This is a genomic window from Maribacter luteocoastalis (assembly GCF_048890225.1).
Classification (GTDB): Bacteria; Bacteroidota; Bacteroidia; order Flavobacteriales; family Flavobacteriaceae; genus Maribacter; species Maribacter luteocoastalis.
Map to the genome: position 1 here is coordinate 461,373 of NZ_JBMFZG010000002.1, position 115,343 is coordinate 576,715.

The 115,343-nt window shown below is 36.1% G+C and carries 91 protein-coding genes and 1 tRNA gene (2 of these 92 cut by a window edge); 45 read left to right on the top strand and 47 right to left on the bottom strand.

The genetic code is table 11. The annotated features are described in order from the left end of the window. Positions 1 to 580: the start of a SusC/RagA family TonB-linked outer membrane protein gene (locus ACOCEA_RS06585; RefSeq protein ID WP_420755417.1), read on the bottom strand. 2,408 nt of this gene lie to the left of the window's left edge; only the first 580 of its 2,988 coding nucleotides appear in the window; it begins with the start codon at positions 578 to 580; its stop codon lies off the left edge, out of view. A gap of 345 nt (positions 581 to 925) precedes the next feature. Here ACOCEA_RS06585 and ACOCEA_RS06590 point away from each other — a divergent pair, with 345 nt between their 5' ends. From ACOCEA_RS06590 to ACOCEA_RS06620, 7 genes are all read left to right on the top strand, one after another. Continuing rightward, a complete protein-coding gene (locus ACOCEA_RS06590) occupies positions 926 to 1,951 on the top strand; it encodes a LacI family DNA-binding transcriptional regulator (protein ID WP_420755418.1) in 1,026 nt (341 codons plus the stop codon). A gap of 7 nt (positions 1,952 to 1,958) precedes the next feature. Beyond that, complete coding sequence (gene pgmB / locus ACOCEA_RS06595; protein WP_420755419.1) at positions 1,959 to 2,636, top strand: beta-phosphoglucomutase; 678 nt, start codon at positions 1,959 to 1,961, stop codon at positions 2,634 to 2,636. A 66-nt stretch (positions 2,637 to 2,702) separates the two neighbouring features. Next, positions 2,703 to 5,003, top strand: a complete 2,301-nt coding sequence (locus ACOCEA_RS06600; RefSeq protein WP_420755420.1) for a glycoside hydrolase family 65 protein — start codon at positions 2,703 to 2,705, stop codon at positions 5,001 to 5,003. Between the two features lie 59 nt (positions 5,004 to 5,062). Further along, positions 5,063 to 6,835, top strand: a complete 1,773-nt coding sequence (locus ACOCEA_RS06605) for an alpha-amylase family protein (RefSeq protein ID WP_420755421.1) — start codon at positions 5,063 to 5,065, stop codon at positions 6,833 to 6,835. Positions 6,836 to 6,897: 62 nt separating this feature from the next. Then, complete coding sequence (locus ACOCEA_RS06610; protein ID WP_420755422.1) at positions 6,898 to 7,587, top strand: glycerophosphodiester phosphodiesterase; 690 nt, start codon at positions 6,898 to 6,900, stop codon at positions 7,585 to 7,587. After that, the gene (locus tag ACOCEA_RS06615) at positions 7,587 to 8,864 is read left to right on the top strand and encodes a BaiN/RdsA family NAD(P)/FAD-dependent oxidoreductase (protein WP_420755423.1); all 1,278 of its coding nucleotides are present in this window, start codon (positions 7,587 to 7,589) and stop codon (positions 8,862 to 8,864) included. Before ACOCEA_RS06610 ends, ACOCEA_RS06615 begins: the two co-directional genes overlap by 1 nt. Before the next feature lie 6 nt (positions 8,865 to 8,870). Continuing rightward, positions 8,871 to 9,410 carry a DUF1697 domain-containing protein gene (locus tag ACOCEA_RS06620; protein WP_420755424.1) on the top strand — a complete coding sequence of 180 codons (540 nt, stop codon included), beginning with the start codon at positions 8,871 to 8,873 and terminating at the stop codon, positions 9,408 to 9,410. On the opposite strand, the gene ACOCEA_RS06625 is transcribed toward ACOCEA_RS06620, so the two are convergent. Continuing rightward, entirely contained in the window at positions 9,411 to 9,884 is a 474-nt protein-coding gene (locus tag ACOCEA_RS06625) for a TspO/MBR family protein (protein ID WP_420755425.1), read from the bottom strand. An 80-nt stretch (positions 9,885 to 9,964) separates the two neighbouring features. Between ACOCEA_RS06625 and ACOCEA_RS06630 the strand changes: the two genes are divergently transcribed. From ACOCEA_RS06630 to ACOCEA_RS06645, 4 genes are all read left to right on the top strand, one after another. Further along, positions 9,965 to 11,056, top strand: a complete 1,092-nt coding sequence (locus ACOCEA_RS06630) for a diphosphomevalonate decarboxylase (RefSeq protein WP_420755426.1) — start codon at positions 9,965 to 9,967, stop codon at positions 11,054 to 11,056. Positions 11,057 to 11,196: 140 nt separating this feature from the next. Beyond that, positions 11,197 to 12,135: a mevalonate kinase family protein gene (locus ACOCEA_RS06635; protein WP_420755427.1), complete on the top strand. Its 939-nt coding sequence runs from the start codon at positions 11,197 to 11,199 to the stop codon at positions 12,133 to 12,135. A 12-nt stretch (positions 12,136 to 12,147) separates the two neighbouring features. Next, positions 12,148 to 13,053, top strand: a complete 906-nt coding sequence (locus tag ACOCEA_RS06640; protein WP_420755428.1) for a geranylgeranylglycerol-phosphate geranylgeranyltransferase — start codon at positions 12,148 to 12,150, stop codon at positions 13,051 to 13,053. Between the two features lie 85 nt (positions 13,054 to 13,138). Further along, positions 13,139 to 13,981, top strand: coding sequence for a pseudouridine synthase (locus tag ACOCEA_RS06645; RefSeq protein ID WP_420755429.1), 843 nt, complete (start codon positions 13,139 to 13,141; stop codon positions 13,979 to 13,981). A gap of 61 nt (positions 13,982 to 14,042) precedes the next feature. Here ACOCEA_RS06645 and ACOCEA_RS06650 read toward each other — a convergent pair whose 3' ends face one another. The 25 genes from ACOCEA_RS06650 to ACOCEA_RS06770 form a co-directional block, all read right to left on the bottom strand. Next, positions 14,043 to 14,978, bottom strand: coding sequence for a PorP/SprF family type IX secretion system membrane protein (locus ACOCEA_RS06650; protein WP_420755430.1), 936 nt, complete (start codon positions 14,976 to 14,978; stop codon positions 14,043 to 14,045). A 4-nt stretch (positions 14,979 to 14,982) separates the two neighbouring features. Continuing rightward, complete coding sequence (locus ACOCEA_RS06655; protein ID WP_420755431.1) at positions 14,983 to 22,074, bottom strand: BspA family leucine-rich repeat surface protein; 7,092 nt, start codon at positions 22,072 to 22,074, stop codon at positions 14,983 to 14,985. A 287-nt stretch (positions 22,075 to 22,361) separates the two neighbouring features. Next, positions 22,362 to 23,960, bottom strand: coding sequence for a M1 family metallopeptidase (locus ACOCEA_RS06660; RefSeq protein ID WP_420755432.1), 1,599 nt, complete (start codon positions 23,958 to 23,960; stop codon positions 22,362 to 22,364). A 39-nt stretch (positions 23,961 to 23,999) separates the two neighbouring features. Beyond that, on the bottom strand, positions 24,000 to 25,280 hold the full coding sequence (gene argH / locus ACOCEA_RS06665) for an argininosuccinate lyase (RefSeq protein ID WP_420755433.1): 1,281 nt from the start codon (positions 25,278 to 25,280) through the stop codon (positions 24,000 to 24,002). Between the two features lie 74 nt (positions 25,281 to 25,354). Then, positions 25,355 to 26,422 (bottom strand): M20 family metallo-hydrolase, encoded by a 1,068-nt coding sequence (locus ACOCEA_RS06670; RefSeq protein ID WP_420755434.1) that lies wholly within the window; start codon positions 26,420 to 26,422, stop codon positions 25,355 to 25,357. Between the two features lies 1 nt (position 26,423). Further along, positions 26,424 to 27,203 carry an acetylglutamate kinase gene (argB, locus tag ACOCEA_RS06675; protein WP_420755435.1) on the bottom strand — a complete coding sequence of 260 codons (780 nt, stop codon included), beginning with the start codon at positions 27,201 to 27,203 and terminating at the stop codon, positions 26,424 to 26,426. A 1-nt stretch (position 27,204) separates the two neighbouring features. Next, positions 27,205 to 27,954 carry an SDR family NAD(P)-dependent oxidoreductase gene (locus ACOCEA_RS06680; RefSeq protein WP_420755436.1) on the bottom strand — a complete coding sequence of 250 codons (750 nt, stop codon included), beginning with the start codon at positions 27,952 to 27,954 and terminating at the stop codon, positions 27,205 to 27,207. A 9-nt stretch (positions 27,955 to 27,963) separates the two neighbouring features. Next, positions 27,964 to 28,902, bottom strand: coding sequence for a Rossmann-fold NAD(P)-binding domain-containing protein (locus ACOCEA_RS06685; protein ID WP_420755437.1), 939 nt, complete (start codon positions 28,900 to 28,902; stop codon positions 27,964 to 27,966). Beyond that, a complete protein-coding gene (proB, locus tag ACOCEA_RS06690) occupies positions 28,899 to 29,663 on the bottom strand; it encodes a glutamate 5-kinase (RefSeq protein ID WP_420755438.1) in 765 nt (254 codons plus the stop codon). Before proB ends, ACOCEA_RS06685 begins: the two co-directional genes overlap by 4 nt. Before the next feature lie 34 nt (positions 29,664 to 29,697). Then, a complete protein-coding gene (locus ACOCEA_RS06695) occupies positions 29,698 to 30,897 on the bottom strand; it encodes a glutamate-5-semialdehyde dehydrogenase (protein WP_420755439.1) in 1,200 nt (399 codons plus the stop codon). Continuing rightward, positions 30,897 to 32,021 carry an aspartate aminotransferase family protein gene (locus tag ACOCEA_RS06700; protein ID WP_420755440.1) on the bottom strand — a complete coding sequence of 375 codons (1,125 nt, stop codon included), beginning with the start codon at positions 32,019 to 32,021 and terminating at the stop codon, positions 30,897 to 30,899. Before ACOCEA_RS06700 ends, ACOCEA_RS06695 begins: the two co-directional genes overlap by 1 nt. 46 nt (positions 32,022 to 32,067) lie before the next feature. After that, positions 32,068 to 32,862, bottom strand: a complete 795-nt coding sequence (proC, locus tag ACOCEA_RS06705; RefSeq protein WP_420755441.1) for a pyrroline-5-carboxylate reductase — start codon at positions 32,860 to 32,862, stop codon at positions 32,068 to 32,070. 58 nt (positions 32,863 to 32,920) lie between these two features. Beyond that, entirely contained in the window at positions 32,921 to 33,895 is a 975-nt protein-coding gene (argC, locus tag ACOCEA_RS06710; RefSeq protein WP_420755442.1) for an N-acetyl-gamma-glutamyl-phosphate reductase, read from the bottom strand. Further along, positions 33,888 to 35,075: an argininosuccinate synthase gene (argG, locus tag ACOCEA_RS06715; protein WP_420755443.1), complete on the bottom strand. Its 1,188-nt coding sequence runs from the start codon at positions 35,073 to 35,075 to the stop codon at positions 33,888 to 33,890. Before argG ends, argC begins: the two co-directional genes overlap by 8 nt. A gap of 38 nt (positions 35,076 to 35,113) precedes the next feature. Further along, a complete protein-coding gene (locus ACOCEA_RS06720; protein ID WP_420755444.1) occupies positions 35,114 to 35,737 on the bottom strand; it encodes a GNAT family N-acetyltransferase in 624 nt (207 codons plus the stop codon). Between the two features lie 189 nt (positions 35,738 to 35,926). Then, complete coding sequence (locus ACOCEA_RS06725) at positions 35,927 to 37,315, bottom strand: MptA/MptB family glycosyltransferase (protein WP_420755445.1); 1,389 nt, start codon at positions 37,313 to 37,315, stop codon at positions 35,927 to 35,929. A 165-nt stretch (positions 37,316 to 37,480) separates the two neighbouring features. Next, positions 37,481 to 38,026, bottom strand: a complete 546-nt coding sequence (locus tag ACOCEA_RS06730; protein ID WP_420755446.1) for a cupin domain-containing protein — start codon at positions 38,024 to 38,026, stop codon at positions 37,481 to 37,483. 87 nt (positions 38,027 to 38,113) lie between these two features. Beyond that, positions 38,114 to 38,554, bottom strand: coding sequence for a helix-turn-helix domain-containing protein (locus ACOCEA_RS06735; protein ID WP_420755447.1), 441 nt, complete (start codon positions 38,552 to 38,554; stop codon positions 38,114 to 38,116). A gap of 60 nt (positions 38,555 to 38,614) precedes the next feature. After that, the gene (locus tag ACOCEA_RS06740) at positions 38,615 to 38,914 is read right to left on the bottom strand and encodes a hypothetical protein (protein WP_420755448.1); all 300 of its coding nucleotides are present in this window, start codon (positions 38,912 to 38,914) and stop codon (positions 38,615 to 38,617) included. 298 nt (positions 38,915 to 39,212) lie between these two features. Continuing rightward, a complete protein-coding gene (locus ACOCEA_RS06745; RefSeq protein WP_420755449.1) occupies positions 39,213 to 40,190 on the bottom strand; it encodes a phytanoyl-CoA dioxygenase family protein in 978 nt (325 codons plus the stop codon). A 29-nt stretch (positions 40,191 to 40,219) separates the two neighbouring features. After that, complete coding sequence (locus tag ACOCEA_RS06750; protein WP_420755450.1) at positions 40,220 to 40,795, bottom strand: DUF4386 domain-containing protein; 576 nt, start codon at positions 40,793 to 40,795, stop codon at positions 40,220 to 40,222. A gap of 171 nt (positions 40,796 to 40,966) precedes the next feature. Then, positions 40,967 to 41,482, bottom strand: a complete 516-nt coding sequence (locus ACOCEA_RS06755; protein WP_420755451.1) for a flavodoxin domain-containing protein — start codon at positions 41,480 to 41,482, stop codon at positions 40,967 to 40,969. Between the two features lie 125 nt (positions 41,483 to 41,607). Beyond that, complete coding sequence (locus tag ACOCEA_RS06760) at positions 41,608 to 42,687, bottom strand: serine hydrolase domain-containing protein (protein ID WP_420755452.1); 1,080 nt, start codon at positions 42,685 to 42,687, stop codon at positions 41,608 to 41,610. A gap of 1,366 nt (positions 42,688 to 44,053) precedes the next feature. Continuing rightward, positions 44,054 to 44,127: transfer RNA gene (locus tag ACOCEA_RS06765), tRNA-Arg, on the bottom strand. A 100-nt stretch (positions 44,128 to 44,227) separates the two neighbouring features. Continuing rightward, complete coding sequence (locus tag ACOCEA_RS06770) at positions 44,228 to 44,695, bottom strand: MarR family winged helix-turn-helix transcriptional regulator (protein WP_420755453.1); 468 nt, start codon at positions 44,693 to 44,695, stop codon at positions 44,228 to 44,230. Positions 44,696 to 44,819: 124 nt separating this feature from the next. Here ACOCEA_RS06770 and ACOCEA_RS06775 point away from each other — a divergent pair, with 124 nt between their 5' ends. From ACOCEA_RS06775 to ACOCEA_RS06800, 6 genes are all read left to right on the top strand, one after another. Further along, positions 44,820 to 45,926 (top strand): pyridoxal phosphate-dependent aminotransferase, encoded by a 1,107-nt coding sequence (locus tag ACOCEA_RS06775; RefSeq protein WP_420755454.1) that lies wholly within the window; start codon positions 44,820 to 44,822, stop codon positions 45,924 to 45,926. A gap of 63 nt (positions 45,927 to 45,989) precedes the next feature. Next, entirely contained in the window at positions 45,990 to 47,120 is a 1,131-nt protein-coding gene (gene hppD / locus ACOCEA_RS06780) for a 4-hydroxyphenylpyruvate dioxygenase (RefSeq protein WP_420755455.1), read from the top strand. 63 nt (positions 47,121 to 47,183) lie between these two features. Beyond that, complete coding sequence (locus ACOCEA_RS06785; RefSeq protein ID WP_420755456.1) at positions 47,184 to 48,344, top strand: homogentisate 1,2-dioxygenase; 1,161 nt, start codon at positions 47,184 to 47,186, stop codon at positions 48,342 to 48,344. A gap of 13 nt (positions 48,345 to 48,357) precedes the next feature. Continuing rightward, positions 48,358 to 49,593, top strand: a complete 1,236-nt coding sequence (gene fahA, locus ACOCEA_RS06790) for a fumarylacetoacetase (protein ID WP_420755457.1) — start codon at positions 48,358 to 48,360, stop codon at positions 49,591 to 49,593. Between the two features lie 9 nt (positions 49,594 to 49,602). Continuing rightward, on the top strand, positions 49,603 to 50,493 hold the full coding sequence (locus ACOCEA_RS06795) for a flavin reductase family protein (protein ID WP_420755458.1): 891 nt from the start codon (positions 49,603 to 49,605) through the stop codon (positions 50,491 to 50,493). Positions 50,494 to 50,590: 97 nt separating this feature from the next. Further along, a complete protein-coding gene (locus ACOCEA_RS06800) occupies positions 50,591 to 52,114 on the top strand; it encodes a GH3 family acyl-acid amido synthetase (RefSeq protein WP_420755459.1) in 1,524 nt (507 codons plus the stop codon). 6 nt (positions 52,115 to 52,120) lie between these two features. Here the strand turns inward: ACOCEA_RS06800 and ACOCEA_RS06805 are convergent, their stop codons facing one another. From ACOCEA_RS06805 to ACOCEA_RS06830, 6 genes are all read right to left on the bottom strand, one after another. Further along, a complete protein-coding gene (locus ACOCEA_RS06805) occupies positions 52,121 to 52,687 on the bottom strand; it encodes a M48 family metalloprotease (RefSeq protein ID WP_420755460.1) in 567 nt (188 codons plus the stop codon). A 52-nt stretch (positions 52,688 to 52,739) separates the two neighbouring features. Beyond that, positions 52,740 to 54,164: a cardiolipin synthase gene (gene cls / locus ACOCEA_RS06810; RefSeq protein WP_420755461.1), complete on the bottom strand. Its 1,425-nt coding sequence runs from the start codon at positions 54,162 to 54,164 to the stop codon at positions 52,740 to 52,742. A 314-nt stretch (positions 54,165 to 54,478) separates the two neighbouring features. Next, positions 54,479 to 54,661 carry a hypothetical protein gene (locus ACOCEA_RS06815; RefSeq protein WP_420755462.1) on the bottom strand — a complete coding sequence of 61 codons (183 nt, stop codon included), beginning with the start codon at positions 54,659 to 54,661 and terminating at the stop codon, positions 54,479 to 54,481. A 52-nt stretch (positions 54,662 to 54,713) separates the two neighbouring features. Continuing rightward, positions 54,714 to 54,875 (bottom strand): DUF1328 domain-containing protein, encoded by a 162-nt coding sequence (locus tag ACOCEA_RS06820; RefSeq protein WP_420755463.1) that lies wholly within the window; start codon positions 54,873 to 54,875, stop codon positions 54,714 to 54,716. A gap of 185 nt (positions 54,876 to 55,060) precedes the next feature. Further along, a complete protein-coding gene (locus ACOCEA_RS06825) occupies positions 55,061 to 55,753 on the bottom strand; it encodes an SOS response-associated peptidase family protein (protein ID WP_420755464.1) in 693 nt (230 codons plus the stop codon). A 131-nt stretch (positions 55,754 to 55,884) separates the two neighbouring features. Further along, positions 55,885 to 56,766, bottom strand: a complete 882-nt coding sequence (locus ACOCEA_RS06830; RefSeq protein ID WP_420755465.1) for a mechanosensitive ion channel family protein — start codon at positions 56,764 to 56,766, stop codon at positions 55,885 to 55,887. Positions 56,767 to 57,066: 300 nt separating this feature from the next. On the opposite strand from ACOCEA_RS06830, the gene ACOCEA_RS06835 reads away from it, so the two are divergent. The 3 genes from ACOCEA_RS06835 (at position 57,067) to ACOCEA_RS06845 (ending at position 59,502) form a co-directional block, all read left to right on the top strand. Continuing rightward, positions 57,067 to 57,672 carry a DUF2652 domain-containing protein gene (locus tag ACOCEA_RS06835; RefSeq protein WP_420755466.1) on the top strand — a complete coding sequence of 202 codons (606 nt, stop codon included), beginning with the start codon at positions 57,067 to 57,069 and terminating at the stop codon, positions 57,670 to 57,672. A gap of 130 nt (positions 57,673 to 57,802) precedes the next feature. Next, a complete protein-coding gene (locus ACOCEA_RS06840) occupies positions 57,803 to 58,279 on the top strand; it encodes a Dps family protein (protein WP_420755467.1) in 477 nt (158 codons plus the stop codon). A 176-nt stretch (positions 58,280 to 58,455) separates the two neighbouring features. Continuing rightward, positions 58,456 to 59,502 carry a helix-turn-helix transcriptional regulator gene (locus tag ACOCEA_RS06845; RefSeq protein ID WP_420755468.1) on the top strand — a complete coding sequence of 349 codons (1,047 nt, stop codon included), beginning with the start codon at positions 58,456 to 58,458 and terminating at the stop codon, positions 59,500 to 59,502. An 11-nt stretch (positions 59,503 to 59,513) separates the two neighbouring features. On the opposite strand, the gene ACOCEA_RS06850 is transcribed toward ACOCEA_RS06845, so the two are convergent. Genes ACOCEA_RS06850 through ACOCEA_RS06860 form a run of 3 tightly spaced genes read right to left on the bottom strand, consistent with a single transcriptional unit; the run spans position 59,514 to position 60,395 of the window. Then, the gene (locus ACOCEA_RS06850; protein ID WP_420755469.1) at positions 59,514 to 59,708 is read right to left on the bottom strand and encodes a hypothetical protein; all 195 of its coding nucleotides are present in this window, start codon (positions 59,706 to 59,708) and stop codon (positions 59,514 to 59,516) included. After that, on the bottom strand, positions 59,709 to 60,062 hold the full coding sequence (locus ACOCEA_RS06855) for a hypothetical protein (protein ID WP_420755470.1): 354 nt from the start codon (positions 60,060 to 60,062) through the stop codon (positions 59,709 to 59,711). Then, positions 60,063 to 60,395 carry a YtxH domain-containing protein gene (locus ACOCEA_RS06860; protein WP_420755471.1) on the bottom strand — a complete coding sequence of 111 codons (333 nt, stop codon included), beginning with the start codon at positions 60,393 to 60,395 and terminating at the stop codon, positions 60,063 to 60,065. Positions 60,396 to 60,595: 200 nt separating this feature from the next. On the opposite strand from ACOCEA_RS06860, the gene ACOCEA_RS06865 reads away from it, so the two are divergent. The 5 genes from ACOCEA_RS06865 to ACOCEA_RS06885 all read left to right on the top strand — a co-directional run bounded on the left by ACOCEA_RS06865 (position 60,596) and on the right by ACOCEA_RS06885 (position 67,458). Then, positions 60,596 to 61,957: an NAD-dependent succinate-semialdehyde dehydrogenase gene (locus ACOCEA_RS06865; RefSeq protein WP_420755472.1), complete on the top strand. Its 1,362-nt coding sequence runs from the start codon at positions 60,596 to 60,598 to the stop codon at positions 61,955 to 61,957. 199 nt (positions 61,958 to 62,156) lie between these two features. Next, positions 62,157 to 65,894: a hypothetical protein gene (locus ACOCEA_RS06870; RefSeq protein WP_420755473.1), complete on the top strand. Its 3,738-nt coding sequence runs from the start codon at positions 62,157 to 62,159 to the stop codon at positions 65,892 to 65,894. A 33-nt stretch (positions 65,895 to 65,927) separates the two neighbouring features. Next, positions 65,928 to 66,479, top strand: coding sequence for an HD domain-containing protein (locus ACOCEA_RS06875; protein WP_420755474.1), 552 nt, complete (start codon positions 65,928 to 65,930; stop codon positions 66,477 to 66,479). A 60-nt stretch (positions 66,480 to 66,539) separates the two neighbouring features. Then, positions 66,540 to 67,151: a Pycsar system effector family protein gene (locus ACOCEA_RS06880; protein ID WP_420755475.1), complete on the top strand. Its 612-nt coding sequence runs from the start codon at positions 66,540 to 66,542 to the stop codon at positions 67,149 to 67,151. 49 nt (positions 67,152 to 67,200) lie between these two features. After that, on the top strand, positions 67,201 to 67,458 hold the full coding sequence (locus ACOCEA_RS06885; protein WP_420755476.1) for a hypothetical protein: 258 nt from the start codon (positions 67,201 to 67,203) through the stop codon (positions 67,456 to 67,458). Between the two features lie 538 nt (positions 67,459 to 67,996). Here ACOCEA_RS06885 and ACOCEA_RS06890 read toward each other — a convergent pair. The 8 genes from ACOCEA_RS06890 to ACOCEA_RS06925 all read right to left on the bottom strand — a co-directional run bounded on the left by ACOCEA_RS06890 (position 67,997) and on the right by ACOCEA_RS06925 (position 78,849). Then, positions 67,997 to 69,178, bottom strand: coding sequence for a glycoside hydrolase family 88 protein (locus ACOCEA_RS06890; RefSeq protein ID WP_420755477.1), 1,182 nt, complete (start codon positions 69,176 to 69,178; stop codon positions 67,997 to 67,999). Positions 69,179 to 69,307: 129 nt separating this feature from the next. Further along, positions 69,308 to 70,066, bottom strand: a complete 759-nt coding sequence (locus ACOCEA_RS06895) for a hypothetical protein (protein ID WP_420755478.1) — start codon at positions 70,064 to 70,066, stop codon at positions 69,308 to 69,310. 116 nt (positions 70,067 to 70,182) lie between these two features. Then, entirely contained in the window at positions 70,183 to 72,732 is a 2,550-nt protein-coding gene (locus ACOCEA_RS06900) for a M1 family metallopeptidase (protein ID WP_420755479.1), read from the bottom strand. A 211-nt stretch (positions 72,733 to 72,943) separates the two neighbouring features. Further along, positions 72,944 to 75,373 carry a CehA/McbA family metallohydrolase gene (locus tag ACOCEA_RS06905; protein ID WP_420755480.1) on the bottom strand — a complete coding sequence of 810 codons (2,430 nt, stop codon included), beginning with the start codon at positions 75,371 to 75,373 and terminating at the stop codon, positions 72,944 to 72,946. 354 nt (positions 75,374 to 75,727) lie between these two features. Further along, complete coding sequence (locus ACOCEA_RS06910) at positions 75,728 to 76,909, bottom strand: acetyltransferase domain-containing protein (RefSeq protein WP_420755481.1); 1,182 nt, start codon at positions 76,907 to 76,909, stop codon at positions 75,728 to 75,730. Positions 76,910 to 77,184: 275 nt separating this feature from the next. After that, complete coding sequence (locus tag ACOCEA_RS06915; protein WP_420755539.1) at positions 77,185 to 77,814, bottom strand: DUF6090 family protein; 630 nt, start codon at positions 77,812 to 77,814, stop codon at positions 77,185 to 77,187. Positions 77,815 to 77,972: 158 nt separating this feature from the next. After that, a complete protein-coding gene (locus ACOCEA_RS06920; protein ID WP_420755482.1) occupies positions 77,973 to 78,704 on the bottom strand; it encodes a hypothetical protein in 732 nt (243 codons plus the stop codon). Further along, positions 78,679 to 78,849 carry a hypothetical protein gene (locus ACOCEA_RS06925; RefSeq protein WP_420755483.1) on the bottom strand — a complete coding sequence of 57 codons (171 nt, stop codon included), beginning with the start codon at positions 78,847 to 78,849 and terminating at the stop codon, positions 78,679 to 78,681. The genes ACOCEA_RS06920 and ACOCEA_RS06925 overlap by 26 nt, the downstream gene beginning before the upstream one ends. 1,828 nt (positions 78,850 to 80,677) lie before the next feature. On the opposite strand from ACOCEA_RS06925, the gene ACOCEA_RS06930 reads away from it, so the two are divergent. Then, the gene (locus ACOCEA_RS06930) at positions 80,678 to 80,914 is read left to right on the top strand and encodes a hypothetical protein (RefSeq protein ID WP_420755484.1); all 237 of its coding nucleotides are present in this window, start codon (positions 80,678 to 80,680) and stop codon (positions 80,912 to 80,914) included. A 244-nt stretch (positions 80,915 to 81,158) separates the two neighbouring features. On the opposite strand, the gene ACOCEA_RS06935 is transcribed toward ACOCEA_RS06930, so the two are convergent. After that, positions 81,159 to 82,154: a PorP/SprF family type IX secretion system membrane protein gene (locus ACOCEA_RS06935; RefSeq protein ID WP_420755485.1), complete on the bottom strand. Its 996-nt coding sequence runs from the start codon at positions 82,152 to 82,154 to the stop codon at positions 81,159 to 81,161. 7 nt (positions 82,155 to 82,161) lie between these two features. Continuing rightward, positions 82,162 to 85,005: a T9SS type B sorting domain-containing protein gene (locus ACOCEA_RS06940; RefSeq protein WP_420755486.1), complete on the bottom strand. Its 2,844-nt coding sequence runs from the start codon at positions 85,003 to 85,005 to the stop codon at positions 82,162 to 82,164. Between the two features lie 716 nt (positions 85,006 to 85,721). On the opposite strand from ACOCEA_RS06940, the gene ACOCEA_RS06945 reads away from it, so the two are divergent. From ACOCEA_RS06945 to ACOCEA_RS07005, 13 genes are all read left to right on the top strand, one after another. Continuing rightward, positions 85,722 to 86,402, top strand: a complete 681-nt coding sequence (locus ACOCEA_RS06945) for a WbqC family protein (protein WP_420755487.1) — start codon at positions 85,722 to 85,724, stop codon at positions 86,400 to 86,402. A 564-nt stretch (positions 86,403 to 86,966) separates the two neighbouring features. After that, positions 86,967 to 89,609: a helix-turn-helix and ligand-binding sensor domain-containing protein gene (locus ACOCEA_RS06950; RefSeq protein ID WP_420755488.1), complete on the top strand. Its 2,643-nt coding sequence runs from the start codon at positions 86,967 to 86,969 to the stop codon at positions 89,607 to 89,609. Positions 89,610 to 89,855: 246 nt separating this feature from the next. Further along, positions 89,856 to 92,984, top strand: coding sequence for a glycoside hydrolase family 2 TIM barrel-domain containing protein (locus tag ACOCEA_RS06955; protein ID WP_420755489.1), 3,129 nt, complete (start codon positions 89,856 to 89,858; stop codon positions 92,982 to 92,984). Between the two features lie 9 nt (positions 92,985 to 92,993). Next, positions 92,994 to 94,391, top strand: a complete 1,398-nt coding sequence (locus ACOCEA_RS06960) for an Ig-like domain-containing protein (protein WP_420755490.1) — start codon at positions 92,994 to 92,996, stop codon at positions 94,389 to 94,391. 59 nt (positions 94,392 to 94,450) lie between these two features. Further along, a complete protein-coding gene (locus ACOCEA_RS06965) occupies positions 94,451 to 95,266 on the top strand; it encodes a glycoside hydrolase family 16 protein (RefSeq protein WP_420755491.1) in 816 nt (271 codons plus the stop codon). Positions 95,267 to 95,285: 19 nt separating this feature from the next. Further along, the gene (locus ACOCEA_RS06970) at positions 95,286 to 97,769 is read left to right on the top strand and encodes a carbohydrate binding domain-containing protein (protein ID WP_420755492.1); all 2,484 of its coding nucleotides are present in this window, start codon (positions 95,286 to 95,288) and stop codon (positions 97,767 to 97,769) included. A gap of 100 nt (positions 97,770 to 97,869) precedes the next feature. Then, complete coding sequence (locus ACOCEA_RS06975; RefSeq protein ID WP_420755493.1) at positions 97,870 to 99,018, top strand: glycoside hydrolase family 16 protein; 1,149 nt, start codon at positions 97,870 to 97,872, stop codon at positions 99,016 to 99,018. Positions 99,019 to 99,134: 116 nt separating this feature from the next. After that, the gene (locus ACOCEA_RS06980) at positions 99,135 to 102,605 is read left to right on the top strand and encodes a hypothetical protein (RefSeq protein ID WP_420755494.1); all 3,471 of its coding nucleotides are present in this window, start codon (positions 99,135 to 99,137) and stop codon (positions 102,603 to 102,605) included. A 37-nt stretch (positions 102,606 to 102,642) separates the two neighbouring features. Continuing rightward, positions 102,643 to 103,914: a glycosyl hydrolase family 17 protein gene (locus ACOCEA_RS06985; protein ID WP_420755495.1), complete on the top strand. Its 1,272-nt coding sequence runs from the start codon at positions 102,643 to 102,645 to the stop codon at positions 103,912 to 103,914. Between the two features lie 55 nt (positions 103,915 to 103,969). Further along, entirely contained in the window at positions 103,970 to 105,400 is a 1,431-nt protein-coding gene (locus ACOCEA_RS06990) for an MFS transporter (RefSeq protein ID WP_420755496.1), read from the top strand. 796 nt (positions 105,401 to 106,196) lie between these two features. After that, entirely contained in the window at positions 106,197 to 107,558 is a 1,362-nt protein-coding gene (locus ACOCEA_RS06995) for an MraY family glycosyltransferase (protein ID WP_420755497.1), read from the top strand. Positions 107,559 to 107,599: 41 nt separating this feature from the next. Continuing rightward, the gene (locus ACOCEA_RS07000) at positions 107,600 to 109,009 is read left to right on the top strand and encodes a hypothetical protein (RefSeq protein ID WP_420755498.1); all 1,410 of its coding nucleotides are present in this window, start codon (positions 107,600 to 107,602) and stop codon (positions 109,007 to 109,009) included. A 71-nt stretch (positions 109,010 to 109,080) separates the two neighbouring features. Then, the gene (locus ACOCEA_RS07005) at positions 109,081 to 110,238 is read left to right on the top strand and encodes an acyltransferase family protein (protein WP_420755499.1); all 1,158 of its coding nucleotides are present in this window, start codon (positions 109,081 to 109,083) and stop codon (positions 110,236 to 110,238) included. Positions 110,239 to 110,313: 75 nt separating this feature from the next. Here the strand turns inward: ACOCEA_RS07005 and ACOCEA_RS07010 are convergent, their stop codons facing one another. Then, positions 110,314 to 110,940 carry a GDSL-type esterase/lipase family protein gene (locus tag ACOCEA_RS07010; protein ID WP_420755500.1) on the bottom strand — a complete coding sequence of 209 codons (627 nt, stop codon included), beginning with the start codon at positions 110,938 to 110,940 and terminating at the stop codon, positions 110,314 to 110,316. A 244-nt stretch (positions 110,941 to 111,184) separates the two neighbouring features. Between ACOCEA_RS07010 and pseB the strand changes: the two genes are divergently transcribed. The 6 genes in view from pseB to ACOCEA_RS07040 are tightly spaced (at most 3 nt apart) and all read left to right on the top strand, a layout consistent with a single transcriptional unit that may run on beyond the window. Further along, entirely contained in the window at positions 111,185 to 112,195 is a 1,011-nt protein-coding gene (gene pseB, locus ACOCEA_RS07015; RefSeq protein ID WP_420755501.1) for a UDP-N-acetylglucosamine 4,6-dehydratase (inverting), read from the top strand. Positions 112,196 to 112,197: 2 nt separating this feature from the next. Beyond that, positions 112,198 to 113,376 carry a UDP-4-amino-4,6-dideoxy-N-acetyl-beta-L-altrosamine transaminase gene (gene pseC, locus ACOCEA_RS07020; protein WP_420755502.1) on the top strand — a complete coding sequence of 393 codons (1,179 nt, stop codon included), beginning with the start codon at positions 112,198 to 112,200 and terminating at the stop codon, positions 113,374 to 113,376. Beyond that, positions 113,373 to 114,002 (top strand): LbetaH domain-containing protein, encoded by a 630-nt coding sequence (locus ACOCEA_RS07025; RefSeq protein ID WP_420755503.1) that lies wholly within the window; start codon positions 113,373 to 113,375, stop codon positions 114,000 to 114,002. The genes pseC and ACOCEA_RS07025 overlap by 4 nt, the downstream gene beginning before the upstream one ends. 3 nt (positions 114,003 to 114,005) lie before the next feature. Then, positions 114,006 to 114,698 (top strand): pseudaminic acid cytidylyltransferase, encoded by a 693-nt coding sequence (pseF, locus tag ACOCEA_RS07030; protein WP_420755504.1) that lies wholly within the window; start codon positions 114,006 to 114,008, stop codon positions 114,696 to 114,698. Beyond that, positions 114,673 to 115,239: a GNAT family N-acetyltransferase gene (locus tag ACOCEA_RS07035; protein WP_420755505.1), complete on the top strand. Its 567-nt coding sequence runs from the start codon at positions 114,673 to 114,675 to the stop codon at positions 115,237 to 115,239. Before pseF ends, ACOCEA_RS07035 begins: the two co-directional genes overlap by 26 nt. A 1-nt stretch (position 115,240) precedes the next feature. Next, positions 115,241 to 115,343, top strand: partial view of an SDR family NAD(P)-dependent oxidoreductase gene (locus tag ACOCEA_RS07040; protein ID WP_420755506.1) — the 5' portion only. 578 nt of this gene lie beyond the right edge of the window; 103 of the gene's 681 nt are visible here — the first part of the coding sequence; its start codon is at positions 115,241 to 115,243; its stop codon lies beyond the right edge, outside the window.

A 115,343-nucleotide genomic window follows, 5' to 3' on the forward strand; every position in this document is an offset into this window, starting at 1 on the left:
CAGGGTCCACACTATCCAAAGAACCCCCAAGGATACCATCGATAACCACCAAAGGTTCTTGGTTACCGCCAACTGTTGAAAGACCCCTAAGACGTATGGTTGGAGCTTGGTTAGGGTTTCCACCTGGATTTACAACCGTAAGTCCCGCCACCTTACCTTGTAAAAGTTGAGCTGGCTGTTGAACTACACCTTGGTTGAAGTCCTCGGCATTTACACTGGTTACCGCCGTAGTAATTTCTTTTTTAGCTTGGCTACCATAACCAACTACCACTACTTCTTCCAATGCCTGGGTATCTTCCTCTAAAGTGACATCAATGGTACTTTGACCATTCACAGCAATCTCGGCTGACTTGTAACCGATATAGGTTACAACGAGCACGGCATCCTCGCCCACAGAAAGGGAAAAATTACCGTCAAAATCTGTTTGGGTTCCATTAGTGGTCCCTTTTTCCACAACGCTGGCTCCCGGTAGTGGGCCAGATGCATCGGAAACGGTACCGGAAACCTCCTGAGCTTGAGCTATACCAAAGGACAGAAAGGCCCCAAGAACAACTAACCTTTTTAGTAGCGTAATCTTCATAAAATGTTAATTTAAGTTGAGTTAATTAATTTCAGTTGTTAAATTTATGTAAAATCATTCTTAAAATTGACTATGTGCTATAATCTATGGTAACGAAAACGGTTTCGTGTTGATAACTTTTTCAAATTGATGGTTTAGCAATACTATATTAATAAATTTATTTGATTGACAATAATAAATACCTTAGATTCCGAATTTCCAATTTTTTACAAATATATGAATTTTTAATTTTTATGGTTTATTGGATAAGAATAAGTGAATTCCTTAAAAAGTAAGACGCGGATTGTTAATTAGACCAAGAAATTTTAATTTCACTTTAACAAATCTTTTAAATATCCATTATAGTTGAAAAAAAAAATAACATTAAAGCATATTGCCAGGGAATTAGATGTTTCTATATCCACTGTTTCCAAAGCCTTAAAGAATAGTGAGGAGATTAGTAGGGATACCAAAGATAAAATCCAAGCATTTGCTAAACTATACAATTATAGGCCCAACAATATTGCGTTAAGTTTAAAAAATAAAAGAACAAAAAATATTGGCGTAATAATACCTGATATTGTTCATCATTTTTTTACAACTGTTTTTAGGGGAATTGAGAAATATGCCAACGCTAGAGGTTATAATGTAATTATATGCGTTTCTGATGAGTCGTTTGATAAGGAAGTTATTAATATGGATTTATTGGCAAATGGGAGTATAGATGGTTTTATTATGTCCCTTTCTGCGGAAACACAATCTAAAAATGACTTTAATCATTTAAGGGAAGTTACAGAACAGGGGATTCCTTTGGTACTATTTGACCGGGTAACAGATGAGATTATTTGCGATAAAGTTATTTTAAATGATGAGGAGATTGCCTATGAGGCTGTAAGCTATCTGGCGGATTCCGGCAGTAGGAATATAGCCTTGGTTACTACAGAAGACTATTTTAATGTAAGTGTATCTAGGGCAATGGGTTATTCTAGGGCATTAGAAAACGAAGGGTTTGTTTTTAAAGAAGAGCTTGTTTTGACATTACCATATGATCATGCGGATGATTCATTGATACAGGAATTTTTTGAATCCAATAAAATAGATGCAGTTTTGTGTGTAAATGAGATTTTTGCGATCCGTTGTATGGATATTGTTCAAAAAATGGGTTTACAAGTGCCTAATGATATTGCATTTATAGGGTTTACAGATGGTATATTGTCTAAATATTCTAAACCAAGGTTAACCACAATAGCACAGCATGGTGATATTATGGGCGAAACGGCAGCAAGACTTTTAATTGAGAAAATAGAAAGTGATATTAATGATGAGGAAGAAACATTTGTAACTGAGGTTATTCCCGCAACACTGATTAAAAGGGAATCAACAATTAATTAATCATTTTATGAAAACACAAAAAGTTGGATTTATTTTCGATTTAGACGGTGTAATTGTAGATACTGCCAAATACCATTATTTGGCATGGAAAAAGTTGGCCAATGAATTAGGCATTGATTTTACCCATGAGCAAAATGAAATGTTCAAAGGGGTAAGCAGAAAAAGATGTTTGGAAATCTTATTGGATATTGGTGGTATAGCTGCTACAAAAGAACAATTTGATACATGGATGGTTGATAAAAATATCGACTATTTGGCCTATATAGAAAAGATGGATGCTTCTGAAATATTACCGGACGTTCCTAGGATACTTAAATATCTTAAGGATAAAGGCATGCCAATTGCACTGGGATCTGCAAGTAAGAATGCTAGGCCAATTTTAGAAAAAGTAAACTTATTACATTATTTTGACAGTATTGTAGATGGCAATAGCGTTACCAAAGCAAAACCAGACCCTGAGGTTTTTATTATGGCTGCCAATAATTTGAATATGTCGCCTAACCAATGTGTTGTATTTGAGGATGCCGTTGCTGGAATAGAGGCTGCGAATAATGCTGGCATGGTGAGTGTCGGTATTGGTCATGAAGACATATTAGTCGAAGCAAAATATAATTTTCAAGACTTTACAGAAATAGACAATAGCTTTTTAGATAAACTTTTAAGCATAGAACAAGTAGTGAAATAGCATATTATTTTTTTAAATAATCTACAGAAATGGGCTTATGCCAAAGCCAATCTCAATCTTATAAATATGAATCAAGACTATATAAAAGCAGACCCATGGTCTATAATAGAAGAAGGGTTTGCTGCCGAACAGGTAAAATCATCAGAAAGTCTATTTAGTATTGGTAATGGTGCTATGGGACAACGAGCCAATTTTGAGGAAACCTATTCTGGGGAAACATTTCAAGGGAGCTATATTGCTGGGGTATATTACCCAGATAAAACACGTGTAGGTTGGTGGAAAAATGGTTATCCCGAATATTTTGCCAAAGTTTTGAATGCCCCAAACTGGATAGGTATTAATGTTTTTGTAAATGGAACCCCTATTGATTTGGCAACATGTAAGGTGTCCAATTATAGACGGGAGCTGAATATGCAAGAAGGATGGTATAAAAGAAGTTTTAATGCCATACTAAAAAACGAAACTGAAATTCATGTTGAGGCAATACGGTTTTTAAGCCTTAATCTAGATGAAATAGGGGCTATTTCTTATAAAATAAGGGTTATTAACATGGATGCCGAGGTGGTTTTTGAACCTTATCTGGATAGTGGTATTACCAATGAGGACAGTAACTGGGATGATAAATTCTGGAATACCACCAGTGCAGAGGTTTTTGGTGATAGGGCATATATAGAAGCCCACACAATGAAGACCAATTTTAAGACTTGTACGTTTATGCAAGCATCGTTACATTATAATAACACTTCCATTGCCGGTGTAACCGGAGCATCCCATGACACTTTTGTTTCCTTAAAATACACTCAAAATATTAAAAAAGGGGAAGAGTTAACCTTAATTAAATATGGTGGTTATACGGTTTCTAGAAATCATGACGAAACTGAATTAAAATCCGCGGCAAACACTGTCTTAGATGAGGTTTCCGTAATTGGTTTTGATTTCTTACTTAAAAAACAAAAAGCGGCTTGGGCGGCAATTTGGGACATGAGTGATATTGTCATAGAAGGCGATGTTAAAGCGCAACAAGGCATTCGCTTTAATATTTTTCAATTGAACCAAACCTATCTAGGTACAGACTCTAGACTTAATATAGGACCAAAAGGATTTACTGGCGAAAAATATGGTGGCAGCACCTATTGGGACACAGAAGCTTATTGTATACCTTTTTATATGGCTACTAAGGACGATAAGGTTGCTAGGAAATTATTGAAATATAGGTACAACCATCTAGAAAAAGCCATTGAGAATGCTGAAAAATTAGGTTTTGGAAATGGTGCTGCGTTATACCCAATGGTAACCATGAATGGTGAGGAATGCCATAATGAATGGGAAATTACATTTGAGGAAATCCATAGAAACGGTGCCATTGCGTTCGCTATCTATAACTACTACAGATATACTGGTGATTATAGTTATATACCCGAAATGGGCCTGGAAGTATTGATTGGGATTGCAAAATTCTGGTTTCAGCGTGCCAACTATTCTCAAAGTAAGGAAAAATATGTAATCCTAGGCGTCACCGGACCCAATGAATATGAGAATAATGTGAACAATAACTGGTACACCAATTACCTAGCCAAGTGGTGTATACAATATACATTGGAACAATTACTGAAAGTTAAGGATGGTTACCCAGAGGATTATCACAGAATCATAGGCAAAACAAAGCTTACAACGGTAGAATGCGAACGTTGGAAAAAAGTAGCTGATGAAATGTACTTTCCGTTTGATAAAAATTATGATGTCTATTTACAACAAGATGGTTTTTTAGACAAGGACTTGGTAAAGGTGGCGGATTTAGAGAAGACTCAAAGACCAATCAACCAAAAATGGAGTTGGGATAGAATTTTACGTTCTCCATATATTAAACAAGCAGACGTGTTGCAAGGTTTCTATTTCTTTGAAGACCATTTTACTCTAGGGGAATTAGAAAAGCATTTTGATTTCTATGAACCGTTCACGGTACATGAATCATCGCTATCACCGTGTGTTCACAGCATCCAAGCAGCTAAATTAGGTCGTATGGAACAAGCGTACAAATTCTATCTACGTACATCTCGTTTAGATTTGGATGATTATAATAAAGAGGTAGAAGAAGGTTTACATATAACCTCCATGGCTGGCACATGGATGAGCATCGTGGAAGGTTTTGGAGGAATGAGGATCATAAATGATAAGTTATGTTTTACGCCCCAAATCCCTAAGCAATGGGAAACCTATTCTTTTAAAGTTAATTTTAGGAATAGAATTATAAAGGTAAGGGTTACTGCAAATAAAGTTACTTTTGAGTTAATTGGGGATAGGGAAGTGTCCATTAGGGTCAATGATAAAAAAGTTGAACTAATTCCCAATAAATTAGTAGTGGTATAAGGTAATCTTTTAAAAAACACATTGTCCATTTAATGGGTTATTAACAGAGGAGAGAAATAATGAAAAGGAAAGCGGTAATTTATCATGTATTTACAAGATTGTTTGGTAACACAAACACAAACAATAAACCGTGGGGGACCATAGAAGAAAATGGTGTTGGTAAATTTGCTGATTTTACTAAAAAAGCACTTCAAGAAATTAAGGACTTGGGGATTACCCATATTTGGTATACGGGAGTGCCGCATCATGCTGTAATTAGGGATTATACCAAATTTGGAATTTCCAATGACGACCCAAATGTGGTAAAAGGTAGGGCAGGATCGCCTTATGCAGTAAAGGATTATTACAATGTGAATCCAGATTTGGCCTTGGACCCTGCGAACAGGTTGGAGGAATTTAAGGATTTGGTCAAACGCACACATGATGCAGGGATGAAGGTAATTATAGATATTGTCCCAAACCATGTAGCACGCGCTTACCTGGGTATTACCAATCCAAAGGGAGTAAAGGATTTTGGTGCTGGTGACCTTACATCTGTAGAATATGATAAGAACAACAGCTTCTACTATATTCCAAATATGGAGTTTGAGGTTCCCAATTGGCGAGATGGTTATAAACCTTTGGGAGGGGAGAAAAATAAATTGCAGTTTTCCACTTTAGTGGAAAACCCTGCAAAATGGACTGGAAATGGCTCTAGAAGTCCTAGGCCAGATATGAATGACTGGTATGAGACCGTTAGAATTAATTATGGCGTTAGACCAGATGGTGTGTTGGATTATGATCTATTGCCACATGATTTTGCGGATAAAGATTATCAAGAACATTATAATTTTTGGAAAGGTAAAGAGCTTCCTAATTCTTGGGGAAAGTTTAGGGATATTGCACTTTACTGGTTAGATCTTGGCGTAGATGGCTTTAGGTATGACATGGCTGAAATGGTACCGGTTGAGTTCTGGAGTTACATGAATTCCTCTATTAAAATGAAAAATCCTGATGCCTTTATTATGGCAGAAGTCTATAACCCAGACCTATATAGGTTGTACATAAATAAGGGTAAAATGGACTATCTCTATGACAAGGTAGATTTTTATGATGGATTAAAGCATATTATGAAAGGGTATGGTTGGGCAGATCATATTCCTGTTGTACAAAATGGTCTACAGGATATTGAGCACAACATGCTTCATTTTCTAGAGAATCATGACGAACAACGCGTAGCAAGCCCAGAATTTGTTGGAAATGCAGAAATAGCAAAACCAGCAATGGTAGTATCGGCAACGATTAGTACCTCTCCCACTATGATTTATTTTGGTCAAGAGGTTGGTGAGCCTGCTAAGGAAAATGCTGGTTTTGGCAGTCCGTCAAGAACATCCATTTTTGATTATGTTGGAGTTCCTGCCCACCAAAGATGGGTAAATAACAAAAAGTTTGATGGTGGACAATTATCAGGGCAAGAAGCACATCTTAGGGATTTTTATAAAAGATTGTTGAATTTCACCATAACCAATGAGGCCTTAATGGGGTCATATCGTGAAATTCACTTTTATAATAAGGAACTCACTAAAAATTATAACCATAGAGTACTATCATATGTACGTTGGTCAAAGAATCAAAAATTAATTATCGTTGTTAATTTTGATATAAACGAATCATTTGAATTTGACCTAAAATTACCAGTGGATCTAATTAAGGAATGGCAGTTAGAAGATGGTACATACCCTCTTTTAGATACACTTTATAATACTAATAATGAATTAAATATAAAAAATGGTGAAGGTCATGTCGCTGTCAGAATAGAACCTTTGCAATCTTATATTTTTGAAATTAAATAGTTAAAAAAATGTTCAATAAGCTTTTGTTTACCTTGGTAAGTATATTCATAATTTCTTGTAATATGAAAGAACCGCTTATTATTGGTCATAGAGGGGCAATGGGCCACGAAACGGAAAATACCTTGGCTTCTATCCAAAAAGCAATGGATTTGGGTGTTGATATGATCGAGATAGATGTTTTTAAGATTAAAAGTGGTGAAATAGTGGTTTTTCATGATGAAACCGTAGATCGACTTACGAATGGTCTAGGCAAGATTGAGGAGTATACTATCTACGATCTTAAGCAACTTATTTTAGATGGAGGCCATAAAATTCCATTACTCGAGGATGTATTGAAATTGATTGATAATAAAGTTGCTTTAAATATTGAGCTTAAAGGCGCCAATACTTCGGACAAGGTTAATTTTATTATGGATAATTTTATTAAAGAACATCATTGGTCACCCGAAAATTTTATTATTTCTAGTTTCAATTGGGACGAATTACGGGAAATGAGACGAATAAATCCAACGGTAAGGATTGCCGTTTTGACCGATGAAAATCCTGTTGAGACCATACCAGTTGCAAAAGAATTAAATGCAGAAGCCATTAACCCATACTTTATGAGATTAAACTTGGAGGTTGCAAATGAAATAAGAGAAGCTGGTTTTAAAATTTATACTTGGACAGTTAATGAACCACAAGATATTATTGCTATGAAAAGAATTGGTGTAGATGGTATTATAACCAATTATCCAGAACGTGTCAATTAATGTATGATGTTGTAATTGTTGGTGGTGGTGCTGCAGGGTTTTTTACGGCAATTCATATTGCAGAAGCAAGACCAGATCTAAAAATTCTGATCTTAGAAAGGGGAAAAGATGTACTTACCAAAGTAAGGATATCAGGTGGTAGTAGGTGTAATGTAACCCATGCAGAGTTTAACCCTAAAGAATTAACAACAAATTATCCACGGGGAGAAAAGGAGCTTTTAGGACCTTTTCACCAATTTGCTAGTGGTGATACTATTGAGTTTTTTGAGACCCGAGGTATTTCTTTAAAAATAGAGGAAGATGGCAGAATGTTTCCTATTACAGATTCGTCACAAACAATAATAGATTGTTTTCTTTCGGAAACAGAGCGTTTGGGAATTCAAGTAAAAAAATTGGTATCTGTTATAGCTATCGAGCAGAAAAGCATTCAAAATAAAAAAGAATGGCATATTCAAGCTGGCAATGGAATTTTTACTGCCAAGAAGTTGGTGATGACAACGGGGAGCAATCCAAAAATGTGGGAATTGCTCCGAAATATGGGACACACCATAATTGAGCCCGTACCGTCATTGTTTACCTTTAACATAAAAGACGAACGTATTGCCAATATTCCAGGGTTAAGTACTGCGGCGGAAGTTTCTGTTCTGGATAAAAAAATAATCTATAAAAATAATGGCAATAGATCTAATGGGAATATGGTATTGTTTTCCAATGGGCCTTTATTAATCACACATTGGGGAATGAGCGGTCCGTGTATTCTAAAACTATCGGCATGGGGCGCTAGACTTTTAGAATCGTATGACTATCGATTTAAAATAGCTGTAAATTGGGTGCCAGATTATCATAAAAACGGCTTGTTGTCTTTGTTTAAAGAAATAAAAAAAGTAGAGCGAAAGACCATTTTACGTACGAAAGTGGTAGATATTCCCAAAAGATTATGGGTAAATTTGGTTAGAGCTTCGGAAATAGAGGAATCTTGCACTTGGCCAGATGTATCACACCAACAGTTAGAAAATTTAGCAGAACAACTTACAAATGGTATTTTTAAGGTAGAGGGTAAAAGTACCTTTAAAGAGGAATTTGTAACTGCAGGTGGTGTCGATTTAAAGGAAATCAATTTTAAGACCTATGAAAGCAAAATACTATCTGGGCTGTACTTTGCCGGTGAAATCTTAAATGTGGATGCTATTACAGGTGGATTTAATTTTCAAAATGCATGGACCGGAGGGTATATGGCTGCAAATGGAATCATAGATAGTTTTGCAGAACATACATAATTAATCATGAAACAGTTTGTTGCATTTCTTAGGGGGATCAATGTAAGTGGCCAAAAAAAGGTTCCCATGGCAGATTTACGTAAAGTACTAAGTGATATAGGCTTTAAAAATGTACAGACTTATATACAGAGTGGAAATCTAGTTTTTGAAAGTAATGAAATTGACCCTAGCCAAATTAGTGTGTTGATTGAGAAATGCATCAAAAAAGAATTTGCTTTTGAGGTTCCGGTATTAGTAAAGGCGGTAGGGGAAATTCAATTGATACTAAACAATAATCCATTTGACCAACAGGATGATTTAGAGCAAAACCGGGTTTATTTTGTGCTTTTTCTTGAATCACCTGAAAGCAACCTTGTTAATGCTTTTAAAGAAGAAAGCTATCCTAATGAGCAATTCTATATTGGTAATGATTGCTTATATCTGAAATGTAATCTAGGTTATGGAAATGCCAAATTGAACAATAACCTTATAGAAAGGAAATTAAAAATTATAGCGACTACAAGAAACTATAGAACCTTGAATAAGATGTTGGAAATGACATCTTAACTAATTTAAAACCCAAATCTTATAGTTTAGTAAGGTAGCAAAGCAGACCCAAAGTAAATAAGGCACCAAAAGTGCTGCGGCTAGCTTGCTTACTACTTTAAACCACTTTATGGTTAATACTAGCATTATTACAAGGGTAATGATGACCAAAAATGCTAAAAAAGGATTTTTTAATCCGAAGAAAACAATGCTCCAAAGTGCATTTAGCAATAATTGGAAACCAAAATGATACAGGGCAGTCTTTACCCATTTATGATGAAATCCCTTGGCCCATACCCAACCTGAAGAAATACCCATTAAAACATAAAGAACAGACCAGACAGGGGCAAATAACCAGTTTGGTGGATTGAAACTTGGCTTGTTTAATGTGGTATACCAATCGTTGACCGAGCTTTGGGTAACAATACTAGACAGGTAGCCTATAATCAGACAAATGGCAACACTGATAGAAATGTAGGTCAGTTTCTTTTTCAAGATAAAAAGTATTTGCTCTAAAATAAGGATTTATTTTAATAGGTGTGGCTAAAAACTATCTTTGCACAAACACGCTTTGCATGACCGAAAAAGATTTTATACCATCAAAATATCAAGAACTCAAAGAACAAGGTCAGGTCTCTTATACATCGCCAAGCAACATTGCCTTGGTGAAATATTGGGGTAAAAAGGAAAATCAAATTCCTGCAAATCCTTCTATAAGTTTTACTTTGGAGGCGTGTGCAACAACTACTTCTTTAAAATATAAGAAAAGGGCAGGGGACAATTCAGATTTTTCTTTTGATTTGTTGTTTCAAGGGGAACCTAAGCCTTCATTTAAACCTAAAATCGAACAATTTTTCAAAAGGGTTATTTCATACCTGCCTTTTTTAACACAATATCATTTAATAATTGAAACTTCTAATTCTTTTCCACACAGTAGTGGTATAGCCTCTTCGGCAAGCGGTATGTCTGCATTGGCACTTTGCCTAATGGAATTGGAGAAGGAGTTTGTGCCAACCATGACAAGTGAATTGTTTGTGCAAAAGGCTTCTTTTTTATCGCGTTTAGGTTCTGGGAGTGCCTGTAGAAGTATTGAAGGGGATTTGGTGCAATGGGGTAAACATAAGAATATAGAAGGTAGTACAGATTTATACGGAATTAAATATCCTTATGAGGTACATCCTATTTTTAAGAATTACCATGATACCATTCTATTAGTGGACAAGGGCGAAAAGCAGGTGAGCAGTACAGTGGGGCATGACTTAATGCATGGCCATCCGTTTGCGGAACAAAGATTTTCACAGGCCCATAAGAATTTAGAGAACCTAAAAGTCATATTTAAAGAAGGCAATCTTAAGGAGTTCATAAAAATAGTAGAAAGTGAGGCATTGACGCTACATGCCATGATGATGACAAGTCAACCTTATTTTATATTAATGAAACCAAATACCCTGGAAATCATTAATAAGATTTGGGATTTTAGGGAAAAATCTAAGACCAATGTTTGTTTTACTTTAGATGCAGGAGCTAATGTTCACGTGTTATATCCAGAGGTTGAAAAAGCAGAAGTATTTCAATTTATTCAGGATGAGTTGGTTGCATACTGCCAAAACCAACAGTATATTTGTGATCGAATTGGATTTGGTGCAAAAAAGCTAAGCGTTAAATAAGATACTTTAAAGCATATTTGCCCGTTATTTGAAAAGAATTGAACCAATAGTTCATCAATTTCGTATATGAGTTTTGATCATATACTTAAGTTGATTATCTTTAATAGCAGTTCTAAGTATATTTAGAGGTTGACAAACAAATGAAAGGACCATTATTTTATTCAAAAATACTTCTCTTTGGAGAATACGGTATCATTAAAGACTCCAAGGGTCTTTCTATCCCTTTTAATTATTTTAAAGGAGCTTTAAAAAAGGAAAACAATTTTTCTGCAACGGCAAAGGCATCTAACTTGGCGTTAAAGAATTTTGTTATCTATCTTGAAGATTTAACCAAAAAGGACTCTACTTTGGTTTCTTTTGATTTGGAGGCTTTAAATGAAGATGTTGAAAACGGGATGTATTTTGACAGCTCTATCCCCCAAGGATATGGTGTTGGAAGTAGTGGCGCACTTGTGGCAGCTGTTTATGATAGATATGCAACGGATAAGATAACCGTTCTTGAAAATCTTACACGTGAAAAACTATTAAAATTAAAGACCATTTTTGGTAAAATGGAATCTTTCTTTCATGGCAAATCTTCTGGTTTAGATCCATTAAATAGTTATTTAAGTTTGCCAATTCTAATTAATTCTAAGGACAATATAGAATCTACAAGTATTCCAAGTCAAAACACAGATGGTAAAGGTGCCGTATTTTTATTGGATAGTGGTTCTACAGGTGAAACCGCACCTATGGTACAATTGTTTATGGAACAGATGAAGAACGATGGGTTCAGGAGGATGCTTAAAAATCAATTTATTAAGCATACCGATGCTTGTGTTGAGGATTTTATCAACGGTAATATAAAATCCCTTTTTGGTAATCTAAAACAACTTTCGCATGTTGTTTTGGATAATTTTAAACCCATGATTCCTTCAAAATTCCATGAACTATGGAAACAGGGCATAGATACCAATGATTACTATTTAAAGTTATGTGGCTCTGGTGGTGGCGGTTATATTTTAGGTTTCACTGAAGATATTGATAAAGCTAAACTGGCTTTAAAAGATTTCAAATTAGAGGTAGTTTACAACTTTTAGGAATTATCCAAAATGCTTAGTAGAAAGAACAAACTCTTACTATTAAAGGTGTTGAGTCTGTTTTCGGTTGTACGGGGCTATAATATTCTAATTATAGCTTTGGCACAATATTTAGCGGCCATTTACATTCTTGCCCCAGACCTTCCAGTTAGGAAGGTAGTCTTCGATATTAATTTATTGGTAATTGTATTGGCATCAACATTGGTGATAGCAAGTGGTTATATTATTAATAATTTCTACGATGCCGAGAAGGACTTGATCAATAAACCAAGGAAGAGTATGTTGGACAGGTTGGTAAGCCAACGCTTTAAGTTATCTACCTACTTTATCCTTAATTTTTTGGCAGCTTTTGCGGCAAGCTATGTGTCTTTTAGGGCAGTATTGTTTTTTTCAGCATATATTTTTGGTATTTGGTTCTATTCGCATAAACTCAAGAAAGTACCATTTCTGGGTAATTTTGTTTCGGCCACTTTGGCCATTACACCTTTCTTTGCCGTTTTTGTGTATTACAAAAACTTTGAAACAGTAATTTTTGTACATGCCATGTTTCTTTTCCTAATTATACTTGCTCGTGAAATGATCAAGGATTTAGAGAATATCACTGGTGATTTGGCACAAAACTACAGGACTATTCCTATTATTTACGGTCTAAAAATCTCGAAGCTTTGTATTGCATTTTTAATTCTTCTTACATTGATACCTTCCTTGCTGCTAATTCTGAAGTTTGATGTGGGCTATATGAATTATTACTTCATGTGCTGTGTGCTATTACTACTTCTATTCCTTGTATTACTTTCAAGGGCATCAATAAAAAAGGAATATGTAGGATTGCATAATATTTTAAAATTAATAATTGTTGCCGGAGTCTTTAGTATTTTATTGATAGATGTAGATTTGGTGCTAAATCGAATTTTGTAGGTAAGTGCTTGATTTTGTATTTAGTTGAAGATAAGTATCACCCCAGCACTCCAATTTCCTACCTTTGCAAAAAATTAGGTGTATTATGAGCAGGGACGAGTCCAACAAAGGAAAAAAGGCATCAGGAAGACAGGGTGGTAATTTTAGGAAAAATAGTTATGCCAGGGGCAATTCACCTATAAAGAAGAACACACCGCCAAAGCAACCGTCAGACCCTAATACTATCCGTTTAAATAAGTATGTAGCCAACTCGGGGGTCTGCTCCCGAAGGGATGCGGATATTTATATTTCTGCAGGGAGTGTTACCGTTAATGGAAAGCCCGTTACAGAGATGGGTTACAAGGTAAAATTAACAGATGAGGTTAAGTTTGACGGGCAGTTGCTAAATCCTGTAAAAAAGGAATATATTCTTTTGAACAAACCAAAAGACTTCTCTACGACCATTAGGGATGAAAAAGGAAAAAGACATGTTTCTGGATTAATAACCAATGCCTCTAAATCTAAATTGCTTCCTGTTGATAAATTGGATAAGGAAGATACAGGTCTGTTGGTTTTCACCAATGATGGGGATTTGACCAAAAAATTAAAAAGTCCTATGAACGGACTACGAAAAATCTATCATTTAGTTCTTGATCGCGATTTATCAAGTGCTGATCTAAGAAAAATACAGGAAGGGGTTATGGTAGATGAAAAAGTGGTTAGGGTACAAGCTATAAGTTATATTGATGATGCTCCAAAAAGGGAAGTGGGAATTGAGATTCATAGTTCAAGGGGGAAAATCGTAGAACGTTTATTTGAACATTTAGATTATAAAATTGCTAAGTTAGATCGTGTTGTTTATGGTGGTTTAACAAAAAAGGACTTGCCAAGAGGACATTGGCGTTATCTTACCCAACAAGAGATAATCAACCTAAAAATGATTAAGTAATACAGAACGCTTCTTTTAACAGAAGCGTTCTGTATTAGATAAGTTTTCCCATTAAAACTATTTAATCCCTAGCATAACCCTCTCCAAAAAGATAACTGATAATTAGACCATGTGTGTTGCCTAATGGAGCGTCATTAAATGCTAAATTATAGGTATAGATAGTCCGGATATTTTTGAATAGATAAATACCAGCCAACAGGTTAATGGATGAATTGGTTCGGAACCCCGTTCCCACTTCAAACCTATTTTTATAGCTCATTGCTAGATTAATATCTACTTGAAAAGGGGCTCCGTTCTCGTATTTCACCAACATGTTTGGTTTGATCATAATTTCTTCAAATTGATTGGAGAAGAAACGGTATCCAAAGTAGCTATAGTAGGCATTTGAAAGGTCCAAATTATCATCGGAAGCCAATTTATCCCCAAGCACATTGGGTGCAGAAAGGCCTACATAGAAGTTTGCTAGATTTAGTAGTACACCTAGTCCAATAGTTGGGATGGTAGCATTAATGTTCTGTGCAAAATTGGGATCACCCACGATTCCAAGTTCCAATAAATTATCCTGATACTGTTGTATGCCTCCAGAAATGGCGAAGGAGAAGGAATTGGGAGTATAAATCTGCCAATAGGGCCTATTTTTTTTGGTGTCAAAAAATAGTTTATAGGAGTAGGTGGCAAAGGCATTTGTAGAGGTAGTAACACCACCAATTACATCTCTAATAAGGCCGGTACCAAGACCTACTTTTCCTCTGTTCAATGGAGTATGAAGACTCAATGAAAAACTACGTGGGCTTCCCTCTAATTTATTAAAGAATCCAGAATTACTCAAGGAAACTTCCGTGCTAGGGGCAAGTCCGGCGAAAGCACTATTAATTAGATATGGGTTATAGTTATATTCTGCAAATGCTGGTGTTTGTTGAGCTTCAAGCTCAGAATATGAAAATAATGCAAAAAGTAGGGTCGCCGTTATAGCGATATTCTTTATAAAATGCTTCATTGAGTTATCGCTTTAGGACTACAAAACCTTGTAGTTTTTTAAGATTATGTTCGCCAGAAACTTGAATGTTAAAGAAATAAGTGCCACTTGGAAGTTCACTCGCCCCCAATTTGGTTCTTTTGTTGGCCGTACCGCTAAACACATTGGATTGATTATCATATCCTTGGATTTGGAAAACCAAATCTCCCCAACGATTATAAATATAGACGGTGTTTTCGGGGTGTAATTCAATTCCATCAATGGACCAAAAGTCGTTTATGCCATCTCCATTTGGAGAGAAGCCGTACAATGTATCGTCTTGGGTAACGGTAGTAAATATAAATTCCCCACAGCTTACTGCATCACCTAAGGAATTGTATGGGGTAATGGTTACAAAGTAGGTAGTGCCTTCCAATAGGTTTTCGGTAAATGTGTAGCTGGTTAGAATGCTTACGTCCTCATTGTCAATAAGCTCATTCCCTCCTGATGTTGTGCCCACGGAAAGTCGATATCCGTCTGCGTGGACAGACGCTTCCCAAGATAATGAAGCAGTCAATTCCACATTGATATCCCCACTATTTGGTGAAATTAAGTTTGTACAATCAGGTATTGTAAGTAAGGTTTCTGTAATGAAACTTTCCTCCGTACACCCAGATGCGATTCCCACACTATTGTAAGGGACTATCGTAACATAAATGGTCGCTGCCTCGGGTAAATCGTTTGGAAGGTTATAGGTGCTGACATTACTGACATCTTGGTTATTTAGGATATCTGTTCCACCTGAAGTTGTCCCAACGGTTAGGTAGTACCCATCCGCATTGGAGATGGCGTTCCAAGAAATGTCCGTTGAAATACTTATATCGATAGCACCGTTGATAGGGGCGGATAATGACGTACAGCTTGGGGCCGTTGCCATCGTTTCGGTGGTAAAGGACTCCTCCGTACACCCAGTCGCGATTCCCACACTATTGTATGGGACAATCGTAACATAAATGGTGGTTGCCTCGGGTAAATCGGTTGAAAGGTTATAGGCGCTGACATTATGGACATCTTGGTTATTTAGGATATCTGTTCCACCTGAAGTTGTTCCAATGGTTAGGTAGTACCCATCCGCATTGGAGATGGCGTTCCAGGAAATGTCTGTTGATACGCTTACTTCCGAAACACCGTTGATAGGGGCGGACAATGACGTACAGCTTGGGGCCATAGCCACCGTTTCGGTGGTAAAGGACTCCTCCGTACACCCAGTCGCGATTCCCACACTATTGTAAGGGACTATCATTACATAAATAGTAGTTGCCTCCGGTAAATCGTTTGGAAGGTTATAAGTGGTAACATTACTGACATCTTGATTGTTTAGGATATTAGATCCGCCAGAAGTTGTCCCAACGGTTAGGTAGTACCCATCCGCATTGGACATAGCGTTCCAAGAAATGTCCGTTGAAATACTTATATCGGAAGTACCGTTGATAGGGGCGGCCAATGACGTACAGCTTGGGGCCATTGCCACCGTTTCGGTGGTAAAGGACTCCTCCGTACACCCAGTCGCGATTCCCACACTATTGTAAGGGACTATCATTACATAAATAGTAGTTGCTTCCGGTAAATCGTTTGGAAGGTTATAAGTGGTAACATTACTGACATCTTGATTGTTTAGGATATTAGATCCGCCAGAAGTTGTCCCAACGGTTAGGTAGTACCCATCCGCATTGGAGATGGCGTTCCAAGAAATGTCTGAAGAAATACTTATATCCGAAGCACCGTTGATAGGGGCGGACAATGACGTACAGTTTGGGACTGTTGCCATGGTTTCTGTCGTAAATGATTCTTCAGCACAAGAGGCGGCATTTCCAAAACTATTGTAAGGTGTAATTGTTACGAATATTGCAGTGTTTTCTGGTAGATTAGTTGGTAAATTAAAGGTTGTAACATTACCTGTATCATACCCATTTAATATATCTGTTGCTCCCGAAGAAGTGCCTACCGTTAGATAATAACCCTCTACATTAGCTGCTGCATCCCAACTTAAGTCAGTATCCACTGGTATACCCGTTTCACCGTTTAAAGGTGTTGAAAGGTTCGTGCATAAAGGGGGTGAGTTTAAGGTGGTGGTTCCTGTTCTAAAACTCTGTTCGGCACAACCTACTGCATCACCTTCATTGTTATAAGGTATTATGGTTACATAATGCGTTCTGTTTTCCTGCAGGTTTTGGGAAAAGGCGTAGGAAGTTGTATTTCCTACATCGATATTATTTGCTACCTCAATACCACCTTGGGTAATACCTACAACCACAAGGTATCCTGTAGCGCCATCTACCGCGTTCCAACTTAAACTAGTATCGATCGGGACACCTGTTGTTCCTGAAACTGGACTTATTAGGTTGCTGCAGACTGGCGGAACCGGGATGAGCTCAGTATGGAAATTCTCTTCTCCACATCCGTTGGTATCCCCTTGTTCGTTATAAGGTACTATAGTTATAAAAATATCACTATCCTCGGGTAGGTTTGTTGGATGGTCATATGTAGTGACATTGCCAACGTCAAAGTTGTTCAGTATATCATTTCCTCCTGAGGTGGTTGCGATGGTTAATCTATACCCATCTGCGTTTGAAATAGGATCCCAACTTAAATCTGAAGTAACGGCAACGTTCGTAGCGCTATTTAAAGGTTCGGTCAAATTTGTGCATTCAGGTAGTGTAGCCGGATTGGTTGAGATGGTAAAACTTTCCTCTACACATGGGCCAATGGCATCACCGGTATCGTTGGAAGGGGTAATGGTCACAAATACGGTTTCCCCACCCATAAAATCACTGGTAAACTCGTATGTGGTATTATTAACCATAGTTTCGTTAATGACTGTTCCCGATGGTTGAATTGTGATGGAAACCTTATATTCCCGTACATATAGTTGGGGCTCCCAAGTTAAATTGGTGTTTACGGGCACATTGGTTTCACCATGTAATGGTGCTGTAAGTTGTGTGCAATTTGGAAATGGACAATCCAATACATCCCCTGTAATGCTCCAGCCAAAATTGTCTATAATAGATTGTCTCTCTTCAACTGCGTCACAATAAGGAAGACTGTTGGCGCCTAAGTTTATTCCAGGAGTTAGGGTTTGTTCAGACCATGCAATTAGGGTATTGTCATAATTTTCTAATGATAAGGAGGTGTCATCCAACATGTTTTGCATATTGGTAACATTGCTTACGTTCCAATCCCCTAAATACTGGTTAAATGCTATTGCATCATGAAACATGGCCTGCATAGATACATTGCCAGGGTTCCAAGCATCAAAAGTTTGGTTTAGGGAAGATGCCCCTTGAAACATTCTGTTCATATTGGTTACACCATTTACCCGCCAGTTATTCAAGGACTGATTGTAGCTTATAGCTACATTGAACATATCTTGCATAGTGGCAACACCGCGTACGTTCCAACTATTAATACTACCGTTAAAAGCGGTTGCCGCTTGGAACATTCCTTGCATTGTTGTTACTGAGGCAACGTTCCAAGAATCCAAAGATTGATTAAAACTTTCCGCCTCCCTAAACATTTCTTGCATGGTAGTCACATAAGAAGTATTCCAATTATCAAGATTTTGATCAAATAGGGTTGCACCATAGAACATTTGTGCCATATTTTGGGCTTCGCCGGTGTCCCAAGCATTTAATGGGCTATTAAAAACAGCTGCATTTTTGAACATGGCGTTAAAATTGGTAACCACAGAAACATTCCAATTATTCATTTCTTGAGCATAGGCAGCAGCATCTTCGAACATGGATGGCATAAGTGTAACGGAGCTCACATTCCAAGTATTCAAGGGTTGATTGAAAATTATAGCATCTTCAAACATATTACTCATATTGGCCACTGCACTTACATCCCAGTTATCCAGAGCCTGGTTGAATGAGGTAGCGCCCCTGAACATACTGCTCATATTTACCACAGAGTTTACATCCCAACTGTTCAATGGTTGGTTAAAGACAGGGGCGTAGTTGAACATGGAACTCATGTTGGTTACATTGGTGACGTTCCAACTATCAATATTTTGATTAAAAACATCTGCACTGCTGAACATGCTACTCATATTGGTGACTTCAGAAACATTCCAGTTATTTAAAGGCTGATCAAACATGTTCGCATTGTTGAACATGGATGCCATATTGGTTACTGAAGACACGTTCCAAGAGTTTAGCGGTTGATCAAATACATTTGCATTGCTGAACATACTGCGCATTGTTGCTACAGATAAGACATTCCAATTATCTATATTTTGATTGAATGCTTTAGTATAGTAGAACATTTCTTCCATATTCTGGACATTACTAACATCCCAAGCGTTTATTGGTTGATTAAATGCATCCGTTCTTTCAAACATTTTGGACATATCGGTTACCCTACTTACATCCCAATTATTTAGTGGTTGGTTAAAATTTTTAGCACTGCTGAACATTCGGGCCATATTGGTTACACTTCCTGTATCCCAACTATTAATATTTTGGTTAAATTCTGACGTACTGGCAAACATGAAATTCATGTTGGTAACACTACTAACATCCCAATTGTCAAGTGGTTGGTTAAATATCGAAGCAACCCCAAACATACCGTACATATTGGTTACATTGCTTACATCCCAATTGTTGATGTTGCCGTTAAAATTTCTACACACAATGAACATTCTTCCCATATCCGTAACTAGGGATAGATCTGGAATGTCCGTGGCATTGTATTCCATGTTTTCGCAACCTGCAAATGCACCTTGCATGGTTTCCCATGTTTGTGTGCCCCATTGGTCAATGCTAAGTAACTTGAAAGCATCGCTATTAAATTCTTCATGTCGCGGTGCAGGAAATGTTCCTATTATGCTTACAGTATATATTCCAGGTATGAGATAGGTGTGTGTAATATCTCCAGTGACATTATTATCATATTGGCCATCACCCCAATCTATACTGTAATTGTATGAAAATCCAGATGTGGTTTGAATTTTTAGTTGATCAACAGGTGTGGTTTGAGTAGAGTTTTGAAGTCTAGTATCATAAGTAAGTTTAAAAGCATTAGGACTGTTGACCCAACTTTCTACTACGGTATAGTTGATTTCTTGGCATCCAGTGGCATCGCCATCGGCGTTATAAGGAACCACGGTAACAAAAACATTGTCACCCGGCGTAAATTCATTGGTAAAATCTACTCCCACGACATTTCCCACATCGTAATTGTTATAAACCAATTGATCAATTGGTCCGTTTACTCTCCTGATCGTAATTTTGTAGCCTGTGGCATTAGGTGCTGGATTCCATCGTATATCACTATTTGCAGGTGTAGCGGTATCACTGGCATGGGGCATGGTTATCTCGGTACATAGCACATATGAGCAGTTTACACTATCTCCAATAATGTTCCATCCATTGTTATCAATTAGGCTTTGCCTTTGGGTGAGGCCATCACAATATTGTAAATTGATGGCTCCTAGTGTAATTCCGGAGTTTACGGTTTGTCCAGACCATCCAATTAAAATGGTGTCATAATTTTCCTGTGAAATTCCACTATTGGATAACATGTTGGTCATGACTGTCACATTGGATATGTCCCACATACCTAAGTTTTGATTAAAAGCGGTAGCCAGGTTGAACATATTGGACATATTGCTTACCGAAGAAGTTACCCAGGTACTTAGATCCTGATTAAAGGCGGTAGTCTGGTTGAAAAGATTTTGAAAATTGGTGACATTACTAAGATTCCAAGACCCCAATGGTTGGTTAAAAGCTTCAGCCCTAGAGAACATTGCTGAAATATTGGTCACATTGCCCATTGCCCAACTGTTGAGTGGTTGGTTGTAGAGGGGCGCCTGTTGAAACATTTCGCTCATATCGGTAACAGCACTCACATTCCAACCACTGATGTCTTGGTTAAATACTTGAGCCTCGTTGAACATACCTTTCATAGTGGTGACACTACTCACGTCCCAGCCGCCAATGTCTTGGTTAAATGCAGAATTGTCCCTAAACATATAACTCATGTTCGTTACATTACTCACGTCCCAAGAATCTAAAGGGAAATTATAAACTTGGTCCCAAAAATACCCATCGAACATACTGGACATATTGGTTACATTGCTTACATCCCAGCTGTTTAGTGGTTGATTGAACGTTCTGTTTCTTTGGAACATAGTGGACATATCTGTAACCGCAGAAACATCCCAATTTGCTAAAGGTTGATTAAATTGTCCTTGGCCAAACATGCCTGCCATGCTGGTAACATTGCTTACATCCCAGTTGGGAATGGACTGGTTAAAGGCAGAGGAATTGAACATACGTGCCATATTGGTCACATTGCTTACGTTCCAATTGTGTAGTGGATAGTTGAAGTTATTGGTACTTTGAAAGGTGCTAGACATATTGGTCACCTGGCTTACATCCCAGTTATTGATGTTTTGGTTGAACGATCCAGCACCTAGGAACATGCCAGACATATTGGTTACAGAAGCAGTGTTCCAGTTGTCCAAAGGTTCGTTATATGCTTGTGCAGAATAAAAGGTTTCGGACATATTGGTTACAGAAATGGTATTCCAGTTATCCAAAGGCCTGTTAAAAATTCTTGCCTGTCTAAATAAGCCGGACATATTAGTGATGGTGCTTACGTCCCAGTTGTTTAAAATCCCATTAAAACTTTCACATTCCCTGAACATGTTGGATAAATTGGTCACCTGTGTTAGATCAGGTGCATCAATAGCATCAAAATTCAGGTTGGAACAGCCGTAAAAGGCATTTTCCATAGTTTGCCATTGGATGTCTCCCCAAGAAAGTATCTCAATTATTTTTTCAACGTCCCCGCTATTATTAAAATAAATGGCAGGAAAAGTGCCACTTATGCTAATGGTGTAACTTCCCACAGTTGTATAGGTATGTGTAATGTCGCCGTTAACCGCAATATTTATGTTTCCATCTCCCCAGTCTACATTGTAGTTATAGGTATACGCAGGGTTGGTAGGAATGGTAATTTCATTACTGGCGGAGGAGCCGCTGCTGGTATTGTTAGTGTCCCATGTAGATATGAAGGATTGTGAAAAACCTGTCAAGCTAATAAGTAAAAGTATAAAGGGCAGTTTTTTGAGCATAATGAATAGTGGTTATTTCCCTATGTAAATAGGGTTAGTCCATAACGTATAACCAGTTCAATTATTTTACGTTAGAAGAAAGTGTGTTCCATTTGTTGTGAAACCCTAAAAAGCTGTAGAAATCATTACCATGCCATCATTAAAAACAGCTGTTTTTCTTGCTGTTAGGTAGGGGTTTTAGGGTGTTGAAATAACCTTTTTACCCTTCTTGCTGTTTTGTAATACTCGTGTGTATGTAGCGTAATTGGAGCGGTAGAATAAATTTGTATCTTCTGGGATATAATGTCTTATTTTTCCTCGAACAATAACCAATAATTTGGGTCAAGAATAATTTGGTCAGGACGCATTTTAGATTTGATTATAAATTCTTGGGATTGTTGGTCAATAGTTGCCTTAATGATTTCGAGCTCATCACCTTGTAAAACACCTATTTCCAGAGGAAATTGAAAAATATGATGATCCTGTATTTGCTTCAAAAAGATTTTCACCTTTCCTTGCTCGTATTGCCATTCCCATTCTATTTCAGGATGGCCCTTGGTAAACAACCACTGTTGAAAGAAGGTCTCCAGATTTTCACCTGAAGCTTCCTCCATGTACTTTTGAAAGTCTGTAGTAAGCACATTGGCATTCCTGAATTTTTTGTAATAGTCTCGAATGCCCTTCCAAAAAACATCGTTACCTAGTTGATGGCGAAGCATATTCAATACCCATCCTCCTTTTTGATAGCTGTTTATGCTTAAGACCTGCATGGGGTCTTTTATTGTTAAATCTACGATGGGTGATTGGTTCTGTTTGTAATAGTCGATTACTTGCTTTCGGTCGAGGGCCAATGCATCTTTTCTTTTATCATCGCCATATACATGCTCCAGGTACAAAATAGAAAAATAGGTGGCGAACCCTTCACTTAACCAAACATGGTTCCAGTTATTCTCCGTAGCAGAATTGCCAAACCATTGATGGGCAATTTCATGTGCGATTAATTCCTCTACCGTGTTCATGCCAGTTACCGAGTCTTCAAAATAGGCGATCGTTCCTGCATTTTCAAGACCGCCCCATTGTGTTTTGGCCTGCATATTTGCCAATTTTGCAAAGGAATAAGATCCTATGTTATCTATAAAATATTTTAGGACTTTAGAAGCTACCTTATAATCTGAAAAGCCTTCCAATCGGTTTTCGGGATAGACCCATGCCGTTACCGGAATGTCATAAACTACATCCAATAGGGTACTTGCGAATTGGGTAACCCCAATGGTGACCACTTTCATGGCTACAGGAGCAGGTTCTTGATAGGTAGTTAGTTTAAAGCCATTGCCCAGATTGCTTTCCTCGATTTTTTTGCCAGTAGCCAACACATCGTAATGCTCTGGTGCGGTAATCCTAAATTCAATGGTGGCTTTATCGTAAGGGTGGTCAACGGAAGGCAACCAATGCCGTGCGAGATTAGGCCAATTGTCTCCAAAAAAGGAGCGACGCCCAAATTTGGTGGTATCAATGACCAAACCTTTTTCGGGTATCCCATTATAGACGACCTTATACGTGTGGGTAGTTGTACTTTTTGAGGAGGGAGTGATGATGATTTTATTATTATGGAATATATAATTGGCATCCTGATCTCCTTCGAATACCCCAGTAATGTGCATGCCATAAACCCCTGATTGGCCAACAAGGTCTAGGGTAAATTCCTCAACCTCATTTTTAAAGTCAACTTTTATAACTGCCTCCCCCTTTATTTCATTGGAATCATCATTCAACATCAAGTTAAAGAGGTATGACTGAACATCGATTGCCTCATTTTTGTGATATTGATCTTGGGCCGTTATTTTAGTGACACCTAAAAAAAATAGGATAAGGACAAAAGTATATTTTGGTAGGATTGGGTATAACAAGTGTTTCGTTTTTAATAAATTAAAAATGTTCACGTTAAATTAAACTGTTTTTTTCATTTTTTCACGAATTTCCTTTAAACAAAGATTTCCCAAGCTTCCTTCATGGGTATGTTTAATATCTCTTTTGGGGGTGAAAGTACCATTATTGATTTCCTGTCCCATTTTTTTATAGGCATCTCTAAAGGGCATTCCGTTTTGTACAAGCTCGTTTAAAGTGTCCACACTAAATAAGTAATCATATTTTGGGTCTTCAAGAATACGCTTGTTAACCCTGATTTCTTTTAAACTAAACGTCAAGATTTCGAGACAGGCTTTCATATCCTGAATAGCAGGAACAATAATTTCCTTTACCAATTGTAAGTCTCTATGGTAACCACTAGGTAAATTGTTGATTACCATGGTCAATTGGTTTGGGATTGATTGTAGTTTGTTGCATTTGCCACGTACCAGCTCAAAAACATCTGGGTTCTTTTTATGTGGCATGATGCTACTACCTGTAGTCAATTCATCCGGAAAGGAGACAAAATCAAAATTTTGGCTCATATACAAACAGATGTCCATTGCCATTTTAGATAGCGTTGCCGCAATATTTGCCATACCAAAAGCGGTTGCTTTTTCTACTTTGCCGCGCCCCATTTGAGCGGCCACCACATTGTATTTCATAGTTTCAAAACCCATTTCTTTGGTGGTATAACTTCTATCGATATCAAAAGAACTTCCGTAGCCAGCAGCACTTCCTAGAGGATTTTGGTCGGCAACTTTGAAAGCGGCATCAACCAAGTATAAATCATCTATCAAACTTTCAGCATAGGCAGAAAACCATAAACCGAAAGACGAAGGCATAGCTATTTGGAGGTGCGTATAGCCAGGAAGAAGAACTTCCTTGTGTTGCTCGGCCAAATCCATTAACAAATCAAACAACCCCTTTGTTTGGGATTTGATTTCTGTCAGTTCATTTTTTAAATACAAATGCATCGCCACTAACACCTGATCGTTTCTTGAACGTGCGGTGTGTATTTTTTTCCCGGTATCCCCTAATTTTTCAGTAAGAAGAAATTCTATTTTAGAATGCATGTCCTCAAAGGAATCCTCAATAATAAATGTTCCCTCTTCAACAGATTTCCCAATAATATGAAGTTCTGTTACCAGTGCATCTGTTTCAGCTTGGGTCAATAAGCCTATTTTGCCCAACATTTTGGCATGGGCCTTTGAGGCGATTACATCATATTTTGCCAAATACAAATCCAGTTCCCTGTCATTACCTACTGTAAAATGGTCTATTTTTTTGTCTGTGCTAAATCCTTTGTCCCAGAGTTTCATAATACAAGTTCAAGTTCAAATGTCAAGTTCAAATACAATACTTTAGAGGTTATATTGGATACTTGGGTTTATGTTTATTTTTTTAGAAATCCTTCTAATATTTTAATATATAAATCAATGCCTTCTTCAATTTCATGTACGTAAATATACTCATCTGCAGAATGTGAACGCGTACTGTCGCCTGGTCCTAGTTTCAGCGATTGACAGCTTAAGGCCGCTTGGTCCGATAGGGTGGGGGACCCATAGGTTCCTCTCCCCAAGGCAATACCAGATTGTACCAATGGATGATTTTTGTCTATTCGTGAAGAGTTTAGATTTAATCCTCTTTCTTGTAATTCACACGGAGCTTCAGCCTTTAAAAGGTCCGCAATTTCTTTATTGGTGTATTGGTCGTTGACACGTACATCAATAACCAAATCTACCTGTGAGGGAACTACATTATGCTGGCTGCCGGCATTGATTTGGGTAACGGTCATTTTTACATCCCCCAAAGCTTCAGAGGTTTTTTTGAATTGATAGTCCCTAAACCATTCTAGCACCTTTATGGAATTATAAATGGCATTATTATCATTTGGGTGGGCAGCATGTGATGGTGTCCCCCTTACTATGGCATCAAAAACGACTAGTCCTTTTTCTGCAATTGCCAGCTGCATTAAGGTAGGCTCTCCAACAATTGCCACATCAATTTTTGGCAGGCTTGGTAATAGTCCCCTTAAACTATTTTTCCCGGCGTTTTCTTCTTCTGCGGATGCCACTAGTATAATATTGTGGCTTAGGTCCTTGGCACCATAGAAATGAGTGAACGTAGCTATTAATGAAACCAAACATCCACCTGCATCATTACTTCCCAAACCATAGAGCTTACCATCTTCAATATGTGCGTGAAAAGGGTCTCTGGTGTAGGCTTGATTGGGTTTTACCGTATCGTGGTGAGAGTTTAACAATAAGGTTGGTTTTGATTCGTCCCAAAACCTGTTCTTGGCAAAGACATTATTATTTTCTCTTTCAAAAGGAATATCAAAGGCCTTGAACCAATTTTGGATTGACTCTGCTGTCCGGTCTTCTTCTTTTGAAAACGACTGGATCGCTATCAATTCTTTTAATAGGGAAATTGCTTTTTTTGTCAGTTCTTTTTGGCTCATCTTATAAGGTTAAGGTCGAAAATAAAGTTGATGTGTCATCAAGCATAGTCATATCGCCTAAACAGACTTTATTTACATTATTGTTAAGGGCATGAAAACAATTTTCTAATTTGGGCAGCATTCCTTCTGCAACAATACCTTTATTTAATAACTGTTGATATTTTGTTGTGTCAATATGTTTGACCACAGAATCTTCATCGGAAATATCCATTAAAACACCCTTTTTCTCAAAACAATAAAATAAAGTGGTCTTATAAATATCACTTAGGCCAATGGCCAATTCTGAAGCAATGGTATCTGCGTTGGTGTTCAACAATTGTCCATTGCCATCGTGGGTCATAGCACAAAAAATAGGTGTTAAATTAATTTTCAACAATTCGTCTATGGTGCTAGTGTTTATGCTGTCTACATCTCCTACAAAACCATAGTCGATTTCTTTAACTGGGCGTTTGTGAGCTTGAATGGCGTTACCATCGGCGCCGCTTAGGCCTATGGCATTGCAGCCATTAGCTTGTAATTGTGCCACAATGTTCTTATTGGTTAGACCTGCATATACCATAGTAATTACTTCCAAAGTTTCAGCATCTGTAATTCTACGACCATTAACCATTTTTGATTCGATACCTAGTTTCGAGGCAAGTTGGGTGGCTAATTTGCCGCCGCCATGAACAAGAATCTTAATTCCGTCAAGTGCCGTAAAAAGCTTTAGGAACTTGTTCAACTCGGTTTTATTTTCAATGACGTTACCGCCAATTTTTACTATCGATAATTTTTGTTTCATACTATGAATTTATGATTCCTCCATCAATCGTCATTGTTGTTCCTGTAATCCACGATGAATCTTCGGAAACCATAAAAAGAGCCAACTTGGCTACATCTTCTGGGGTTCCCAATCGTTTTAATAAAGTAGATTCCCGCGCCTTTTCAACAGCTGTTTCCGGATTGTCAAATGCTCTGGCAGAATCCCAAAGTAGTGGGGTTTCCACGGGCCCTGGGCACATTGCGTTCACCCTTATTTTTGGGCCATATTCTACGGCCATTTGCTTCATCAAGGCTAATGAGGCCGCTTTAGAGGCACAATACGCCGGGTGATTTGGAAAACTTTTAAATGCCGCAATAGAGGCGTTGATTAATATGTTTCCACCGTTTTTCTCAAGATAGGGAATAGCATATTTTGATATGTAAAAAATAGAACTCAAGTTGGTATCTAATGTTTTGTGCCAATCGTCAATTGATAGATCTACCACATTACCCAGTCCTAGAATCCCAGCATTGATAGATAGTATATCCAAACCTCCAAAATTGGAAATAGCCGCCGCTGTTAGTGCTTTGTTATATTCAGGGTCACGGACATCTCCTGCGAGAAAAACCGAGCGTTTTAATTTAGTGGCTAGTTTGGAACCACGTTCAGCGTTTCGTCCCGATAAAATAATATTTGCGCCTTCACTGGAGAATTTTTCAGCTATAGCCTTGCCCATACCACTAGTGGCTCCTGTGATTATGCAGATTTTATTTTTTAATTTCTGGGTCATTTCTGAAGGCTATAGACTTTCCAAAATTTTCTTTAAAACTATTTGTGCGGCATAGGTTCTATTATTTGCCTGTTCTACTACCAAAGATTGGTCGCTATCCAATACGGCATCTTCAACCACTACATTTCTCCGTACGGGCAAGCAGTGCATAAACTTGGCATGTCCCAACTTTTCTTTGGTCATCATCCAATTAGTATCATGGTTTAGCACCTTTCCATAATCGACATAACTACTCCAATTTTTTACATAAACAAAATCAGCACCTTCCATGGCTTTATTTTGGTCATATTCAACAGGTATGTCCTTGGTAATATTCTTATTTAGTTCATATCCTTTTGGGTGTGTGATAACAAAATTGGCATCTTGTAACTGCATCATTTCTACAAAGGAATTTGCTACAGCATGAGGTAAGGCCTTTGGGTGGGGCGCCCATGAAAGTACAACCTTGGGTTTGGGTTTGGTGTTTTGTTCATCTATTGTAATAGCGTCTGCTAATGCTTGTAAAGGATGCCCAACGGAGCTTTCCATATTCACAACGGGAATTGATGTATATTTTTTGAAACCGTTGAGTACTACCTCTGCTTCATCTTTCTCCTTGTCGGTAAGCGAAGCAAATGCCCTAATCGCCACAATGTCACAAAATTGTGATACCACTTGTGCCGCCTCTTTAATATGTTCAGAGGTGTTCTGGTTCATTACAGTACCATCTTCATACTCCAGTGCCCAACCTTCACTGCCAAAATTCATGACCATAACTTCGAGACCCAGGTTCAAGGCAGCCTTTTGGGTACTTAAGCGTGTTCTAAGGCTATTGTTAAAGAACAAAAGACATATGGTTTTGTCTTCTCCAATTTTTTTATATGCCTTGGGTTGTTTTTTTAATTCTTTTGCCTGGGTTACCCAGTCATCTAAATTATCTATATCCTTTATGGAGAGGTAATGGTTCATGAGGTTATTTTAGTAAAGTTAGAATTGCCGTTTAGAGCATCTGTAATAAAATTATCTTTTAGGCCGTTAACGATCCATGTTTCAATAGCCTCTTTTTGGGCAATATTCGCCGCTTCTAATTTAGATTGCATACCCCCAGTGCCATGTGATGACTTCTCCAGACTTATTTCTTTTTCCAATAAATTTATGTCCTTAACAACGTCTATGGTCTTAGGTTGGCCATTTTGTATAGATGCCTTGGTATAGATGCCATCTGTGTTGGTTGCAATTAAAAGCAAATCAACCTTAAGGAGCGCAGCTGTAAGTGCCGCTAGCTTATCATTGTCACCAAATTTTATTTCATCTGTGGCTACGGTATCATTCTCATTTATTATGGGAATAAAATTGTTCTCAACAAGAACATTAATGGTATTCTTGATGTTTTCCTTGGACTCAGGTTTTTCAAAATCTGAATAGGACAGCAAACATTGGGAAGTAAATAGACCAAGTTCCCTAAAATTTTCTTGAAAAATCCGCATTAAATGCGGCTGGCCAATTGCGGCCAATGCTTGTTTTATATTTATTTCTCCGCCATTGTGCTCTAATTTCACAAACTGTTTGGCAGCGGCAATGGCACCGGAACTTACAATGATGAATTCATAGTTATCTTTAAGTTGGGCAATTTGTCTACCAATATCCTCTATTTTACCTCTTGATATATGGTCGGTTTCCTTTGTTAAGGTATTGGAACCAACTTTTAATAAAATTCTTTTTTTAGTCATCTTTCAAAGTTCACTATTGATTGTGAATGATTGGTTAGCCCCTTGTTTGTCCAGCTCCTTTAATATGCCATTTATTGGTTACCAAATGTTGGAGTCCTATAGGACCTCTCTGGTGTAACTTGTCTGTACTTATAGCAAGTTCGCCTCCTAGTCCAAATTGTCCGCCATCGGTGAATCTTGTAGATGCATTATGGTACACGGCCGCGCAATCTACAGTATCCATAAACTCATTTGACTTTTCACTGTTATCGGTGATAATTACCGCTGAATGTCCACCACCATAGGTATTGATGAGATGTACGGCTTCATTTAAGTCTGGTACTTGCCCGAGTACTATCTTATAATCCAAGAATTCCTGAGACCAAACATCTTCATTTTCCATTTGTTCGGTGCCTTCCAAGCCAGCAAGTTTCGCATCGGTCAAAATTTCAACATTATGTTTTTGTAGTTGCTGTATTAAAAGATGCAAAAATTCTTGTTTTCTAGGAATATCCCTTGAAATTAATACTTTGTCCAGTGCATTGCAGGCCGATATCTTTGTGGTTTTGGCATTGATAATAATATCTAGGGCCATTTGTAGATCAGCTTCGTCGTCAACATATAAAAAATTATTTCCACGACCGCTTACAATTACGGGACAGGTAGCATGTTTTTTGACAAAAGCAATGAGCTTTTCTCCACCCCTTGGAACGATAAGATCTAATTTTTCTGATGGTTTTTCCAAAAAGGATTGTGTTTGGGTCCTATCAAATTGCAAATAAGTGACCCAATCTTTAGTGCAACCGTTTTCTTGGAGGGCCTTATGCCACAGGTCTACGAGTACCAAATTACTTTTTAAGGATTCTTTTCCGCCTTTTAAAAGTATTTTATTGCCCGATTTAAAAGCAATTCCCGCAGCCTCAATGGTAACATCAGGTCTTGATTCATAAATGATCATAATGGTGCCAAAAGGTGCTGTTCTATCACTTATTTGCATGCCATTATCATGGGTGAACGCGAACCGCTCTACCCCTAAGGGATCAGGTTCTGAAGCCAATTGTTGCAATGAGCGTATCATGCCATCTATTTTACTATGGTCTACTTTTAAGCGATCCCCCATTGAAATATCATCACCTTTATAATTTTCCAAATCACTTTGGTTAGCCAGTAAAATAGCTGACTGTTCTAGAGCTATCAATTCAGCCATAGAACTTAAGACGGCATTTCGTTGGGTAATGTTAAGTTGCTTGCTCACTATAATTCTGCTTTAAGGGCATTAAAAAATGTATCTATATCTGAATTGCTGATATTCAGTGCTGGTAAAAATCGAATGACATGTTTATCTTTTGCACCACCACTGAACATATGTTGGTTGAAAATTAATTTTTTGCGTAATTCACCCACTTCAAAATCAAATTCCAAGCCTAGCATCAACCCTCTTCCTTTCACACGTTTAACTTGGGATATGTGAGCCGCTTTTTTAGTAAAATAAGCACCTAGTTTAGCAGCATTTTCTATTAAATTTTCTTTTTCTATCACTTCCAAAACGGCCAATGTTGCGGCACAAGCCAGGTGATTGCCGCCAAAAGTGGTGCCTAACAGACCGTATGAAGCCTTTATGCTTTCGTGTATCAATATACCACCAACTGGAAAACCATTGCCCATTCCTTTAGCGATACTAATAATATCAGGTTGTATGTCATGATGTTGAAATCCGAAAAACTTGCCACTTCTACCAAACCCACATTGTACTTCGTCGGCAATTAAAATAACATCATTTTCCTGGCATAGTTTGGCTATTTGTTGATAGAATTCTGTGGTAGGCTCATCCAATCCACCTACGCCTTGGATAGCTTCCAGGATTACAGCGCAAACATCCCCTTTTCTAATTTCCTTTTTAAAGGCCTCCAAGTCGTTGAAAGGTAGAAAAGTAACTTTTTGTTGTTGGTTTATTGGTGCGTTTATAGCGGCATTATCGGTTGCTGCCACGGCTGCAGAAGTTCTGCCATGAAAACTGTTTTTAAAAGCGATTACTTTGGACTTTCCTGTTTGAAACGAGGCTAATTTTAAGGCATTTTCATTGGCTTCAGCCCCTGAATTACATAAAAAAAGATTGTAATCTTCACAATTGGATAGTTCACCTAGTTTGGTTGCCAATTCTTCTTGCAACGGATTTTGGACAGCGTTGCTATAAAACCCTATTTTGTCCAGTTGGTCTTTTAGTCTTTTAATATAATGTGGATGTGAATGTCCAATGGAAATTACGGCATGCCCACCATAAAAATCCAAATAGTCTTGGCCTTTGTCATCGGTTATCACAATGCCTTTTGCAGCTACTGGCGTAACATCATATAAGGGATATACATCAAATAGTTTCATAGTATTTTTTTCTTTTAGTTCAATTTGTATAGAAGGTCTAAAAGGCTTATTTCTTTTTAAATTCGGTTATCTTATCATAAGAAGCTACAATACCTTGTATCAAACTTGAACTTAACCCTTGATGCTCCATTTCATTAAGGCCTTGTATTGTACATCCCATTGGTGTAGTAACCCTGTCAATTTCCTCTTCCGGGTGATTGCCAGATTCTATTAACAGCTTTGCAGCTCCATTACAGGTATGCATGGCTAATTCCTGGGCCTCTTTGGCATCAAACCCTAATTGTATGGCACCTTGCGTTGTGGCACGTATCAAACGCATCCAAAAGGCAATGCCACTGGCACAAATAACGGTGGCTGCCTGCATTTGTGCCTCAGGTATTTGCATGGAGTGCCCCATACGGTTAAATATAGCTTTAGCTAAGTCAATACGTTTTTTGCCTTTTTCATTACTACATATGCAGGTCATTGATTCGCCAACCGATATGGCAGTATTTGGCATACTTCTAATTATATAATTTTCTTTGCCTATTAGCGCTTCAATTTTATAAATTTCAAAGCCGGTAATGGTAGAAATTATGACATGGTTATCGGTAAGTAAATCCTTTATACTATCCAATAAAGATGCGAAATGCCCTGGCTGAACCGCAAAGATCAAAATATCTGATTTGGCAACGGCTTCCCTATTGTCTTCTGTCACGGTCACATTCCCATATTTTTCGTATTCAGATATAGATGCTGTATTCCTTTTGGTAAGGTACATGCTGGTAGCACCATTGCTATTTAATATTCCTTTTGCAATGGAAAGCCCTAAATTTCCTGCTCCGATAATGGCTATTTTCATAGTTCTTTTGTTTTTTGATGATATTGATCCGTAAACCAAATTCAAATACGCAGTATTTTTAAAATACGCTTGCTTTTAAATTGAGACCTAGGTTTTCTTCAAAACCAAAGATTAAGTTCATATTCTGTACCGCTTGTCCAGAAGCACCCTTTAGTAAGTTGTCAATAGCTGAGGTTATTAACAATGTGTTTTCATGCTTATGTAGGTGAATATGACATTGATTGGTATTTACCACCTGTTTTAAATTAATTGGGTCCTTTGCCAAATGTGTAAAAATGGCATTTGCATAAAAATCTGAATATAATTTTTCAGCTTCTTTTAAAGATCCATCGTATTGGATATATGCCGTGGCCAAAATACCTCTAGTGAAATTTCCTCTGTTAGGAAGAAAGAATAGTGTTCCAATACTATTTTGCAGCGATTTTAAGCTTTCATTGATTTCGCCCAAATGCTGATGTGTAAATGGCTTGTACCACGATACATTGTTGTTTCTCCAGCTAAAATGGGAGGTTTCGGACGGGCTCACACCAGCTCCTGTACTACCTGTTACCGCATTAATATGAACAGCCTCATTTAATTTCCCTTCTTTTGCCAAGGGCAAAAGTGCCAACTGTATGGCCGTGGCAAAGCAGCCGGGGTTGGCTATATTCTGGGCCTCTTCAATTTTTGATTTGTTCAATTCCGGTAGACCATATACAAATTCCTTACCATCAAAATTAGCATCGGCAAGTAATCTAAAATCATTACTAAGGTCGATAACCTTGGTTTTTGTGGAAAATGAATGTTCCCTTAAAAATTTAGAAGAATTACCATGACCAAGACACAGGAAGACCACATCCACATTTAGGTTTACATTTCCGGTAAATTCCATTTGGGTAATACCCAAAAGGTCGGGATGCGCCGTATTAAGTTTTTTTCCTGCTCGGGTTGTACTGTAGACAAAGTCGATTTCCGCCCCTGGATGGTTTAATAAAATTCGTATGAGTTCCCCACCGGTATAACCAGAACCACCAATGATACCTGTTTTAATCATTGCCTTGATTTACGTGGTTGTATATTTTTCCTGCATTGGATAGTATCTTAATGAAACCTTTGGCATCATCAGCTGTCCAGCCCTCGTTAATTTCACCGTAGCTGGCAAAGGAAGCATTCATTAGATCATGTTTTGATGAAATCCCGTTCAATCTAAACTGAAATGGGTATAATCCTACAAAAACATCTCCAGAAACGGTTTTCTGGGTATCGGTCAAAAAGGCTTCAATATTACGCATTACGGCGTCAAGATAGTTTCCTTCATGTAGCAACATGCCATAAAAGTTACCTTGTTGTTCTTTTTGAAACTGCTGCCATTTGGTAAGCGTATGTTTTTCTAGTAAATGGTGCGCTTTGATGATTATCAGAGCAGCAGCAGCCTCAAATCCTACTCGGCCTTTTATGCCGATAATGGTGTCACCAACATGTATGTCACGTCCTATAGCGTATTTAGATGCCATTGCCTCCAACTTTTCTATATTGGATACAGGATTGTCTTTTTGTCCGTTAATTGCTACCAATTCACCTTTTTCAAAAGTGAGTTTTACCTCAGAAGGCTCCTTTTCCTGTAGTTGGCTCGGATAGGCGGAATCAGGTAATGGTTTCTCGGAAGTCAACGTTTCCTCGCCACCTACAGAGGTTCCCCAAAGGCCCCGGTTGATTGAGTATTTGGCTTTTTCCCAAGGGTAATCCACGCCATTTTCTTTTAGGTAGGCAATTTCAACTTCCCTTGCCAATTTATTGTCCCTGATAGGCGTAATGATTTCAATTTCTGGGGCAATGATTTGAAAGATCATGTCAAAACGAACTTGGTCATTACCTGCGCCAGTACTACCATGGGCAATGTATTTAGCCCCAATTTTTTTAGCATGGTTAACTATTTCAATTGCCTGTACAATCCGCTCTGCACTAACGGATAAAGGGTAGGTATTGTTTTTAAGTACATTACCAAAAATGAGGTATTTTACAACTTTGTCGTAAAATGTCTGTACGGCATCAATTGATGTATACGAACTTGCACCTAGTTCTAATGCTTTTTCTTTAATATTTTTGATTTCTTCTGCAGAAAATCCCCCAGTGTTAACGCTTACTGCATGAACCTCAAAACCTTTTTCCTTACTTAGGAATTTGGCGCAGTAAGAAGTATCCAATCCGCCACTGTATGCTAAAACTAATTTCATATTGGTGTTATTTTTGTTCCCCTAAAGGGAAAACATCTTTATTCTGATTTATTTTTTTTCAAGAACAGACTTTCTTTTATACTTTTTAATCGCTTAAAGGCCTTCCCATTTAAATTTTCTTTTTTATCTATTTCCTTTATGGCTTTAGGGTCGTGTAACATACCAGTACACAGGCACATTTTCTGCTCTGTTCTAGTTAGGATATCAAAGTTTTTACAAGTCTGGCAACCTTTCCAAAATTCAGGATCGTCTGTTAATTCAGAAAAAGTAACCGGTTTGTATCCTAACTCGTAGTTAATTTTCATCACAGCAAGACCGGTAGTGATGCCAAATATTTTTGCATCGGGAAATTTCTTTCGTGAAAGTTCAAAAACTTTCTGTTTGATTTTCTTTGCAAGTCCTTGTGCCCTGTAATCTGGGTGCACAATAAGACCCGAGTTGGCCACATATTTTTCATGTCCCCAAACTTCAATATAGCAAAAGCCAGCAAATGTATCACCGTCCAAAGCGATGACGGCATTACCATTCTCAAGTTTTTTTTGAATGTACTCAGGTGTTCGTTTGGCAATACCCGTGCCTCTTACCTTTGCGGATTCTGAGATGGTATCGCAAATAATCTGAGCGTATTTAAAATGTGATGTATCAGCAACAATAATCTTCATTGCTATTTAAGTTTAAAAAGTAAAATAAATTGTGATTGTCGTTCTGCGGAAATGGACTCACCTATTTCCATAATATATTTTCACCCTTACGGGCGACGACGAATTGGGGTAAAAGAACATAACGGGGCGTAGGCCCAGTCAATGGAAGTAATATGTTTTTCGTTCTTCATACTGGTTCAAATGTACAAATTAATCTGAAATCTCATAGTTTGAAGCTAGATTTTTACGAAATAACACTTTTTTACCACTACGTGTTAAAATTTCGTAGAGTAAAAAGCCATATACCAAAACATATTCAATAACCAGTACCCAAAGATTCTCTGTATAACTGGTATTTGAATAGGCGAAATAGCTAAGAATTACCACTGCAGACCATAAGAGAGCATATCTATATGGGGTTAAAATGGAAAGCATCACCAAGAATACAAGGTACCAAGGATGTACGGTTGGTGCTATAAAATAGTAAAGTGTTAATATCCAAAGCATTGAATTGATTAAATCTGAGAGCTTAAAATTACTTTTAAAGAAAGTATACGACAATACGATTATGATGGTAGTAATTTGGGTTATTTTTCCATAGGTTTTAATTAGTTCCCAAGGTTTACTATCAAACGTAATGGCAATTTGTTTAATAACATTGTACAGTCCGGCATTAAACTCAAAATTTGAAAACCATAGGCCTACAGTCTTGGAATAATTGGTTATAAATTCTGGTGTATAGAACGGTATAAAGGTGAGGAGGCAAGTTATACCAACAACCATGTAAAAAAGGATGCTTTTCTTCCATCCTAAATGTTTTAAAAACAAGGGAAGAAAAAGTAAAGGAATTAGCTTTATTGAAATGGAAATACCATAGACAATCCCAGCTAGTTTCCATTTATTGGATCCAATCAAGTACAGGCCCCAAATGAAAAAGAAAAGCATTACACCTTCAAAGTGAAGGTTGCCTGTAAGTTCAATAATTATTAAAGGATTTAGAAAGTACCAGAAAATAAGATGTGGCGATAAATTAAGCTGCTTTAATAACTTACGGCCGAAATAAAATATTCCAATATCAGCAAGTATAACAATACCGCGTATAACGATAATATTGCCTAGAATAGTTTTCCCGCCAAATACTGTGGCAAGGCCAAATAGAATTTGGTTTAATGGTGGGTAATTACTGTAATGTTTGGCACTAAGTGTGCCCATACCGTTATAAAGTTCGTGTGCGTTTGCTATGACTAGGTTCGATTGTTCAATCAGTATTTCTGGTAGTTCTACATATGGATTTATGAAATTGCTAACCAATTCCCCATCCCAGATAAATCTATAAAAATCTTGGGAGAGATTTGGCTCTGCAAAAAGAAACACTAACCTAAAGAGTATTCCTGTGGCCAATAGAAATTTAAAATTCCATTTTTCAAACTGTATTAACTTAAAGCACAAAAAGAAAAGTGCGGCAAATAAAGTAATTAGTTTAATGAAATCTGTACGATCTAGATGATAGGCAAACGTATAATAAAAAATAAGCATTAATAAAGCGAGTACCAGAGGTACCTTATGAAGCTTTAAAAACGTTGACAATGTATTGGGCATGTATGTTTTAACAATAAAAGCATACTAATTTAAGTCATTTTTGCGAGTGCGGTAAGAATAAGCGAAGTACTACCGTGCACTTGTCTTTAGTTTTTTAATTAATTGTGCAAAAACATAAGAATGCACGCATAGATATCCTTATGTTTTTGCATTGTGCTTTAATGGCTACACAAAAGAGATGCCATATCTGCCGCAAATTTCACCTACCTTTTGTAAATCTGGTGGCCCTGCAGGCAACTCGGCTATTTCGTTAAACATGAGTTCTATGCCAGCGGGAAAAGCAGAGGTGATCATTTTTGCTTTTTCAGTACCTACTACCTTCCATGAATGGGGAATGTTCTTAGGTGCAAAAGCTACATCCCCAGCAGATAGAATATTGGTTTTCCCATCTACCATAATTTCAACGGTACCTTTGATAATTCTGAAAATCTCATCCTCTTTCGTGTGAATGTGGGGAGGAATACCTGCACCTGGTTCTACATCATCTACCCATTCCATAATTTGGTTTCCTGTTTCACTGCCCAAAATTTTGTGGGTTTGTATGTCTCCAATTACATTTAATACCTTACCCTCATCATTTTTAATGATCTTGGGATCTATATCATCCTCTAATATTTTACTGGTAGGCAGTTTACTGTTAATGATTTGCGGTGCTAAAAGGGACATGCCCAATCCCAATCCTGTGGCTTTAATAAATTTTTTTCTGTCCATATCTTAAGTTTTAAAGCAAGTTAAAGGCATTTTGGTATTCAAATCCTATGAAAAACGCTGTAAAACCTTTGATTTTTGGACAATTTATTAAGCTCTGTGCATAGATGGTGTAAAACCTGTATGTTGCTTGTAAAAATAACTGAAGTAATCTGGTGAGGAAAAACCTAGTTCGAACCCTATTTCTTTAATGCTTTTATCTGTAAACTTAAGGTGGTGGCGCGCTCTCATAATACGCTGTTCCGTGATAAGGCTTTTGGCAGTGGTGCCTAGGGTCTCCTTGACACATTCATTTAAATATTTTGCACTAACGTGAAGTATTTTGGCATATTCTTCCACTTCATGAAGTTCACAAACATGTTTGTCCATTAATTTTTTATATTGATAGACAATGGCCTTTTTGCTGCTGTTTTCAGAGATGATAGATTTTATATTGCATTGGCCATCACCGTACACGAAAAAGGTGTTCAATAAAGAGATAATGGCATCCTCTTTATGGTTTAGGTGAGAATCTACCAATTCATCTAGCATTTCAAGAATGCTTAATACACGTTTTTCTATGCCAGGGGCCAAATTAATTTTTGGAATCTCCTACCCAGAGAACAATCGAACCTCATTGATATGAAGTTTGCTCAACACCGGATTGTTCAAAATTTCTGGAGTTAAATATAGTATGTATCCACTCGGCGCCTGTATATCTTCATTTATAATTTCCCAATAATGCTTAGGGTGTAAAAAATAGATAGAATTTGCCGCGTTCCTAAAGATGTTATCGTCAATTTGGATGGAGGCTATCCCATCCCCTAAAAGACACACGGTAAAACAATCTTCATGCTTTTTTTGGGTCTTTTTATTTAAAATTGGATCTACTGTGATAATCGAATTCTCCATATTCGCAATTTAAGCTATTTTCTTAAAAACCTAATTATATCAACCTTTTCTATAAAATACTTCAATTTAGATTTTGAAATTTGGATGCTTACTATAATATATTGATATTTCTATCTCATTGAAAATTAATAGATTATCTGGGTAGTGCGGAAAGTTAGATTCTGGTTTTAATAATGCATTGTGGGCAATTTGGTTTCGTGGTTTGTTGAAATATATTTTTTAGGGAAGTGAGTGCTTTGGAGCAAAGTGGCATAAGACTGCTTTAACTAGATACTCTATTATTTATACTTATACCATTTTATATCCATTCTGATTGATATTCTAAATCAATTGGCTGATAATTTATGTACTGAACAATTCTTGGTAAAGTCGAATGGTTAGGCCTACTTCCATGTGGTAAAGAATGATTCCAAATTATAAAGTCTCCGGCATTGGCAGATATTGGGTTTTCATTAAAGAAGTCCAGTAGATTTACGGATCGTGGGTCTACTTTTAATGTTTTTAACCAACTATCAATTAAGTTATGGAATCCGGGGATTACTGTAAAGGCCCCTTGGTTCTTTTTTGTATCGGTCAAGTATAATAAACCCTGCATTCCATAAGGAATAGGCTGTTTTAAACTAACATCCCAATGTAAATTTGGACCCTGAAATTTATAAGTGTTCGTTTCGGGAGGATTAAAGCTAACCCTATCCATACTAACCAATAATCTCTTATTGTCCCATAATTGTTCAAAGGCATTTCTAATCTTTTTTGAATATCTATTTTTATCAAGTATTTCAGAATGGAAAAGTTGAACCATTATTCCCTTTTTTAACGGATGGGAATTATACCACGTAGTCTTGTCATTTAAATTTACTCCAATTTTATTGCAAATGAAATCAACGGTATTCTCACAATCTTCTTTCGAAATAACATCTTTTAAAACTACATACCCTTCTTTATTCCAATGCTCCAAATCTTGCTCGCTAAAAACTTTTTCAACGGTTTTATCATCTTCATTTAATTCTCTATTAATAATTAAATTAAAATAGTTGATGGCGTTTTGGGAAAATTTTCCGTTTTGTTCAATCCAAGCCTCGAAATCATCAAAGTTTTTCGAAAAATTCATGAGATATTTTACTGTTGGTTCAATACCAATTCCTAAGGTATTGAAAACACCGTTTATGTATTTCCATTCAACATTCTGAAGTTCCTTTTTGGAATACTTTAAACCGTGATAATAGTCCCAAATTTCTTTTAAGAAATATATTCCAATTTTTCCTTCAGCTTTCATTAGTGTAAGATTCTATTAGGTACTAGTAGTTATGTAAATAGTGACCTTTTAAAGGTTTTAAGGGAATATAATAAAATCGTACGATGAAAATCTACAAAAAATACGATATAGGTAAAAGAGGCTACCATTAACAAAATACCAAGGCTTTTCGGTATAAATTCTGTCTTGAGGACCGAATAGCCAAGTGTAAGGATGTGAAGGGCAAAAAATAGGTACCCTAAGAGTTTTATGGATGCGTAGTCGTAAACATCGATAATTTGAAATGCCAGGGCAATCAATCCAATTATCAACGTAAGAGCATAAAGTAACCTGAGAACTGCCGTAAGCAACGCAAGATTTTTGTTAGCTGTTTTAAGTACTATATAAAGTGCGAGGCCAATAATAGAATCAAGGACAAGTACAATTAGATAACCAACAATAGCAAAACCTAATTGCTGCCCACTAGCCTCAATATCTCTGGCTAAAGCTGTTGTATCTCCAGGGACTATGAAATTGGATAGAATAAAATCATCAACTAAGGTTACGAATAAAATCGAGGTTATAAATGCAATCCCTATGGTCATAGCGGCTTTACTGGCTGAAAGGTTAGTGATGAAATTTTTCATATTGGTTTCTGTTCTTTAATTAGATTATTTCATTGCTATACCAAACTGATTACCATTATGAAGCCTTTATTCAGGACGGGTCAAATTTCTTGTGGCTTGAGGCTTTGCTAACCAAAGTATAGCATCCTAGGTCAGCAGCAGCTGAGGTTACTTAAGTATACATGACATGTATTAAGTTGTCTCCTTAATTGCTTGATACCGTTGAATCAATTTAATTATGGGTTCAATACTGGCTTTGTCCACATAGTCAAATCCTTCCCGCTCTTCTTTACTGGCTTGGGGATCAGGATTTAGAAGTGCCCCGATTCTCATAATTTGCCTTAGTGTCCAATTAAGTTTAGTTGGATCCATTCTGCCACGAAGCACCACATGATCCATTTTTGACAACAAGGTTTCCGGTAGGGAAGCAGCGATCCACCGATTGAGTTTAGCCCCAGCCCCCGCTCCGGAAACTGTAAAAAGGATTTTTGACCTATCCATAAGGTCCACCAAATTCGCTTTCACCCATTTTCGGATTATTAACCTGTAAAATATTAACGCGCTACCTAGGATCAAAAAGTCGTACTTTGAGGGATCCTCGTTGGAGTCTTTAATATCAAATACTGGTAAACCGGTCGCTTCACCGATCCAATGGGCATATTGTGCTGTGCTGCCATACTTGCTTGAGAAGAATATTGCACCTTTCATAAAACATATTGTTTAGCTGTTTAACATCATTCGTTTCTATTATACTTTATATAATCCATTCCGTTTAGCCATGCCGCACTTTTTCTAATTACTGGACCAATCATGTAGCATTGGCAGCTATTGTCTCAGGATATTTCCTTTGAGAGATTGACGAATATTTCTATCCATGTTTTTTTGCCCACTCCTTTCTTTTCTCCTAAACGGACAATAATCAATCGTCTTTTAGGGTGCACATATAGGTACTGCCCATGATGGCCCGATGCCAGATAATCTCCATTTTCTTTCGATACCAGCTGCCATTGATATTGATAATTCCAAGCACTTCCTTCTGTAGAATCTATTTTAGTGGATTGTTCTACCCAATGCCTAGGTACAAGCTGTTCTCCATTCCAATTGCCCTTATGCAGGTAAAGTCGTCCGAATTTGGCAAAATCCCTTGCGGTTGCCCCTAAACAACAAAATACTTTTTCCAAGCCATGATCTGCACGATCCAAGCTCCACAGACCGCTATATTCCATTCCAAGAGGCTCCCATATTTTATCCTGCATATATTCTGTTATCGTTTGGGTCTTTAATGCCCTTTCTAGAATTAAACCTAGTAGCTGTGATTCTCCACTATTATATTGGAACCTTGAACCGGGTTTCTCCTTCAATCGTAACTTAAAAAGCCTCTTTTTTAGATTTTTTCCGTAATAGAATCTGGGAAGATTGGAAAACGGAGTGTCAGTTTCGGTATACGCCATTCCAGAAGTCATTTGTAGTAAATGCTCAATAGTTACCCTTTTAAAACCATTTTTTTTCAATTCCGGCACAAAATCCGTGACAGACTGTTCAACAGATTTTATGTAGCCGTCTTCAATGGCACAACCGATCAATATGGAAAAGAAGGATTTTGACATGGAAAATGATAGTAAAATGGAAGACTCGTTATACCCGTTATAATAGTTCTCCATAATCAAGGTGTCTTTCTTGATTATCAAAAAGGCGGCTGTTTTGTTGGATTCTAAAAACCCATCAAGAGGTATATTTATTTTGTCGCTATAATTGATTCTTTTTGGAACTCTAGTAGCATCCAAACCATTGGTAAAATGGTACGTAGATTCACTTGCGATTAATTCTCTATTTGGAAATAGCTTATGGTCTGTTACACTGGAAAAATTATGATAGACAATTTCAGTAGCTGTACAGCAAGATAATAACAGCATGATTGCCAAGTATGGCCATAATCTACTTCTTACTCTAAAGCAGTTCTTGCAAATCATTTATTATTTTAAAACATCTAAATTGATCTGAAACAATGTACTGGTATATTTTTCCATTTAATATGATATAGGTCATCTCAAAATATAACTTCTTTCGCTTGAAATGGTTTGTTTACCAGTTCATTAGGTCAATATTTTTTGCCTTATCCTGAATTTTATTACTGCCTACGGATATTATTTTAAACGCCTATAGCGTATTCCTATACCACTAGAGATCTAAGGGAAGTTATTTTTTAGAGAGACATGTATGGGTATCTAAAAATAGGGGATGGGAAGAAAAAATGATTTTTTACTTCAAAAGAATCCATAGTTTATCAGGGTTTTCGATTATCCGAAAATTTTGATTTTATCTCATTTAAAAGCAATTTTTATGGGACTTTGCTATTCCTGATGAATATTCTGAATTGAACAAGTTAATAAAACAGATTAAGATAACTGATGGGCCAAAAATGATTGTATATGTCCGTAACTGTTTAGTTCACTCAAATTCTAAGAAAAGACAGGATATTTTTAACCTTAGTCCAATGGTTAGAGCTGAGGTCGTTTTTCTAGCTAATTGGTATATCGAACTTTCACTTCTTAAAATTTTAAAATATAATGGCAAATTGCCGTAGAACTATTGGTAACGAATATGTTCCTTGGGCTAACAAAGAAAATACAATAAACTAGCATTACAAACACCATATAGAAATAAAAACAAAAAAGACTTAAAAAGCTAATAATAAGCTAATTAAGTTTTTGTTAAGTGATCGCGAGAGGAGTGCATATCCTTACAGCACTCCGTGCTGAGAACCAAAAAAGGAACAATCACGCTAGACTTCAATAAAAAAGCGAGCTACTTTATTGAAGCCCGCTTATATTCCACTATTTTGTGGTTCATTCGTGATCGCGAGAGGATTGGCTTCACCTTTCCAATAACGCTCCGCGTTGAAAATCAACAAAAGGAAAACTTCACACTCCTAAAAAACAAAAGCAAGCTATGTTTTTTAGCTTGCTTCGTTTTCAATATTTTATTGATTTATTCGTGATCGCGAGAGGATTGGCTTCACCTTTCCAATAACGCTCCGCGTTGAAAATCAACAAAAGGAAAACTTCACACTCCTAAAAAACAAAAGCAAGCTATGTTTTTTAGCTTGCTTCGTTTTCAATATTTTATTGATTTATTCGTGATCGCGAGAGGATTGGCTTCACCTTTCCAATAACGCTCCGCGTTGAAAATCAACAAAAGGAAAACTCCACACTCCTAAAAAACAAAAGCAAGCTATGTTTTTTAGCTTGCTTCGTTTTCAATATTTTATTGATTTATTCGTGATCGCGAGAGGATTCGAACCTCTGACCGTCTGCTTAGAAGGCAGATGCTCTATCCAGCTGAGCTACGCGACCATTTTGCATTTAAAAAAGAACGTTTTTTTAAATGTGGGTGCAAACTTAGTAAAAAATACAAAGTTGTAAAACCAAAATGCATTAAAAGATACAAATATCTTTAGGTATTTGGTTCAATTCTGGTTTGACTGCTATCATACTGGTCAAAATTCTCATAAAGTTGGTCTAAAACTTCATAAAAAATTTCAAAAGAGGCATCGGGAATTCCCTTTGTACTGGCTTTTCTTAAATCTTGTATAAAAGGCATTACCTTGTCCATTAAGGCTTTTCCATTTTCGGTCATTATTAACTTATAACGCTTTTGATCGTCCCTGAATCTAGATTTCTTCAAGTAGCCTTTTTTGCATAACCCACTAATGACCCTAGAAGTGGTAGCACGGTTTCTAAAGTTAGATTTGGCAATATCTGCCTGTGAGGCATCCTTACCCTCAAGGTGAACCCGTTGTAATATTACCCATTGCTCAATGGTAAGGTCAATATCGTTCTCAGCAAAAACTTGTAAAAATGTACTCTGTACCTTCTTTAATGTTCGGTCTATATATACACCAAATCCCTCCGTCCTGTCCATAACTTAAATAGTTCTCCCCAAAAATAAGGGAGATAATCGTTAAAATTGTTGTTAATGCAACAAAGTACAAAAAATTGAGTATATTTACACTAAATATTACCTAGGATTTTAATTGTTGAAATAGATGGGCTTACCTTTTAAACAATACATACTTGAAGATAGCACCTATAAAGGTGGTGGCAAGAAAATAACTATGCCTAATGGTATTGAGGTACACAAACTTTCTTCTAATGAAAATCCGTTGGGTTATTCACCAAGAGTTAAAATGGCATTAGCAGCAGCATTAAACGATTTAAGTCAATATCCAGATAATACAGACATTCGTTTAAGGGAGGCTTTAGTTAAGGATTTTGATGCTATGTTGACAATAGATCATTTTATAACGGCCAACAGTGGCTCTGAAATTATAGATATTATTTCCAAGGCTTTTTTAAACGATGGTGATGAGGTTATAGTAAGTCAGCCTTGTTTTTTACCATATTCAGCCTTTACCAGATGGATGGGTGCCAAAGCCATCAACGTTCCTATGACCATAGATTATGACTATGATTTGGAAGGTATTCTTAATGCCATTGGCAATGAAACTAAAATTATTTTTTTAGCATCGCCCAATAATCCCTCCGGAAATTATATTCCACGCAAAGATTTACAATGGTTCTTGGAACAAGTACCAGAAAATGTGATTGTAGTTTTGGATGAAGTGTATCGTCATTTTGCCGAAGCGGAGGATTATACCTCTGGCCTTTCTTTTATCCTAGAGGGGAAAAATGTTATTGCTATTAACAGTTTTTCAAAAACCTACGGTTTGGCTGGCTTAAGAGTAGGGTATTGCTATGCCCCATTACATATCAGTAATTACATTAGAAAAATTTGTAAACCTTTTCTTTTGTCAACATTAGCGTTGGAAGGTGCTATTGCCGCCTTGGAGGATACCTATTTTGTTGACCAAACTGTACAATTGATTAAAACGGAACGTAAATATGTATTGCATGGTTTAGATGCCCTGGGCATAAAATATTGGCCCACACAGGGTAATTTTGTATTGATAGATCCACCAGTGCCAGATGCAGAATTTGTACTTTTCCTAGAACAACGCGGTATCATGGTTAGATCGGTAGGTAATTTTGGAGCTTTAGGTAAAGTGCGTATTTCTTTTGGTACCAGAGCTGCAAATAAGGCTTTGTTGTTATCCTTGGAAGCACTTTTAAAAAGTATGGCAATAAGCGTATAGATTCTATTTTTTTAATACAAATGTTGCATTAACAACAATTATATAATTTTAATAATAAAAAGTATGTCAACTTCAACAGTAATTGCAGAAACACAACGGGAAACAGCCGATTTCATGCCTATCAATGGGACGGATTACTTAGAACTATATGTGAGCAACTCTAAACAAGCGGCGCATTATTACAAAACTGCCTTTGGTTTTAGGTCTTTGGCTTACAAAGGCTTGGAAACTGGAAGTCGGGAATTTGAATCTTATGTAGTAGCCCAGGATAAAATAAGATTGGTACTGACCTCCCCATTAAAAAGTGGAACGCAAGTAGGCAAGCACATAGATAAGCATGGTGACGGTGTTAAGGTAACTGCACTCTGGGTAGATGATGCCACCTATGCCTATGAGGAGGCCGTAAAGCGTGGTGCTCAACCCTTTATGAAACCAACATTAGAGGAAGATGACAATGGTAAAGTTGTACGTTCTGGAATTCACACGTATGGTGAGGTAGTACACATTTTTGTAGAACGTAAAGATTATAATGGTGTCTTTTTACCGGGATATAAAGAGTGGGAATCGGACTATAAGCCTGTATCTACAGGGTTAAAATTTGTTGACCATATGGTAGGGAATGTCAATGAGGGAAAAATGAACTATTGGGTAGATTTTTACGAAAAGGTAATGGGTTTTAAACAAATTATGTCTTTTGATGATAAAGATATAAGCACAGAATTCACTGCATTAATGAGTAAGGTGATGAGCAACGGTAATGGTCGTATTAAATTCCCTATTAACGAACCGGCTCCGGGTAAGAAAAAGTCGCAAGTAGATGAATATTTGGAGTTCTATGAAGGGGAAGGCGTTCAGCATATTGCGGTTGCTACGGATAATATCGTAAAAACAGTGACCGATTTAAAGAACCGCGGTGTTGAGTTCTTGACTGTTCCTACGACCTATTACGATGTGCTAGCCGATAGGGTTGGCAAGATAGATGAGGATATAGATGCGTTACGCAAACTAGGTATCTTGGTAGATCGTGATGATGAGGGGTACCTATTGCAGATTTTTACTAAAACAGTACAGGCAAGACCAACCATGTTTTTTGAGATTATACAACGCAAGGGAGCAACATCATTTGGAAAGGGAAACTTTAAGGCCTTATTTGAAGCTATTGAACGCGAACAAGAACTTAGGGGAACTTTATAAATCGAGGAAGTAATCCAGTTAGGATTAGCGTAACTTTAGAAGTAACAACTTAAACTTTAGAGCATGCCTATTTATCACAAACAAGGAACTATACCTCAAAAACGGCACACCCAATTTAGGAAGTCTAATGGGGAATTATACTCAGAGCAGTTATTTGGGACCATAGGCTTTGATGGTATGTCATCTTTAATGTACCATTACAACAGGCCTACCATGGTAAAGGAGATTTTAAAGAGTACCGATGTTTCCCCAAAAATTGCCTTGGAAAAGAATATCCGTTCCCTAAAACTCATCAGTTTTAATACAGCTCCAAAAGATGATTTTTTAGAATCTAGGGAACCCTTATTGGTTAATGCCGATGTGCATATTGGGGTAGCGGCGCCTAGAAAATCGGTCACTACATATTTTTACAAGAATACCGATGCCGATGAAATGTTGTTCATTCATAAGGGTAGTGGTACCCTGAGGACCATTTTTGGACAAATACCCTTTGAGTATGGTGATTACCTTATAATACCAAGAGGCACTATTTATCAGATAGATTTTGATACGGAGGAAAATCGCATTTTTTATGCGGAATCCTTTTCACCTATTTACACCCCAAAACGCTACAGAAATTGGTTTGGACAATTATTGGAACATTCCCCATTTTGTGAGCGCGATTATAAATTGCCTCAGAACCTAGAAACGTTCATAGACATTGATGAACATTTGATCAAGGTGAAAAAACAAGGTGTTATTCACGAAATGGTTTATGTAGGCCACCCTTTTGATGTTGTTGGATGGGACGGTTATAATTTCCCATACGGATTTTCTATCCATAATTTTGAACCTATCACTGGTAGGGTTCATCAACCGCCACCAGTGCACCAGACATTTGAGACTTCGGCCTTTGTGATCTGTTCGTTCTGTCCACGTTTATATGATTATCACCCACAGTCCATTCCGGCACCTTACAACCACTCCAACATAGATTCTGATGAGGTGTTGTATTATGTAGATGGCGATTTTATGAGTAGGAACGGGGTGGCACCTGGTAATATATCCTTACATCCTGCAGGCATACCACATGGTCCGCACCCTGGTGCTGTAGAGCGTAGTATTGGCCAGAAAAGCTCTGAGGAATTGGCGGTGATGATAGATACGTTTAGACCACTTCAGGTAACCGAAAATGCTTTAAAAATAGATGATGGGGATTATTATAAATCTTGGTTAGATCATTAAATTATATAAATACATGACTAAATTACAGACTTGGGTAGAGGTACCCAGTACTTCAGATTTTACAATATATAATTTGCCTTTTGGTATTTTTTCAACTGATGGTAATTCGCCAAAAGCTGGTATTGCCATTGGGGAGCAGATATTGGATGTAGCGGCAGTGGCCCATTTAGGTTTGTTAGATGTGAGTGCTACCTATTTTGAACAAAGCACGTTGAATGCGTTTATAGCTCTTGGTAAAAAAACAACAAATAAGCTCCGTTTGGATGTGCAGCAATTGTTGATTGATGCTAGTTCACCCTTAAAAGACAAACCAGAAGTTTTTGTTTTACAACGAGAAGCTACCATGCATTTACCTGTTCAAATAGGCGATTATACAGATTTCTATAGCAGCATTGAACACGCTACCAATGTAGGTAAAATGTTCCGTGATCCAAAGAATGCCTTGTTGCCTAACTGGAAACATATTCCCGTAGGGTACCATGGTAGGGCTTCTTCTATCGTAATAAGCGGCACACCTATTCATAGACCAAAAGGGCAAGTGATGCCAAAGGATGCCACCACACCTATTTTTAGACCTTCGGCACGATTGGATTTTGAATTGGAAATGGGTTTTATTGTGGGCAATAACACGGATTTAGGAGCTAGTATCCCTGTTGATAAGGCTGATGATTATATTTTTGGTCTGGTACTTTTTAATGATTGGTCTGCCCGTGATATACAAAAATGGGAATATGTGCCCTTAGGTCCGTTTTTAGGAAAAAACTTTGCGTCTAGCATTTCACCCTGGGTTGTAACCGTGGAAGCTCTGGAACCTTTTAAGGTTAAGGGCCCATCGCAAGAGCCAAAAGTACTGCCGTATTTACAATATTCGGGTGAAAGGAACTATGATATTCATCTAGAAGTTGGGCTTATGCCGGAGGGTAGCGATGAAGAAATTGTGAGCAAATCCAATTTTAAATATATGTATTGGAACATGGCGCAGCAATTAACACACCATACAGTAAATGGTTGTAATGTGAACGTGGGTGATGTTATGGCTTCTGGGACAATCTCTGGGAAGGATGAAAGTTCATATGGTTCTATGTTGGAGATTTCTTGGGCAGGAAGTAAACCCGTAACCTTAAAAGATGGTACAACGCGTACCTTTATATCTGATAATGATACCGTAATTATGCGTGGTTTTGCGGAAAAAGAGGGTATCAGGGTTGGTTTTGGGGAGGTTTCTGGAAAAATATTACCGGCGAAATAAACAAACAAGATGACTAAAAAGATACTTACCATTGATCCTAAGACTATTTCCCAGCCAGAATTGCACGGGTATTTATTAACTGCAGTGGCGCCTAGACCTATTTGTTTTGCCAGTACAGTAGATAAAATGGGAAATGTAAACTTGAGTCCGTTTAGTTTTTTTAACGTGTTCAGCTCAAATCCGCCAGTACTTATATTTTCCCCATCACGCAGTGGTAGGGATGGGTCTTTGAAACACACCCATCAGAATATAGTTGAGGTGCCAGAAGTATCGATAAACATTGTGAACTATCCAATGGTAGAGCAGATGTCATTGGCAAGTACTGCATATGAAAAAGGGATAAACGAATTTGTGAAAGCTGGTTTTACCGAAGTTTCGAGTGAGAAAATAAAACCGCCAAGAGTAGCAGAGGCCCCTGTTTCTTTTGAATGTTCCGTAATGGAAATTATAGAATTGGCAAATACACCTGGTGCTGGAAATCTTATTTTGGCAAAAGTGGAACTCATGCACATAAATAATGAGTTCTTGGATGTTGAAGGTAAATTAGATACTCATAAACTGGACCTCGTAGGTCGTATGGGGGGAAGTTGGTATACCAGGTCTAGTGGTGACTCCCTTTTTGAAATTCCGAAACCCATACGTAATAAGGGTATAGGGGTGGACCAATTGCCACAAGGAGTTCAAAACAGTATTGTTCTTACTGGCAATAACTTGGGCCGGTTGGGAAATTTGGAACGGTTGCCGACACAAGAACAACTTCACAGAATTGCAGAAAATCCTGAAGTAAAACCATTGGTAGAGGTAGCGATGGATGTTCAAAAAATACATGCATTGGCAAAAAAATGGCTGGATAACGGTGAAGCCGAAAATGCGCTGGCACTTTTATATCTGTTGGAGTAACTTCTAACAACTATTTTCCAAATAGGTTAATCAATTCTTCATTTGAGCGAAGGTAATCTAGTGGTATTTCTAATTTTGTATCAGAAAATAAAATACCATGGCCATATTAGGAAGTATTATTAAGGGCATCATTGATGCATCAGAAGTTATAACAAGTGAAAGCAATCCAGTAGAAGAGCAACAAGAAGTCTTGCTGCAGCTATTGGAAACCGCCAAGGATACCCAATTTGGAAAAGAATATGATTTTTCAGGGATTCTGGAAAATGAAAATACCGCAGGGTCGTTTGCCAAGAATGTTCCCTACTTCGATTATAACCAAATCAATAAAAAATGGTGGCATAAATTACATGATGGCACATCAGATGTTACTTGGCCTGGCAATCCCGACTATTTTGCATTAAGTTCTGGAACAACGGGGAAAACCAGTAAACGTATCCCTGTAACCGATGCCATGGTACAATCTATTCGAGGTGCCGGTATTAAACAGGTGTTGGCACTGTCCAATTTTGATTTTTCTTCAGATTTTTTTGAAAAAGGGATATTAATGTTGGGGAGTTCTACAGATTTAGAGGAGCATAATGATCATTTAGAAGGTGAAATAAGTGGAATAAGTGCCAGCAATATCCCATCATGGTTTAGCGGTTATTATAAGCCTGGGAAGGAAATTGCTAAAATTGACGATTGGGATCAACGTGTCGCAAAAATAGTTGAGGAAGCACCCAATTGGGATATAGGTGCCTTAAGTGGTATTCCTTCATGGATAGAACTTATGTTGAAAGAAGTTATAAAGGGGCATGACCTAAATAATATACATGAAATTTGGCCCAATTTAACCGTGTATACTTCTGGGGGTGTAGCTTTTGGACCTTATGAAAAAAGTTTCAATTCCTTAATGGGCAAACCTGTTTCGGTGATAGATACGTATTTGGCCTCTGAAGGGTTTATGGCATTTCAAAACAGGCCAGAGACCGATGCTATGAAGCTGGTAACGGATAATGGTATCTATTTTGAATTTGTACCCTTTGAACCAGATTATATTTTGGAAGATGGTTCTTTGGCACAAGACGCACCATCACTTACTTTGGGTGAAGTAGAGAAAGGCGTTAACTATGTCTTGATTATAAGTACGGTAAGTGGAACATGGCGTTATCTAATAGGCGATACTATTGAGTTTACCGATGTGGAGCGTGCCGAGATTAAAATTACAGGACGCACAAAATTCTTCTTAAATACCGTTGGTTCGCAATTATCGGTAAATAAACTAGATGATGCATTGCAACAGGTAGAGAATGCATTTGATCTAGAGATACCAGAATATACCTTATGTGCAAAAAAATACGAGGATGGCTTTTACCATACATGGTATTTGGCCTCAGAAAGTACGGTGGATGTCAAGGAAATTGCTAAAAAACTTGATGAAGCCCTAAAAGATGCCAACAAAAATTATAAAGTGGCACGTTCAAAAGCCTTACAGGGTGTAAAAGTTTTTTTAGTGGAGCCAGATGTGTTCTATAATTGGAACGACAACAATAAAAAGAAAGGCGGTCAAGTAAAAATGGAAAGGGTAATGTGTGAAGAGAAATTTGCTGAATGGGAAGACTTTGTAGCCAAGCAAAATTAAATTTTCTCAAGCTTCTGAAATAGTATCACGTTCTTCTACCAATTTCATGATTTCCTCTGGTGATAGATAGAATTTTTTAATTCGATCAATATACTTTTCCGATAAGCCCGCTTTTTCCAATATAAACTCTTTTGTTGCCAAAATATACTTTTCCATACCATGTCTTACCGCAAATGCGTCCGCACGACGTTCTGCCTCCTTTATATAGCGTTTTGAGGCTAAATATTGAATTCCAAAACCAATAAGGTTGAGTCCGTTTCTATTTTGATAATCCATAATATGGCCTAATTCATGTCCTAACCAACCTATCATTATTTCGGCGGGTATATTCTTGGTATAATAGGTAGAATCCGCAATTTTTATCTGCTCACTTATCAATATTTTATACCTCCTATTTTTCTTACTATTAAAAACACTGGTAAATTCAGGTTGTGCCTGCATAGTAGATTTCTTAATATTAGGTTTAAACTTAAACTCAATAGGGGTATCTTTTAGCTCAGGATAATGGGATAATGCTACTAGGGCCTCATTTTCTATTTCTTTTGGTATAGTATGTTGTGCGCTTAAAGTCATGCAAATTATTATGGATATGATGTTTAATAGGTTCAAATAATTGGTATTTTGTTTATAGTAATGGACCAAAGAATTTTGATAATCCTTCCATAAATTTCTCAAACACAGACCTGTTCCTGTAGGCTACATACTCGAGCTGAATTTCTTTGGTACAGTGATCCCTAAAAAGTAGATTTATATCCTTTACTATAGTGGTGTCATAAATAATAATATTGGTTTCAAAATTGTGCTCAAAACTTCTGTAATCAAAATTACCTGAGCCTACAGATGCTAAATCCCCATCAATTATAATTACTTTGCTATGAGAAAAATCGGGTCGTAAATAAATTTTGACACCTGCCTCTAACAAAGCCTCAAAACTAGAGAACATACTATATTTGGCGATGAGCGAATCTGATTTTTTTGGTATCAATAAATTTACCTCAACTCCGCTTAGTGCGGCAATGCGCAATGCTTCTAGTACGGGTGCACCTGGTATAAAATAGGGATTGGCTATAGAGATACACTCTTTGGCTACATTGATCATGGCCAAATACTGCTGCATTATAGCTGGGTATTTGGAATCTGGTCCGCTAGAGATTACCTGTGCTATACTGTTTCCGTTGGCAGGGATCTTTGGAAAATAGGTGTCTTGTAATAATAATTCTTCTCCACTTGCGAAATGAAAATCTTTTACAAAAACCCTTTGTAAACTATTTACAATTGGGCCTTCCAATCTTAAATGTAAATCTTGCCAAAGCCCCAAATCAGAGATAGCCCTAATATATTTATCTGAAACGTTAAAACCTCCCGTAAAACCAATCTTACCATCCACTACCACAATTTTTCTATGGTTCCTGTAGTTTAGTGTAAATAAAAGATTCCCAAATTTAAATGGCATCGTTGCATAGGCCTTAACACCAATTTCTTTGAACCGTTTTACTACTTTTCCCCTTAAGGAATTACTGCCAAGGGCATCATATAATAATCGGATCTCAATACCTTCTTTTATCTTTTTTTCGAATAGTTCAAAAAAACGGTCCAATAGTTTACCTTCTTCCAATATAAAGTATTGCAGGTGTACAAAACTTTCAGCTTTATCTATTGCATCAAAAATGGCTTTAAAAGCTGTTTCACCATCGTTGAGAAGGGAAATTTCATTGCCATCATAAGGTGCAAAATAACTGTTTTTACGAATTAGGGAGGCTAGCTTGTTTTTGCGGTAATCATCAAATTTATGAACACTTTTATTACCTTCTTTTAATTCTTTATAGGTCTCAGAATATAATTTTCTTTTTTGCGTCTGGGCAAGTTTAAATAATTTAAATTTTCTCCTATTTACGCCAAACATATAATACAATAGAGGTCCTGCAAACGGTATAACAATTACGACCAAGGACCAACTTATCATTTTCGTTGCCCTAGAGCCATAAAATATAATATTTACAATACTCCAGAGTGTGGTAATTAAGTATGTTATCCAAAGTAAGGTGTTCATAAAATCATTTTTAGCTACACCAACAATATACTGTATTTAATTGTGCTATAATAGTGTTTACAGGTATACGGATAACCTTTGTGGGATATGGGTTAAAAGTATAAGGTCGATGCCAAGTAATTTATTTGTCAATGATGGTTCTAGGGTAAGTGGAAGTGGAACCTCCACAGTACAAAATCTTCTTCAATTAGTTGTGGGTGGATTCGCAAGGCGGCCTTATAGATGTGTTTTCAGGCGATGGTAAAAGGAAGATTAATCTAAAAAGAGAGCGCTATGTGCGCTCTCTTTTTCAATTTAGGGGAACCTACTTAATATTAATTATCGTCGGTGGCATCCTCAACGGCATCCTCTACTTCTTCAGCACCTTCTTCAATACCGTCTCCAACCTCTTCTATTCCATCTTCAATTTTTTCCCCAGTCGATTTTTCTTCCCTACAACTCATTGCAAATACTACTGTCATTAGCGTAAATGCAAACATATATAGTGACTTTCTCATATTTTAAAATTTTTAAATGTTAGTATTAATTATTGTTCAGATTAAGGTACGTTTAGAATACTTTTTTGCCTCTAAGCAGTGAAATTATAAAGAGTACTATGAATAAGAAGAAAAGAATTTTTGCAATTCCTGCTGCTCCTGCAGCTATCCCTCCAAAACCTAAAACTCCGGCGATTAATGCTAATACTACAAATGTGATTGTCCAACGTAACATAATTTGATTGTTTTTAAGATTAAGTTGTCTAAAAGGGCGTTCCTTTCTTTCAACAATGTAAAGATGCGGCTATTTAAGGTGGTTCCTTAGTTGTATCGAAACGATTCTTGATCCATATGATATTTAAGTTTAATTTTTTGATTTTCAATTAGTTGAATAGATAATGTTATGTACTTTTCCCAATTTTAATTATGTGGATATTCATAGGGTAATAAAAGGCTATCATATGAGATATCTTTGTTAAATAACTCCTTGGCAATTGGGTTTGCTTGTAAATGTTCCTTAGTTGGTGTTTTGAGAATTTGCTTTATCCTGTCTAATGAAGTGTTTTTGTTTAGCCAGTCCTCCTTAAAATCCTCAGACAGTAAAATAGGCATACAATCTACCGTATTTTGGTAATTTCGAATAAACACATTTGGTTCACCAACTAGTAAAGAACAAGTGATAAAACCATCTTCCAAAATATTATGAATGCTGGCAAGGTAAAATGGTTTGTCGCTTTTAAGGCTAATATAATAAGGAAAGCTCGCCCCATTTTTAATAATGGAAGTAAAAAATCCGGTTACGGGGACAATACTCCTACGGTTTTTTAAGGCATCTACATACCATAAATTAGAATTCATGGCCGCTTCATGTAAATTTAAGGTATTGCTTATGTTTTGAAAAACAGTCCAATCCTCTTTATACTTTTCTGGTAATAGGCCCCATATCGCAAAGGAGATTTCGGATTGCGCCTCCATTGTGATAATGGGTATGGTTACCTCGTTTAATCCATTGATGATAATTTGTGGTCGGTATAAGTTGGGATATTCAAAAGAGGCATTTGTAGTTTCCTCCATTATTTCCTTCGTCGCGGTATTTGATATTCTAAAATACATCCTTCTCTTTTTCTTTTTTATTTCCAAATTACCAAATAGTACCAATACATTTTGGCGCAAGCATTACAAATACTAATACATAATATCATTAGTATTGTTTTTAAGTTTCTGTTTGCCACAATTAAACTCCATTATTTCACATCTGAAACCACTTGAAGGGCCTTGGGAAAATCTAAAGTTCTAATTGGGAATGGAATAGTAATATTGTTTTTACCAAAAGCTTTCTTAACCGCAATCATAGCATTGGTCTTGGCTTTGGCAACTTCTAATGCCGAAGTGGAGTTTATCCAGAATCGTGTTTCAAAATTAATAGCGCTATCGCCGAAATCTTGATACAGAAAAATAATCTCTTCTTTGTTCTCTACCGATTTAAAATTTTCTAAAATTGTTTCAGTGACCAGATTACGTACATATTCCAAGTCGGATTCATAGCCAACACCACAGTTAAGTATTACCCTGGATTGTGCGGTGGTAGAATAGTTTTTAATAGGATTTTCCACCACAAGTTTATTGGGTACAAACACAAGATTGTTATCTGGTTGTTTTAGTGTTACCGATCGCAGATCTAAATCTACAACTTCACCCTCGTAGCCATTAATCTCAATCCAATCCCCAAACTTTATATGCTTTATGTAAGATAGTACAATACCAGAATACGTATTGGCCAATGCTCCCTGTAGAGCCAATCCCACGGCTAGGCCAACTACACCTGCACCGGCTAAAATTGTATTTAAGGCTTTACTCAGATTAAGGATTCCCAAGACTAAGAATATTCCAAAAAGTACTATTATGATAGAGGCTATTTTGGCCATGAGACTTTTCATGGAAGCCTGGAGCTTCGTTTTTTCCAATAGTCGAGCGACACCTTTGCTCACGTATCTAGATATCATAACGGACATGGTAAAAACAACAATTGCTATAATAATGTTTGGGAGATTTACAATGAGAGCATCAAACCATGCTGCTAATTTTTCTGCCATTTTATTCCAAGCATTTGAAAATTGTTTGTCCATTTTTAATTTTTTATAGGATTGGGTGAAGGCAGTCGGTCTTAGGAAAAGACGCTATTCTTTAAAGGATATCCATGTAGGTACCTCCACATAATCAACCATCAACCATAATAATTTTAAAGTTTACCCAAATTTATAAGCTAGCGCTATAAAATCTTTGCTGTATCGGTTTGATCCTTAACCGATATGGCAATTCTGTAACGATAGATTAATTTTTGGATTATTTGAATTTTTTGGAATCAATTTTATAAAAAGGGGGGCTATATTGCACCATTAAATTCCCCCTGATTTTTAAATAGCCTTATGAAAACATCACCAACCTTGATTTGTATTCCTGATATTAGTGGGTTTACCGAATTTATGAGCGAAACCAATTTTGAACTAAGCTCTAAAGTGATTCCAACATTACTTAACAACATTATCTACTCCAATGAAATAGGTCTTAAGGTTTCTGAAATTGAAGGGGATGCCGTGCTTTTTTTTAAGACAGGGGAAATGCCTCCACTAAATCAATTAATAGACCAATGCGTGTTTTTTTATAATGAATTTTATAAGCAATTAAATCTTCTAAGGGAAAAACATAAAGATGATGAAGAATCGGTGTTAATACCTGAGGTATTGGGCTTGAAAATTATTTTGCATTATGGTGAGGAGGTTGCTCTTACTAAAGTAGGAAACAGGATTAAGCTATTTGGTGAGGATTTGATTATTGCCCATCGCCTTTTAAAGAATGATATTAGGATGGAAGAATATCTACTCCTTAGTGAAGGACTTACCAACTATTATAAGGTAAATAGCCTAGATGATAAGTTTGATTGGGGTAACTTAAAACAAAATTTTACTGAGTATGACCATGTAGGTAAAATTAATTACCACTACATTAATTTAAAACCTTTACAAGAAATTTAATAGTTGGTTTTCATTAATTGGAACCATAATTTTCAAACGGGTCAACATCTATATTTTTAGAGCAAAGCGGTGCTTTTTATGTTCAGTAATTTTGAATAGAAATTAATTAAGAACATTAAAAAATATAGTTATGAGCTATTTAGATATTAATTCAAAAAAGGTAAAACCTGTTGTAGAGGAGTTAAACATCTTGTTGGCAAACTATAACCTTTACTATCAAAACCTAAGAGGTTTTCATTGGAACGTTGTGGGTAAAAACTTCTTTGACCTTCACGAAAAATTTGAGGAATTATATACCGATGCAAGAATCAAGATTGATGAAATTGCAGAAAGAATATTGACTTTAAGGCACCATCCAGAAAATAGATTTTCAGCGTATGCAAAACAAGCAACAATAGCCGAAAAGGCTTCGCTAATTTCTGACCAAGATATGGTGAGTTGTGTACTGGATAACCATGAGGAAATTTTAAAACAAATGACCAAAGTAGTAAACAAGGCTGAAGATGCTGGTGATGAAGGTACTATAGATTTGATGGGAGGCTACATTGGAAGTCTAGAAAAAGTAAGTTGGATGTTGGATGCTTGGACAAAGGATTCACAGAAATAAGAGTGTAAGTTACTATTTTAAAGGACCCTATATTAGGGTCTTTTTTGGTTTTAATGGTTAGTGAAATTTTTGATATGGTCTTTCAATACTAATGTTGCGTATATACGTATAAATTTGCACTATATTAGGCGGTAGATTTTTTAAAATAATTGTTTCCAAAAATTGAGAAATCAAATATGATTACCATACAAATTACTGCAAGCACTACAGAAGGAACAGTGCGTCAAATTCAGGACCATATTGGTGGAGAAATATCCCAAAGATGGGGAGAGTATATCTTAACTGTAAATAATGACCGCGCAACAGGCAGTATACGATTTATAACTTTTGACTGGGGTGTTAGCCTGTTGGAATATGACATTACCTTTCATGATGACTTGACCTTGGTGATGGATACGTCTATGTACAATCCAATTCATTTCACCTATTGTTTAGAAGGGTATTGTAAACATAGGTTTGGTAATCAGCCAAAAGAGGATGTTCGTGTTTTGGAACAGTTTCAATCTGTTATTATCACCAGTAAGGACGATGGTTACAATTATGGTTATTTTGACAAAGGTGTTAAGTTGGCTATTAATGTTGTACAGATTTCCCGAATCAAATTCTTAAAAAAGAGGCTTAATGGTGTAGAGGCATTAAATGCAAAGCTGTATGAGGTTTTTATGGATAAGGATCATAACAATCGTTTTTCCTTTTACGGGTCCTATAACTTAAAATTGGCAAATAAGATAGGCGCATTAAGAAATATGCGAACCAAAAATGGTATGATTCGTCTAATGCAAATAGAAGGTTTGGTATATGAAATTTTAGCCATGCATATAGCCCAGCATGAAAGGGAAAGAAAAAACACCCTACCACAAACTTCCTTGCTACGCAGAGAACTTAAAATTATTAGGGAACTTGCGAAAAAAATCACCAATAATGTAGCTGTAGAATACACGTTGGAAAAATTATCCCAAGAATCTGGTCTATCACAAGCAAAATTACAGGAGGGATTTAAACTGCTTTACACGAGAACGGTTACAGAATACATACGTCATGTACGATTGGAGGCTGCTAGGGATTATCTAAGTACTACAGATATGAATATTTCCCAGGTGGTATATTCTATTGGTTTTAGTAGTAGAAGTTATTTCTCAAAAATATTCAAGAATAAATACAACATAAGCCCAAGTGAGTTTCATAACAACGTGAAACGCCCAATGGCTATGGAGACAACTTAGCATAGCAGTCACTATCTAAGTATTTTTCGTATTAAATAAAGGATGCCATACTTTTTTACCGCAGAAAGTATGGTGCTTACCCAACTTATAGGACTTAAATCTTCCCGTACATCTTCTTTAAGACCTTTTAATTCTTCTAACGCTATTTTACGTTCAAGGTCTAACTTTTTTAAATCATACTCTACTTCTTCAAAATTCCTGTACATCTATGATTGATTAAAAAATTTAACAGACATTTTCTTTACAACTACATTGTCAATCTTTTTTCGCATTTTAAATAGAATGGCAACAAAAACAAAAAAGAGTATTCCAATTAGTAAACAGGCCAAAATAGTACTGCCAAGAAGTTCACTTAAATAGATGGTCCCAGCAACGGTAAAAAAAAGCAATCCTAAAAATGCTAAACTACCCAGAATGGCCATTTTACAGAACATTCCGGTAGTTGTAGCTATTTGATGAAAGACCTTTAGCTTATAATATTGCTGCGTCTTTGTGTAAAATTGCTCTCCTGCGTCTACCGCTTTGTTAGAAGTTTCATTAAGAGATTGTATAATACTCATCTATGAACTTTTTTGTAATTTTTTATTCTGGGCCTTAAGTTCCCTTAATTTTTTCTCAAGAGTGGTAATCACATCTTCAGTTTTATAACTCACATCTGAAACCAAAGATTCTACCCTAGTATCTAAAGTGTCTTTTTCGGCAGCTATGGTACTTGCTACCCGGTCTTTTAAATCAATGGCATTGGCGGCTAAATTGTCTTTGGTTTCTGCAGCCTTGTCCGCTATCATTCTTCTTGTATTCTCGCCCTTGTCCGGCGCATATAATATTCCCAACGCGGCACCAATTGCTGATCCCGCTATTACGGCTAAAAGTGTATTTCCATTATTACTCATATAAATAGATTTTAAAATTATAGAATGATGGCTATCATCATTTATAGTACAAAGGTGCGGATAAGTAAATGGCGTTCTTAGCTCAAATACGGTAAATATTAACCTTAATGCAATAAAGGCAAAAGGGTTAAGATTTTAGGGAAACGCATTAATAAGGGAGCGTTGTTGGCCGTAACTTTACAAGTACTAAAACTCAAGTCATGTCAAAAATTACGTCAATAAATCCCTATACGGGAACAACGTTGTTAACCTATACATTGGATAACAAACTATCTATCGCTGATAAGGTACAAACTTCAAAACAGGTGGAAGTCAAATGGCGAAATACATCTATTAAGGATAGAGGCAAGTTATTGGCAAAAGTAGCAGATTTGTTATTGGACCGAAAAGAGGAGTATGGTGAGTTGATGACAAAAGAAATGGGAAAACCTATTTCACAAAGTATCGCAGAGATAGAAAAATGTGCATGGGCATGTGATTTTTATGCTGTAAATGCAGAGGATTTTTTATCAGATGAAATTATAAATACGGATGCGGAAGAAAGCTTTATTAGTTATGACCCTTTAGGTTGCATATTGGCCATTATGCCATGGAATTATCCATTTTGGCAAGTAATTCGTTTTGCGGCACCCACATTAACTGCTGGTAACACGGCTTTCTTAAAGCATGCTAAAAATGTGCCTGGTTGCGCCAAGGCATTAGAACAGTTATTTATAGATGCCGGTTATCCAATAGGGTGTTTCCAGACCCTTTTAACCGGGCATGGGGAAATTGAAGATTTAATAGCCAATGAGCATATAAAGGCGGTTACATTAACAGGTAGTGAAATAGCAGGAAAGGGTATTGCCAAAGTTGCTGGGGAACAATTAAAGAAAACCGTATTGGAGCTGGGAGGCAACAATGCGTGTATTGTCTTTGAGGATGCCAATTTGGATGAGCATCTGGATACTATGGTTAAGGCTAGAATGCAAAATACGGGTCAAAGTTGTATAGCAGCGAAACGGTTTATTGTATGTGCTGATATTTATGATGAGTTTTTAGAACGATTTACCAATCAGGTAAAATCGCTGAACATAGGTGATCCAAAGAATAAGGAAACCTTTATTGGTGTTATGGCTAGAGAAGATCTCGCCATAACTTTGAAGGACCAAGTAGATCGGTCAATAGAAAAAGGAGCTAAGGTTATATTGGGAAATAAACAGGATAAAGCATTTTTTGCACCTACTATTTTATCAGATGTCACACCAAATATGTCCGTATTCAAAGAGGAGACCTTTGGACCTGTAGCGGCCATAGTAAAAGCAGATAACAGGGAACATGCTATTTCCTTGGCGGTAAATTCTCGTTTTGGTCTGGGTACAATGTTATTTAGCAGGGATACCGAAGGGGCCAAAAAACGTATTTCTGAAATTCCTGATGGAGCCTTTTTTATAAATGATATGGTAAAATCTGACCCAAGGCTTCCTTTTGGAGGAACCAAAGCATCCGGTTATGGTCGCGAACTTTCTAGAGAGGGAATCTTGGAGTTTGTAAATGTTAAAACAGTGTATATAAAAAATTGAAATACTACAGCAAGGAGAAGAGGAAACAAAATTGGTGAAGGAATCAGAACATAATACAGATAGATATATCCTTTAAAAAAATAAAAAGGCCAAAACTGCAATGGCAATAATAGATTTCCTAATAATCATCGTTGTAGCAAAACTATAGAGTGCATATCAATTTTAATAAACCTCAAACAGTTTCAAATAAAATAATTTTATGACATACCTTATCCTAGTAAAAAACTATTTACAAGTCAATAGTGTTAAGATTGCTTTAATTGTACTTATTGTCTTAGTTGCTTCTTGTGCAACTTTTAAAGAGCAAATAAAGGCTCCAATAACTAGTTTAAATACAGCTATTAAACCTAGCCATACTTTTTTTATAGCTGGAGGATATGGCAATGAATCCGATATTTCCAATGCAAATTTATTGAAGGCCTTTAAGGGTCAACTTGAAAAGGCAGGGCCCCAAAGCACTATAATTTTTACCGGGGACAATATTTCAACAGAGTTGAATGCTTGGTCTAAAGACAGCCTAATGATTACTAAACAATTGGAACTTGTAGGGAATTTTAAAGGGAATACCATTTTTCTTCCCGGTAATAATGAATGGAAGAGTTATGAGTTAAATAAAATGGAGTTGGTAGAGGATTATCTAAAGGATATTGATAAGGACGGCATTGCAATATTTCCAGAAAACGGTTGCCCAATTGAATATAAAGTTATTAATGATGATCTGGATTTAATTTTGATTGATTCCAAATGGTTTGTATCCAATTGGTCCAGATTAGAGGATATCAATAAAAAATGTACTGATATTGTTACTAGAAGGCGATTTATGGAGGAACTTGAGGGTTATATTAAGGATGGCCAAGGTAAAAATATTGTCATCGCCATGCATCATCCAGTATTTAGTAATGGCACATATAACGGGGCTACGACTTTTAAAGAGCATATTTCGCCATTACCGATTTTAGGAACCATTAAAAATGGGCTTATGGATTTAGGGGCTTTTAATCCAGAACATCTGAATTCAAGAAGATATAATTATTTAAGGATTGCGGTAAGTGCCTTGGCCCAAGAAAATGATAGAATTACTTTGGTATCCGGTCATGAGGAAAATTTGCAATTACTTTCTGGCGGGGGAATTCATCAAATAATTAGTGGTTCATTAGGTAGCGCAAGTGCCACAAAAATAGAAAAGAACCGTATAACCGCTATTGGCGGTTCAATGGGGTATGAAGGTAAATATTCCTACGGTGAAAGGGGGTTTTCGCGTTTGGATTTTTATGCGGACGGAAGCTCCAAAGTCTCTTTTATCACACAGGATGATTTGAGCAAGGAAACTACATTTGATGTTTTATCGCCAAAAGAAAAAGCTGAGGAATATATCAATTTTGATACATCGAATGTGATTTCTAAAACTACTAAAATACTTGAAGACCCAAAGGACTATGAGAAGAGTGGGTTTTATAAGTTACTTTGGGGAGAGCGGTATCGGTCCTATTTTGGCGAATCGGTTACCGCCCCAATAGTTAAATTAGATACCTTATACGGCGGATTAAAGGTGGTTAAGGAAGGTGGAGGACATCAATCTTTTTCGCTTAGGCTTGAGGATGGCAAGGGAAGGCAATATGCCATGCGTTCCCTGAGAAAAAGTGCTTTGAAATTCTTAAAATTTAAGCTTCCCGGTATTTCCTATAACGCTGATGATTATCGTGATACCTGGGCTGAGGAGGTTATTTCAGATTTCTTTACCACAGCTCACCCTTATATGCAATTGGTTATAGACCCTTTGGCAAAATCGGCAGAAATCAACCATTCCGATACCGAACTTTTTTATGTGCCCAAACAGGCCGGCTTAGGAGAATATAATGCTGACTTTGGTGATGAACTGTATTTTATAGAGAGAAGACCATCAGAAGAACAACTTAACTACAAAGGCTATAGAAGAACAATTACCAAGGCTACTGGCCAAGTTACCGACTATGAGAGTACAACAGATATGTTGGAAAAAATAAAAAGTGATGAATCCTACACTATAGACCAGCGAAACTTTATTAGGGCAAGGGTTTTTGATATGCTTATTGGAGATTGGGATAGACACCAAGACCAATGGAGGTGGCTAGAATATGAAAGCTCGGATGGTGATAAAGAATTTATGCCTATCCCAAGGGATAGGGATAATGCCTTTCCTAGGTTTGATGGCACAGCCATGAAATTTATAAAGTTATTTGTGCCAAATAGCAGAAGGTGGCAAACATTTGACAACGACATTAATAATGTTAAATGGCAAAATATGGGTGCACATAAGTTAGATAGGGCTTTGATCACCAAGTTTGGTCCAGAAACTTGGGCAGAAGAGGCAAAAGTTATTCAGCAAAGCATAACGCCTGAAACTATTGATAAAGCCTTTAAAAGGTTGCCAGAAGAGACAAGGGATAAAACAGCAGCCTATATAAAGGAAAGTTTACTGGAACGACTTAAGACTTTGCCTAAGAAAGCTGAGGAATATGGAGAATATTTAAATACCGTAGTAGCCATTACCGGTACTGAAAAGGATGATGTTTTTGAAGTAGAAAAACAGGCAGATGGAAAAACATCGATTATAGTTAAAAGAATACTATCTGATGAAAAAGATGAGCTAATGTACGCTCGCGTTTTTAATGATAAGGAAACCAAGGAAATATGGTTATATGGTCTTGGCGATGATGATGTGTTTAAGGTAAAAGGTGGGCATACCTCAGGAATAAAAATAAAAATTGTCGGTGGTTATGGAGAGGACACCTATGATATTCAAAATAAAAGCAAACTTAAGATTTATGATTGGGAACACGAAATAATAAATTTTGAGGAGGAAACGCCCAAAACCCAATTAAGTGACATCTATAAAACGAATACCTATCATTGGCGTTATTTTAAACCGAACACCAATATGTTGGTGCCTGCAATTGGATTTAGAACAGATGATGGACTTTTTCTAGGTGCGTCCAATACCTATGTCTTGAATGGATTAAATGGTAATCCCTTTAAACAAAAGCATACTCTAAAGGCTAATTATTATTTTGATTTTAGGGCAACTGAGCTACAGTATTCCGGTGTTTTCGGTAATGTCTTCCCAAAATGGAATTTTGAGATTGATGGCTATTATGCAAGTGATCGTTATGCCAGGAATTTTTTTGGAATTGGAAATGAGTCCCCTAATATTGAGGATGTTGAAGGTAGGGATTTTTATAGGGCTCGTTTACAACAAATAAAGGCCAGTACAGGTATCGCATACTATACTTTACGATTAAGGGCACTTTATGAACGCTTTAAATTATCTGAGAATCCACAGCGCTTGTTCAATCAAAATAATTTTAATCCAGTTTTGTTTGAAAGTCAAAATTATGGTGGGGCGGAATTTTCAGGTTATTATGATAATGATGATGCCGGTGATTTTCCATCAAAATCTATTTACATAGGTTTAAAAGCAGGGTATAAATCTAATCTTAGTTTACGTGACAATAATTTTGGGTACGCGTCTTTAAAACTTGGATTTAATCGGAAACTTATTTCAAGCGGTGATTTGGTTTTAGGTAGTATGGCCGAATATAGTACAGTATCAAAATCTGACAATATATTTTTCTATCACTTGCCAAGTTTAGGCGGTAATAATGGACTGCGAGGGTTTAGGGACGAACGTTTTACCGGAAGGTCATATTTTTATCAAAACACAGACTTAAAATTACGACTTAAGCGATATGTAACTGCTGTGTCACCAGTAACAATTGGTGTTTATGGTGGATTTGATTATGGTAGGGTCTGGCAAACAGGGGAAAGCTCTCAAGTTTGGCACACTTCGCAAGGTGGTGGGTTTTGGATAAGTAGTTTAAAAGCGCTGACTTTTACTATTGGCTATTTCAACTCGAAAGAAGGAAATTTAGTTCAGGTTGGTTTTGGCCTATCTATCTAGAAAAAGACCCATTAAAATCTAAAAAAAACGTATATGACAAAAAAAATGGATACCATCATACAGAAATCGGAAGTGTTTGTTACCCATAAACTGGGTAATGAGATCAATGAGAAATATCTATATCATAATCTTAGGCATACACAGCGTGTGGTAAATAGTACAAAAGAGTTAATAGATGGCGAAAAAGTTACTGAAAAGGATAAAGAAAAGCTTTTGGTGGCAAGTTGGTTCCATGATCTGGGTTATTTGGAGTCACTTCAAGACCATGAGGAACAGAGTTGTAGAATGGCACGTGAATTTCTCTCTGAAGAAGGTTGTGACAAGAGTTTTGTAGATGCAGTTTGTGCCTTGATTATGGCTACCAAAATGTATTACGTACCCAAGGATGATTTAGAAAAGATAATGCGTGATTCAGATTCATCCCATTTTGCAAAAAAGAGTTTTGTGCAAACCTCCGAGCTTTTACGTGAGGAGCTTTCCTTATTAGGTTTGGCAGATTTTACCATTGATGAATGGCGAAAGGAAAATATCAATTTGTTACGGGTTAAACACAGGTATTTTACAGATTTTGCAAAAGAAAATTGACAGGCAAAAAAGGATAAGAATGTAAGGCGATTGGTAAAAGCGAAGAAAAAAAACAAGAAATTGGTTAAAAAGGAATCGCTGAAGGCCAAATTTAAAGGAAACCTTCCAGATAGGGGTGTACAGACACTATATAGGGTAACCCTTCGTAATCATATTAAGCTTAGTGATATTGCCGATACCAAGGCAAATATATTATTATCTGTAAACGCAATTATCATTTCGTTGGCATTGGCCAATTTAATTCCAAAATTGGATAACCCATCAAATGATTATCTATTTTATCCAACATTTATTTTCATTTTTTTTAGCATCATTTCCATGATAATGTCCATTCTCGCTACCAAACCAAATGTGACCACTGGAGGGTTTACAGAAGAGGATGTTCGCAGCAAAAAGGTAAATCTGCTGTTCTTTGGCAATTTTCATCATATGGAACTAAAGCAGTATCTGTGGGCCATGAAGGAATTAATAAAAGATAAGGATTATATATATTCCTCTTTAACAAAGGACCTTTATTTTTTGGGTATAGTTTTAGAACGAAAATATAGGCTTCTAAGGTGGACATATACCGTTTTTATGATTGGTATGATCCTTTCTGTAATCGTATTTGCCATTGCTCTAAAATTTTATGGGCCAGAACGTGTTTTGGATTTACCCGAATTGCCACAATAGTTAAAATTTAAAAATAGAAACAACACCTTTTTGGATAGTATTCTTTCTAGTGGCATTATCATGTAATATCACAGAAAGTCAAGTGCCAGAACCTATAAAAAATGCTTTTAAGAGTACATGTCCGGTGGAAAAAGACCCTAATTGTAGAAAGGACAATAACTTTAATTTTGATTCATATTTTAAAAAGGAAGGTGAGCAGTATAAGGCAGATTTAACACCAAATGGTTCTTGGGGAGAAACAGAAAGCAGCATTAAGAAAAGGGACTCGCATAAAGTGGGACAGGAGGCTGTTGGGAAAGAATTTTAAAGCAGTTGAAATTGGTGGGATAGAACGTGTTGTACATCACCAAAAAAGGCCTCTTCTATGATGTGGAGTTTAAGATTGATGGTGGGAAAAAGGATTTGGAATTCAATGTATCTTGGGTATGTATAAACTGATTCCATAAGTGTAATGGGCATGCTAGAACCATTGAAAAACAAGGTTCAGCATGCTCATTATTCCTAGTAGAAAGCTTAATAACATAAAGGTTATTAGGCTAATGTGTATGGTTTTATCTTTAAAGTCCATGTGTTCCATATTTAAAAGTTTAGCACTTCATGTTTCTTGATCAAATATGCATATATACATTTGGATTAAAAATGACCTAGCTCAATTAATAGGATTTTTTTCCAATAAAGACATCAAATTTTACAATGGAAATATGTGGAGGAACAAACTGTAATTACATATATAATACGGGGCTTATGTATTAAAGGGTCAATCTAATATAAGTTCTATCATGCGTTAAATAATTCATGTTGGCTAAACATGGAAAGAAATCAATCAAAAGATTCTAATTTCAAGTTCAGAGCTTATTTTTATACCTTAACATGGCCTCGATTAAGTAATAATCGCCATAACTTAATGGGACATCCACTTCAGATTTTTGAGGTAAGTGGCCCACACCATGTTTTAACAAAAAACCGCCATTGGAACCTTCTTTGGCAATGTATTCATCAGTAGTTAGGGTTTCAATGATTTTTTCTGCCGTATGAAAATAGGTTGCTTTTAAACCCGCATCAACAAAACCATTTAATTCTAATAAGGCAGAGGCAATAATAGCGCCTGCTGAAGAATCCCTTAGTGCATTGGGAATATTAGCATCGTTAAAATCCCAATACGGAACTTTATCTTCTGGTAAATTGGGATGGTTTACTATAAAATTAGCTATGGCTATGGCTTGATCTAGATACTTTTGTTCTTTAGTGGCCCTATACATTACCGTATAGCCATATAAACCCCAAGCTTGCCCTCTGGCCCATGCAGATTCATCTGCATAACCTTGTGCTGTTTTTTTGTTTCTAACATCACCAGTGGTTTTGTCGTAGTTTATTACATGATAGGAGCTATTGTCCCCACGGAAATGATTATTTAGCGTAGTATTGGCATGGGTTACCGCTATATCGTAATAGGTCTTGTCACCACTATATTCACTTGCCCAAAAAAGGAGTTCTAAATTCATCATGTTGTCAATAATGACCAGATAACTGTCGTCAGATGAATCCCATGATTTTATACAGCCAACGGTTTCATCAAATCTAGAAATTAAAGATTTGGCACTGTTCATTAAAATTTGGGCATATTCTGGCGTAGGGTTTAACCTATTCGCATTGCCAAAACTGCAAAACATCATAAAGCCAAGATCGTGTGTAGAAGTGTTGAACTGCTCCTTTTCCAAATTACCTAACACACGTTTAATTTCTTTGGTAAACGTATTGGTCTGTTGTGCTTCATCCAAATAAATTAACGTACCAGGATAAAAACCACTGCACCACCATTCTGAACCGCTAGTCTCTAATTTATCATCTTTTTCATGATAGGTTTTAGGAAAACGCCCCTTAGGCAAGTCATCCATTAAATACGTGTACTGTGAGGTAGCTCTTAGTAAAGTATCGTCAATTTTAATGCTCAGTGTTTTCGATTTTGAAGTACAGGAAAACATTGAAATAGCTAGTATCAGAAATAAATATTTAAAAAACTGGGTCATTAGATTAAATTATTTAGGTTTTCCGGCATAGGGTGTTCTAAAATAGGAAAAATATAATAGGTGTAATTAATGGAAAGGGTTTTGGTAAATAGGTCCAAGCAATTACTTAGGGCTAGTGTTGTACTTTCGTTATTCATTGTTATGATCTTCTATTGCTTGCAACAATTCTTTACCTACAGTTATTTGCTCATCGTAAAAGCCTGTTAGTTCAGCTGTAAACAAGAACCCCCTGTACAAAAGGGATAATACAATATCACTTCCCTTATGTTTAGCAAGAAGATCGGTATAATTTCCAATAACTTCGTTCAACTTTTGATTCGGCCTTTTTTTGAATTCCATCCAACGTGAAAAGAAACCACTTTTGTGTAATTCTAAATCCAGGTCATTCGCCCAGACCTGCAAGCTGTTCTCCTCAAAGATGACTTTATCCACAGCATTATAATACTTATATATCAGTTCTTCTATCTTAGGATTGTCTAGGTGTTGTAAGTATCCTGAATTTTTTAATGACTCAAAACCACTACGATTAAAATTTAAGGGTTGCTCTATTATCATTGTAAATACAGCATTAGTGATTTTTTTTTGGTCACTCCAGTCGTTGTTAGAAATCAATTCCGTAGCCTGTGAACATAACAGTGATTGTTCAGTCCTTGTTTTAATCATTAACTCACCTACTTTAATATCACTTTTTACATTTAGTGCGATTTTTTCCAAGTAATTCTTTAGGGCTTTCTTTTCGTTGGTGATTTGATTTTTGTTGTTTACTTGAAGAGCTATTAAAATTCCAATAACTACTAGAATAATTTCTCCAATGGCATAAATCAGATACTTACTGAGCTTGTTTTCTGAGAGTAATTTTCGCCTAATTTTTCTAAAGAATTTTATCATTTTATATATGTAATAATGGCAGATAAGGTCTAGCGTAAAGATATTTTTCACTGTGTTGCAGCGGTTCTTTTAGCTTTTTATCTCAATCTAGTTTTTTCATTTCCAAAAAGCCGGTTTTATTGGTTAATTCGCCATAAGTCATCGGTTGCTTGCAAGATTTTTAATCTGAGTTGTGGATTTAGATTTGGATTCTCTTCCAAGAATTTGGTCAGTATGGTATAGGCTTCACTGGATGTATACATTCCAATGGTATTGTTTAGCCAATTTTTTGGAAAAAAAATATCACCGGTTTTCTGAATTTCCTCTATAAGTTCCAGACTGAGGTTAAGTGACTCAGCAGTGGTTTGTTGCCTTAAGGGGTGATGAATATAGTAGCAGGCAGATAATACCCAATTTTCTTTTTCTCTATTCTCCTTTTTAGTGAATGAACGAAAAAAATCATTTCTGATTTTTGCTTCCACTGATAACGACGGCATGAGAAAATCGAATCGTTCAATTTTGTTGGAATCTTTAATGGAAGCTCTTGCTACGTTAAGTATCTCCGATGTCTCAGGATGATCATATAGGGCCAAGCGCATTGCTAGTTTGGTAAAATCATCTTGATTTAGGTTAAGGTTTGGAATGACCAATTCCTTACTCCAGATTTTATACAATTTATCCTTAGCAATCCCTGTATAACCAAATGATATATACAAATTGAACAAGGTCTTTTTGATGCTGGATTCCTCATCTGATTCTAGCCTAGTGAATAATAGATTCGTAATTTCATTTTGCATCCCTTGTCGATCCTGCTCGGAAAAATAAGTCCAGAACAAGTGACTTGCCTGACTGCAAAGTAATGATAGTATCAATTCATTTTTTTCACGCTTTATGCCTTCCTGATACACCTTAAATGCCTTTTCTACGGTAAGATTTCTAAGTAATACATTTTCATGGCAGTTCTGGTAAATGGCAGCACGGGCAATTTCGTCCTCAATAGTTGGTACCAGCTCCAACGCTTCATTTGTTATAGGGAAAACGCCATATCCCAGCCCGTTGCTGTTATATAATATGATATCGGGCCTTTCTAGGCCCTCTGCTGCCTTTATCTGATTTTCTTGCTCTTTTAAATTAACCCTGATCGGATGCACGCTGTCTTTATAAACTAGGGAAATTTCAAATACTTGGGGCCAAATATTTTGGGATGTATATTCTGGCTGCTGCTCCAAGACAAAGGATTCTATTTTGTTGGATTCATTATACAGAACTTCACTTGTTATTACAGGTCTCCCAGGGGAATTTACCCAAACATTACTCCACTCTTTTAAATCTATATTGGTGTTCTTATCCAGAATGTTTATTAGATCATTCCAGTCAGCATTATCATTTGCATACGTTTTTATGTATTCCACAATGCCTTTTTGGAAATTTTCTTTCCCAAGAATTGTCTCCAACTGTCGCATCATAATAGGTGCTTTGTGATAAATTATACTACCATAAAGCGAACCCGCATTGTTCAAATTATCAAGACCTTGACGAATGGGATTTGCCCCTTTACTGCGGTCTATTGAATAGGCCGATGGATAATGATCCACAAAAAAGGACAAATCATGATTTATACTTTGAAACTGGGGATTGACAATTTTATCGGCCATAAAATTGGCAAATACTTCTTTTAACCAAACATCATTAAACCATTTCATGGTCACTAAATTTCCAAACCACATATGTGAGGTCTCATGGGCAATTAATTTGGCACGCCGCAATTCCTGATTACGTGTGGCACTATTGTCCAAAAAGAGAGAAGATTGTTGGTACTGTATTGCTCCTGTATGTTCCATACCGCCATAGGGATGACTGAATATAGCGGCATAGTCTAATTTTTGAAATGGAAAATCATATTCAGTATACTTTTCCAAATAGTCAATCGACTGCTGATGGAGATTGAATATCTTAGGAGTACTTAGTTGAATTTTAAGACTATCCTTCTCCTGATGGTATAAGGCCATTTTGAAATTTGAGTCAAAAGTGTTTTCTATATCAAATTCTCCAGCTACAAACGAGAACAAATAAGTACTCATTTTATCTGATTCTTTAAACCGGAACTCCACAAAATCATCAGTATTTTTTGTACTTTCTAATGGTGAACTACTTAATACTTCCCAATCTTTTGGGGCACTAAGGTTTAATACATAGGTCGATTTAATATCAGGTTGATCAAAACATGGGAATAAGGTTCTGGCACGATCAGGGACGAGCAATGTATATAAGTAGTGTTTGTTTCGGTTTAAAGACATTTCACCAGCAGTAAAATCGATCTCTATTTTATTATTGCCAATTAAGAGGTGTTCTGAGGGAATTATCAAATGTTCCTTTTTATATTGAATTGGAACCTTTTTTCCGTTTACAATTGACAAAGGGGGATTTTCTCTGTTTGATTTAAAGTCCAATAGTAGCGGTTGGCTTTTATCATGTATTGACAGTTCCATAATAAGTTTCGAGCCGATTGAATCTTCTCTGATCAACGGAATTTTGAAGTAGAGGTTGTATTTAACGTTTGAAACCTGATTTTTTCGGTAAGAGGCAAGTGCTGCTGAAACACCTTCAGTATGGTCAAGGTGATGGTCTAATTTCCTATCACAGGAAATCAATAGTATAATTATAATATAAATCAGACGGATTTTCATTTGATTTTATTTTCTGAAATTGTGATAAATTACCGCCAAATGGTTGTCTGTATAAGAATAGTTGTGGGTTTACGTACAAGGATTTTTCACAGGAAAATCAGACATAGTAAACTTTCAACGACCTTTGGTTAAGCCCAAAATTGAGCAGTTATTTTTATACACGTTTTAAGTTTGATTGCATTTAAATTGTTATGAAGGGTTTTTCATTAACCTATTCCTTGTTACCTGCCGCAATAGTCGCCAATTTTTCCCTTGCTTTAGAAAAGTGATTAAGTAGATTAGGTATTTTATTATCACCATAACCAAGTTTCATTCTTTTCTCTGATATTTCCAATATGTTGAGGAGTTTATTGGCAGCATCAATTTTAGCGTTAGGCATTGTGCTGCCGACTTCGTTAAGCCATATAGGTGAACTCTCTGCAAATATATAGCTGTCCATCATTGGCCATACAGATTTGCTCCCAGAAACTCTTGCCGTAACCCATCCGCCTTTAGGAATTTCAATTGAGCCACTATAGGTTTCACTAGTACCATTCTTGCTTTTTTTTATAGCAACTACTTCCCCATTTATGAATATTTCTACTTTATCGTATGAAACCGGGGAATGAACTATAAGTTTCCATCTGGCTTTGTTTTTTTTAATTGTAGCCACATCACCAACGTTATGATCATCTACTGTAAATATAATTTGAGGACCGTTGCTCATAAAACTTCTCCCTTTTTTAAGGGCATCAAGGTAATTCTCTACAGTTAATTCCCCCTCTGGTTTTACATACAGTCTTGTTGATCCTATCGCCATAGTTCTATAAATGTTGTTCATAACATCACTACCAGCCGATAATGCAATAGGTATACCTAGGTTAAGAATTTCGTGCCATAAAGAGGCCGTGCCAATTTCATCTGTCCAGAGGCACCCAACTTCCAACATATCTATTTCTTCCATAACGGCATCAGCTACCAATGAAATAGGTACATATCTACCACCACCTTCCTTAAAAGGTTCTTTTATGGAAACCGGGTGCACGTACCCTCCCAATCCACCTTGTTCGCGGGCAAACCGAAGTGTTTCTGCATTGAGTCTGTCGTCAGCTCCATGAATATCATATCCAGGTCCCCACACCCAAGGCCAGTATAAATTTTTAGTTCCAATTAGATTTAGGTGGCCTAAAAAATGTGACCGCACCTCTTGTCCAAAAGATATAATCGGTAGATCTTCATTTTGCCATCCGAAAAGGTCTTGTTCAAGTAACCGATTCCCAAGATTGGCAACCAATGGGAAAGCAAAATCTATATCCTCTGCTTTAAGGTCTAATCGTATATCTTCAGGGTCTAATTGATTGGTTCCCCCATAGTTTAGGTGAAAATGGTTATCTGCAGAATACCAGCCCTCTTTATTTGCATCCCAAATTCTATTTAAATTTATTTCAACTTTTGAAGCACCTTCTTGCAATTCAATTTCTTTGGATTGCTTAATCGTTGAAAAACCATGAACGGCAGTAATGGTTAGATGGCCAATAGGAGCTTCAACTTCAATTTCTCCAGGAGAATAGAAAAAGACAATTCCATTTTGTCCTTCAGAATGTATGATACCAGACTCTGGAATAATTGGATGTCCGTTCCTGTCCGTAATATTCATTCTAACGGCTTCCATTGCTTCGTCAACATAACTGGTAATTTTTACTTTTCCTGTTGCGGTGCCCCAATCCCATTTCTTAACGGATAATACCTCTGGAGAACCTCCACTTACAGCTATTCTTTTTATTTCTGAGGTCTCATTTTTGTTATTTTCAGAAAAATAAACCCAATTGCCGTCATGGTTAAACTTTGGTGATAACGGAAGTCCATTACTCTTAGTGAGAAGCATTTTGCTTTTAGGAATTGAGGTATTTAATAACCAAAGCTCATAATCATCGCCATTGGGCCAAGTATAAGCTAGTGTTTTGTCGTCTTTAGACAGGGTAAAGGCAGCTTGGGAAACAAAATTCTCCTCTAGTAGGGGAAAAGACGTGCCATTTTCTAAATCCAACAATTCTATTGAATCATAAGAAAACCCTTTTTTATGGAGGTAAATAACATGGTCACCATCACGAGTTGGCACTGGAAGACGTTCAAGACTACTTTCTTGGGTTAAAATGGTGCTTTCTAAAGATATGAGATTTATTTTCCAAAGGTCGAATGACCCGTTTTTAGCCGATGAATAGTAAATGGCATTTCCATCTGCAGAAAAAATTGGGTCTAAATCTAAAGCGCTTGAGTCAATAAGTATCGTCTCTTTCGTAGTGTTTAAATCCAATAAAACCAAATGGGTATTGCTCCCATTATCTCGAACAAAAACTATTTTATTTCCGTCTGGCGACCAATTTGGTCTAGAATCCATATCAGGAGAAAAAGTTATCCTTTTAGCTTCAGCTGTTTCGGGTTCCATAATCCACAACCAACCTTTAGCCGAAAAAACAACTTGATTATTTAATGGTGATGGTGCAGGGTCTGTTGGTCCTGAATTTAGGACAGGCAGTTCATACCCTTCTAAATAGACATGATGCCCATACCCATCAACTTTTGGATAACGGTTGTTCCATTGGGCATTTAGAGCATTTGATATTAAAAGGAGGAAACTTAAAACGGCAATATTATTTTTCATAATTAACTATTAATGTCACGCTCTAAAATAAGGCTACGGATTAATACTTGAATATCAGCGGCATATTGATGCGCGTACTTAGGTGTTTTATATTCTAAAGATAAATGTAATCTTTTGTTGTTGTACAATTTGTTTGCATTTTTGGTTACTTTCATTACTACAAATAGGATATAAAAAGTAGGCTATTTCTTTGTGCATACCTAAAAGATATGCACTTACTTTGACACGCGTCTGAAACCTCTATTTTACCAATACCGCACCTATTTTTTAAAAATCGTTACCAACGTATTATTACTATTATAGAATTCATTTTTGACAGTAACCAGCTATCGTCTATTTGCAAATTACCAAAATTTATAAATAACTCAACCACCATTTATCTTTATTGGTTGCTTTATAAATCATATATTTTTTGCTTAATGGATAGAGAAGTAGCACCACTCCAATCCAAACCAGATAAACAACAAATAGTGAGTAACCATAGGTTGCAAGTTTTTCGTTCATAAAGCTTTCTGAGGTTATAATCATATCCTGCCAATTGCCACCAAAAACTAAAATACCGATAATGGCAAAAACATGAATCGCTATGGTGTGCAAGAAGTAATAGAATAGCGGCACTCTTCCAAATACCAAAAAGAAATCCGTTAACTTATTTTTTATGGTTTCAAAAGCAACTAAAAACAACATGGCCGGACCTAGTGTAATACATATATATAGCAATGATGGCGGGTATTTTGTAACATTAAAAAATGATAGTATTGTTTTAATACTGGTGTCTTGAACAGACCATGGTACCAAGTCACCATATATGTTGAATCCTCTAAAAATAAGAAAGAAAACGAGGGACCCGAAACCTAATCCTAGCAACCATTTTTTTCGTAAGGAAGTATCAAAATCCGTTTGATAAAATATGCCAAAAAGGTAACCTAATGTCATTAATCCAATCCACGGTAATAGGGGATATTTTATTACTATTGCATGATTAGGATTGAGTACTACCATATTTTGCTGATGCAGTGCATACCAGAGAATATCTTGAAAACTTTGGCCTTGCATCAAAATACCATCCAAAGCATTGTGTAAGACAATCAAAAGAATTCCTAAAACTAAAATCACTTTTTTGGGAAGGAAGATGAGAAATGACAAACAGATCATACTAAAGCCAATAGCCCAAATAACTTGAAAAATTTGAAGGCTAAAACTAAAGTCGAAAGTCCAGATAAGATTATTGACTACAATTTCTAGAAGTATCAACCAAATTCCCCGCGTAAAAAGAAATTTGAATAATTCAGGTTTTGTTTTTTTACTTCCATATAAAAATGCAGACGTTCCGGCCAAAAACACAAATACCGGCGCGCAATAGTGGGTAATAAATCGTGTAAAAAACAGTAATGGTGTAGTGGTTTCCAAATTGGTAGGGTCAATAAAAAATGAGCCATAATGAAAATAATCCCTAACATGGTCCAATGCCATTATTACCATCACAACTCCTCTTAATATGTCTATGGATTCTATTCGGTTGGTTTTAATTTGCATTCATTTTTTGGTTTAGTCAGATTGGTTTTTTTGTAATGTTGTGCCAAATTTCCAATGTCTTGGGGTTTTGCATAGCAACGTATTGAGACAAAGGTTAGCTTCAGCTGAATTGGTGCATAGTTCGTATAAACGTAAGTTAAAGGTTAAATTAACTATAATACTCGTCTTTACATATCTTTTCGTCATTGCGATTGGATTCGCTTGAGCCTGCCCTGAGTGCAGTCGACGGGTAGTCGAATCCACCGTAATTGCCGTTATACATTATTTTACTTTCGTTATTCTTCTACAGTTTCAGAATTTAGATATTTGTCAATGTTAAACAAAACTTCTTCTATACCAGATTTCGTGTTATTACATCGTAGTATATAAAACCCAATAAATCTGTTTAAATAGCCTAATTGATCAATAAAATCATCATCCAATAGTGCTTGTTTGTCAAATACTAATCTTCCCATTGAATCGTCAATATAACGTCTACTTTCCCAATCTATATAACCAGTTCGTTCGTCTACAATTTCTCCATTATAGATAACTCGTACGTATAAATACTCATATAAATTTAAAATGCTACGTTTTAATTCTTCATTGTTTATATAATCAATTAAGCCATTATTTTTTGCTGCATTATACGAACCAACTGTGGGAAAGAAAGTGATATTTCTTCCAGCTTCATAATACTTTATAGAGTCATTTAAAATTCTTGAATTTAAATCAGGATTTCTACTTAATTCAATAGCATCTGCCATCGCTTTAGATCTCATACTTTGTTCTTCAGTTACCTCATTAATTGCTTTTAAATCATTTCTTAAATCAGATTTTAAACTAGTTAGAAATTGTTTTGTTTTTTCTTCTGATTTGCGATTTTCATTCCAATTACAACAAGAATTATCTCTCCAATAGCATATTTGAGATACTTTCCAGTTTTACCTTTTGAAAGTAAATCTTGTCTGATTTTTCTAAAGAATTTAAGCATTGGTTAGAGGTTTGTCATAAAGAAGCACAACGCCCCGCTAAACATAGTGAGGTTCTGGATTTTAAAAATAGGGAATTTATTCCTGTAATTTTAAAAGACAATTGAACCTTTCCAAATTTCTTTTAGCGATTGTTGTGTGAACTGGACGGTTTGAACCGGCAGCGCCAAAGCTGAATGTTGGTAGGGGGATAAGCAATTTGGTTTAGCGGGGCATTGTGTCGAATTTCCTTTGGTGCGGGGCTTTGCAGAACTTGTTTGGATGATCAAGATGAGATAGGTGATGACAATTTTCTTGTCGATAGCATTGATGCCCACCATTTCTTTATGTTTTTCCTGAAGCCAATTTTGAAACCTTGTAATATGACTTTTGTATTTTGGGTAGGAATTTGGGGATAACGTATTCTTTTTTATGTTCAGACCCAATTCAAGGGCCTTGTATATTTCCATGCCTTCGTTTTCCTTTGTCCGCTCTACCAGGGTGGTCTTTATTTGTTGTTTTTTCGATTCTTTGGCCGACAAATCTTTGTGAATATCCGATGTGCTATCTATATTTTTAGGATGGTGCCCCTCCATGGATTCCACAGGCTCCCCTTTTATTTTGGTTATTAAAAGGTTGTTGTCGGAATAAGGGTCGAATCCCATGGCCAAGAGTTGTTCAAGGTTCCTTCTCAATATAGAAAGAAATCTGTACCTGTCCCGTTTGTTCTTCAACAAATTGGCACCTCCCTTGATATTGGTCTGTCTCTTCATCTTGCCCGCGACAGGGTCCTTGATAGGAAAAGTAAATATACCATTGTTAGGAAAGTGCCTTTGAGCGCTCACTTTTTGTAAGGGTGGACCATTTGGAGATGTCTACCCCACCTGTAAATATTTTGGGCTCGGAAAAGTTTCGCTCTACAGACAAATCGTATGCACTTTCGTATTCATTTTTGTATTCATTAGAAAACAACTCCTTAAAATTAGGCATAAAAAAACGGCTTAGTGAAAACTAAACCGTTGTTTTTTAAGATTTTAATCTTAGTAGCGGGAACTGGACTCGAACCAGTGACCTTCGGGTTATGAGTTTAAAACCTCATCTCGCTAAATATATAAATAATTGATTTATAAGTAGTTAAAAATATAAAATTCAATAAAACACTTATTGCCGTATGCGGTACCGTATACGGTTTTAGTTTCAGAAAGATACCTAAAATTTGAATAATATCATAAATTTTTATCCCGTCAATTTCGATATATTGTGGATGTTATTTCATGGTAAACACACTTGCTTATCAAGCAGCAATTGAAATTTGTATAAACACCGTTTCTAATGCATAATAAACCCCTTTTTTAACCTCGTTTATTCTAACTAACATATTAAATAAAACCTTAAATGATTCATTCAATAGTCGGAAATACAATGTTAGTCGGTATGGTGTTGATTTGGATAATGATACTGACTATCGCCAAGTATTCTTTTCTCCTGACCATCCTCCTGATTAATTAACTTAACTAGCGACTCTTTTTTCAATAGGGATATAACTAAGGGGTCTTTATACTATTTGAATATTATAACATTCTATAGCAATGAAAACTACACTGGATCTAACCTTTTAGGGCAATTCTAATTTAGTTCAAATCTGTAATTTTCATTTCATTTAAAATTAGATATGAACCGTTTTGGAATTCATTTACTATTTTTAAATTACGAAAGTTTAAACAATCCTTTCAGGGAGACCTTTTCGGTTACCTGAGCATCTCCCAATCTTTAGGATAGATTTTGGATTAAATCAAGTTCTGGATAATTATTATTCTTCATACTACTTTTTGTTGTTTTATCAAATATCTTTTTAAAGGTATTTGATTGTCGATTCCTTGATGTTTTTTCTCGTTTTTATAATAGTAAAAGTATTGGTTCAATTGTTAATAGAGATCGATTCCAGAATCTAGTGGATTCAAATAAATATTTTCATATTTGACACTTCTCCAAAGTCGTTCTATGAATATACTATCGATAGCCTTTCCTTTGCCATCCAAACTCAGTTTGATATCATTTGACTGAATAGCAAGATGAGTAAATACTTCGGAAGCAAACTGACTGCCCTAATCGGTATAGAGGATTTTTCGGGTTTCCATATAGCACCGTAGCTGCTTGTTAAGCCTCTTTGCTCCTTTGGGCATCCCATGCTAATTAGTTAAGTACTTAGCGGCTAAGCGGGTCTATGATGGCCACCAAATAGATGAACCCTTTCTACATCGGGATATAAGTAATATCTGTCGCCCATACTTGATTAGGCCCATCACGTGCATGAGTTCTAGGTTAAGTTCACTTTCACCTTTCGGTATATAATACAAATCTGAACGGTGCAGCGGTAAAGGCTTTCTCTATTTTACGACACTTAGATTAGAATAATCCTTGCTTATCATTAGGCGACTTTCATTTATGGGCTTCGGCGCAAGACGTCCTTTAACAAAACAAGCCCTACTTTTTGTTGGCCGATCACTTTTAAAATCCGACCCTCTTTTTCTTCGGATTCGCTCCTGGCGGATTTTTGGCCTTTGTTAAATATGGATTCCTCTTGTGCCAGAAACTTGTGCTTCCAAAAGCTTACCTGTTGGGGGAAATCTCGAACCTTTGAGCCAGATCCTATGCCGTTTCGCGTTCCTTGGGGCTTCCAAAACCGCCTTGGTTTTGACTTCGATGCGAATTTTCCACGTGTCATATCAGTAAATTTAAGTTTCTTTTTAAGAACTTATTTTACTGTCCTATTTTTTGGGGAATGCTCATAAAGACCTAGACCCTTACAACCAATACAATGCTACTTTATTTGTTTGAGGAAAAGGCAAAACAGGAAAAGGACGGAATGGGAGAGATGATATCAAAATATGTGTATAACAGATTGAAGGAAATTCGAAAGGAGAAGATAGAGGATTTGCTTAAATTCCTTCTGAAAGTTGAACATGTTAAACCTAGGTACGGAAACCCTTATTGGAAAATTGATATAAACACCACTGAATTGGATAAGCTCAAGAACAAGATGTTACAAGACTAGGATATTTTATCTTGCAAGCAGACTAGTTTGGTAAGGATTTTAGATCGAAAAAGTTTTCAAAACTCATTTATGAAAGAAAAACATTCTGTTATTTTACTGAGTATCAAAAAAAAATCGAGGCACAAGATGAACCACCTAGTAAGGCCACAGGCGAATGCTACATTAATATTTTCGTTAATGTATTGAACTCTTTCTAAGAAAAGAAGATTTAAGTAAAAAGAATTAGTTCCGTGTTAAGAACCAACTAGTTGTTGGTTTTATAAAGGAAAGAATTGTATCTAGAATTATACCCACGATTAGATCTTCTTCTATTGAACAAATTAATACCTAATGTAATTTGATGAAATCCGCCATCCCTTACAATCAAACCACCTAATTGATGGGTATAGGTATAGGCGATTAAAAATCGGTTGAATTCTATGCCAGCGATTGGGGTTAGAAGACTTAATTCTTGTAAGTCATTACGATCTAAACTTCTCCTATAGGACAAAGCCAACCATACTCTTGCAGTTCTTCCAAATGTTTGATATACTTTGGCATTTACATCTAAAAGTTTTTCGTTGGTAGCCTCTATATATTGGAACATGGCCGATGGTTCGAATTGAAGGTTTTTTCCTCTGCCAAAAAAATAACCAACATTTAGCAAATACCTTCTTAAATTTAATGATTTAAACTCCGGATTGATGTCCTGACGCGCATTCAATACTATATTTTTAATCGTTACATAAGCAAAACCATCTAGATTATGATAGGCAAAGCTTAAGTCTGCGTTGAAGTACGCATCAGATTCTATAACCTGTGAAACCACGGGGTCAAAATCTACAAATTTGGTTTGGTCCAAGGTATTTTGAACATATGATGTGGCCAAACCAAAGGATAACTGATTTAGTGCTTCAGCGTTTCTGAAATTCAAATGATACGCATAGGCTCCCTGTATGCCGATCTGCGAATGGAAACCGTTTTTATCATTAAATACCAGAGCACCTATAGCTGTATTTTGACTTAGGGTGCCATGAAAGCTGAGGGTTTGCAGTGATGGTGAATTTCCGACACCGTTCCATTGTTCACGTTGGGTCATTCTTAATTTTGCACTATTGCCAATACCCGCAGCACTAGGGTGTACTATAAAAATGTTATCCGACAAATAATCTGAATAGATGGGTAAGGTGCCTTGTGCATTTGTGTGCAGGGTAGCGCATATGATAAAAAAAAGCAGAAAAGCATACTTTAATTTTCTCATGTGATATTTACCTTCTGATTAAACTAAAGTGACCCTTTTTTTGTTTGCCCGAATCTTGTACGATGACGTACCAATAATCATCTTCGACCATAGGATTGCCTAGGTAAGTACCGTCCCAGCCTTCCGATTCGGAGAAAATTTGTACCAGTATTTTACCAAAACGGTCAATGATATAAACATATGCGATACTGTTCCAATCACCCCCTATATTCCAATAATCATGGTAACTATCATTGTTGGGTGTGAAAAATTGTGGTACAAAAAAATGCAGGTGATCAATGCTTGTTATGGTATCACAACCAGGGCTTTTCACATAAATCGTATATGCCCCTCCTTCAACACTTTCAAATTGGGGACTTTCTTGGAAGACAACACCATCTAGCGAATACATGAAATCGCCTGAGTTGGTTGTGGTAATCTCAATGTCGGCACCGTATGAAATAGCGGAATCAATGATGGGCACTTCCGTGGGGTAGACATTATAGACTATTGTTTCAAAAGAATACATGCCGTCTGTAATTTCAACTGTATAAACTCCTATTTCGTTAATGGTAATTTCATTGGTAACCGCACCGGTATTCCATACAAAATTGGGTATTTCGATCTCAGTATTTGGCTGTAATACGAGCTCATTGCCATCACATAATTTCACATTAAGTTCTGTTGTACTAACCGTCGGCGTTATTGAAACGCTCCAGGTGCATGTTTGCGAATCAAATATGGCGGTTTCCCATGATTCCACTGGTGGTTCATTTGGCATGGTACCTGAAATTACCCATGAACAATTGGTGTCACTGAAGGTGGCGGATTCATAGCATTCAAGATCGGGCGGTAAGGATCTGCTTCCAGAAACTTCCCATGAGCAGGTTACCGTATTAAATGTGGTACTTTCCCAGCATTCCGTGATAGGCTCAATAGGCTGGGTTCCGGTAATATCCCAAGTGCAGGTGGTAGCATTGAAGGTGGCCATTTCATAACAGGCAATCTCCGGTGCTTCCGTAGCACTTCCAGACACCTCCCACTCACAGCTAATTGTATTGAAAAAGGCACTTTCACCACATTTCAAATTAGGCTGTTCTGGTTGTATACCTGATAATTCCCATGCGCAAAGGGTTTCATTGAAAACTACGGTCTGCCAACATGCAACCATTGGCTGAATAGGGAGAGTTCCAGAAATCTCCCAAGTACATGTTAGTTCATTAAAGCTCGCCGTTTCGAAACATTTAATATTTGGCTGAAGTGTTGGACTGCCAGAAACTTCCCAAATACAAGTAGCAGTGTTGAAAATAGCAGTTTCTCCACATTCCAAAGAAGAGGGGTCTGGTTCTGTTGGTTGTATACCAGTAACTATCCAACTGCAGGCATTAGTATTAAATGTGGCCGTTTCCCAGCATTCAAGTAATGGTTGTAAAGGTTGCGTTCCGGTAATATCCCAAGTACAGGTAGTATCGTTAAAGGTTGCATTTTCGTAGCAAGCAGTATTTGGTTGAATGGGTTGCGTTCCTATTATATCCCAATTACATGTGACATCATTAAATATTGCAGTTTCCCAACATTCAAGGTTGCTCGGTGTTGTTGGTTGGGTTCCGGTAACATCCCAAGTACAAGTAGTTGCATTGAACATCGCCGTTTCCCAGCATTCAAGTAATGGTTGTAAAGGTTGCGTGCCTATTATGTCCCAGTTACATGTGGCATCATTAAATATTGTAGTCTCCCAACATTCAAGGTTGCTCGGTGTTGTTGGTTGCGTTCCGGTAACATCCCAAGTACAAGTAGTTGCATTGAACATCGCCGTTTCCCAGCATTCAAGTAATGGTTGTAAAGGTTGCGTTCCGGTAATATCCCAGGTACAGGTAGTATCGTTAAAGGTTACATTTTCGTAGCAAGCAATATTTGGTTGAATGGGTTGGCTTCCCGTTACTTGCCATGTGCAAGTTGTGGGATTTAAGGTCGCTGTTTCCCAACATTCCGTGTTGGGCATGGCAGGTCCCGGATTAACTGTCACGGGGTATACATCAGAAAAAGAGATGCATAGGTTGTTGTTCAGATTGGCCGAATCTTCAGCAATTTTAGCTCTATAAAAACCTGAGGTGGTAATAGATGCGTTTAAAGTTTGATTATTTGCCCCATTGATATCATTCCATATGGTGCCGTTTGTACTTTCTTGCCATTGAAAAACAGGAGTATTGTAAACTGAGCCATCAGGAGTAGCATTTAGTTGCAATATATATGGAGTTGCACTAATACATAAGCTTAAAGATGTATTGCCTCCACTATCTAAAGTACTAGCACTATCACCACATGATTTAAACTCAATATCATCAATAGCTAAGTCATTGCCACAGCCACCAGTACCATTATTAATCATTTTTAAGATTACAGAGGTTTGGTTTCCGGTATTGAATACCAAGCCATATTGGTTCCAATTTGGAGTGCCTGCTTCAGTTATAGGCCCAGTATTCCCAGTACTCAATACGACTGTATCTAAAGCGTTGCTAATTTCAAATGTCACATTAATAGGGATGGTTCCGCCTGGTTGTCCTGAACAAAAACTATTTGCTATTACCAGATTAATTAGCCAAGCTGAAAATTCATAGGTTGTATTTTGACATAGTCCAGTAATTACTGTTCTATAAAATTCACCTGGGTCCACCCCTGCATTTACAATTAGTGCTTTACCATTTACATCACCAATAGTATGGTCTTCTGTTTGATGCCAATCATATGGGTTTCCAAATGTCCCATTAGTTATGGTATAAGAACCATCTAGAGGATAACCATTGCTATAAATATAAGTAGTGGTAGCAGTAAGTAGTGGGTTGTTGGTGGTTCCAAAACCGAAATTCTCCAAAAAAATGGTATCACCAGAATTACCTGGACAAAATCCTAATTGCCCATGTAAATTACAAATGAAAAAATATGATACAATAAATGTGGATATTATATACTTTCTTACGATGGTTTAGTATTTTAATTAATAATGCCAACGTGTGACCAATTGCTATATTAAGTAAAGGGATAACATTCCTTTCGATTTTGAGTTATTTTATGGCGATATAAAAACTATACAAGGACTTTTGCAAAAAATGTCTATACTCGTTTATGAAAATACTTTAATTACAAAATCTGAATAATTAGTTTAATGCAAAAAAAGTCTGATATAATTGGTGAATGATATCAAAATTAATGTATAACTATAATAATATTAAAGGTTTAAAAATGGGGTGTGAATTTGTAAACGTATTCTAGTGAGAAATGGTTTGAGGGAATAAGATATCTTTCCCAGCTCATTTTTTAATTAATAATGTTAAAACGATTTATCACACATAAGTTATTCTTTTTTTAATACGATATGTCCCATTAACTTTGAGACTTAAATAGTAGTTTAAAACATACTTTAATAATTGACTAGGCGTTTTAAATAGATGGTTAAATTACCATAATAGGTAAAGGTCGGTTGAATTCATTTACTTTTGAGACCAATATTAACCTTATTAAACCTATATTATTAAATTATGATGTTAACAGATATGTATAAATGGTTAAAATAAAAAAGATTTTTCCTAAATGAAAGTTAGCATATCTCAACCCACACTTTTTCCATGGATAGGCTATTTTGATATGATAAAGGAATGCGATGTTTTTGTTTTTCTCGATAACGTAGAATTCAAGAAGCAAACTTGGCATATGAGAAATAGGTTAAAAAATGGATCTAAAATTGAAGATTCTGAAATCTGGGTTCATATTCCTACAAAATTGCCAAAAACGAGGGCATTAATTAAAGACGTGCTAATTGATAATAATCAAAATTGGAAGCAAAAGCATTTAGATATTTTTCAAAGTAATTATGGCAAGAAGTATAAAAAAGTATCTTTTTTGCAGGAACTATATCAAGAAGATTGGAATAAAATCGCTGATTTTAATATAAAATTTATAGCTGAATGTTGTAAGTACCTTAATATATCTACAAAATTGGTACTAGCTTCAGAACTTGACGTTGAAGGAAAAAAAAGCCAGTTGGTCTTAAATATTTGTAAGCAAATGAAAGCCGCGGAGCTTTTTGCAAATAATGGGTCAAGAGATTATTTGGAAGAAGATAGGGAAATATTTATACAGGAAAACATTAGGGTGTCATATCAAATGTATACGCATCCAATCTATAATCAAAGGGGAAATGCTTTTCTTGATCATTTATCTGTTTTGGATTTACTTTTTTCAGAGCTTGAAAATTCAAAAAAGTTTATTTAAAATGACCAAATGTATCTTTCCGGTTTATTCACAATTCAATCTATGTTAAGTACTTGATATTCCACTATACATTACCACAACATAATACTTTAAAATTTCTCAATTAAATTCATACCTACTACAATTTTGTATAGTGTGTTATTCAGAATAATAGTCTTCAAAGAATTCAAAAGAATAGGGTAATCCAATGTATTTGTATTTCAAGATAGTTTTAAATATTGATTAATTTATATTGGATTTGTATAGTTTTAATATTAGCCGTAATGGAGATATCATAATTTAAAGGATTATTTTTAATGATATTCCTAATTGAAAACTATGTTCCCTAAGAAAAAAACAATTCATAAGAGAATATTATTTGCTCAAAATCTAGTTTTACCGCCATTTTATAAAGTATTACCTGTAAAAAGTCTATATAGTTGTTGGCTATTATTTATAGTCTTTTTTTTTACTCTACTAAGTAAAGGACAGGAAATCCCTTCTGTCAAAAATTTTCATCCAGCTGATTATAAGGGTGAGAATCAAAATTGGGCGATTTCCCATTCTTCTGAAAAATTAGTCTATGTGGCAAATAGTAAAGGACTTTTAGAATATAATGGCGCATATTGGAATCAGTACATCTCCCCAAATGAATCTATAATGAGGTCTGTACTAGTTGTAGATGATTTAATATATACAGGATGTTATATGGAGTTTGGTTTCTGGAAAAGGAATGATAAACAACTTTTGGAATACACCTCTATATCCAAAGATTTAAATATTGATCTTCTTGAGGATGAGGAGTTTTGGCATATAATACGTTTTGATGATTGGATGGTATTTCAATCATTAAATCGCATTTATATATATAATGTAATAGATCAATCTGTTAGTTTCATTGAATCGCTTGTTAAGATATCCCAAATATTCGAAATTAATGGTGAAATATATTTTCAAGGATTGGGGAAAGGACTATTTAAAATCAATAATGGTGAGGCTATTTTATTTCTTGACACTGATGCAGTTAAAGAAAATGAGGTCATTAACGTTTTTGTAAGTGGTGGTGACTTGTTAATCTTAACAAAAGAGGATGGCCTATATCGTTATACCAACAATACCTTAACAAAATCCAGTGTTTTGTCAAATGATATTTTATCTGATGTAAGTATTTATGATGCCATAAAATTGAAAGACAACAAATTTGCTATAGGAACCATTGCTAATGGGTTATATATTTTAAATGAAAAATGGGAAATAGTATCTCAAATAAATCTTATAAATGGATTAATTAATAACACAGTACTCGCAATAACAGAAGATAGCTCAAATAATATTTGGTTAGGGCTAGATAATGGAATTAGTTATATAGATACTGATTCACCATATGAGATAAATAATGAAAAAAGAGGAATTCTAGGAAGTGTATACGCATCAGCCATACATAATGAATACCTTTATCTTGGAACCAATCAAGGGCTTTTTTATAGGAAGTTAAACAGTAAGGCTAATTTTAATTTCATTAAAGGCACGGAAGGGCAAGTTTGGTTTTTAAAGAATATAGATGGCGATTTACTATGTGGCCATAATTCTGGCACCTATGAGGTAGAAAATGGAAAGGCAAATAAGATATCCAATGTGCAAGGGACTTGGAGTGTAGCTAGGATAGATAATAACAGGAACATTTTGCTTCAAGGAAATTATGATGGACTATATGTACTTGAAAGAACTAAAGTTGGTTGGAAACTAAGAAATAAACTTAAAGGTTTTAATAACTCATCCCGTTATTTTGAAACTTTAGGTAATCAAATATTTGTGAATCATGAATATAAGGGGATTTTTAAATTAGATGTTAGTAGTGATTATTCTACCATAAAAAAAGTCACTATTGATTCTACCCTTAAAGGTTCTGATTCTGGAATAGCCAAGTATAAGGGAGAGTTGTTATATGCGTACAAAAAAGGAATATTTAAATATGATACAGAAAATCAAATATTTGTAAAAGACAATCAGTTGAGTAAAGCCTACACGGAAAATGATTATGAATCTGGAAAATTGATTGTAAATGAAAAGGACAATAGCATATGGGTTTTTACAAAATCTAATATTGTTAATATAAGCCCAACCGGTTTAACAAACAAAGAGCGTATAGAGTATATACCACTCACTTCCGAAATAAGGAAAGGTATCATAGGGTACGAAAATATTTCAGGTCTGGAAGATGACAAATATTTACTAGGGTCTATATCGGGTTATGTCAATATCAATTTAAAAAAATCTTTAAATCAGGACTTTGAGGTTCATATTGGAAAAGTTTTTAATGGAGCCGATAAATCTAACCTGCAGCCGCAAAACATAAATGAACCAGGAAATTTTAGTAATAAACAAATTAATTATAAAATTTCTTTTTATACTACAGAATTCAATACCTACTTAAATACCAAATATCAATACCAACTTTTAGGATTATATGATGAGTGGAGCGGTTGGTCTGATAATCCTGTTGCTTCATTTGAAAACTTACCGTATGGTAAGTATGTTTTTAATGTGAGGTCAAAAATTGGCGATACCCTTTCCAATAACGTTGGTACATATGGGTTTGAAATTGCAAGTCCCTGGTATATATCCAAATTAATGATTACTATGTATACCATAGGCACTATGTTACTATTTTTTTCAACGCATAACCTTTATAAACAGTATTATAAAAAACAACGACAAAAATTAATTTTCAAAAACGAAAAAGAACTTATCCTTTCACAGGTTCAAAATGAACGGGAAATTATAAAACTTAGAAATGAGAAGCTAAAAATTGATTTTAACAGTAAAAGCAAGGAATTGGCTGCTTCTTTATTGAGTATTGCAAAAAAGAACGACGTCTTGCGAAGTATTAGGGAAGAACTAAGGGTACAAAGAGGGGATGATCCAATAAAGACAGTAATATACTCCATAAATAAAAGTTTAAAACAAGATGATGGGTGGGATTTCTTTCAAGAAGCATTTAACAATGCAGATAGTAAGTTCTTAAAAAACTTAAAAATAAAACATCCAAATCTTACTCCGAGCGACCTTAAATTATGTGGTTATTTACGGCTGAACCTATCTACAAAAGAGATATCGGATCTGCTAAACATAACTCCAAGAAGTGTAGAGATTAAAAGGTATCGATTACGTAAGAAATTAAATTTGGGACACGAGGATAATTTGGTTAATTATATTTTGGGGCTATAATCATTATAGTGTAATCACTTTTTCACCACAACACAACCCCTACAAAGGATTTTTTGCAAAAAAAGTTTTTTCTAATACCACACCAAAATCCTTCGCGATTTCTTTTGTATAGCCCAATAAAAGGGAGTTTCTATTGCTAAATTGGTATAAAAAACACATTTTATTTGTTATCTATTATTTTGTTGAGGTTATTTTTTGTGGAATCGACAATTTAACGCAATAAGTTTACTGAAAAATAATTGATAAATGAAAATAGTCAGAATACATCTACTCAAATTTGTACTTCTGTTATTAACAACCAGTTCTATTGCACAAGTATCTATTGAAAAAAATGACAATGGAGATAAGCTGTTGGTTAAGGGAGAAGACTTCATTATAAATGGTATGAATTGGGATTATGTTCCCATTGGAACTAGTGTGACTAGTTACAGTTTATGGAATCAATCAGATGATATAATCAAAGCTGCCTTAGATTCCGAAATGGGACTCTTAAAAAATATGGGTGTAAATGTGATACGACAATATGAAGGTGTACAGCCCAAATGGATAGAATATATCTATGAAAATTATGGAATATACACCATGATAAATCATGCATTTGGAAGATATGGTTTAACCCTTAAAGGAACTTGGGTTCCTAATACGGAATATTCAGATCCTATCACAAAAGAAAAATTATTGTCAGAGGTAACCGCCTTGGTTAATAAATATAAAGGAACACCAGGTCTATTGATGTATTTGTTAGGGAATGAAAATAATTATGGTCTTTTTTGGGATGGTGCTGAAACTGAGGATATCCCAATCGATGATAGAAAATCAACCAAACGTGCCAAGGCAATGTATAAATTGTTCAATACTGCTACACTTTTGATAAAGAGCATAGATGACTCCTTGCCTGTGGCCATGTGTAATGGGGATTTATTATTCTTGGATATTATAGCCAAAGAGTGCAAGGATGTAGATGTCTATGGCACTAATATGTATCGTGGTGTGTCTTTTACAGACGCTTTTCAAACTGTAAAAGATAAATTGAACAAACCTCTAATGTTCACTGAATTTGGTGCAGATGCTTTTAATACAATTTCAAATGAAGAAGACCAAAAATCTCAGGCATATTACATGGTTGAAAATTGGAAGGAGATATATAGTAACGCCGCAGGGTTAGGTAATGTAGGAAATTCTATTGGGGGTTTCACTTTTCAGTTTAGTGATGGTTGGTGGAAATTTGATCAGACCAAAAATTTTGATGTACATGATACTAACGCATCTTGGCCTAATGGAGGTTATCAAAGTGATTTTAAAGAAGGTCGGAATAATATGAATGAAGAATGGTTTGGCATTTGTGCCAAGGGGCCAACAAATGAAAAAGGACTATATGATTTATATCCTCGTGCTGCGTATTACGCTCTCAAAAAAGCACATCAAATAAACCCGTACTCGGAAGGCATGACATCTGATTTCATTAGTGATTATTTTAATGATATAGAATTAACAGATGCTGTTTTAAGAGCTCGCGGAGATAAGGCAGCCATAGACGGAGGAACTACTAACAAGATTAGTATAAGCAACTTAAGAGCTGAATTTACAACCTTTAACACTGGTGGTACGCTACTAACTACACCGGTAAATTCAGACCTTGATGATGAAACAACTTTCCCTGATCAGCTTGGTTTTGATCATATGCAATCCTATTATATCGGTGTGCGTGGTAATCCTACATCTAATATGAGTGCAAATGTCAACTTCAATATCATTGGTAATGTAGCGACAAACCCAATAGATGAAATATTTTACGAGAATAGGGCAAGGGTAAGAACAGTATCTACAGAAGAAGGTCCATTAGAGGTTACGGATTTTAATAGAGTTCAAATTTACAATGCAGAATATACTTGGAATACGGAAGAATTTGATTTAAGGGGATTTTATAGGACAGGACATTACCATTGGGCCTACGAGGGTGATTTTTTCGGTCTTTATCCGGAAGCCAACTATGGTCCCAATTTAGATATTTATAATGGAGAAATAAGTGGTTTTGAACTTGATGCCAAGAAAGCACTCAATGGTCTAAAAGCTGCCTTTGGTCCACAATTATGGTGGGGAGCTAATCCTGCATTTTTGTTAAAATATACAAGAAAAATAGGAGATTTCGATTTAGCAGCAGTTTATCATGAGGATATTTCCGATGCGCCCCAGGCGGTTACTTCAAATTTTATTCCACAGCCAAAAACAAGAAGGGCAACCTTATATGCAAAACGGAAAATAGGAAACCTAGGTATAGAAGCGGGTGGTATATGGGGTGGCCAACCTTTAAATGGTAGAAGATTTCAAGTTGCCCTTGGAAATACAGGTAACTATACCATATTAACCGATGAGGTCAACTCCCTTGATAATTGGGGAGGAAAAGCTAAAATCACCTATTCAAAAGGTGCATTTAATGGTTATGTACAAGGAGCGGCAATGGGACTTGTAGCCAATGGAGGTGCAGATCAAACACAAACATTTACAGGTTGGAAATTGAAAGATTCCGGAAGTGGGAACCAGACCAATTTTCTTGCAGGTTTTACGTATACAATAGGTAAGCTACAAATTGCACCTAATTTTTTATGGCAAAAGCCCTTGGTGGCAGCAATGCCCAATGATGCTCCTGCCCCAGGTAGGTTGAGAAACATACAGGATGATCCATTTGTTGTAAGGGGAAATAGGGAAACCACGGCAGGTGAGCTTTTGTTCACATATGACCCTACACCTGCCACTTGGATGTATCAATGGGATAATGATAGGGCGGAAGATGCCAAACTTGCAATTAGTGCTGGATTTGTTTATAGGCATCTGCCTACGGCACAAGATGCTGCAATAGGCTTTCTAGCAAATAGAACATTATTTGCCTTCCCAAATTCGGCTCCTGCCCAGGATTTATGGGAAGCACATACACGAATTGTATCTAAAGTAAGTCCCGATTTAGGTGTTATTGCAAATCTATACGCAGGAAATGGGCAGGCTAATGGTAGTGATGAAAGATTGATTAAAAGAGGGGGTGGTGATATAAGACTTATATATAACAAGGTCAAGGTAATACACTCTTTTAAAATAAATGATTGGGGACCTTTTGATTACCATCGAGATTTTAACCTTACATATCCAGTGCAGCTAATGCTGGATTTGTCTACCACATTAGGAAAACCGGATTGGTTTATCCTTCCAAATACTAAGATTGGAATACGTGGTACATGGCGTTCTCTAAACGAATTTTCTCCAAGGTATTTGCCAAATGCTGCTCTGGAATTTGCAGAATCACCAATAATTAGCCCAGTTGGTTTTGGTGATGGCTCTGAGTGGGAAATAAGAACTTATGTACATATTAATATCGGCAAATAAATTAATAAAATGAAAAACGAAAAAAAAATGTATTTAAGATCAATTCCGTTTTTAGGATTCATTTTTATGATTTCCATCAGTTGTGATAGAACATTATCAGATGAGGTTGAATTTGCTACTTTTCCTAATAATGCAGAAGTCTATATAGACGGCTTTAGTGCCGGATTACAGTATTTCCCTTTTGAAGGTTCAAAATTTGATGCCTTTTCAGTTGATACTAATGTGAAATATTCTGGTACGAACTCTATGCGTTTGGATGTTCCGAACGTTGGTGATCCTAGTGGGGCATATTCAGGTGCTATTTTTCCAGTTGAGGTAGGACGTAATCTTACGGAATATGATGCACTTACCTTTTGGGCAAAAGCATCTCAGGCAGGTACAATAAATGAAATAGGCCTTGGGAATGATTTTGGCGAAAATAAGTATGCAGTCACAAGAACGAATATGAGGATAAGTACCAATTGGAAAAAATATATTATTCCGATACCCAATCCAGAAAAGCTTACCCGCGAAAAAGGTATGTTTTGGTATGCCGAGGGTCCTGAAAATAATGATGGATATACTTTTTGGATTGATGAATTAAAATATGAGAAAGTTGGGACTTTCGCACAACCTAGACCAGCAATTCAAAATGGGGTTGATTTAGTAAGTGAGGCTTTTTTAGGTGACCAAACTATGGTAACGGGCCTCACACAAACTTTTAACATGGAATCTGGTATAAATGAAACAGTTTCTGCAGCACCGTCATATTTTGATTTTAATTCTTCAAATGTAGATGTGGCCCAAGTTAGTGAATTAGGTGTGGTAACTATACTAAGTGTTGGTACGGCTAAGATTACCGCCAGTTTGGGAGGTATACCTGCAGCAGGTTCACTTACCGTTAATGTCAATGGAAGTTTTGACTTTGCCCCACAGCCTACAAGGAACCCGGCTGATGTTATCTCCATTTTCAGCGACGTCTACACTAACATCAATGTGGATTTTTATAATGGTTACTGGCAGCCTTTTCAAACTACAGAATCTGCAGACTTTTTTATTGATGGAGATAACATATTAAACTATACTAACTTTAATTTTGTTGGCAATCAATTTAGTAATCCAACAGTGGATGCCACTGAGAAGCCCAATTTTCATGTTGATTTATATATTCCAGGTGAAATTAATCCAGCTGTGAACTTATTGATTACCCTCAAGGATTTTGGTGCTGACGGTGCTGATGGAGGTGGTGACGATGAAATTCAACAAATATTTTTTGAGAGCTCTGATTTTGTTGGCAATGAGTGGAGCAGTTTTGATATCCCTGTTACTTTAACGAATAAAAGTAGAATAGGCCAAATTATATATGAAAATATAAATGGTTCCCCACTATCTAATTTTTATGTGGACAATATCTACTTCTTCAAATAATTAATTTGATTTTAAGATTATAGGGAATTTGGATTGGCTTAATAAATAATAAAATACAGATGCAAAGAACATTTTTTATATATGCTTTTTTTATATCAATAGTATTGGTTGTAACAAGTTGTTCTATTGATGAAAGACAAACGGTAGCAAATTTCACAACACTTGTATTGGAAGATGAATTCGATAGCGACGAGGCACCAAATAACGCTGTTTGGGATTATGATATTGGAACTGGTGCCAATGGTTGGGGTAATAATGAATTACAATACTATACAGATCGCAGTGACAATGTAAAAGTTGAAAATGGAGCATTGGTCATCACAGCAAAAAGGGAACTTTTTAATGGTTCCCCTTACACCTCTGCAAGACTTGTGACCAGAGGATTGTTTGAACAGGCATACGGCAGATTTGAAGCACGTATTCAACTGCCTTTTGGCCAAGGTATTTGGCCGGCGTTTTGGTTGCTTGGGGCAAATGAAGACGATTGGCCTAAAAAGGGTGAAATTGATATTATGGAGTATCGTGGCCAAGAACCTACCAAAGTATTGGGTACCATTCATGGGCCTGGTTATTCCGCTGGTGAATCTATTTCAAAGAGTTACAGTTTAGAAAATGACCGTTTTGATACAGGTTTTCACGTATTTGGAATTGAATGGGCTCCAGAATATATCAACTTTTACGTAGATGATGTGTTATACAATCAAATTACACCTGCAGATGTTGCCGGTGAATGGGTTTTTGACCAACCCTTCTATATTTTAATGAATGTTGCTGTAGGTGGTAATTTCGTAGGCTTGCCTAACAGCGAAACTATTTTTCCCCAAACCATGATCGTGGATTATGTGAGGGTTTATACAAATGATGAATTAAATTAAAACTAAAAAACAGCGAATTATGAAAAAATTATTAAAACAAACAAATAGGGTTGTTGCTTTAATCCTGGGAATATTCTTGTTGGGATGCAGCAGTGATGACGGTGGTGGTGTTGAGCTGCCAAAAGTTGTTGCGGGCTTTACCTTTACCCTAAATGCTGATACTGGAACTGCAACATTTAAAAATACGTCTAACAATGCAAATAGCTATGCATGGGATTTTGGTGATGGAAATTCATCTACGGAAACGAATCCTATCAAAAATTTTTCTACAGGAACATATACTGTAAGTTTAAAGGCATCTAATGATGCTGGCTCCTCGGACACGTTTGAGGATGAAATTACGGTTGAACTTCCAGAGGAAGGCGCCATGGTTTCCTTACCAGTTACATTCGATAGCTCAGAAGTTAATTATGAAGTTACGGCATTTGAGGGTGTCGCATTTAACGTAGTTGATAATCCAGCACCTGGAGGTTCTAACACAGTAGCTTCAAAAGTAGGGGCCATTACTAACATAGGAGCTGTATTTGAAGGTTTCTACTTTGATTTAGGCAATGATATCGATTTAACTGAAAATAAAACGATTAAAATGAATTTCTGGGCAGATTCAGCAGTAGATGTCCTTATGAAATTAGAAGAAGGTACATCAGGAGCTTTAGAGGTAACTAGAAGTCATGGTGGCACTGGTTGGGAAGAATTGCTTTTTGATTTTAGTTCTGACGCTAGTTATTCAAGGTTAACCTTATTTGTGGATGGTCCTGGTACAACGACAGGTACATTTTATATAGATGATATTGAGCAAATTGAAACCGTTGGCGGAGGTGACGTTACCTGCGTAGCTGAAACCATGCAATCACTTAATGCTGCTGATTTTAATTTAACATTTATGTCAGACCCAACGTCTAGCATTGAATCATATGATGCTAATTTTTCTTGGGTAAATAATCCTGATGTTGATGATGTTTTGAACAATTCTTGTAAAGTAGGTCAGATAAACAGAGTTGGTTCTGCTGAATTTGCGAATAACCAGATAGTTTTAGATGCTAAATTGGATTTTAGTGCGAATGCTGGTTTTAAGATGAAAGTATGGTCTCCAAATGCAGGTACTAGCGTTTTAGTGAAACTAGAAGACCAAGTTGAGGCTGGAATATTTACAGAATCATTTGCGACTACCACACAAGCAGGTGCTTGGGAAGAATTAACCTTCCCTATTGCAGCTGGTGAAAATGGTAAACATGATCGTATTATATTATTTTTTGAATTGAATACCAATACTACTGAAACTTATTATATTGATGATTTTGCACTATATGCAAGAGAAGGCGGAACAGGAGGTAATGGTACTGATGAAGATAACCTAATTACAAACGGTGGTTTTGAAACGGGAGATACAACAGGATGGGAAACTGATATTGCTGGTAATAATGGCAGTTTCACGGCAACTGATACAGCTTTTAAATGTGATACATATTCAGGTAGTTTCTCTGCAGATTCAGCTCAGTTAATGGTAGTTAGACAAGCTAATATTGGTGTTGGCGTAGTTACTCCAAATAGTGATATTACAATTTCGTTTGATTTACGTGGCGCAGCTGGTGTTGGTGGCGTATTTATAGCACAACTATTCTCAGAATCAACTACGGACGGTGTTACTAAAACAGATATCTTAAATGATGGTAACCCGATTTCCTTAACCGATGCTTGGACAAGATATTCTTTTACAACAACTACTGGTCCGGATGTTTCAAATGGAGTTACGCTATTGTTGAAATCTGAATGCGGAGCAGTTGATGGTTGTTCTGTTCAAGCTAATATTGATAATGTTTTTGTTGGCCTCGGTACCGAAAGTGGTCCTGCATGTGATGGAGGAAGTACTGGCGGAGGAACAGGTGGTGGAACCAATGATGCCGATTCAGACGGTGTAGCTGATGAAAATGACGATTGTCCAAACCAAGCAGGACCAGCGTCAAATAACGGATGTCCTGTTACTGGAGGTACAGACGGAATTGAATTGGCAATAAACGGAGATTTTGAAACTGGAGACGATACAGGTTGGACTATTTTTGAAAACAACGGTGTTTTTAATGTTACCAATGTAGATAATAATGGTGGAAGTTTTTCTGGCACACTCGTTTCTGATGTAGATGGAGGAACAGGGGGAGCATCTTTCCCAGTACTAAAACAAGCTAATGTAGGTATTGGAGTAGTGATGCCAAATAGCACTGTTGTTGTTTCATTTGACATGCGTGGTTCCTTATCTGGGGCTGGTGGCGTATTTTTTGCGGAATTCTTTTCGGAACTAGCAACAGAAGGGGTTTCTAAAACAGAAATTCTAAGTGGTGGGCCACTTTTCCCAACAGAAAATTGGACAACTTATACCTATACAGTTACAACAGGGCCTGATGTAAGCGGAGGTGTTACATTACAGTTAAAGACAGACTGTGGACCTGTAGCTGGTTGTGGAGTTGAGGCGTTTTTAGATAACGTATCTATTAGATATATCGAGTAGTATACTAGAATTAAGAGCAAATTTGTTGGTTGTTTAATTGCGAGTAGGGGGTATGTTAATACCCCCTTTCGTAATAAAGAATTTTATATAAATTAATAAAATGATAAATAAACTTAGGTATATATATGGTAAGGAGATTAATGATTTTTTGATTTTACTATTGATAGTAATTTTTTGCTCTTGTTCTAAAACTTTAGAAAATAATCCCATTCCAGAACAAACGACTACTAGTCCAAAAAATCTCACTTGGTCTATACAGATTGTAGGTTCAAATTCACAAAACCCTAATGGAAATGGATCAGGTTTAATACGATGCGAGGTTAATGCGGAAAATGCTGTTAGATATGTATTTAATTTTAATGATGAGGAGGTTCTGGAAAGTGCCAATGGAATAGGAGAATATATTTTCACCAAGACGGGACTTAATGACTATTTAATAGGAATTACAGCTTTTTCCTCATCTAATGAGCAAATTGGAATAACAAAAAGTATTACTGTTCATGTAGATGGAGAAGAAGAAGTTGCCACGGATGATTTTCTAATGTGGTCAGATGAGTTCAATGCAACTGGCCCTGTTGATACATCTAACTGGTTTTCAGAAATTATTCCTCCTGTTAACGGAGGTTGGTACAACGCAGAGCAGCAGCATTATACGGATAGATTGGAGAACGCATTCGTCTCTGATGGTACCTTAAAAATACGTGCCAAAAAAGAATCCTATACGTTCGCTAATTCTACAAAAAACTATACTTCTGCAAGGTTAAACTCAAAATTTTCTTTCACTTATGGGCGTATTGAGGTAAAGGCAAAATTACCTGAAGGAAAAGGAACATGGCCCGCCATTTGGACCTTAGGCTCCAATCTTAACAGTATAGGTTGGCCTTTTTGTGGGGAAATAGACATTATGGAACACGTAGGGAATAAAATAGGTGATATTTCAAGTGCCATACATACTCCCTCCAGTAATGGAAATACTGTAAATATTGGGCGCATTGATATTCCGGACGCCACAACTGAGTTTCATGTGTACGCAGTTGATTGGACTGCGGATAAAATGGATTTTTATGTTGATGACATACTTTTTTACACCTATGACCCAACTATTAAAGATAATAATACTTGGCCATTTAATTCTGATCAGTTTATTCTTTTGAATATTGCAATGGGTGGAACACTTGGTGGAAATATTGACCCTGACTTTGAGCAGGCCGTTATGGAAATTGATTATGTAAGAGTGTATAGAAATTAGGAGTGAAATAATCTGTAAGATATAATAATCGATTGATGAAAGCCCTGATTTTGATTTGTGGCAAGAATTACCTTAATCAGAATTTAGAGAACATTTAACAGTAGCAAAGATAATACATGAAACAAACGGATATTTATATAGGAAATTCAAAAAGAAATATTGATCAAAGTGAGATTAGTGGCAAATTGGTGTCCTTTGAAAATGAGGACTATTATAAAATCTCAAATGTCGATTCTATGAGACCCTTTTTCATGAGTATTGTTAGTGATGCTAACCATTGGATATTCGTTTCAAGTAATGGTGGTCTAACAGCAGGTCGAAAAGATTCTGGATTTGCCTTATTTCCTTATTATACTGATGATAAGATTTCTGAATCATCCGATATTACAGGTAGTAAAACCATACTGCATGTTGTTAAAGATGGTAAGACCCAATTATGGGAGCCATTTTCGGAAAGGTATGTTGGAATATATAGAACAATTAGAAATCTTTATAAAAACTGCTTTGGTAATAAGGTGATTTTTGAGGAGATAAATGAAGATCTTGATTTGACATTTAGGTATCAATGGAATTCAAGTGATCAGTTTGGTTTTGTGAAAAAATCTACTTTATTGAATAATTCCGATCATGAAATTAAGGTATGCATTCTTGATGGGATACAAAACCTAATGCCTTATGGCGTTGATACGGGGTTACAGGCGACCAGTAGTAATCTTGTAGATGCTTACAAGAAAAATGAATTAGAGGCAGAAGTAGGTTTAGGGATTTATGCCTTAAGCGCTGTTATAGTTGATAGGGCAGAGCCTAGTGAGGCTCTAAAAGCTACAACCGTTTGGTCTTTAGGAATTGAAAATCCAACACATCTGGTTTCTTCTCTGCAATTAAACGATTTTAGAAAAGGAAAAAAACTTATTCAAGAGGTTGATGTTAGGGCTGAGAAAGGAGCCTATTTTATTTCTAAAGAGCTGAATTTGTCCGCTAATTCAGAAAGACAATGGATGTTTATTGCTGATGTAAATAAATCTGTAAGTTCTATTGTTGAAATAACGCAAAAAATTAAAAATTCAAATGATTTGGCATCGTTAATTTTAGACGATATCGAATTAGGTACAAAACATTTATTGGAATTGAACGGCGCTGCTGATGGTATTCAATTAACAAATGATAAACTTAGAGACACCAGACACTTTGCAAACACACTTTTCAATATTATGCGTGGTGGTATTTTTGATAATAACTACACTATTGAAAAGGTAGATTTCCTAAGGTATACTAAAAATGCAAATAAAGAGATCTTCAGGTCAAAGGAAGATTTGCTTAATGATCTACCTGAATTATTTTCTCTAGAAGAGTTACGGACTGTTATATCTGCGTTAGACAATAATAATGCAAATAAGAATTTTGCACGTATCAGTTTTGAATACTTGCCCTTAAAATTCAGTCGAAGACATGGGGATCCGAGTAGGCCCTGGAACAAGTTTTCTATCAATACAAGAAATGAGGATGGGTCAAAAATCCTGGACTACCAAGGAAATTGGCGGGATATTTTTCAAAATTGGGAAGCTTTGGCACATTCGTATCCTCAATTCATGGAAAACATGATACATAAATTTTTAAACGCAACAACCTTTGATGGTTATAACCCGTATAGGGTAACTAAAGATGGCTTTGATTGGGAAACTATTGAAGCAGACGACCCATGGTCCTATATTGGTTATTGGGGTGATCATCAAGTTATATATTTATTGAAATTTTTAGAGTTTATCGAAAAGTATTCACCTTCTGGCCTTACTAAATATTTTGATGATGATGTATTTGTATATGCCAATGTACCATACAAAATAAAGCCCTATGCAGATATTTTAAGGAATCCTAAGGATACCGTTGTTTTGGATACCGACTCGGAAAAGAGAATTCATCAGAAAAGGCAGGTTTTAGGTTCTGATGGAGCTTTGTTAACGTCTAAAAATCAATGCATTTACCAAGTAAATCTTATTGAAAAGTTATTAGCTACAATTTTGGCGAAAATGTCAAATTTTATTCCCGAAGCAGGAATCTGGATGAATACCCAGAGACCCGAATGGAACGATGCCAATAATGCTTTGGTAGGCAATGGTGTTTCTATGGTCACACTTTACTACTTACATAGGTTCTTGAATTTCTTTGAGTGCATCGTTGAAAACTCACCAGTAGAGAATTATGGGGTTTCTATAGAATTGATAGAATTCTTTAAAAGGGTTTGGCATACGTTAGAGGTTAATTCTCATATACTCTCTGGGAAAATTTCTGACACCGATAGGAAATCAGTCTTGGACGGTTTGGGTAGTGCAGCTAGTGATTACAGGGGCATTATTTACGAAAATGGTTTTATTGGCGAAAAGAAGAACATATCAAAAAAGCAATTATTACAGTTCTTGTTAATATCAAATCTGTACCTAAAACATTCAATATCCACCAATCAGAGGGAAGATAAACTCTTTCATGCTTACAATTTAATGACTGTAGAGAATGACACAAAAGTATCCGTATCTCACCTTGCGGAGATGCTAGAAGGTCAAGTTGCAGTTCTAAGTTCAGGCTATTTGTCCGGAGAAAAATCCCTTGAAGTATTAAACGCTTTGAAAGGAAGTGCTTTGCTTAGGGCTGATCAGTATAGCTATGTTTTGTATCCCAACAAAGAACTGGCAAGATTTACTAAAAAGAACAATATACCAATTGATAAAATTGAAAAGTCTCAACTTATAAGAGAACTCCTAGAGGACCATAATTACACTATTGTAGAAAAAGATGTAATGGGGGGGTATCATTTCAATGGTAATTTCAATAATGCAGATAGCCTTAAGAAGGCACTATTGCAATTACAACAGCAAAATTATGAAAAACTCGTTCAAAAAGATACCGAACTACTCTTAGAAATCTTTGAAGATAATTTTAATCACAAATCGTTTACGGGAAGGTCAGGTACTTTTTATGGGTATGAAGGTTTGGGTTCCATTTATTGGCACATGGTGTCTAAATTACTCTTAAGCGTTCAAGAAGTATGTTTAAAGGCAATCGAAAATAAAGAAAGTAATATCATAATTGACGGACTTTTCACCCACTATTATGAAATAAATGCTGGTATAGGTGTACACAAATCACCGGAATTGTATGGAGCATTTCCAACAGATCCATATTCCCATACTCCAGGAGGAAAAGGAGCACAACAACCTGGAATGACCGGTCAAGTTAAAGAGGACATACTATGTAGGTTTGGCGAATTAGGAATAGTTGTCAGTAGCGGAATACTCGCATTTAACCCCCAATTATTGAAGAAGGAAGAATTTTTGAAAAAGCCAATGTCTTTTCAATACAGAGCTATCGACAAACAGGTGAGGTATTTAGATTTAAATGAAGGAGAACTAGCCTTTACCTATTGTCAGGTGCCTGTAATATATACATTGTCAAATAAAAAGGGATTGAGTGTTGAATTGACTAATGGAAAGATTTTGGAGTTTAATTCAATACAACTTGATGAAGATATAAGCAGTAAGATATTCAAAAGAACTGGTGAAGTAGTGCAAATCAAAATGTATGTAAGCTTATGACAGTATTTTGTTGCTGTTTATTTGTAATGAACAAAACATGAAAAGAGTACAAAGATTTATCGTTTCTATCGTAATACTAATGATGTTGGCCTGTTGTTCAGAAGTTCAAAAAGAACTTCCAAATAAAACTGCGGCCGATATTTTGGGAAACCCGAATTATTTGGCAATTTCTTATGGGGGTTACAGACAGAATTCAAGGGACATTCAGCCTACCTTAGACGAGCTCAAGGAGGATATGAAACTATTGGAGGCCATAGGTATTAAAATTCTACGCACTTATAATGTTCATTTTCCACATGCTTCTAATTTACTAGAGGCTATACGGCAATTGAATAAAGAGGACCCTAGCTTTGAAATGTACGTGATGTTAGGGGCATGGATCGATTGCAAAAACGCTTTTAATTGGAAAAATGGCGAGCCAGACCATAATCAGGAAAGTGAGCGTAACCTTAAAGAGATACAGACTGCAATTTCGCTCGCTCAGGAATATCCTGAGATCGTAAAAATAATTGCAGTTGGTAATGAGGCTATGGTAAAATGGGCAACTAGTTACTATGTAAGGCCTGGTGTAATTTTAAAATGGGTAAATCATTTACAAGGTTTAAAGAAATCAGGGGAACTATCTAAAGATTTATGGATTACTAGCTCCGATAATTTTGCCTCATGGGGCGGTGGCGCTAGTGAATACCACGTTGATGACTTAGAAAAATTGGTATATGCGGTAGATTATGTTTCTATACATACCTATCCTATGCATGATACGCATTATAATCCACAGTTCTGGGGCATTTTGGAATCAGAAAAAGAGTTGTCTAAAATCCAAAAGATAGATGCTGCAATGCTACGATCTAAAGTATATGCAATTTCACAATATGATAGTGTATCACGATATATCAAAAGTCTAGGAATTGACAAACCAATTCATATAGGTGAAACTGGCTGGGCAAGTTTATCAGATGGCCTTTATGGAAACGAGGGATCCAAAGCAACGGATGAATACAAGCAAGCGCTTTATTACGACCATATGCGGGATTGGACAAATGAGGCAGGAATTTCCTGTTTTTATTTTGAAGCTTTTGATGAAAATTGGAAAGATGCATCTAATGATTCAGGGTCTGAAAACCATTTTGGCCTTTTTGATTTAAATGGTCAAGCCAAATACGCCCTATGGGAATTGGTAGATAAAGGAGTTTTTGAGGGTCTGACCAGGAACGGTAATATTATTTCCAAAACCTTTGATGGTGACGAAAAGGCAATGATAAAAAACATTTTATCTCCATCTACTTTGGGTGAAGTAGAAGTTGAATAAATTTTTATAGAACAATCAAAACTATTTAAATAAGAATATAATCTAAACTAAAAATATGAAAAACATCGCAATTCCAAATGAAGCAAAAGTTCCTACAGCACAGAAAATTGCCTTTGGATTAGGCATGCTTGCTAATCAAATGTTTCCGGCAGCTTTACAGATTTTTATGATGGTATTGGTAAAGGGATTGGGCTTTTCGCCATTGATGTGGGGAATCATATTTTTTGCACCCAGAATTTTCGACGCATTTACAGATCCTATTATGGGCTTCATTTCAGACAATACAAAGTCTAAATGGGGAAGGCGTAGACACTTTGTGTTCACCGGTGCTATAGTAATGGGAATAGCATTTGTTGCCATGTGGCAACTATATCCCGAGAGTGGACTTACTTATAACTTTGTCTACTTTATGGTATGGTCTTTTATTTTCTACATTGGCCTAACCATTTTCAGTGTTCCTTACGTGGCAATGGGTTATGAGATGAGTGATGATTTTCATGAAAGAACCCGTATAATGGCTATAGCACAGATGATTGGTCAATGGGCATGGGTTATTGTGCCTTGGTTTTGGATTATTATTTACGATGCGGAAATGTTTGAAAGTGCTCCTGCGGCAAGTAGGGAATTATCTTATTATGTTGCGGTATTTTGTACCATAATGGCCATTATTCCTGCGATTTTTATTAAGAGTGAATCTACCTTGGATAGAACGGATTTTACTCCAATTAACAGGGATAACATATCCAATAGTTTAACTAAAATATTTGGAAGTTTTAAAGAGGCGTTTCTAATTCCTCAGTTTAAAAAATTATGCGTAGCTACCTTCTTAATATATAACTCATTCATGACCATTGCGGCATTTTCATTCTTCATAATTGTTTCTTATATGTTTAACGGCGATGCTGGCGCTGCAGGTATTTGGCCTACCTTACACGGTAGTATAGGCGCTTTGGCCACCACATTCTTAGTCATACCAATAATTGATAGGATTGCGAGAAAGATTGGTAAGAAAAGGACATTTATGATTTCTCAGGGAATATCGATAATTGGTTATATCTTATTTTGGTTTTTGTTTATTCCTGGAAAGCCATACATGTTCCTAATTGCTCTCCCATTCTTCTCATTTGGTATAGGTGGTCTTTTTACATTGATGATGTCAATGACCGCAGATGTTATTGATTTGGACGAACTGAATACAGGTTTAAGACGTGAAGGTGTTTTTGGCGCCATTTACTGGTGGATGGTCAAATTTGGTTTTGCTATAGCGGGGCTACTTAGTGGTGTATTTATGGCCTGGGTTGGGTATACCCCTGATGCTGCAACACAACCAGAAGGTGCAATAACCGGAATGAGATTGTTTTATACTTTCTTTCCAATACTTGGTACTTTAGGAGCTATGTATGCAATGCGTAGTTATGATATTACAGAGCAAAAAGCACGTGAAGTAAGTGCAGCACTGGCTAAACAAAAAGATACAAGGAACTAAAAATCTACATTTTTAATTTATGAAATAAAAATTGATGGCTTAGAGAAAACCACGTAGGCTTTTCATCAAAGTTTGAAATATTTTTAAATGGTTGTAGGTATAATAAATCAAAATACTTGACACGGTTTGGGTATGTTATATGGTACATGTAGATTTTAATAAGATCTGTAAATCTTGATAAAACATAAAATATGGTAAGGTATAGTTAGTTGTATAGCTTAGATTTTCACAATCTACCTTTAATTCGGAGAATTTTAAGTTAATTATTTTACTCTAAGTTATTTCTGAAATTGGATAAATTAAATAGTTCCACCTTTTTTTAAAATAAGATGGTATACTTTTTCAAAATAAAGAGGTAAACCTTGCTCGAAAACTATTTAAAAACTTTAAAGACTAACAGTGCAAATAATTTTTTATTTAAATAATACAACATTACCGCATCATAGATAATTTTTTTTTATTTCTAGTAGCAGCTATTAATACTTTTAGAGATGTGAAAATGTAAGATTTTACATCTAAAACTTTAAATCATAAATGGTATCAGCGATGTAATATGCTGTTGGTCGATCTTTTTAAAAAAGTACTAAAATTCAAACATAAGTGTATAGTTTGTTTATAGTTCAATATTATGGGGATTAAGTTCTTTAACGCTAAGTTTATCGAAGTAAAGACAGCTCAATTTGATCGTAGTTATTTTTAACACAATGGTTTATGATTTCTCAATCTTTATTCCGCTTAGATCTAAATCGGTTTAATCCAGTATCTTTTTTAACAATCTACTAATTTAAATAAAGCTATGTCCCACATTATAGATTTATTAGTTACAAAACATTTGTTTGCTTTAACTTGTGTAGTAGTAACATTTTTGTTCAGTTACAGGATGTATCCCGTCATTATATATATATCGCAAAAAAAGAGATTAATGGAAAGGCCTGGCGAACGTGATTCACATGTTACGGAAACTCCTTCCTTAGGAGGAATTGGATTGTTTTTTTCATTTTCGTTAGCTCTTATTTTATTTGGAATAATGTCTGAATTGGATCAATCTAACTTAAATAAATTATTATCAGTATTGGGAGCTACTCTTATTTTGCTGTTTTTAGGAATTAAAGATGACCTCATAGTTTTAGCTCCAAAACAAAAGTTTATTGGTCAATTAGTTTCTTCATGCATGGTGATTTTCATGACAGATATCAGAATAGAAAATTTCAATGGAATCTTGGGCATTTACGATTTGCCTTATATGGTTTCGGTTATTTTTACACTTTTTGTTTTTATTCTTGTTATTAATGCTTACAATTTAATTGATGGCATAGATGGCTTAGCTGGGTTTTTGGGAATTATAGCAAGTTCTGCTTTCGGAATTTTCTTCTTATTAAATGACCATAGACTTTTTATGCTGGTTTCTTTCATATTAATAGGTTCTATAATTAGTTTTTTAAAGTATAACCTTTCGGATGACGATAAATTATTTATGGGAGATTCAGGATCATTGTTTGTGGGCTATTTACTAGCTTATCAGGGCATATGTTTTCTAGGTATAAATGCTACTTCAACTATGCCATTTAATTTTACAAATGCACCTGTGCTTTTATTGGCCATACTATCATTCCCTTTATTGGATACTCTTAGGGTTTTTGCTATTAGAATCAAGGCAAAGAGAAGCCCATTTACTGCTGATAGGAATCATATACATCATAGACTTCTAGATATTGGATGCACTCATAAACAGTCTACTTTGGTAATTTCTATGGCTAATGTCTTAGTAATTGTTATGGCTTTGCTATTAGATGGTGTTGAAATCCATTTGCAATTAATTTTAGTTATAGTAATAGGAGTGTTGGTGTATTTATCTCCTTTTATGATTTCGTTGAAACCCAATAATATAGAATTAACAGAAAAATCTATATCCTATGCACTTTCTGTAGATTTAAATGAGTTAAATAATCAAGTAAAGTTTAGGAATAGATTAATTGATGAAAAAAATAAAAACAAATCTAATATCATTGATGGCGAAAGTATAATAATTATGGAGGGTTCTGATAGTAAAAAAGGAAAATCCGTGACCCTTTTAAAAGATGCTATGGAAAAAAGAGCCTGGATTTTGAGGAATTTTTCGTCGACCAAAAGTAGGTCTGTAGAGGATGTAAATAATTAAATCTTAACTATTATCTAGTTTGATTATAAAAATTTTTAATAATGGACAAAATAATTTTTTTTGAATTAAATGAAGTGCCTATTAGAGTTTTTAATTACTACAGAAAGATGAGGCCAAACTCGTGGATAGCATTGAATTATCCAAAATTCAAGAAATATGAGACTATTACAGAGAACAAAGGGCATCTTTCACCTTGGAATACCTGGCCTACGCTACATCGTGGTGTTCCTAGTGATAAACACTTTGTTTCCGATTTTAATCAAAATCTTACCGAAGTAGACAAGGAATTCCCACCTATTTGGGATTTACTGTCAAGTAATGGCGTAAAAACAGGTGTTTTCGGATCTTTACATTCCCAGTCCGTACCCTTGAGTTTAGATAATTATAATTTCTTTGTGCCCGATGTATTTGCACCCAATCACGAATGTTTTCCTAAAGATGTGGAATTCTTTCAAAAGATCAATTTAAACCTATCAAGAAAGTCAGGGCGTAATGTGGATAATTCACTTCCTTACAGTGAAATATTAAATGGATTATTACATATTAGAAAACTAGGTCTAAAACTAGATACAATGACCAGTGTTGCAAAACAATTGGTGGAAGAAAGAATAGACCCTTGGAAAAATGTAAGAAGAAGAACCTACCAAACGGTCTTATCTTTTGATGTTTTTTACAAACTGTTGAACGATAAAAGGCCGGACTTTGTAACTTTTTTTACAAATCATGTAGCTTCTAGTATGCATAGGTATTGGGCTGCTCTTTTTCCTAATGAATATGAAAAACTAGACTATGATGATGAATGGATAAATACCTATAGCGATGAAATCCTTTTTACGATGAACCATACCGATCGTATGCTAAAGAGGCTCTCTGATTTTATAGATAAAAATCAAGACTATAAGCTTATTATCACATCTAGTATGGGGCAAGACGCCATTGAATGTGAGCCTATTGAAACACAGATCGTTATTGTTGATAATCCTAAGTTTATGGCTATATTGGGTTTGAAAAAGTCTGACCAATATAAGGTCATGCCAGCGATGGTTCCTCAATTCAACTTTGTAATTTCTGAGGATCATGTAGATGTATTTGAAGAAAATTTAAAAAGCATGACCATCAATAATGATCATATTATTTATAGAAAAAAGGATGCAAATTACTTTTCCATAGATTTAATTTATTTGAATCTTCAAGACATTCAGATAAAAGTAGGAAATACATCTTTTAGTATGGATGATAGTGGACTTAAGAACATTGTTATAGATGACAAATCATCGGCTACCGCATATCATATTCCTGAAGGGCATTTATTTTCATACCACCCTAGAAATGAAGTATCCAGTTTTATTACAAAGCATTTACCCACCTGTGATATTTTGCCCATAATTCTGAATAATTACGGAATAAAGCAAAAAGAGTATATGAATAACACCTCGTTTATTGACTTGTAGTGATAGGAGGTGCGAAACGGAGTCTATCAAAAATATAGGTGTTGTTTTGTGTTTGAGCCGTAAATAATCATATGAAATTATCATTTAAGAGAATCACCTCATCCGGAAGCTTTATTCCAGAAATAGACGGTTTACGGTTTATTGCCATTGCAAGCGTTATGGTCATGCATGCCAGTGTTTACATTATGCTAAAAGATCAATCGGTGTATGTAAACAATTTTGATTTTGAACTATTTGGTAAAATTCTACACCGCGGTATGCTTGGGGTGCCTATTTTTTTCGCCATCAGCGGTTTTATTCTTGGTTTGCCATTTGCTAAATTTCACTTAGGTAATGGAAAGGCAATTAATCTTAAAACTTATTTTATTAGGAGATTAACGAGATTGGAACCTCCTTATATTATTGTATTAACCCTGTTATTTCTTGGGTATACCGTGTTTTTTAATACGATTCCCTTTGATACAGGAATACGTAGTTTCTTAGCTTCGCTCATTTATTCACATAACCTTATATATTCTGGGGTACATCCTTTTCCGCTTCTTAACCCTAATCTTTGGAGCCTTGAAGTAGAAATTCAATTTTATGTATTAGCGCCTATATTGGCCTTCGTATTCGCTGTAAAGTCGAAAACTATTAGAAGGTCTTCCATAATCTTAATGGCCATTGCTTTTTCAATTTATAGCATATTTTATGTCTTACCTTTTTTAAGTATCATAAAGTTTTTTCAGTATTTCTTGGTTGGTTTTCTGTTGGCCGATTTATATGTCTCTAGGCAATTCCTTTTTAAAAAGACTAAATACGATGTCTTTATTGGAGCCTTTCTTTTTGTTTTTATTTGGCTTTTTGAAACTCATGATTTCAATACTATTATAGCCCAGTGTGCTTGGGAAGTGATTAGGTTGATGGGTATATTTTTTCTTTTCTATTATGTTATTTTCCATAAATGTTTAAAGTTTTTGGCATACCCTTTGGTAACGAATATCGGAGGAATGTGTTACTCTATTTATATGCTACATAGTCCCATAATTTATGTGTTTGGAAAGTACATTGTTATGTTTACCTTCTCCAAATATGCGCTGGTAAATTTTTCTATTTATTTGGTCTTATTGGTCACTATGATTTTGGCTATTTCCTCTGTGTTTTATCTTTTTATTGAAAGGCCTTGTATGGAAAGGGATTGGCATAAAAAGTTGTACTCATGTTTAAAGCTTGGTAAGATTAAAAACTAACAACATTTAACAGTGAGATAGGTGTTCTAATTTGGAATATGGAACAGGGAGACATTAAGGAACATGAATGAAAGGTTATTCGAATTTATTTTTTAGATACTGATTTATTTTTTCGCTCAATATCTCATATCCTCTGGAGTTTAAATGAAGCCCGTCGGTGGTGAGGGTTGCTTTTAGACCCAAAGAATCATACATGATAGGGTTCATCTTAATGATTTCTATTTGCGTATTGAGGCAATATGCCCTTAGAATTGTATTTATGCTGTCTATGTTCAAGTTGAAGCTAATATCGCCACGTTGGTGTATTAATTCTAAAAAAACAGGCTCAATGTTTTGTTGCTTCAATTTCGTAGCTATCTTCATCTGATTACTTAAAGTTTTATAAGGATTAAAATCCTTATGAAAGATATCGTTCCCTCCGCAGAGAATGAAAACAAATTTTGGTTTGAATAATAGTATGTCGTTAATTTTCTGAACAAGGTTTTCAGAGGTGAATCCAGGCCAGCCATATCGTAATACCGCTTTTGATTGTAGCGTGGAATTCCATTTCCCATGAGCCACATGTGAATCCCCGAACATGACTATTTCTGCCTTCTTATCAAACCGAATATATTTTTGAACCAATTCTTCTTTATGCATAAATAAAAAGAATATAATAAGTGTGCAAAGTGATATAATTGGCCAAAGTCTGTCCTTTTTCATATGAATTTTTCGGCTGTTCTTGAACCCTTTTAGTTAAAGTTAAAACTAGTTGAAAATTCATTGGTTTTTTAGTATTTCCTAATAGTTTATAGTTTATATCCAACATTATCGTTAATCGGTCTATTTAATCGGTTTTAAAGGTATGATGTATAGTTTTTGTATACGGATTAAAATCGCCTTAGGGGATGCATTCACTTATTTTTGTTTCTTTAGGATTGATTCATAAAATAAACCAAACAATTAGATGCTCAATAACAAATCAGTATTAATTACAGGAGGAACCGGCTCTTTAGGAAAAGCGCTTGTAAAGAATATTTTAGAAAAATGGCCTTCGGTCAAGCGTTTGGTTATTTTTTCTAGAGATGAGCAGAAGCAATTTCAGATGGCGCAAGAATACTCATTCTCTAACTATCCTCAAGTTCGATTTTTTATAGGGGACGTTAGAGATAAGGAAAGGTTGATGCGCGCTTTTCAAGGTATAGATTATGTGATTCATGCAGCAGCGATGAAGCACGTGCACATTGCAGAATATAACCCGAGCGAGTGTGTAAAGACAAACGTGGGCGGTGCTGAAAATGTTATCTATGCGGCATTGCAAACAGGAGTTCAAAATGTAGTCGCCCTTTCAACAGATAAGGCTTGTGCGCCCATCAATTTATATGGGGCTACTAAATTAACCTCTGATAAGCTCTTTGTGGCAGCTAATAACATAAGGGGAAAGAATAACATAAAGTTTTCGGTAGTTAGATATGGCAATGTAATGGGTTCTAATGGTTCGGTAATTCCATTCTTCCTTAATAAAAGGGCAGAGGGTGTCTTACCAATTACTTCCGAGGCAATGACTAGATTCAATATTTCGCTTCAGGGTGGTGTAGATATGGTTTTACACGCGTTGGAAACGGCTTGGGGTGGTGAAATCTTCATTCCTAAAATACCTTCATATAGAATAACCGATGTTGCTGAGGCGATAGGGCCTGAATGTGAGCATAAGGTTATAGGCATTAGGGCAGGAGAGAAAATTCATGAAGAAATGATTACCTCTTCCGATTCATTTTTCACGTATGACCTAGGCAAGTATTTCGTAATTATTCCACAAACACCAATTTGGGATGTTGCTCAATATTCAGCTGAATTTGGTGCAACAATAGTTCCTGAAGGATTTTGCTATAATTCAGGCACCAACACAGAGTGGGAAACAGTGGCATCTTTACGTACCTTGATCGCCGAGCATGTAGATTCAACCTTTAAAGCTTAGTGATGACATCAATACCTTACGGAAGACAACATATTACTGAAGAAGATATTCAGGCGGTGGTGGCCGCGCTCAAATCAGATTATTTGACCCAGGGTCCAAAAATAGCCGAATTTGAAGCAGCTTTTGCCGATTATGTAGGAAGTAAATATGCGGTTGCGGTTTCTAATGGAACAGGTGCATTGCACCTATGTGCTTTGTCTCTAGGGGTGCAAGAAGGTGATAATGTGATAACAACACCTATAACCTTTGCGGCGTCAGCAAATTGTATCCGTTATTGTGGGGGTGAAGTGGTCTTTTCAGATATTGACCCAGACACCTATTTACTCGATATTAATAAAGTAAGGGAATTGCTCGAAGCATCTCCAAAAGGCACTTATAAAGGTATTATACCCGTACAGTTTGCCGGTCGCAGTACTGATTTACAGGCTTACAGGAAACTGGCAGATGAATATGGATGTTGGATTATAGAGGATGCTTGCCACGCGCCAGGAGGGTATTTCAGGGACAGTGCTGGAACAAGCCAAAACTGTGGAAACGGCCATTATGCAGATTTGGCCATTTTCTCTTTTCATCCTGTAAAGCATATTGCATCAGGTGAAGGTGGTATGGTCACTACCAATGATGAAGCGCTATACCAAAAGCTATTGCAATTACGTACGCATGGCATCTTAAAAGATACCGATCGCTACAAGAATTCCATAGAGTTGGCCGGGGGTAAAGATGAATACCCGGGCTGGTATATGGAAATGCAAGATTTAGGTTTTAACTACCGCTTAACCGATTTTCAAGCTGCGCTAGGTTTAAGTCAGTTGTCAAGAGCTGAAGAAGGTTTAGATAGACGCCGCGAAATCGCAAAAAACTATTTTAAAGCATTTAAAGGCGAACCATTCGTTAAGGGGCAATCAGCAGTGGTTGAAGGTCACGCGTACCATTTGTATATTCTTGAAGTAGAAGAAAGGTTGGGACTGTACAATCATTTAAGAACCAAGAACATTTTTGCACAGATTCATTATATACCATGTCATTTCATGCCGTATTATAAGGATTTGGGCTGGAAAGAAGGAGATTTTCCAAATGCGGAAAATTATTACGAACATTGCATAAGCCTACCAATGTACCCAACGTTGACGGAACAAGAACAGGTGTTCGTAATCAATGAGGTTAAAAATTATTATCAATGATATTTGAGATCCCTAAAGAGCAAATTTTAAAAAACTTGGTTCGTCAATTGAATTCTTACTTTAGTCTTAGCGATGAGGAAAATAAGATAATAAAAGACCTAAGTCAAGGTGTTTTTTCCCGCTGTGCTACTTGTTTTTCGAAAAATAGTAATAAATACTATTCTAAAGATGGTGAAGCATATTTTAATCCGTATCATTCCGGACAATATTCTATTTTCCTATACTATTTTTCCAACGCTATATTTCGTGATTCGAAAAACAATATTAGATTGGCAGATAAAATCTATTACCTGAATAGGATCATGAACGCGTTAGACTTGTTTTACGAAGTAGAGCTGCCAGAAATATTCATGCTGGATCATCCGGTAGGCACCGTAATAGGTCGTGCAACTTACGGTAATTACTTTTCATTTACCCAAAATTGTACCGTAGGTAATAACAAGGGCATTTACCCGGTGATTGGTGAACACGTAACCCTATCGGCAGGTTCTATGATTCTTGGAAATTGTAAGATTGGCAACAATGTTATTCTAGGTGCCTGTGCTTGCGTAAAAGATGATGATATTCCTGATAATTCAGTGGTATTTGGCAGTTCACCTAATTTGATAATCAAAAAAAGACGATGATTGATGTCTAGTTTGTTAATCATACCTGCCCGAGGCGGAAGTAAAAGAATTCCTAGGAAAAACATAAAAGAGTTTTTAGGTAAACCAATAATCGCCTATTCTATACAAGCCGCTATTTCTTCTCATTTATTCGATGAAATCATAGTATCTACCGATGATGAAGAAATTGCCAAGATAGCAATAGAATATGGGGCTAAGGTTCCTTTTTTAAGAAGTGGCCAAAATTCCGATGACCATGCTACCACTTACGATGTGGTACATGAGGTAGTATCTAAGTATAAAGAACAGAACAAGACTTTTGAGTATACTTGTTGTTTGTATGCCTGTGCACCCTTTGTGACAGCAGCTAAGTTAAAAGAGGCCCTAGAGGTGCTGAATAAAAACGATTTTGATTCGGTTTTTCCAGTAATGTCTTTCGATTTTCCGATACAGAGAGCTTTAAAAAGGGATGAACATAAAATTGTTCCTTTTTATCCTGAATTTAATTTAATTCGATCACAAGATTTGGAAAAGGCTTATCATGACGCAGGACAGTTTTACTGGATGCAAACGGCTAAGTGCATGAATAAAAAGGCAATCATAACAGATAATACCGGAAGTATAAAAATCACCGAACTTGAAGGACAAGATATCGATAGCGAAACCGATTGGAAATTAGCAGAATTAAAATATGAACTCTTACATAGCCTTAAATAAAGAGTCTTTTTCTGAAGGCGATCGAAGCATTGTCCCTATTAGAATGGAAGATCGTTACCTCATTATGAAGTGGCGTAACGAACAAATTTTTCATTTAAGACAGAGCAAACCTTTAACCAATAATGATCAAGATCATTATTTTAATACCACGGTCGCTAAGTTATTCGGCAAAGAACAGCCAGACCAATTATTGTTTTCGTATCTAGAGAATGGTAAATGCATAGGTTATGGTGGTTTGGTTCATATGAATTGGACCGATAAAAATGCAGAGATATCTTTTATTACCGATACCGCTATACAGAACGAGGCCTATGCCTTTCATATGTGCACTTTTTTAACCTTGATCACAAAAGTTGCTTTTGAAGAAATTTCTTTTCACAAACTGTTCACTTATGCTTTTGATGTAAGACCATACATTTACCCTATTTTAGAACAGAGTGGCTTTAAAAGAGAGGCTGTTTTAAAAGAGCATTGTTTGTTCAATGGTGAATTTAAGGATGTTATCATACACACTAAGTACAATACCGATAACAACCTTTAGTATGGCCAATTCTACAACTAAAAAGGTATTTATAATAACCGGGGCCAATAGAGGGCTTGGCCAAGCATTTGTAGAAGAACTGATCAAAGAACCATCAAATTATA

Coding starts and splice junctions, on each gene's coding strand:
- ACOCEA_RS07010 (WP_420755500.1), bottom strand. CDS start 110,940: ATGAAAAAGGACAGACTTTGGCCAATTATATCACTTTGCACACTTATT.
- ACOCEA_RS06955 (WP_420755489.1), top strand. CDS start 89,856: ATGAAAATAGTCAGAATACATCTACTCAAATTTGTACTTCTGTTATTA.
- ACOCEA_RS07000 (WP_420755498.1), top strand. CDS start 107,600: ATGGACAAAATAATTTTTTTTGAATTAAATGAAGTGCCTATTAGAGTT.
- ACOCEA_RS06630 (WP_420755426.1), top strand. CDS start 9,965: ATGACCGAAAAAGATTTTATACCATCAAAATATCAAGAACTCAAAGAA.
- ACOCEA_RS06760 (WP_420755452.1), bottom strand. CDS start 42,687: ATGCTGTTATTATCTTGCTGTACAGCTACTGAAATTGTCTATCATAAT.
- ACOCEA_RS06825 (WP_420755464.1), bottom strand. CDS start 55,753: ATGTATTTTAGAATATCAAATACCGCGACGAAGGAAATAATGGAGGAA.
- ACOCEA_RS06965 (WP_420755491.1), top strand. CDS start 94,451: ATGCAAAGAACATTTTTTATATATGCTTTTTTTATATCAATAGTATTG.
- argB (WP_420755435.1), bottom strand. CDS start 27,203: ATGAAACAAAAATTATCGATAGTAAAAATTGGCGGTAACGTCATTGAA.
- ACOCEA_RS06960 (WP_420755490.1), top strand. CDS start 92,994: ATGAAAAACGAAAAAAAAATGTATTTAAGATCAATTCCGTTTTTAGGA.
- ACOCEA_RS06600 (WP_420755420.1), top strand. CDS start 2,703: ATGAATCAAGACTATATAAAAGCAGACCCATGGTCTATAATAGAAGAA.
- ACOCEA_RS06995 (WP_420755497.1), top strand. CDS start 106,197: ATGTCCCACATTATAGATTTATTAGTTACAAAACATTTGTTTGCTTTA.
- pseF (WP_420755504.1), top strand. CDS start 114,006: ATGTCTAGTTTGTTAATCATACCTGCCCGAGGCGGAAGTAAAAGAATT.
- ACOCEA_RS06985 (WP_420755495.1), top strand. CDS start 102,643: ATGAAAAGAGTACAAAGATTTATCGTTTCTATCGTAATACTAATGATG.
- ACOCEA_RS06860 (WP_420755471.1), bottom strand. CDS start 60,395: ATGAGTAATAATGGAAATACACTTTTAGCCGTAATAGCGGGATCAGCA.
- argC (WP_420755442.1), bottom strand. CDS start 33,895: ATGATTAAAACAGGTATCATTGGTGGTTCTGGTTATACCGGTGGGGAA.
- ACOCEA_RS06865 (WP_420755472.1), top strand. CDS start 60,596: ATGTCAAAAATTACGTCAATAAATCCCTATACGGGAACAACGTTGTTA.
- ACOCEA_RS06645 (WP_420755429.1), top strand. CDS start 13,139: ATGAGCAGGGACGAGTCCAACAAAGGAAAAAAGGCATCAGGAAGACAG.
- proC (WP_420755441.1), bottom strand. CDS start 32,862: ATGAAAATAGCCATTATCGGAGCAGGAAATTTAGGGCTTTCCATTGCA.
- cls (WP_420755461.1), bottom strand. CDS start 54,164: ATGAACACCTTACTTTGGATAACATACTTAATTACCACACTCTGGAGT.
- ACOCEA_RS06835 (WP_420755466.1), top strand. CDS start 57,067: ATGAAAACATCACCAACCTTGATTTGTATTCCTGATATTAGTGGGTTT.
- ACOCEA_RS06855 (WP_420755470.1), bottom strand. CDS start 60,062: ATGAGTATTATACAATCTCTTAATGAAACTTCTAACAAAGCGGTAGAC.
- ACOCEA_RS06615 (WP_420755423.1), top strand. CDS start 7,587: ATGTATGATGTTGTAATTGTTGGTGGTGGTGCTGCAGGGTTTTTTACG.
- ACOCEA_RS06975 (WP_420755493.1), top strand. CDS start 97,870: ATGATAAATAAACTTAGGTATATATATGGTAAGGAGATTAATGATTTT.
- ACOCEA_RS06910 (WP_420755481.1), bottom strand. CDS start 76,909: ATGCAAATTAAAACCAACCGAATAGAATCCATAGACATATTAAGAGGA.
- ACOCEA_RS06755 (WP_420755451.1), bottom strand. CDS start 41,482: ATGAAAGGTGCAATATTCTTCTCAAGCAAGTATGGCAGCACAGCACAA.
- ACOCEA_RS06735 (WP_420755447.1), bottom strand. CDS start 38,554: ATGCTAGATGAATTGGTAGATTCTCACCTAAACCATAAAGAGGATGCC.
- ACOCEA_RS06650 (WP_420755430.1), bottom strand. CDS start 14,978: ATGAAGCATTTTATAAAGAATATCGCTATAACGGCGACCCTACTTTTT.
- ACOCEA_RS06720 (WP_420755444.1), bottom strand. CDS start 35,737: ATGAAGATTATTGTTGCTGATACATCACATTTTAAATACGCTCAGATT.
- ACOCEA_RS06775 (WP_420755454.1), top strand. CDS start 44,820: ATGGGCTTACCTTTTAAACAATACATACTTGAAGATAGCACCTATAAA.
- pgmB (WP_420755419.1), top strand. CDS start 1,959: ATGAAAACACAAAAAGTTGGATTTATTTTCGATTTAGACGGTGTAATT.
- ACOCEA_RS06640 (WP_420755428.1), top strand. CDS start 12,148: ATGCTTAGTAGAAAGAACAAACTCTTACTATTAAAGGTGTTGAGTCTG.
- ACOCEA_RS07005 (WP_420755499.1), top strand. CDS start 109,081: ATGAAATTATCATTTAAGAGAATCACCTCATCCGGAAGCTTTATTCCA.
- ACOCEA_RS06635 (WP_420755427.1), top strand. CDS start 11,197: ATGAAAGGACCATTATTTTATTCAAAAATACTTCTCTTTGGAGAATAC.
- ACOCEA_RS06840 (WP_420755467.1), top strand. CDS start 57,803: ATGAGCTATTTAGATATTAATTCAAAAAAGGTAAAACCTGTTGTAGAG.
- ACOCEA_RS06900 (WP_420755479.1), bottom strand. CDS start 72,732: ATGAAAATCCGTCTGATTTATATTATAATTATACTATTGATTTCCTGT.
- ACOCEA_RS06800 (WP_420755459.1), top strand. CDS start 50,591: ATGGCCATATTAGGAAGTATTATTAAGGGCATCATTGATGCATCAGAA.
- ACOCEA_RS06845 (WP_420755468.1), top strand. CDS start 58,456: ATGATTACCATACAAATTACTGCAAGCACTACAGAAGGAACAGTGCGT.
- ACOCEA_RS06905 (WP_420755480.1), bottom strand. CDS start 75,373: ATGAAAAATAATATTGCCGTTTTAAGTTTCCTCCTTTTAATATCAAAT.
- ACOCEA_RS06970 (WP_420755492.1), top strand. CDS start 95,286: ATGAAAAAATTATTAAAACAAACAAATAGGGTTGTTGCTTTAATCCTG.
- ACOCEA_RS06745 (WP_420755449.1), bottom strand. CDS start 40,190: ATGAAAGCTGAAGGAAAAATTGGAATATATTTCTTAAAAGAAATTTGG.
- ACOCEA_RS06925 (WP_420755483.1), bottom strand. CDS start 78,849: ATGCCTAATTTTAAGGAGTTGTTTTCTAATGAATACAAAAATGAATAC.
- ACOCEA_RS06930 (WP_420755484.1), top strand. CDS start 80,678: ATGCTACTTTATTTGTTTGAGGAAAAGGCAAAACAGGAAAAGGACGGA.
- ACOCEA_RS06620 (WP_420755424.1), top strand. CDS start 8,871: ATGAAACAGTTTGTTGCATTTCTTAGGGGGATCAATGTAAGTGGCCAA.
- ACOCEA_RS06815 (WP_420755462.1), bottom strand. CDS start 54,661: ATGAGAAAGTCACTATATATGTTTGCATTTACGCTAATGACAGTAGTA.
- ACOCEA_RS06740 (WP_420755448.1), bottom strand. CDS start 38,914: ATGGAGAATTCGATTATCACAGTAGATCCAATTTTAAATAAAAAGACC.
- ACOCEA_RS06935 (WP_420755485.1), bottom strand. CDS start 82,154: ATGAGAAAATTAAAGTATGCTTTTCTGCTTTTTTTTATCATATGCGCT.
- ACOCEA_RS06770 (WP_420755453.1), bottom strand. CDS start 44,695: ATGGACAGGACGGAGGGATTTGGTGTATATATAGACCGAACATTAAAG.
- ACOCEA_RS06725 (WP_420755445.1), bottom strand. CDS start 37,315: ATGCCCAATACATTGTCAACGTTTTTAAAGCTTCATAAGGTACCTCTG.
- ACOCEA_RS06945 (WP_420755487.1), top strand. CDS start 85,722: ATGAAAGTTAGCATATCTCAACCCACACTTTTTCCATGGATAGGCTAT.
- ACOCEA_RS06730 (WP_420755446.1), bottom strand. CDS start 38,026: ATGGACAGAAAAAAATTTATTAAAGCCACAGGATTGGGATTGGGCATG.
- ACOCEA_RS06870 (WP_420755473.1), top strand. CDS start 62,157: ATGACATACCTTATCCTAGTAAAAAACTATTTACAAGTCAATAGTGTT.
- ACOCEA_RS06830 (WP_420755465.1), bottom strand. CDS start 56,766: ATGGACAAACAATTTTCAAATGCTTGGAATAAAATGGCAGAAAAATTA.
- argH (WP_420755433.1), bottom strand. CDS start 25,280: ATGAAACTCTGGGACAAAGGATTTAGCACAGACAAAAAAATAGACCAT.
- pseC (WP_420755502.1), top strand. CDS start 112,198: ATGACATCAATACCTTACGGAAGACAACATATTACTGAAGAAGATATT.
- ACOCEA_RS06890 (WP_420755477.1), bottom strand. CDS start 69,178: ATGACCCAGTTTTTTAAATATTTATTTCTGATACTAGCTATTTCAATG.
- ACOCEA_RS06670 (WP_420755434.1), bottom strand. CDS start 26,422: ATGAGCCAAAAAGAACTGACAAAAAAAGCAATTTCCCTATTAAAAGAA.
- ACOCEA_RS06785 (WP_420755456.1), top strand. CDS start 47,184: ATGCCTATTTATCACAAACAAGGAACTATACCTCAAAAACGGCACACC.
- ACOCEA_RS06605 (WP_420755421.1), top strand. CDS start 5,063: ATGAAAAGGAAAGCGGTAATTTATCATGTATTTACAAGATTGTTTGGT.
- pseB (WP_420755501.1), top strand. CDS start 111,185: ATGCTCAATAACAAATCAGTATTAATTACAGGAGGAACCGGCTCTTTA.
- ACOCEA_RS06805 (WP_420755460.1), bottom strand. CDS start 52,687: ATGACTTTAAGCGCACAACATACTATACCAAAAGAAATAGAAAATGAG.
- hppD (WP_420755455.1), top strand. CDS start 45,990: ATGTCAACTTCAACAGTAATTGCAGAAACACAACGGGAAACAGCCGAT.
- ACOCEA_RS06685 (WP_420755437.1), bottom strand. CDS start 28,902: ATGAACCATTACCTCTCCATAAAGGATATAGATAATTTAGATGACTGG.
- argG (WP_420755443.1), bottom strand. CDS start 35,075: ATGAAATTAGTTTTAGCATACAGTGGCGGATTGGATACTTCTTACTGC.
- ACOCEA_RS06680 (WP_420755436.1), bottom strand. CDS start 27,954: ATGACCCAGAAATTAAAAAATAAAATCTGCATAATCACAGGAGCCACT.
- ACOCEA_RS06795 (WP_420755458.1), top strand. CDS start 49,603: ATGACTAAAAAGATACTTACCATTGATCCTAAGACTATTTCCCAGCCA.
- ACOCEA_RS06750 (WP_420755450.1), bottom strand. CDS start 40,795: ATGAAAAATTTCATCACTAACCTTTCAGCCAGTAAAGCCGCTATGACC.
- ACOCEA_RS06895 (WP_420755478.1), bottom strand. CDS start 70,066: ATGATAAAATTCTTTAGAAAAATTAGGCGAAAATTACTCTCAGAAAAC.
- ACOCEA_RS06820 (WP_420755463.1), bottom strand. CDS start 54,875: ATGTTACGTTGGACAATCACATTTGTAGTATTAGCATTAATCGCCGGA.
- ACOCEA_RS07025 (WP_420755503.1), top strand. CDS start 113,373: ATGATATTTGAGATCCCTAAAGAGCAAATTTTAAAAAACTTGGTTCGT.
- ACOCEA_RS06700 (WP_420755440.1), bottom strand. CDS start 32,021: ATGAAACTATTTGATGTATATCCCTTATATGATGTTACGCCAGTAGCT.
- ACOCEA_RS06875 (WP_420755474.1), top strand. CDS start 65,928: ATGACAAAAAAAATGGATACCATCATACAGAAATCGGAAGTGTTTGTT.
- fahA (WP_420755457.1), top strand. CDS start 48,358: ATGACTAAATTACAGACTTGGGTAGAGGTACCCAGTACTTCAGATTTT.
- ACOCEA_RS06990 (WP_420755496.1), top strand. CDS start 103,970: ATGAAAAACATCGCAATTCCAAATGAAGCAAAAGTTCCTACAGCACAG.
- ACOCEA_RS06655 (WP_420755431.1), bottom strand. CDS start 22,074: ATGCTCAAAAAACTGCCCTTTATACTTTTACTTATTAGCTTGACAGGT.
- proB (WP_420755438.1), bottom strand. CDS start 29,663: ATGACTAAAAAAAGAATTTTATTAAAAGTTGGTTCCAATACCTTAACA.
- ACOCEA_RS06850 (WP_420755469.1), bottom strand. CDS start 59,708: ATGTACAGGAATTTTGAAGAAGTAGAGTATGATTTAAAAAAGTTAGAC.
- ACOCEA_RS07035 (WP_420755505.1), top strand. CDS start 114,673: ATGAACTCTTACATAGCCTTAAATAAAGAGTCTTTTTCTGAAGGCGAT.
- ACOCEA_RS06980 (WP_420755494.1), top strand. CDS start 99,135: ATGAAACAAACGGATATTTATATAGGAAATTCAAAAAGAAATATTGAT.
- ACOCEA_RS06610 (WP_420755422.1), top strand. CDS start 6,898: ATGAAAGAACCGCTTATTATTGGTCATAGAGGGGCAATGGGCCACGAA.